The sequence below is a fragment of the Trueperaceae bacterium genome (assembly GCA_023954415.1).
Classification (GTDB): Bacteria; Deinococcota; Deinococci; order Deinococcales; family Trueperaceae; genus JAAYYF01.
Window position 1 is genome coordinate 113,087 of record JAMLIB010000004.1, and the last position, 114,329, is coordinate 227,415.

Below are 114,329 nucleotides of genomic sequence, written 5' to 3' on the forward strand. Positions count from 1 at the left end.
TGGCGTTCTTCGGCTCCGGCCTCGTCAACCTCATCCTCGTCATCGGGGTGCTGAGCTGGCCGCAGACCGCGCGGTTGGTGCGCAGCCAGTACCTGAGCCACAAGACCCTGCCGTACGTGGACGCTGGCCGCGCCCTCGGCATGCGCAAGTTCCGCATCATGTTCATGCAGATCCTGCCGAACGCCATGGGGCCCGTGCTCGTCGTCGCTTCGCTCGACGTGGCGCAGGCCATCCTGCTGGAGGCCAGCCTCGGTTTCTTCGGCCTCGGCGACCCGAACCTGACGAGCTGGGGCGGCATGCTCAACACGGCCCAGACCTTCATCCGCCGCGCCTGGTGGATGAGCGTGTTCCCCGGCATCGGCATCACCCTGGCCGTGCTCGGCTTCAACCTGTTCGGCGACGGCCTCACCGAGGCGTACGACCCCCGCATGGCGCCGCGCTGAAGCCGCCGCGCCCTAGGAGAGCTTCGATGTCAGACATCCAACGCCACCTGCGCGCCAAGACGGGCGACGTCGCCCCGTACGTCCTCATCCCCGGCGACCCCGGCCGCGCCGAACGCATCGCCGAGACCTTCGTCGAGCCCAAGCTGATCGCGCGCAACCGCGAGTACACGCTCTTCACGGGGCGCACGGCGGCCGGTACGCCCATCAGCGTCTGCTCGACGGGCATCGGCGGACCGTCGGCGTCCATCGCCGTGGAGGAGCTCGTGCGGATCGGGGCCACGCACTTCATCCGCGTCGGCTCGGCGGGCGGCAGGCAGCCCGGCACCCCCATCGGCTCCGTGATAGTCGTGACGGCGGCCTTCAGGGGCGAGGGGACGTCCCTCGACTACATCCCGCTCGGCTACCCGGCGGCGGCCGACCTCGACGTCACGCTCGCCCTGCGCCGCGCCGCCGAGGCGTACCTCGGCAAACGCGCCATCGAGGGCGTCGTGTACACGCGCGACGCCTTCTACCGCCGCGACGACGGACTCAACCAACGCCTCACCGAGGCCGGCGTGGTCGCGGCCGAGCAGGAGTGCTCCACCGTCTTCGTCGTCGGCGCCCTCCTGGGCGTGAAGGTCGGGGCCGTGCTCGGCACGGACTCGAACATCTACCTCGACCCCCAGCCGACCCGCGAGGAGAAGGAGGCGCTCTACCGGCAGGTCGAGCGCGAGACCATCGCCATCGCGACCGCCGCCGTGGACCGGCTCCACACCGAGGCGTGAGCCCTACCGCGTCCGGTCGGAGCGAGCGGGCGGTGCCGGGAGCCGCCGCCGGTCCCGAGGCGCCCTTCGCCCCGAGCCTCACGGAGCGCGACCTGCTCGTGACGGGCGCGACGCTCGTCGACGTGGTCACCCAGTCCACCTACCGCGGCTGGTTCACCGTCTGGCGCGGGCGGTTCGTCGAGGTCGAGGCGGGCGAGCCCTCCGAGGCCGACCTGGCCGGCCTGAGCATCGCCGAGCGCCGCGACCTCGGGGGCGCCCACGTGCAGCCGGGCATGCTCGACGTGCACATGCACATCGAGAGCAGCCTAGTCACGCCGCGGCGCTTCGCCGAGGCCGCCCTCCCGCACGGCACGACGACCATCCTGCAGGACCCGCACGAGGTGGCCAACGTGCTCGGCGCGCCCGGCATCTTGGCCATGCACGCCGCCTCGCGCGGGCTCCCGCAGCGGGTCTACACGGCCGTGTCGAGCTGCGTGCCCGCGACCTCGGCGGACATCGAGACGCCCAACGCCGCCATCGCCCCGTCCGACGTGGCGGAGCTGGCGCGCGACCCGGAGGTGATCGCGCTCGGCGAGGTCATGGACTACCAGGGCCTCGTGGCGGGCGACGGGCACCTGCGGGCCATGGTCGCCGCCGCGCACGGAGCGGGCCTGAGCGTCGAGGGGCACGTGCCGAGCCTCGCCGGCGCCGCCCTCTCGCGCTACGTCGCTCACGGCGTGCGCTCCGACCACACGCTCGCCACGCCCGCCAAGCTCCTCGAGGAGCTCCGCAAGGGCTTGTGGGTGATGATCCAGGAGAAGTCGCTCACGCCCGACGTCGCGCGGGAGATCGTCGCCCTGCCCGACCGGAGCCGCGTGCTGCTCATCACGGACGACGTGATGCCGAACCGCCTCCTCGGCGGCCACCTGAGCCGCCTCGTCGCGCTCGCCGCCGAGCTGGGTTGGCCGGTCATGGACGCCATCGCGTCCGCCACGCTGCGCCCGGCCACCTACCTGGGCCTGGGCGGGCTCGGCGTCGTCGCGCCCGGCGCGCACGCCGACTACCTCGTCACGGACGGGCTGGCCGCCTACCCGCCGCTCGAGACGCATGTCGGGGGGCGCTTGGTGGCTCGGGGCGGCACGACGGTCGTCGACTGCTCACCCCCGGAGCTGCCGAGCGCCGGCTCGACCGCGGCGGCCGGGCTCCCGGGCGCCGGCCAGGCGTACGCGGCGGCGAACGTGGCGCGAGACGCCCTCGGGTTCGGTGGGGGCGCTACGCGCCGTCAGGCCCGCGCCCGCGTAATAACCGTGAACAAGGTGAACAGCTTCACCACCTTGCGCGAGGCCGACGTCGAGCTAGTGGGCGGCGTGCCGACCGACCCCGGCATCGCCCTCGCCTGCGTAGTGCCGCGCGCCGCGCTGCTGCCGGGCGCGGGCGCGTACGCGCCCGTCGTCTGCCTCGTCGAGGGCACCGGCCTGCGCTCCGGCGGCTACGCTTCGACCTTCGCCCACGACAGCCACAACGTCTTCCTCTTCGGGCGTAGCCTGGACGCCATGGCGACCTCCCTGGCCCGCGTCGCCGCCGAAGGCGGCGGCATGGCGTTCACGACCGACTCAGGCACGACCCTCCTGCCCCTCCCCATCGCGGGGCTACTGTCCGACGACCCGGTGAGCGTCGTCGGTGCCGGCTTCGCGGCGCTCGAGCGGGCGCTCGGGGAGGCCGGCATGGACGTCAAGGCGCCCGTGCTCCTCCTCACGCTCCTGCCCCTGAGCGTGAGCCCGGACTTCAAGGTGACCGACAAGGGCATCGTCGACGTGCAGGCGCGGCGCATCCTCGCGCCCGAGGTGACCGCGTGAGCGGTAAGGGCGGCGCTTCGGGCGGACGCGACGGTTCCGACGCGCGCCGCGGCGCTACCGACCTGCAGGGCGATGGGCGCGCGGCCGACCCGATGCTGGTTGCCCGCCTCCTGACGCACCTAGTGGACCTATGCGGGACGGCGAGCCCGAGCCGGAACGAGCGCGAGGTCGCGGACAAGCTCCGAGGCGAGTTCGAGGCCTTGGGCATGACGGTGCGCGAGGACGACGCCGGCTCCAGCACGGGCGGGAACGCGGGCAACCTGATAGCGGAGCTGCCGGGCGGCCTCCCCGAGCGGGTGGTCTTGGCCGCGCACATGGACACGGTGCCGTTGGCGCAAGGGGAGCCGTTGGCGCCCATAGTCGAGGGTACCGTCGTGCGCACGACCGGCAGGCAGATCCTCGGCGCCGACGACAAGGCCGGCGTGTGCGTCGTCCTCGAGCTGGCGGCACGCGCCGCTGCGACGCCCTTCGCCGAGCGCCCGACCGTCGTGGCGGTCGTCACCGTCTGCGAGGAGCTCGGCCTGCTCGGCGCCAAGCACTTGGACGTCGCGGCGTTGCGGGCCGACCACGGCTACTCGTTCGACGGCGAGGTGCCGGTCGGCGAGCTCGTCACCGCCGCGGTCTTCAAGGAGGACGTGACGTTCATGGTCGAGGGCCGCGCCGCCCACGCCGCCCTCGAGCCGGAGCGCGGGGTGCACGCGATCAAGGCCGCCGCCGCGGTCGTGGCGGCCATCCCGCTCGGCCGCGTGGCCGACGACCAGGTCCTGAACATCGGCGCCATCCAAGGGGGCGGGTCGACCAACGTGATCCCGGCGCTGGTGAGCATGCGCGGCGAGTTCCGGTCCTTCACCGCCGAGCGCCTCGAGGAGCTGGCCGAGCGCGTGCTCCGCCTGGCGCAAGCTGCCGCGACCGAGCACGGCGCGCGTTTGAGCGTCGAGCGCAAGCGCCTCTACGCCGGCTACTCCCTGCCCGACGACGCCGTTCCCGTGGGGCGCCTGGCCGAGACGGCGGCGGCCAACGGCATCGAGGCGCGCACCGTGTCCTCGATCGGCGGCTCGGACACGAGCATCTTCAACCAGAAGGGCCTGCCGACCGTCAACGTCGGGGTCAACATGCACGAGATCCACTCCGTGAACGAGTGGATCGACGCGGCCGACCTGGCGCGGGTCGTCGCCTGGGTGTCGGCGGCGATGGGCCTGCGAGGCGTACACCTCGCAGGCCCCGGCAGCTAGCTCACCCGGCCAACCAACCCCCGTCGATGGGGTAGTAGGCGCCCGTGATGTACGAGGCGTCCTCGGAGCAGAGGAAGACGATGAGCTTGGCGACCTCGGCCGGTTCTCCGAAGCGCCGCATCGGCGTGACGCTCTTGAGCCAGGCCGTGGTCTGCTCGTCCGCGAAGATGGCCTCCGTCATGCCGGTCCGCACGACGCCCGGCCCGACACAGTTCACGCGCACGCCCGCGGTGGCGTAGGTCAGGGCCGCGGACTTGGTGAGGCCGCGCACGGCGTGCTTGCTCGTCGGGTAGGACGGGTCGCCGGCCGTGGCGCGATCGCCCATGGTGCTCGCCAGGTTGACGACCCCGCCCCCGCCCACCTTGAGGAGCTCGGGGATGGCGTGCTTGAGGCCGAGGAAGGTGCCGACCACGTTGACGTCCAGCACGCGCTTGAACGCCTCGACCTCCACCTCGTGCAGGGGCACGTTCGGTCCGGCGGCGGAGATGCCGGCGTTGTTGACGAGGTAGTCGACGCGCCCGAACGTTGCGACCGTCGCAGCCACCATCTCCTTGACGGAGGCCTCGTCGGCCACGTCCACCTTGACGGCCGCCGCCCTGCCTCCGCCGGCCACCACCTGGCGCACCGTCTCCTCGGCGCCGGTCAGGTTGAAGTCCGCGACCATCACGGCCGCGCCCTTCGCAGCGAACTCGAGCGCCACGGCGCGTCCGATACCGGACCCCGCGCCCGTCACCAAGGCCACCTTGCCGGTCATCGTGTCCATGCGACACCTCTTTCCCGCCTCCAGCGTAAGAGGGGAGGCGTAGGACAGATGGCCTCGTCGGGCTGGTCGGCACGCCACCACCCGCGCCCATCCACGCCACGGCCGCGTCTTCCTGGCGGTACCATCTGCCCATGGACGAGCATCCGAGCCAGGCAGAGTTGGGGACCGTCTTCGTCGCCGAGATCGAGCGCGGTTACCGTGCGCAGAAGCTCCAGGCCGAGCGGGCCCTTGACCAGCTCGAGGCGGCCGACTGGCACCGCACCCTCGACGACGACGGCAACTCGATCGCGGTCATCGTGCGCCACCTCACGGGCAACCTGCGCTCGCGCTGGACGGACTTCCTGACGAGCGACGGCGAGAAGCCCGACCGGAACCGGGACGGCGAGTTCGAGTCTGGTCGGCAGGGCAAGGAGGAGATGCTGGCCGCCTGGGACGAGGCGTTCGCTGTCGTGTTCGACGCGTTGGCCGCGCTCACGCCGTCCGACCTCGGCAGGACTATCACGATCAGGGACCAGCCCCTGGGGGTCGTGGCGGCCATCCTGCGCAACTACGAGCACACGGGTCACCACGTCGGACAGATCGTGCTGCTCGCCAAGCATTGGCGCGGCCCCGAGTGGCGGACGTTGTCCATCCCCAAGAAGCGCTGAGGGCCGGGCCCGCGCTGTAGCCGCCCCTCCCGGCCCGGGGCGGACGCCACGCGCTCTCGCGGGCCCGTCAGTTACCCGGCCGCAGGCCTCGCATGGCGCGCTGCTCCTTGAGCGAGATGGCGACGCCGGCGCCCACCACGATCACGATGCCGAGCCAGCCAAGCGCGTCCGGCACGAAGCCGTACGCCAGGTAGCCGTAGCTGACCGCCGTGAGCATCTCGAAGTAGCCGACGGGCGCCAGCCACGTCGCTGGGGCGTAGTCGAACGCCTTGATGAGCAGGAAGTGGCCGCTCGCCGCGAGGACGCCGAGGAGGGCGAGGACGGCGAGGTCGGCCGGCGCCGGTCGTTGCCATACGAGCGGCAGGACGAGGGTCATCACGATCGCGCCCACCACGGCCGTGTAGCCCAGCGTGAGGAGCGGCGGCGCGCTGCCGGCCAAGCGTCGCGTGAAGACCATGTAGAAGGCGTGCACGACGCCGGCCGCCAAGGCCAGCGCCGCGCCCCAGCCGAGTGCCCCGGAGCCCGGCCGCAGGATGAGGACGATGCCGAGGAAGCCGACCAGCACGGCGATGACCCTCCACGGGCCGACGCGCTCGCCGAGGAGGAGCGGCGCGAGCATGGTGACGACTAGTGGCGACACGAAGAAGAGCGCGAGCGCCGTGGCCTGCGGCAGCATGGCGAGCGCGAAGAAGAAGAGCGCGGTGCCGGCCAGGAGGAGCGAACCCCTGACGAGCTGGAGCCCCAACTGGCGCGGGACGAGCGCCCGGGGTCCGAAGCGGACCAGGAGCAGCGGCAGCAGGCAGAGCAGGTGGAAGAAGTAGCGCGCCCAGATGATCATGGGCACGGGCAAGCGCTCGGAGAGGCCCTTGGCCAGGCCGTCCATGATGGGCAGGAGCACCATCGACGCCACCATGAGGCCGGTGCCGAGGGCGAGGTTCGTGGCCGGCACGACGCGGCTGCCGGGTGGCGCCGTGGGCGGCGGGTCGGTCAGCCGGAACGGCGTCGCCGTCGCCGTCGCCTCCGTGAGGCGCTCGACGTCGACGGCATGGGCGGACGGACCCGGCGCTGGCACCAGCAGATGATAAGTGAGGGAGCGCGCCTCGCATATCATCGACGCGTGCCACGACCCTTCACGCTCAAACGCTTCACGGACCCTCACGCCTTCGTCGCGGCGGCCGAGCCGTTCATGCTCCAGCGGGAAGCGGCCAACTGCCTCCAGCTCGGCCTCCTGCCGGCCGTCGTCGCCGGCCTCTTCGACGACGCCTACCAGGCGATCGTCGAGGGTCCGGAAGGCGACGTCGCCCTCGTGGCGCTCCAGACCCCGCCGCACCGGCTCATCCTGAGCGACGTGGTCGTCCGAGATGCGGCCTCGGGGAGCGCCGCGGCCGGCGCCGAGACGGTGGCGGAGCTCGCCGAGACGCTGGTCGAGGCGTTGCTCGAGCCTCCGGTCGACGAGCCGGCTTGCGACGGGCCCCTCGACGTCCCCGGCGTCCTCGGCCCCGTGGCGCTGGCGGCGGCTTTCGCCGAGGCTTGGGCCGAGCGCCGCGCCGTCCCGGTGAGCAGGACCGTGCAGGAGCGCGTCTACGTCTGCACCGAAGTGACGCGGGTGAGCGGCGTGCCGGGCGCCATGGTGAAGGCGGGCCTCGATCAGGTCGACCTGCTCGTGGACCTCGTCGCGCGCTTCAGGGAGGAGGCGCTGCCGTACGAGCAGCCTTCCACGCGCGAGCAGGTGGCGGACGTCGTGCGCCGCGACCTCGCCTCCGACAGCGGCGGGCTATGGCTGTGGGAGCACGCTGGGCGGGTAGTGAGCCTGGCGGGCGCCCGCGGGGCGACCAGGCACGGCGTCCGCGTCGGGCCCGTCTACACCCCGCCGGAGCTGCGTGGCCACGGCTACGCCACGGCCCTCACGGCGACCCTGACCGAGCATCTCTTGGCGAGCGGCCGCAGGCACGTGACCCTGTTCACCAACCTGGCCAACCCGACGTCGAACGCCATCTACCAGCGCATCGGTTACGTGGGCGTCACGGACCGCGACGTGTACGACTTCGGTCAACCCGTCGGCTGAGCCCGCAGGAGCCGCTGCTCCGCGACCGCCTTGGCGAGGGCGACGAGCATGGCCCGGCCCGCGGCTACCATCGTCTCGTTCGCGTCCACCGTTCCCGCCTCGCCGACGACGTTGGCGACGAACGGCACGTTCACGGCCTGCGGTAGCACGCGCATCCCGAGGGCGACCGCCACGGGCTGCAGGGCGACCATGGCACGCGTGCCGGCCGACACCCCGCCGTACGTCAGGTAACCGAGCGGCTTGCCCCGCCATTCGACGCTCAGGTAGTCGATCGCGTTCTTGAGCCCCGCCGGGTACGAATGGTTGTACTCAGGCGTGACGAACACGACCGCGCTGGCGCGCTCCACGCGCCGCGACCACGCCTTCGTGTGCTCGTGCTGGTAGCGCTGGAGCCGCGGATGGTACGGCTCGTCGAGCAGGGGCAGGCCGAGCTCCGCCAGCTCCACGACGTCGACGTCGAAGGCGCCCTGCTCGTCGGCGAGGCCGCGCAGCCAGTCGGCCAACGCCGTGCTCTTGCGTACGGGACGCGTGCTGCCGCTGATGACGAGGAGGACGGGTCGGCCGTCGCTGGAGGCGTCGGGCTGGCCAGGTTCGGTGGTAGCGGTGGTTGGCATCGGGCCACCGTATCTTGACCCCGTGCTCCGGCATGTAGGGCGCGCCACGGCGGCGGCCTCCGACGGCGGCGCCCTCCGGGCCGGCCGCAGCGCGGGGCCATCCCGGCCGAGGCGCGGGCTACGATGGACCGCGTGTCTAGAGCGCCGGCACCGGATCCGGGCCGGGCGCACCCCACTTAGGAGGACACCATGCCAGTCACCAAGGCAGACGCGACCTGGAAGGGCTCTCTCAAGGAAGGTCAGGGCACGATGAGCCTGGCCAGCGGCGCCTACAGCGGGCCGTTCTCGTTCGTCTCCCGCTTCGAGAAGGGCGCCGGCTCCGAGACGGGCACGAACCCGGAGGAGCTCCTGGCGGCCGCCCACGCCGGCTGCTTCTCGATGGCGCTATCGGGCCGCCTGTCCGGCGCCGGGCACGTGCCGGAGAGCATCGCCACGACCGCGGCCATCACCATGGAGCGCGTCGACGGCGCCATGACCGTGAGCAAGAGCCACCTGGTGAGCAAGGTGAGGGTCGTCGGCTTGGACGAGGCGACGTTCCAGGAGCACGTCCAGGCCGCCGCGGCCACGTGCCCCGTGTCGCGCGCTCTGGCCGGCGTCGCCATCACCGTCGAGGCGACGCTGACCTGACGGCCCGCACAGGCGCGTGAGGGGCGCCGGCCGCGCGTTGGCCGGCGCCCCTCACCGTACATACGTACGTCCGCTCGCGCCGCGGACGGCGCGTTCGAGCGCTCAGCCGGGTCCGCCGCCGCCCGCTGCCTTGGCCGGCGCTGCCGCCTTCGTCGGCACATGGTTCACGTACCAGACGCCGTACAGGGCGACCGCGGCGATGACGATGCCCACCAACGTGTTGCCGCGCTTGAAGCCGACCAGCCAGACGCTGAACGCGGAGAAGCCGATGATCATCGCGGAGGCGTACCACTTGACCCAACCGGGTATCCCCTTTCCTGCCCGGTAGTCGCGGATGAGCGGCCCGAAGGCGCGATGGTTGAGGACCCAGTTGTAGAACCTGGGGCTCGACTGGGCGAAGAACCACGTCGCGATCAAGAAGAACACGGTGCCAGGCATGCCCGGCACGATGTAGCCGACGATCCCGAGACCCACCGATACGAGCCCAGCGACGACGAACACCGCCCGTAAGGCGGGGTTCCTGAAGACGCGCAACTCCGCGCTGTAGTCGACCCAGTCGGCACGCGGCGAGGGGTTGGCGGTCGCGACCGGCGCCGAGCGAGCCGAGCTCGGCTCGCTCGGCTGCGGCTCTGGTGACGAAGGGCTGACCGGCATCACTGACAGAGTGTACCCGTGCGGGCCGCTCGCTCGCGCCGGGACGGCCCGGGCTGGCGTTCGCGGCGCTGCCTTCACCGCTCTGCGCCGACTACCACCATCCCCGGCGCCAGCCGCGCGCGGCGCAGGCCGCGCAGGGAGTTGCCGAGGTAGAACTCGCCCGCCTCGAGGTCGGCGAGGGTCAGCTCGCCGACCTCGCAGTCGCCGGAGCCGAGCAGTTCGCCCCGCAGCACGCCGGGCAACGCCCCGGCGTCGACGGGGGGCGTGACGAGCAGGTCGCCTCGCGGCACGAACACGTTCGAGATGGCGCCTTCCGCTACGGTGCCGCGCCGGTTGAGGAACACGATGTCGGCGAGGCCGAGGGCCTGCGCTCGCGACGTGGCCTCGTCGTAGAGGCCGCGCGCCGTCGTCTTGTGGCGTCTGAGGGGGTCGGTCTCGTCGACGAGCTCGAAGGCGACGCCCACCGGCACGACCGCGTCGGCGGCCGGGGGCAGGGGGGCGGTCGTCACGACCGGCGCGCCTGACGCGGTGATGAGCAGACGCACGCGCGCCGTCCCACCGAGCCCGGTCGCCGCCGCGGCGAGCGCGGAGCGCGCCGCCGAAGCCGAGAACGTCACGCCGAGGTAGCCGGCCGAGCGGGCCAGGCGCGCGAGATGGGCTTCCAGTCGCACGAAGCCGCCGGCGGCCGCTTCCCAACGCAAGGTCTCGAACGGTTCGGGAGCTGCTGGCTGCATGTGGCACCAAGGTTAGCCCGGCGCCTCCCCGGGCGGGTCCGGATGCCGCGTTGGGCCAACGGCCGCGGTCTCCTGCCCGGTCGGCGGGCCGGCGCCCGGTCGCGCCCGACGTGGCGGCGGTCGTGGCGCCCGATGTGGTGCGCATGCGGCGCACGCCTGCCGCGCAGTGCGAGAATGCCACGCGTGATCCTAGTCCCGCTTCGTCTACTCCTGCTTCGTACCGTCGGCTGCCGTAGACCGGCTTGCGCATGATCGAGGCCAGGGGGGTCAGACCCCCACCGAAGGCCCCCGAGGCCACCGCACCCATCTCGCTGCGCCAGCAGCTGCGCGACCTGAGGGCGACCCTCGGCCTCGTGTTCTCCGCCAGCCGCGCCTCCACGGTCGGCCTGGTCGCGCTGAGCGTCGTGCAGGCGCTCATGCCCGCCGCGAACCTGTGGGTCGCCAAGCTCCTTCTCGACGCGGTGGCGGCGGCCATCGGCGGGGGGTTCGGCTCGCCTGCGGAGGCCTTGAGCCGCATGCTCACGCTCCTGCTCGTCCAGGTCGGTCTCACGGCCGTGACGAGCGCGCTGAGCACGTTCCAGCGCTCCACTCAGGAGCTCCTCGGCGACTCCCTCCAGAACCGCATCAGCCGCCTGATCCTCGCCAAGGCGTCGCAGCTCGAGATGGCGCAGTTCGAGGACCCGAAGAGCTACGACGCCCTCCAGAACGCCTACCGCGAGGTCGGCTCTAGGCCGCTCGGGGTCTTCACGCAGGTCGTGTCGCTCGGGCAGTCGCTCCTGACCCTCGGCTCCGTGAGCGCCATCATGCTTCAGCTCGGCTGGGCGGTAGTGCCGCTGGTGCTCGTCGCCTCCGTTCCGAGCGTCATCTCGTCCTCGCGCTTCGGCACCGAGGGTTACCGCATGCTCAGGCGCTTCGCCGAGGACGCGCGCCGCCAGAACTACCTCGGCTCGCTCCTCACGAGCGACCAGGCCGTCAAGGAGATCCGGCTCTTCGACTTCGGCGGCTACCTCATGGAGCGCTGGCAGGAGTACTACCTCAAGTTCAGGGCGCAGCTCGTGTCCATGATCAGGCGGCGGAGCGGCTGGGGGTTGGCGACGTCGCTCTTCTCCACCGGCATGGTGGGCACGGCCACCTACCTCGTGCTGAGGCGCGCCGCGGCCGGCCTCCTCACGGTCGGCGACTTCGGCATGTTCATCCAGGGCATCTCGCAGCTGCAGAGCCAGTTTGGGAACCTCCTCTCCGGCTTCAGCGGCATCTACCAGAACCTGCTCTACATGCGCAACCTCTTCGAGTTCCTCGAGCTCCCGACGAGCGGAGCCGAGGCGGGCGAGGAGTGGGCCGGACCGATCACCGAGATCGAGTTCCGCGACGTCAGCTTCCGCTACCCCCTCACGGAGAGCGACGTGCTCCACGGCGTGTCGTTCGTGGTGCGCAAAGGGGAGACGCTGGCGCTCGTCGGCGAGAACGGCGCGGGCAAGTCGACCATCGTGAAGCTCATGACCGCCCTCTACCGCCCGTCGCGCGGGCAGATCCTGGTGAACGGCCAGGACTCGGCGCGTTTCAGCGCGGCCAGCCTGCGGGCCGAGATGAGCACGGTGTTCCAGGACTTCGGGCAGTACCAGATGACGGTCCGCGAGAACATCGCCATCGGCAAGGTGGCGCTCGGCATGCCGCACGGCAAGGAGCCCGCGCCTGAGCTCGACGCCGCCGTCCGCGCCGCGGGCCGGCGCGCGGGCGCGGACGGCTTCGTCTCGAACCTGCCCGCCGGCTACGACAACATGCTGGGCCGGTGGTTCGAAGGCGGCAGGCAGCTGTCGGGCGGCCAGTGGCAGCGCATCGCCCTGGCGCGGCTCTACTACCGCGGCGGGTCGGTGCTGATCTTCGACGAGCCCACGAGCGCCCTCGACGCCGATGCCGAGTTCGAGGTCATCGAGACGCTGCGTCAGCAGGCGCGCGGCCGCATCGCCGTCGTCGTCTCGCACCGCTTCAGCACGGTAAGGCTCGCCGAGCGCATCATCGTGCTGACCGCCGGGCACATCACCGAGCGCGGCACGCACGAGGAGCTGATGGAGCTGGGCGGCACCTACGCGCGCATGTTCACGCGGCAGGCGCGCGGCTACCTCGACGGTTACGGCGACGCGACGGGCTCGGAAACGGCGGAGCCGGCCGGCTAGGGGCCGTAGCTTCACGGCGTCGGGCATGAGCGCGCCGCATTAGAGTGGCGCAGGCCGTTCCTTCACGTACCGGTCCTGTCTAGGCAGATGCCGCAGACGTCACTTGCCATGGGGTCGCCGCTGTCGTAGTATTCGAGGCGTTCCGGGAAAACCTGAAGGGTGTTTCCGAACAGGGCCTACGGGTCCGGAAATCGTGTGTCGGGCTCGGCCTCAAGCCAAGCACGACAGTAGGGAAATGGAAAATGGCAACAGGCAAGGTCAAGTGGTTCAGCAGCGAGAAGGGCTTCGGCTTCATCGAACAAGGCGGCGGTCAGCCCGACGTCTTCGTTCACTTCTCCGCCATCCAGGGTGCGGGCTTCCGTAACCTCAACGAAGGCGACGAAGTCTCCTTCGACGTCGAGCAGGGCAAGAAGGGCCTCCAGGCGGCCAACGTGGTCGTCACGGCCTCTACTGCCGGCGGTCGCTACTGAGCTAAGCGCTCATTAGCCTAAGAACGGCGCCCGCGGTGGTCGGTCCGAGAGGACGGCACCGCGGGCGCCGTCTTTCATGACGGCCGCCTGACGGCCCCCCTGTCGAGCTCGCCTCAGTTCCAGCGTCTGCGCCGCCGCCGCACGTGCAAGCGCGGCTCGTCGCCGCCGGTACGCACCCCCAGGTAGAACTCCTGCACGTTCTCGTTGCCGCGCAGCTCTGCCGCGGTGCCCTCGAGCACGAAGCGTCCGCCCTCGAGCACGTAACCGTAGTCCGCGATGGCGAGCGCCTGGTTGGCGTTCTGCTCCACCAGCAGGATGCCCATGCCCTCCCGGTTGATAGCGCGGATGACCCGGAAGATCTCCTCGACGAGCATGGGCGCGAGACCGAGGCTCGGCTCGTCGAGCATCAGGAGCTTCGGGCGGCTCATCAGCGCCCTGGCGATGGCGAGCATCTGCTGCTCGCCGCCGGAGAGCGTGCCCGAGTCCTGCTTTAGCCGCTCGGCCAACCGGGGGAAGTACGTGAACATGCGCTCGAGGTCCGAGTTGATGGCGGCCCGGTCGTTCCGGTGGAAGGCGCCGAGGCGCAGGCTCTCGGCCACCGTCAGGTCCGGGAACATGCCGCGGTCCTCGACCACGTACGCGATCCCGGCTTGCGAGATGCGCTCCGTGTCGGCGCGCGTGACGTCCTTGCCCAGCGCCCAGACGGTGCCCTTGCGTGGCTCGTCCTCCACCAGCCCCATGATCGTCTTGAGCATGGTGCTCTTGCCGGCGCCGTTGGAGCCGAGCACGGCCACGCAGGTGCCGGGCATGATGCTGAGCGACACGCCTTTGAGCACGCGCAGCTGCTTGTGATAGCCGCTCTCGACGGTGCGCAGCTCCAGGAGGGGGCCGACCGCGCCAAGGGCGGCCTGCCCGCTCGCCGCCGGAGCGTTCGCGGGCCTGGCGCTCACGGCGCGACCTCGAGGCCGGCGGACTCGGGGGCCAGCTTGGTGCTGCCCAGGTAGGCGCGCACGACCGCCGGGTCGTCCTGGACGGCGCCAGGGGAGCCGTCCGCGATCTTCACCCCGTGGTCGAGCACCACGACGCGGTCCGCCAGGCGGCTGACGACCCGCAGGTCGTGTTCGACCACGAGCATCGTGAGGTCCAGCTCGCGCCTCAGGCGGAGGAGCGTGACCATCATGTCGTCCTTCTCCTCGACCGTCATGCCGGCGGCCGGCTCGTCCAACAGCAGGAGCGTCGGTTCCGTCGCCAGCGCGCGCGCCACCTCGATGAGCTTCTGGACGCCGTACGGCAACGCGCCCACGCGCTGGTCGCGGTACGCCTGCAGGTCGAGGAGGTCCATCAGCTCCTCGGCGCGCCGCCGTTGGGCGACCTCGTCGCGCACCCAGCCGCGGGTGGAGAGCATGGCGGAGAACACGTTCGACTTGACGTGCAGGTGCCGCCCGAGTAGCAGGTTGTCGAGGCACGTGAGCGACTTGAACAGCTCGATGTTCTGGAAAGAGCGCCCGATGCCGAGGCGGGCGACCATGTGGGGCGCCTTGCCGGTGATGTCCGCGCCGCGCCACCGGACCGTGCCGGAGCGCGGTCGGTAGAAACCGCATACGACGTTGAACAGACTGGTCTTGCCCGCGCCGTTGGGCCCGATGAGGGCCACGACCTCGCTTGGCGCTATGCCAAGCGAGACGTCGGAGAGCGCGGTGAGCCCCCTGAAGGAGAGCGATACCCTCTCGAGGGCGAGCAGGTCGTTGGTCACAGCAACAAGATAAGGGCGTGGGGCGCCCTCACGCACCCCACGCCCGGACGGCCGTTACAGCGAGAGCCAGTCGGAGACGGGCCGCAAGCCCTGCGGGGTCACCTGCAGGAGCATCACGGAGTTGTTGCCCTGGTAGCCGTCCTTGAACGAGAGGCTGTGGTAGAGGCCGGTGTCGTAACCGTCGATCCCCTTCAGCGCCTCCACGAACGATTCGCGCGTCAGGTCGCGGCCGGCCGCCTGCAGCGCCAGCACGGCCGGCTCGGCGAAGGCGATGCCGGCGAGCGCCCTGAACGGGTCGCGAGCGATCTCGGGGGCGTAGGCGAGGATGACGTCGCGGTAGAGCTGGTCGGCGATGGGGTCGCCGTTGCCTTCGCCGACGATGACGCTCGGCAGGCGCAGGAACACGGAGAAGAGCGCTCCCTGCATGGCCGGGTTGGCCATCAGCGCCGGGTCGAGGAGGGTGACCGAGGCGAGCATCTGCGGCGTGTAGTCGAGGCGCTGGAACTCGCCGACCAGCGTGGCGGCCGCGCTCGGATCGGAGAACATCAGCACGGTGTCGGCCCCGGAGCCGCGCAGGCGCAGCGCTTGGACGCCCTGGTTGGTCGTGCCGCGCTCGTAGCTGACCCGGTCGCCGATGGTGACGTCGTAGCCGGCCGCCTGCAGGCGCGCGACCTCGGCTTCGAGGCCGCGGAGGCCCTCCTCGCCGTAGCCGTCGTTCTGGTAGAAGATCGCGATGTTCTTGCTGCCGAGGGTCTCGACGGCGTGGCGCGTCATGAGCGTCGCCTCGACGACGTAGTCGGTGAACGACGTGAAGATGAGCCCGTCCGACTCGTCCGTGAAGACGACCGCGCCGGTGGCGGGTCCGACCCACGGCGTGCCGGCGCGCTTGATCAGCGGCATGGCGGCCTGGCCGTTGGCCGTGCCGACGCCCGCCACGAACGCGAAGACGTTGTCGCGGTCGATGAGCTCGCGCACGGCGCCGACCGTGCGGGCCGGATCGTAGCCGTCGTCTCGCGAGCTGAGCACGAGCTTGCGGCCGTTGATGCCGCCCTGGTCGTTGAGGTAGCGGAAGTACGCGTCGATGGCGATGTTGACGGTGCCCCAGGCCGCCGCCGGGCCGGACTGCGGGCCCCAACTACCGAGGAGGACCTCCGTGTCGGTGACGCCCGGGTCGGCTGCCTGGGCGAACGCCAGGACGGCGCCGACCGTGATCAAGGCTAGAAGCCGCTTCATGTTGCTCCTTTCCTGTTCCCGTCTAGCGGGTAGTGAGGTGGTTCCTGACGTCATCAACGTATCACGCACCGAGAGCGGCGCTCGGAGGTCAGGTCGGGGGCTTCGGGAAACGCGCGCGCGTCAGACGCGCTTGACGTCCGCCCTGCCGAGCAGCCCGTGGGGCCGCAGCACCAGGACGAGCACCACGACGAGGAAGGCGAACGACGCCTTGAACTCGAGCGAGACGTACAGGCCGACGAGCAGCTCGAGGACCCCGAGGATGTAGGCCCCGACCACCGCGCCGGGCAGGGAGTTCATGCCGCCGATGACGGCGGCGACGAACCCTTTGCTCAAGGGGTCGAGCATCATGTTGGGGTTGAGCAGGGTGGTAGGGGCGAAGAGGAGCGCCGCGGCGGCGGCGAGCACGGCCGCCGCCGCCCACGTGGCCATGAGGACCGTGCGCACCGGCAGCCCCATCGCCTCGGCCACGTCCTCCCGCTGCGCGACGGCGCGCATCGCGACGCCGAGCTTAGTGAACGAGAGGAGCGCCCAGAGGGCCAGCATCAGGACGACGCCGAGCAGCGACGTCACGATGGAGACGAGGCTCAAGGAGACGCCGCCGAACCGGAGGATCCTGTCCGCCACGACCGTAGGCACGAGCTTGTTGTCGGTGCCGAACACGAGCGCGTCGAGGCCGCCGAGCGCGAGCGCCAGGCCGAGCGTCAGGATGAGGAGTCCGAGCTCGGTCTGGTTCTTGGCTGGCCGGACCAGGAGCAGGTAGACGAGCATCCCGATGACGGCGGCGGCCACGAGCGCGAGCGGGAAGGCGAGCCCGAACGGCAGCCTGAGCTGGGTGAGGAGGGTGTACGCGACGAACGTGCCGGCCACGCCCAGGTCGCCGTGGGCGAAGTTGAGGATGCGCGTCGTGCGGTAGAGGAGGACGAGGCCGAGGGCGACGAGCGCGTAGACGCTGCCGACGCTGGCGCCGCTGACCAGGGCCTGCACGAACTGGTCGAAGCCGCTCATCGGTGCGTTCCCGCGGTCGGCGTCATAGCGGCCACGACTTCCAGAACTGCTTGATCTTGAGCCAGCGCCCGTACAGCCCCGCCGGCTCGAGCATCATGACGGCGATGACCACGGCGCCGAACGTCAGTTGCGACCAGGAGCGGAAGGTGGAGAGGATGAGGTCGAGCCCCGTGATGAAGCCGGCGCCCAACAGCGCGCCGGGCAGGAAACCGAGCCCACCGACGACCGTCATGAGGAGGAACTTGATGGAGAGCAGCAGGTTGAAGCCCTCCGGCGTGATGTAACCGACCAGCGGGCCGTAGAGGGCGCCCGCCAAGCCGGCGACGGCGGCGGAGATGACGAACGCCAACGTCTTGTAGCGCGCCAGCCCGATGCCGCTCATCTGTGCCGCGAGGTCGGCGTCGCGCGTGGCCCTGAACGCCCGCCCGATGTGCGAGCGCTCGAGGTTGAAGAGCATCCAGGTGACGAACCCGGCCAGCGCGAGCACGAGGTAGTAGTACGCGCGGTCGCCGTAGAAGTCGATGCCGAAGATGACGGGCCGGTCGACGAGCGTGCCCGTCGAGGCGCCCACCAGGCGCCAGTTGGTCAGGATCTGCTGGATGGCCAGCCCGAAGCCGAGCGTGGCGATGGCGAGGTAGGGCCCCTCGAGCCGCAGAGCCGGCACGCCGATCACGACGCCGAGGACGGCCGAGACGAGCACGGCCGCTAGGACCGCCAGGAGGTATGGGAAGCCGTTCTGCGTAGCCAGCACGAAGACGTACGCTCCGGCCGCCAGGAACCCCGCGTGCCCGAGCGACACCTGGCCGGTCAACCCGACGAGCACGGACAACGAGAGGGCCACGAGCGCGTACACGAGGAAGAGCGTCATGTTGTACACGAGGTAGCCCTTGACCAGGAAGGGCAGGGCCAAGAGGAGCGCGCCGGCCAGTCCGGCGATCACCCAGGCCTGGGAGCCCCTGACGAGCCGCAGCTCGTGCTCGTAGCGCTCACGGAAGAGCACTTGGGCTCCTCGTCGGCGGGGTCGGGGCGCCGGGGTGCGCCTCGGGGCGAGCGGGACGGCGGTCAGGCATACATCTCCTCGATCAGGTCCGCGTACTTGCGGGCGACGCTCGAGCGCTTCACCTTCAGGGTCGCGGTCACCTCGCCGTCCTCGTGGTAGAGCCGCTTGGGCAGGATGGCGAACCTCTTGATGGTCTCGACGCGCGCGAGCGTCGCGTTCACGCGCTGCACCTCGCCCTCGATGAGCTCGCGCACCTCCGGGTTGCTCGCCAGGTCCGTGTAAGTCGAGTAGGAGAGCTGCTTCTCTGCCGCCCAGAACGTGACGTTGTCCTCGTCGAGCACGAGCAGCGCCGTGAGGTACTTGCGGCGGTCGCCGATCACGACGGCGTCGTTGATGTACGCCGAGGACTTGAGCTGGTTCTCGATCTTCTGCGGGGCGATGTTCTTGCCGCCCGCGGTGATGAGGATGTCCTTCTTGCGGTCCGTGATGCGCAGCTGGCCGTCGTCGTCGAGCGCGCCGACGTCGCCCGTGCGCAGCCAGCCGCCCGCGAGCGCCTCCTCCGTGGCGGCCGGGTCCTTGTGGTAGCCGAGGAAGTTGCCGGGGCTGCGGCTCAGGATCTCGCCGTCATCGGCTATGCGCACCTCGACGCCCTTGAACGGCCGCCCGACCGTGCCGAGCCGCCCGTCGCCGCGGTGGATGGCTATGAGGCCCGTCGACTCGGTCAGGCCGAAGCCCTCGCGCACGTCGACGCCAAGCGTCCGGAAGTAGGCGATGATCTCCGGCGCGATCGGCGCGGCGCCCGAGATGGCGATGCGCACGCGGTCGAGGCCGAGCCTCAGCCTCAGTAGCCGCAGCACGGCGAGCTGCGCGAGCGCCACCCCCAGCGGGTTGCCCCCGCGCGCGGCCCCGAGCGCCGCGCCGTAGGCCACGCGCTTGATCGGGTTCGCGTCCTTCATGTGCAGCTCGACGAGCGAGTGGAGCTTCTCCCAGATGCGCGGCACGGCGAAGAAGACCGTGGGGCGGATCTCCTGCAGGTTGGTCAGCACGGTATCGAGGTTCTCCGTGAACGACACGGTATAGCCGAACCGCAAGGGCGCCGTCACGCTGATGAGCCGCTCGACGATATGCGAGAGGGGCAGGAAGGAGAGGAGCTCGTCGCGCCCGGACATGGACACGACGTCGGCCAGCGAGTCGATGGCCCAGAGGAGGTTGGCGTGCGACAACATGGCGCCCTTGGGGTTGCCGGTCGTGCCGGACGTGTAGATGAAGAGTGCGACATCGTCCGGCGCCACGGCTGCCAGGCGGGCCTCGACCGGCCCCGGGTCGGCCGCGTAGCGCTCCGCGCCCGCCGCCAGCGTCGTTTCCCAAGGGACGGTGCCGTCCACGTCCTCCGGCTCGACAACGAGCACCCAGCGCACGCTCGGGCACCTCTCGCGCACCGCGAGCCACTTCTCGAGCTGTTCGGCGTCCTCGAGGACGAGGCCGACGGAGTCCGAATGGTTGACGTGATAGGCGAGCTGCTCGGGGCTGCTCGTCGTGTAGACGCCGACGGTGGCGCCCCCGGCAGTCTGGACGGCGAGGTCCGCGATGAGCCATTCAGGCCGGTTCTCGCAGAGGATCGCCACGCGCTCGCCCCGCTCGAGCCCGAGGTGGATCAGCTCGCGTGCGAGGGCGTTGACGCGCCGCGCGTACTCGGCCCAACTGATCTTCTCCCAGAGCCCGAGGCGTTTGACGCGCAGGGCGGTGCCGGGGTCATCGGCGCGTGCGCGCAGGAGCGCCGGGACGCTACGCGCGTCCGGTGCGCCCCATGCGCCGCGCGCTACGGCGTGGTCGTGCGCGCTCACGTGGGTGTCAGGCATTCTGACGCGACTATACCTGTCACTGGTGTGGACGACCGACCCGCCCGCTCGACCTCGTTGGCCAACTGCGCGCACCAGACGCCGATGCGCGCGTCGGTGAGGTCGTCGTCGTTGTCCTGGTCGAGCGCGAGGCCGACGAAGTTGCTGCCGCGCAGGGCGAGCGAGCCGGCGAAGCGGTAGCCGGCCGTCGACCACTCGCCTATCAGGGTCGCACCGGCCGCCGTGGCCGCCTTGGCGATGGCGTCGAGCGCGTCGAGGTACGTGTCCGGGTAGCCGCGCGCGTCGCCCGTGCCGAAGAGGGCCACGAGCTTGCCGCGCAGGTCGCGCTGGGCGAGCTCTTGGAGGCGGGCCTCCCAGTCGCTGGGCAGCTGCCCGATGTTCCAGGTGCAGGAGCCTATGACGATCAGGTCCTGGTCCTCGAGCTCCGCGAAGTCCAGCCAGCCGGCGTCGCGGCACTGCACCTCAGCGTCGAGCTCCGCGGCGAGGGCGTGGCTCACGGTCTCAGCCACCTCCTCGGTGGCGCCGAACATGGTGGCGTAAACGACCATGACGCGCGGTTCGCGCCGGTGGGTCTGAGGGTCTGCTTGCGTCGTCACGCCCGGATGGTATGCCCTGCGAGCGCGCCAGGGCGTTGACCGCGGTCATGTCGATGCCGCGCCGCCGCCACGGGGCGCACTCGGTCGGTCGGGACGGCGGGCCGCTCGCCAGGTGGCCGGCACGACTGGGCCGGTCGTGACCGGCGGCGGCCAGACGGACTAGGCTGTGTAGGACATGGAGAACTCAGACCGAAGACGAGCCGCCGCCGCAGGCGCTCCTTCCACGAGCTCCGGCCCGCCCGACGGCCTGAGCGTAGCGCTGGTGGCCGAGCCCGGGGCAGTGCTGGACGCAGAGCAGGTGCTCACCTCACTGAACGCCGGCCTCGCCGGCAGGTTCACTGACCAGCGCGTCCTGGTCCTGATCCCCGACCACACGCGCACGGTGCCGCTCCCCCTCCTCTTCAGGGGCGCCATGCGCGCGCTGGACGACGCAGCGGCGGTCACGTTCATGGTCGCGCTCGGCACCCACGTGCCGCTCGCCGACGACCACTTGCTGCGCCTCGTCGGCCTCACCGCCGAGGAGAAGGCGCGCGACTACCCCGGCGTGCGTATCGTCAACCATGCGTGGTACGAGCCGGACACCCTCGTGAGCATCGGCACGCTCACGCAGGCGCGCGTCAAGGAGATCGCCGGCGAGCGCTGGCACCCGACGCTCGGCGGCGACGTGGACGTGCGCCTCAACCGGGCGGCCGTGGAGAGCGACCACGTGCTCATCATCGGCCCGACCTTCCCGCACGAGGTCGTCGGCTACTCCGGCGGCGCCAAGTACCTGTTCCCGGGCATCAGCGGCCACGACATGATCAACGTCACCCACTGGCTCGGCGCGCTGGCGGGCGTCAGGGGCACCATCGGCATCAAGGACACGCCCGTCAGGGCCATGATCCACGCCGCCGCCGAGCTCCTGAGCACGCCGGTGACGCTCGCGGCCGTCGTGGTCGAGGGCAAGGACCTCGCCGGCGTGTTCATCGGCGACGTCTATCGCGCCTGGTCGGCCGCCGCCGACCTGTCGAGCGCACGCCACGTGCGCTGGGTCGACCGCCCGTTCGAGCGCGTGCTCTCCTGCGCCCCACCCATGTACGAGGAGCTGTGGACGGCCGGCAAGGCGATGTACAAGCTCGAGCCCGCCCTTGCTGAAGGCGGCGAGCTGATCATCTACGCGCCGCACCTGAGCGAGATCAGCGCGGTGCACGGCGAGCACATCGAGGCCATCGGCTACCACGTCCTGGAGTACTTCCTGAAGCAGTGGGACCGGTTCGCGGACGTCCCGCTCGGGGTCCTCGCCCACTCGACGCACGTGCGGGGCGACGGCCGCTTCGCGGACGGGGTCGAGTACCCGCGCGCCAAGGTCACGCTGGCCTCGCGCGTCCCACCGGAGAAGTGCGCCGAGCTCGCCCTCGGTTACCTCGACCCGGCCACGATCGACCCCGCCGACTGGATCGGCAGGGAGGACGAGGGCGTCCTGTACGTGGCCAAGGCGGGGGAGACCCTCTACCGCCACAAGGGTTAGCGGGTGGGTCACGCCGTGGTCGTCATGGGCGTGTCCGGCTCCGGGAAGAGCACCGTCGGCGCCGAGCTGGCACGCCTCCTGGGCGCCACCTTCGTCGACGGCGACGACCTGCACCCGGCGTCCAACAAGGCGAAGATGGCGGCCGGCACCCCGTTGACGGACGAGGACAGGTGGCCGTGGCTCGAGCGCGTCGAGGCGACGCTGGCTGGCGGGTTGGTGGGCGGGTCGGTTGGAGCCGGCGCGTCGGCGGGCGGCGGGGCTGCGCTGGAGGCCGATGCCGCCGCAACCGCCCTGGGGGCCGCTGGCGACGGTGCTACCGGCCGCGGCGTCGTCGTGGCCTGCAGCGCGCTGCGGCGCGTCTACCGCGACGTGCTGCGCGGGGCGGGGCCCGGGGTCCGCTTCGTCTACCTCGAGGTAGACCGAGCCGAGATCGAGGAGCGCCTCGGCCGGCGGCACGGCCACTTCTTCCCACCGGCGCTCGTGGCTTCCCAGTTCGCCACCCTCGAGGTGCCGGCGGTCGCCGAGGAGCCCGACGTCATCGCGTTGGCGCCGCACGGTTCGGCGCGCGGCCTCGCGCTCGCGGCCCAGGCCGCGCTCCTAGGGGCAGACTGACCGGGCCCGGCCGTCGCGCGTAGCCCCCGAACGGATCCAATAAGGACAGGGGCGAGCCAGACCGTTCGGTCCCGCTCGCCCCTAAAAGAAAAGAAGCGACTTCTGCGAGAAGGCGCTTACTTCTTCTTGGCGGCCGCCTTGGCCGGGGCCTTCTTGGCGGTGGGCTTCTTGCCGCTCACGGTGTCCTTCAGGCTCTTGCCGGCCTTGAAGGCGGGGTACTGGCTGGCCGGGATCTTGATCTTCTCGGTCGTGCCGGGCTTGACGCCGGTGCGGGCCTTGCGCTTGCGGACCTCGAACGTGCCGAAGCCGGTCAGCGTGACCTTGTTGCCCTTGGAGATGCTGGAGGTCATGGAAGCGAGGAGAGAATCCATCGTCTCCTTGACGGCCTTCTTCGACTGACCGGTGGCTTCCGCGACTTCGGCGACGAGGTCGGCTTTGCTCACGGTCTTGTCTGCCTTCTTGCTCGGGCTCTTAGCCTTGGCCATGCTTGAGCTCCTTTCATGAACTCGCCGAGAGTATAGGGGATGGGGCGCGAGAAAATCCCGACACGTGGCGATGGGATAGGGGAAAAAGGCGCTCATGTGGAAAACCTCACGTCGGATGGCTGCCAGGAACCGGCATTTCGGGGCTTCCGACCTCCCCGGGACGCACTCCGAGACCGTACCTTGGGGTATGGCAGGCGCCACGTTGACCGTCTTCTTGATCCTCGGCTGCGCCGTAGCGCTCTTCGTCTCGGACAGGGTGAGGCTCGACATGGTCGCCCTGCTCGTCGTCCTGGCCCTGATCCTCACGGGCGTGCTCACGCCGCGCCAGGCGCTCGCGGGGTTCGCCGACCCGCTCGTCGTGATGATCGCCGGCCTCTTCGTCGTGTCCTTCGCCTTGGTGAACACGGGGCTGGCCGGGGCGGTGGGCAGGCTGCTAGGGCGTGTCGCCGGCCGCTCCGAGGCCGCCATGGTGGTGGCGACCATGCTCGCGACCGGCCTCCTCTCGGGCTTCATGAGCTCTACCGGCACGGTGGCCGTCATGCTGCCGATCGCCGCCGCCATGGCGTGGCGGGCGAAGGTCAGCCCGAGCAAGCTCCTCATGCCGGTGGCGTACGCGGCGCTCGTCGGCGGCATGCTGACGCTGATCGCCACCCCGCCGAACCTCGTCGTCTCGCAGGCGCTCGAGGGCGCAGGCCGGGCGCCCTTCGGCTTCTTCCGGTTCACGCCGCTTGGGTTGGCGATGCTCGCGGTCGCCACGGCCTACATGGCCTTCGTGGGGCGGCGCCTGCTGCCGGCTGCCGCTCCGTCCACGCCGGGCGACGCGGGTCGGGTCAGGGCGGACGACCTGAGCGCGGTGGCGGAGCGCTTCGGGCTCACTGCCAGGCTCAAGCGGCTGACGCTCGCACCCGGCTCGCCCGTCATCGGCTCGAGCCTCGGGGCGCTCGCCTGGCCGGAGCGCCACGGCGTGCGGGTCCTGGCGGTCGACACCGAGCCGGAGGCGGTGCGGAGCGGCCGCCGGTCGCGCCGCCACCTCGGCCACTCCAAGCGCCTGGGTCCTGCCACGGAGCTGAGCGAGGGCGACCGCGTGCTCCTGCAGGGCGGTCCGGACGGCCTGGCCGCTGCCGCGTCCGAGGCGGGCGCACCGCTCGAGACGGTCGACGGGCTCGAGGGCACCGTGCCGGCGAACCTCGCCTTCGCCGAGGTCCTGCTCACCCCGCGGTCAGGCTGGCTCGGTAGGACGCTCGCCGAACTCCGTTTCCGCGAACGGTTCCGGGTCCAGGTCGTGGCTCTGCGGCGCGGCCAGGAGCAGGTGACGGAGGGCAGCGGTGAGCTGCGCCTGGCGGAGACGAGCCTGCGCTTCGGCGACACCCTCCTGGTGCAGGGCACCCTGGCGGCCATCGCGAGGCTCGAGGGCGAGCGCCTCGACGCGGTGGTGCTCAGCGAGGCCGGCGGCGAGCGCCTCGCCCCCAGGCGGCGCCTCGCCCCTGTCGCGGCCGTCATCATGCTGCTCATGCTCGTCAGCATGTCGGCCGGCTGGCTCGAGCCTGTCGTGGCCGTCATGCTGGCGGCCGTGGCCTTGGTGGGCACGCGTTGCCTCTCGGCCGAGGAGGCCTACCGCTCCATCCAGTGGCAGTCGGTCGTGCTCATCGCCGGCATGCTGCCGTTGGCGACGGCGTTCGAGCTGACCGGCGGCGTGCGGCTCGTCGCCGACGGGATGGTCGCCGCGTTCGGCGGGTCGGGCGAGCTGGTCCTGTTGGCCGGCATCTACCTCCTGACGGCGAGCCTCGGCCAGCTCATGTCCAACACGGCCACCGCCGTGCTGCTCGCCCCTGTCGCCCTCGGCGCCGCTACCACGGTCGGCGTCGCGCCGGAAGGCGCGCTGATGATGGTGGCGCTCGCGTCGGCGGCGTCGTTCTGCACGCCGATGGCGACGCCGGTCAACACCCTCGTCGTGGGGCCGGGGGCGTACCGCTTCGTCGACTTCGTGAGGGTCGGTCTGCCGCTCCAGCTCCTGATGGCGGCGGTCGGACTGGTGCTCATCCCGTGGCTGTTCTAGGGCGGCGGTCGCGGGCGCTCGCCGGCCGGGTGGAGGACGACCGCCTAGAGCTGGACGGCGGCCGCCTTGCGCGGCACGTACAGGCTGCCTTCCGTCGTGGCGCCGACGGCGCCCGCCAGGCGCTCCTCCAAGAGCGCCGGGCGGTAGTCGCCAGACGCGGTGGCCGCAAGCGCGCCGGCGAACGCCCGCGTGACCGCCAGGACGGCCGCGGCATCCTCGTGGACGAACTCCAGGCGGTAGTCGCGGACGCCGGCCTCCCACCAGGCGGCGAGGTGCTTAGTGGCCACTTGCGCCTCGCCGCCGAAGACGGTGTTGCGGCACCCGACGTCAGCGAGGACCGGATGCTCGCGCCCGCGCGCGTCCCGCAGGGCGAGGCGGTGCGTCTCGCACGGGTGACCGCAGTCGCGGAAGTCGTGCCCGTCGGACAGGAACCGACAGAAGACGCAGTGCTCCGTGTGGAAGACGGGCAGGTGGTGGTAGGCGATGACCTCGACGGCCTCGCCCCCCACGGCGGCGGCCAACTCGGCGACCTGCTTGCCGTTGAGGTCGTGGCCGGGCGCGAAGCCGCTCAACCCGAGGGCGAGGTAGGCGTCGGCCGAGCCGGCGTTGGTGACGTTCAGGCTGAAGTCGCCGTGCAGCTCGGGGCGCTCGTCGGCGTTCAGGCGCGCGAGGTCGTGCAGCAGCCCGCCGGAGCGCACGAGGATGCCGGCCCCCAGCCCCAGGAGGAACCTGACGACGTTCTGCTCCGTTGGCTTCAGGACGCGGGGCGACGCGACGCGGACCGCGATCCCCGCCTCGTGCGCGCGTTCCACCGACGGCCTGAGGCCGTACAGCTCGAGGTAGTCGAGGGTCACGCTGGCGATGGGCAGGGCGGCCGAGCGGTCGGCGACCGCCTCCAGCACGGCATCGAGCTGTTCGGGGGTGCGCACGAGCAGGTGCAGGCGGCCGCCGGCGTTCGGGGCCCGCGCCCCAGGCCCGGGCGCGCGGGCGGTGCCGGTCCTCGGAGCGACGGCGGGTGCCTGCCCACCGGGCCCGGGGGCCGGTCGCTGAGCCGCCGCGCCCGACGATGCGTTCCGGGCCGTGCCGTCCGCGAGTCGCGCGCTCACGTCGAGGCGCGCCGCCTGCAGCCGCTCGACGAGCTCGCGCCTGAGCCGGTTCAGCTCGCTGACCGGCACGAACGGCTCGCCGGTAGTGGTGAGGTTCAGCTCGCCCAGGTGGTACGGCGTGCCGCCCAGCCGCCCGAGCTGGCGCCGCGCCTGCTCGAGGTCCAGCCCGTGGCGCGTCGCGACGACCAGGGGCGCAGTGCCGGCGACCGTCGCGCTCACCTCGCCCCTTGGGCCGGTGGCGTGCCCGGTGATCACGAGCGGCGCGCCGACGCGCGCGCCGACCTCCAGGCGGAGCGCGCGCGTGTACAGGGGCTCGGCGGTGCTCAAGTAGGGCCTGGCCTTGGCGGCCACGTCGGCGTCGTGGGTGCGCCACAGCCAGTCGCCGGGCGCGACGCGGCCTAGGTCGACGCTCCCGCGGAGGAACGCCAGCCTCACCTCGCCGCTGCCCGCCGGCTCGGCGCGCACGACGGGGCCGCCCTCCTCGCGCTCCTCGGGGCTCCGGCGGTGGGCCGCGTCGAAGACCACGCCGTCGCCGGGCTTGACGGCGACGCCGCCGTCGCGCTCCGGCGCGCCGTGGGCAGCGGTCGCGGTCGCGGTGGCAGGGGCGGCGAGCCGCACCCTGACGCCGTCCGCCTCGACCGCGGCCACCTCACCCACCTTCACCCCGCGGTGGCGCGGCGCGCGCCCGATCACGACCTGCTGATGGTCCGTGCCCTGCATGAACCACGGTCCGAGCCCCCGCGAGTAGACCTGCGCAAGGTCGCGCTCCTCCGCCTCTCCGATCCGCGGGGGGCGCGCCGCGGCGTACGCGTCGAGCGCCTCGCGGTAGGCCGCGGTGGTGAGGGCGACGTAGTCGGCGTCCTTGTAACGCCCCTCGATCTTCAGGCAGCTCACCCCGATCCGCGCCAGCTCGGGCACCTGGTGGAGCGCGTACAGGTCGCCGGGCGAGAGGAGGTAGCGGTACTCGCCGAGGTCACGCCGTTCACCGTCTACGAGGAGGTCGTACACCAGACGGCAGGCTTGGGCGCACTGGCCCCGGTTGGCGCTCCGGCCTCCCCACGCCTCGCTCGAGAAGCACTGCCCGGAGTAGGACACGCACAGCGCCCCGTGCACGAACACTTCCAGCTCGACGTCCGTGGCCTGGCGGACGCGTGCGATGTCGGTCAGGCTCAGCTCGCGGCCGAGCACCACGCGGGCGCAGCCGAAGGAGCGTGCCAGCTCCGCGCCCTGGGCGCTGGTGATCGACATCTGGGTCGACCCGTGCACCTCGACGTCGGGCGCCACCTCGCGCGCCAGCGCGACGGCGGCGACGTCCTGCACGATCACGGCGTCGACTCCGGCGGCTCCGAGCGCCTCGAGGGCGCGTCTGGCCGCCGTCAGCTCGTCGTCGAAGACCAACGTGTTGAAGGTGACGTAGCCACGCACGGCGCGGCCGTGCAGCTCGCGCATCACGTCCGGCACCTCGTCGAGCGCGAAGCCGACCTTGGAGCGGGCGCTGAAGTGGCCGAGACCGAAGTACACGGCGTCGGCCCCGGCTTCCACAGCGGCGCGCAGTTGCGGCCAGTGGCCCGCCGGGCTCATCAGTTCGGGTACGCTCGTCCTCGTGCCGGCCTCAAGGTCTGCCATCGCGTAGCGATGCTATAGCACCGGGCGCGTCGCTCTTCCAAGGTCAGTTGTCATCCGGCACCCTTTTCCGCTACAATGCCAGTTCTGGTATCGGGCCGCCGTGGCGAACGGCGAGTCCGGTGCGAAGCGTTCAGATGGCGTGGGCCTGCTAGCGTCGCTTAGCGTGCCGCGGGCCGGAGGTCGAGAAGATGTTCGCAATCGTTGAAGCGGGTGGCAAGCAGTATCGCGTGGCTGAGGGCGACGTGCTACAGGTGGAGAAGATAGCGGCCGAACCCGGCGCCACCGTGGAGCTGCCCGTACTGCTCATCGGCGGCGAGACCGTCAAGGTCGGCGCCCCGCACGTCGCGGGCGCCAGCGTCACGGCCGAGGTCGTCGGTCACGGGCGCGGCGAGAAGATCCATATCTACAAGTTCAAGGCCAAGGCCAACTATCGTCGCCACACGGGCCATAGGCAAGAGTTCACCAGCGTGCGGATCACGGGCATCCGCGGCTGAGGCGACGAGGAGAGGCTCGAGATGGCACACAAGAAAGGCGTCGGTAGCACCCGCAACGGACGCGACTCCACCTCCCAGCGCCTGGGTGTCAAGCGTTTCGACGGCCAGGTCGTCCTCGCGGGCAACATCCTGGTGCGGCAGCGCGGCACGCGCTTCCACCCCGGCCGCAACGTCGGCGTCGGCTCGGACTTCACGCTCTTCGCCCTGCGCGACGGCGTGGTGCGCTTCCACGACAAGGGCGCCAAGGGCCGCTTCGTCAGCATCGAAGCGAACGCCGGCGGCTCCGACGCGGTGGCGGCGGACTGAGCGCGTCTCCGGCGCTTGGCGGCGCCTGGATGATCATCGAGGTTTGAGTCCTCGAACGCGGCTCCGGGCGGGGCCGCGTTCTTCATGGAGCGAGTGAGAGTCGTGGCGTTCAGGGACGTACTAGACATCGAAGTGCACGGCGGCAAGGGCGGCGACGGCGGCCTGTCGTTCATGCGCCTCAAGTACATACCCAAGGGCGGCCCCGACGGCGGGCACGGCGGCAAGGGCGGCTCGGTCCTGCTGCGCGCGGTGGACGACATAACGTCGCTCGACCGGCTCGTGGGCCGCACCCACTTCAAGGCCCCCGTCGGTCAACAGGGCGAGGGTCGCAACAAGGCCGGCTTGGGCGGCGGCGACCTCTACATCGACGTGCCCGTCGGCACGCTGGCCACCGACCGCGACACGGGCGAGCTCGTCGCCGACCTGGTCGAGGTCGGCCAGACGGCCGTCGCCGCCGCCGGCGGCAGCGGCGGGCGCGGCAACTCGACGTTCGCGACCAGCACCAGGCGCGCCCCGCGCTTCGCCGAGAAGGGGGCGCCGGGCGTCAGCCGCCGGCTGCGCCTTGAGCTGCGCACCATCGCGGACGTGGGGCTCGTCGGCTACCCCAACGCCGGCAAGTCGAGCCTTCTGGCCGCCCTCTCGAACTCCAGGCCGGCCATCGCCTCCTACCCCTTCACGACGCTCAGCCCGAACCTGGGTGTCGTCGACCTGGACATGCGGCGCCTCACCATGGCCGACATCCCCGGCATCATCGAGGACGCCCACAAGGGCAAGGGCCTTGGCCTCGAGTTCCTGCGGCACATCTCCCGGACCCGCCTCCTCGTCTTCGTGCTCGACGTCTCCGACGCCCCGGCCAAGACCCTGGCCGCCCTGCGTTTCGAGCTGGGCGAGTACGACCCCGAGCTGCTCGAGCGTCCCGCGCTGCTCGTGCTCAACAAGACGGACCTGGTGACGCCCGACGAGCTGGCGTTGGTCGAGACCGAGTTCGACGACGTCGGCATGCCCTTCGCGGCCGTGTCCGCCCTGGACGGCATCGGGCTAGACGACCTCAAGGAGCGCCTGTTCGAGCTGTTGCCGCCCCGGCCGCGGCCCGTGGCCGAGACGGCGACGCCGCGCGTGAGGCTGGAGCCGGTGGTAGTCAAGCGCGACATGTCCGGCACGGGCTGGGTCGTGACCGGCAGCGAGCTCGAGGCCGTGGTCGCGCGCTTCGACCCCGCCAACCCGGAGGCGGTCGCCTACCTGCAGCACACGTTCAAGGGGCAGGGCGTCAACCAACTGCTCAAGCAGGCCGGCGCCCGCTCGGGCGACGAGGTGCAGATCGGCGGCGCGATCTTCGACTACTTCGACGACACCGCCGCCGAGCCTGCCGTGCCGTCGCAGGCGGACGCCGACCGCGCCGGCAAGCGCTACCTGGAGGGGTTGGAGGGGGAGCCGGGCGGCGAGTTCGACGAGGACGGCCCCACCGCCGGCGGCCTCGCGGGGGAAGAGCAAGAACAAGAAGAGGACCGGGGCGGACTGGACGAGACGGAGTAGGCGGTCGCCCAGACCCTACCTGCCGGCGTCCGAGCGCATGCTAACTTCACGTCAACGCCGCCCCGCCGTCACGGCGGGGTGCAAACGAGGAGAACTTGAGACCTAGCTCCGACCACGCGAACCCGCCAAGCCCGCGGCAGGCCGAGGCGCCCTGCGACAACCCTCTCGTCGCCCCTTACTGTCGGCTGGTGCGTGCGTCCGTCACGGAGGAGCGCTTCGGACACATCCTGCGCGTCGCGCAGACCGCGCTCGCCATCGGCAAGTCGAACGGCTTCTCCGCCGAGGAGCTCGAGGAGGTGGCGCTCGCCGCCGTCCTTCACGACGCGGCCCGCGACATGCGCGACGAGCAGCTCAAGCGCCTCGCCCCGCCTGAGTGTGAGTTGGAGGCCGAGCACCCCATCGTCCTGCACGGCCGCGCGGCTCGCACGCTGGCCGAGCGGTGGGGGGTGACGGACGCGGTGGTCCTCGAGGCGGTGGAAGGGCACGTCTTCGGCGTGCCGGACGGCCACATGGTCGGGATGAGCGTCTACGTCGCAGACGTGTGCGAGCCGGGTCGCGGCGTCAACGACGACCTCAGGGAGCTGGCCATGCTCGACCTCGGGGCGGCGTACCGGCAGGCGGTCGCCTCGAAGGTGGATTACCTTCGCCGCACCGGCAAACCGGTCCATCACGCCACTTTGGCGGCCTACGCCAGCTTCTCGTCGGCGGGTCGGCATGACGCGTAGACGGGCGCGCCTGCTCTCGCTTCTCGGCATCCTGGTGGCGGTCGTCGGGTTGGCGGGCTACTGGCTCACGCGCGACGTCGACCGCAAGGCGCTCAGCGACGACCAGCGCCGCCTGATCGGCCTCGAGGACGACGAGTTCCACGCCAGCTTCCTGATCGCGGGTCGCGACGTCGTCTACAACGGCACCTCCACGCCCGTATACGGGGCGAACGGGGAGATCGTCGCCTGGAACTTCCGCGGCTATCACGGCGCCGAGGGCACCCTGACGGACACCATCCTCTACGTGGATATCCAGGGCGACGACATCTCGGTCGTCGCCATCCCCCGCGACCTCTGGTTGACGGCCGAGGTCGCCAGGATCAACTCCATGTACGCGTGGTACGGGGCTCAGGGGCTCCTGGAGCACGTCGAGGCCATCCTCGGGGTCCCCATCGACTACTACGTGATCATCAAGCTCGACATCTTCCAGAACCTCGTCGACGCCCTTGGTGGCGTGGTGGTCGACGTGCCGTACCGCATGGACTACGACGACAACGCCGGCAACCTGCACATCCATTTCGCGGCCGGTCCCCGCCTCATGAGCGGTGAGGACGCCGCCAAGTTCGTCCGCTTCCGCCACTCGCTGCGGGGCGACATCGACAGGATCGACAACGTCAAGCGGCTAGCTTACGCGCTGCTCCAGAAGGTGAAGGATCTCAACGTGCGCGCCGTCACGAAGGTGCCGGAGCTGATGGACACGTTCTTCAGCGATGTCGAGACGAACGCGACCATCACCATCGCGCGCGAGCTCGTCCAGCGGGTGGGCGGCCTCGTCCTGGCCAACACCGCCACCTTGCCCAACTACGAGAAGGAGGACGGCGTCCCCGGGGTCGTTTACTACGATCCCGCGGCGGTCAACGCCTTCATGGCCGCCACTTTCGGCGGCGAGGCCCGCACGTTCAAGGAGGCCCCCGACGCCACGCTCCTCGTGACGGACAGCAGCGGGCAGCCCGGGGCGCTCGACTGGTACGTCGACCACCTTCTGGCCCTCGGCGTTCCGGAGGCCAACATCATCACGCGCACGGGCTCGGCCGGCGACCAGTCGCCCACACGCCTCCTCGCCACGCTCGCCTCGTGGGAGGACGCCGACTACTACGCCGACATGCTCAACGTCGGCAAGCAGCAGATCGACCGTTTCTCGCCCGTCCAGCGGCGTTCGGTGCAGCTCGAGCTCGTGCTCGGCGCCGACGCCATCTCCAGGACGTCCGTGAGGACCGACTCGACCGTAGCCAGCGGCGACGCTGGCGAGTGACAAGTGCCAGGCGGGCAGCCGCCGGAGGGATCTTGACGAGAGAACAGCACCGGGAGGCCGAGGGCCTACCAGAAGGCGTGCAGACGATAGTCGACGCGCTCGACGACAAGCGGGCGGTCGACATCAGCGTCCTCGACCTGCGGAGCGTGTCCGAGACGCTCGACTGCTTCATCGTGGCGAGCGGCGAGTCCAGCCTCCAGCTCAGGGCGTTGGAGGAGGAAGTGCTGGTGCGCTGCAAGGCGGAGGGCCGGTTGGCGCGCGGCGTCGAGGGCCCGTCCGAACGTTGGGTGCTCATCGACTACGGCCCGGTCGTCGTCCACCTGATGAGCCCGGAGGCCCGCGACTTCTACGACCTCGAGGGCCTCTGGGCCGACGCCGAGCGCGTGGAAGTGATACCGACCAGATGAACGGCGCGCGCGCCGAGCGGCATTGGGCCGAGGCGGCGGCGCGTGGTCACCTCGAGAAGCTCGGCTACCGCCACCTGGCCAGCAACTACCGTTTACGCGGCGGTGAGCTCGACCTCGTCATGGAGGACGGGTCCGTCATCGTCGTGGTCGAGGTCAAGCAGCGCAAGGACGCGCGCTTCGGACACCCCCTCGAGGCCATCGACGCCCGCAAGCTCCGGCGATTGAGGCGCGCGGCCATGCACTACGCGCAGGCGGCCGGTGGCGGGGCCGGCGCGCGGCTGCGCCTCGACGCTGTCGTCCTATTGGGCGATGAGGGCGGTTACAGCCTCCAGCACGTCCGCGACGTGGGATGGTGAGCGTGACGGCGCGCGCGGTCGGGAGCGGAAGGCCGGTGCGGGTGAAGGTCTGTGGCATCACGTCCGTCGCCGACGCCCTGGTGGCCGAGGCGGCGGGGGCGGACGCCGTCGGCCTGATCTTCGCTCCGGGCTCGAGGCGGCGGGTGACGCCGGAGGTGGCGGCGGAAGTCTGTTCGGCGCTCGGCCCGTTCATAGCGCGGATCGGCGTGTTCGTCGACGCCGACCTCGCCGAGGTCGGCGGCCTGGTCCACGGCTTGCGCCTCACGGGCGTCCAGCTCCACGGCGGCGAGTCCGCCGCCTACGCCCGCGAGGTGGCCAAGGCCACGAAGGTCCTGCGCGCGCTCCCCTTCACCCCCGGGCTCACGCCTGCCGACCTCGGCGACTACGGAGCGGACGCCGTCCTGCTCGACGCCGCCACGCCCGGTTCCGGCCTCGCGTTCGCCTGGGACGCCGCCGCGCCGGCCTGGCGCGCCTGGCCGCGGCTCGTGCTCGCCGGCGGCCTGACGCCCGACAACGTCGCCGCGGCGGTGTTGGCCCTCGAGCCGTACGCCGTCGACGTGGCGAGCGGGGTGGAGGCGCGGCCCGGCGTCAAGGACCCGGAGGCCGTCAGAGCCTTCGTGATGGCCGCCAAGGGTGCGAGCGTGACGCTGGTCTGAGGCTGCGGGGGCGCCCGCGCCCGGATGGCCTCGCGGGCGTGTGGTCGGTGCCATGGCGCAAGGCGTTAGCGACCCCTCATAGCAAGGCCTCGCGGGCGTGCGGTTCGTGCATACGGCACCCGGGCGCATGCAGTGGTTGGACCGGAGGAGCGCCGTTTGGTCCCTTGCCCCGTGTTCATCGGGCTAACGGAGTTATCCACAAAGAGGGCCCGTTCTCCACAGGCTTGTGGACAAGCGGCGAGTGCGGAACCGGGCCTTCGCCAGCCGCCCGATGAGCACGAGATGTTTGTGAACTTAGCGTCCCTGACGGCATCTCTCGCGGTCGCCCCGAACGATCCCCGCCCTACCAGTCGGAACGGGTGCTTGTCAAGACCGCCGGGTTATCCACAGACCTTGCCCCTATTGCCACATGCCCGAGCCGGCGGGAGACCGCGGAGCCGCGCCCAGGTAGTACGCTAGCTCCGAGACATTCGCTAGCACCATCGTCCTGGGAGGCGAACGTGAAGACGGTAACGATCAGCGGAGCCAGGCGCTTCTCACTCGAGTCCGTGCAACGCCGGACCTTGGTGGAGGAGGCTGAGCTGCTCGTGGAGCTCATCTGCTTCGAGGCCGGACAAGGCGATGAGCCGAGCAGCCCCGCCGGGAGCGTCGTCTACCAAGTTCTGGAAGGCGAGGCGCTCGTGCGCTCGGGAGGCGCGACCACCCGCCTCGGTAAGGGCAAGCTACTGAGCCTCGTGGCGCACACCGAGCACGCGCTCGAGAACGCGGGCGGCGGTCTGTTGGTGGTGCTCGCGACCTCGGCGCGGTGAGCGAGGGCCGGCGTTCCGCCGGGCAGCGTTCCGCCGGGCAGCGTTCCGCCGGGCAGCGTTCCGCCGGGCAGGGCGGGCCGGACGGCCCCGCCGGGCTGGGCGAGGGCATCGCGCTCGAGAAGCGCCGTGCGGCGCCCTTCCACACGAACAGGCGCGCCTGGGCCACTGAGCGGGAGCGTCTGAGCGAGCAGCGCGGCGCGGTCGCGCTGGGCGGGGGCCTCGCGGCTGCCGCCAGGCAGCATGCGAAGGGCCGCCTGACGGCCCGCGAGCGGATCGCGCGCCTCCTCGACGAAGGCGCGGGGTTCGACGAGCTCATGACGTTCGCCGGCTTCGGCATGTACCCAGACGAGGGCGGCGCGCCGGCCGGCGGCGTGATCACGGGCATCGGCAAGGTCGCCGGGCGCGACTGGATGGTCATCGCCAACGACGCGACGGTGAAGGCGGGCGCGTTCTTCCCGATAACGGCCAAGAAGGTCATCCGCGCCCAGACGATCGCGTACGAGAACCGCATCCCGACCGTCTACCTCGTCGACTCCGCGGGCGTCTACCTGCCCATGCAGGACGAGATCTTCCCCGATCAGGACGACTTCGGCCGCGTGTTCTACCTGAACGCCAGGATGAGCGCGGCCGGCATCCCGCAGCTCGCCGCCATCATGGGCAACTGCGTGGCGGGCGGCGCCTACCTGCCGGTCATGTGCGACACGCTCGTCATGACGGAAGGCTCCGGCCTCTACCTGGCGGGCCCGGCGCTCGTGCGCGCCGCCATCGGTCAGCAGGTCGAGAGCGAGGAGCTCGGCGGCGCCGCCATGCACTCCGACACGTCCGGCACCGTCGACTTCAAGGAGCCCGACGACGACCGCGCCATCTGGCGCCTGAGACGGCTCGCCGCGACGTACGCGGAGCGGCCCGTGGCGCGGTGGGCGGCGGGGCGCAAGCCGACGGTCGCGCCGCGTTTCGACGGGGACGAGCTGACGGGCATCCTTCCAGTGGACGGCGGCACGCAGACCTATGACGTCAGACAAGTGCTCGCGCGCCTGCTCGACGGTTCGGAGCTGGACGAGTTCAAGCGCGACTACGGACCGACCCTCGTGACCGGCTGGGGGCGCATCGGCGGCTACGCTGTCGGCGTCGTCGCCAACCAGAAGCTCGTCGTCAAGCGCTCCCGCCGCCTAGAGGTTGGGGGAGTGATCTACGCCGACGCCGCAGACAAGGCGGCCCGGTTCGTGCTCGACTGCAACCAGGCCGGCGTGCCCATCGTTTTCTTCCACGACGTCAACGGTTTCATGGTGGGGCGCGAGAGCGAACAGGAAGGGATCATCAGGCGCGGCGCCAAGCTCGTGAGCGCGGTGAGCAACAGCGTCGTGCCGCGCCTCAGCGTGATCATGGGCGGCTCGTACGGGGCCGGCCACTACGCCATGAGCGGCAAGGCGTACGCCCCGCGCTTCATCTTCGCCCTGCCGAGCGCCCGCTACAGCGTGATGGGCGCCCAGCAGGCCGCCAAGACGATCATGGACATCCAGGCCGCGCGCCTAGCACGCTCCGGCGCCGAACCGGACGACACCGCCCTCGCGGACCTTTACGAGCGCGTCAAGGCCGACTACGCCGCCGCCCTCGACATCCGCTACGGCGCCGCCCGGCTGTGGGTCGACGAGGTCGTGCTGCCGGACGAGCTGCGCGCCAGGCTGATCCGGGCGCTCGACGCCTGCGCCACCGACACGCAGGCCGGCGAGATGCGCCTCGGCGTGTTCCAGACCTAGGGAGCCGGGCGCGCGGGCGCGTCGCCGGGGTCGAGGCCGAGCGACGCTAGGCGTACGCCTACCGGGCGGCACGACCCATCGCGGTTAGCCGCTAGACTGCACGTCGATGGCGTTCCTCGTGCCCCAGGCGCTCTGGCTGCTCGCGCTGCTTCCCGTGGTCGTCGCCCTGCACTTCCTGCGGGCGCGCCGCAGGCGGCGCGACGTATCGGCCCTGTTCCTCTGGCGCAGGGCCCAGGCGAGCGTCGCGCGTAGGCGCCGCTTCTCCCCGAGCTGGCTCCTGGCGCTGCAACTCCTGTTCGTGGCGGCCGTGGCCGTCGGGCTGGCCGGGCCGTACCCGAAGGGCGCGGAGTCCGGCGCGCTCGTCGTGGTCATCGACGCTTCCGCCAGCATGGCGGCGCGCTTCGAGGGCGGCACGCGCCTCGGCGCGGCGGTGGACGCCGCCCGTACCCGGCTCAGGACGACCGGCCCCGTCGCGCTCGTCCGCGCCGGCCTGGCGCCTCGGCTGCTCGCGCCGCTGGCGGCCGACGACCAAGACCGCTCGACCGCGCTTGCCTCCTTGCAGGCGGGCGACGCGTCGGCCGACCTCCTCGCCGCGGTCGATCTCGGCATGAGCCTGCTGCCCGGCGCCGAGGTGCTCGTGTACACGGACCGCCAGGTTGCCCTCGGCAAGGCGCAGGTCGTGGTCGTCGGAGCCACCGAGTCGGCCGAGCCGGACAACGTCGGCATCAGCGCCTTCGACGTCGGGGTGGGCGAGGCGTTCGTCGCCCTCGTCGCGAGCGGTCGCCGACCGGCGGAGGCCACGGTCGGGCTCTTCGGCGGCGGTGTCGAGCTCGCCCGGAGCACCCTCCTCGTGCCTGGCGGAGGCACGGCCGCGGTCACGTTCCCGCTGCTTGCCGACGTAGCCGAGGGGGAGGGCGTGCTGGAGGCCCGCATCCTGGCCCCGGCCGGCGACGCGCTGCCGCTCGACGACGTGGCCTTCGCCGGGCGCCGCGCTCTGACGGTCGTCACCGACGACCTGTACGCTCCGCTCCTGCGCGCCCTCAACGCCGTGCCGGGGGTTGCCGTGTACGGCGCCGTCGACGCCGCCAGCCGGCCTGCCGACCTGCACGTGCTCACCCGCCACCTGCCGGACGAGGCGGCCATCGCCGCGCTCCCGCCCGGTAACTACCTACTGTTCCAGCCGGCGGCTCAGGCCCCCGCTTACCACGTCGTGCGCGACTTCGACCGCGCGGCCGACGTCATGCGCTTCGTCGACCTGCGCGACGCGCTCATCGGGCTCGACCCCCTGCGCCCGAGCTGGGAGTCGGCGTCCGACACGCCGATGCTGCCGGAGGCGGAGGCGGCCGGCGACCAGGGCGGGTCCGAGACCAGTTCGGCGAGCGCGCCGTGGCGCGTCCTCGCCAGGGCCGACGACCTCACCCCGCTGCTGCGCACCCGGCGCACGGACGCCGGAGCGGTCCTTCAGTTCGCCTTCCACCCGAGCCAGTCCGACCTGGTGCTGCGCCCTGCCTTCCCGGCGCTGCTCGCCAACTGGGTCGGCTCGCTCGACGTGACCCCCCGGGTACGCCTCGGCGAGGCACTGCCCGGCGGCGAGGTCGTCCTCGAGCCCGGCGTCTACCCGCTCGGCGCCCGTGTGGAGGCGGGTGCGGAGGCCGGTTCGCGAACCGCGTCCTCGAGCCCGCCCGCGTCAGGTGGCGCGGTGGCGCTGGCCTCGCTGCTGGCCCCCGACGAGTCGCGCCTAGGCGCCGCCGCGGCCTTCTCCGACGCTGCCGACGCCGCCTCGGAGCAGGGCGCCGTCGGCGCGGTCGAGGGCGCTTCCGGAGCGCTGGACGAGGAGTCCGGCGTCGGGACGTCGCCCACCCCCCTCTTGACCGGCCTGATAGCCGTGGCGTTAGCGGCCCTGGCGGCCGAGTGGTGGCTCTACGCCGGTTCGCGCAACGTCGGCGCCCGTGCCGGCTCACGTAGACGGTTGGTAGGCTGGCGGGCGTGACGAGAGTCGACCTCGCCCTGCCGTTCGTCACCCTGCTGATAATCACGGTCGGGCTCTTCACGCTGTTCAGCGCCGCCCCGAGCGACGAGTTCATGCGCCAGGTCGTCTTCCTCGGTGCGAGCGTCGTCGTGATAGGGGCGACCCTGTGGGCGGGCAAGAACAGGGTCCTGCGGCTGACCCCGTACGTCTACGTGGTGAGCCTCGGCCTCCTCGCCCTCACCTTCCTGATAGGCACGGAGGTCAACGGCGCGAAGTCCTGGCTCTACCTCGGCCCGCTGCCCGGCTTCCAACCCTCGGAGCTGGCCAAGCTCGCGCTCATCCTCGTGCTCGCCCAGACCCTCCACGAGCGCCCCATCCGGCGGCTGCAGGACTACGTGCGGGTGGCGGTGCTGGCGCTACCGCCCATCGGCCTCGTCCTGATCGAGCCCGACCTCGGCAGCGCGCTGGTGCTCGTCGCCATCACGGCGGGCGTCGTCCTCGTCAGGGGGTTGCCCTGGCGCCATCTCGTCCTCGGCGTCCTCCTCGTCGGCATCGCGGTGCCAACCGTCGTGCTCCCTAACCTGAAGCCGCACCAGGTCGAGCGCCTCGTCTCGTTCGTCGATCCGTACCGCGACCCGCAAGGCACGGGCTACCAGGTGATCCAGTCCACCATCGCCGTGGGGTCGGGCGGCCTCCTCGGCAAGGGGTACCGCGCCGGCACCCAGTCGCAGCTCGGCTTCATCCCGTACCGTCAGACGGACTTCATCTTCCCGGTCCTAGCCGAGGAGGGGGGCTTCGTCGCCTCAGTCGGCCTGCTCGTGCTCTACGGCCTGCTCTTCTGGCGGCTCCTCGCCATGGCCGCCGAATGTCCGTTCGAGCGCGACCAGCTCCTGATCGCCGGGGTGGTGGTCCTCATCGGCTTCCAGGTCCTCGTCAACATCGGCGTGACGTTGGGGGTGGCGCCCGTCACGGGCATCACCCTGCCGCTCGTCTCCTACGGCGGCACCAGCCTGCTGAGCACGCTCGTGGCGCTGACGTTCGCCTGGGTCGTCTACCGCGATCGCTTCGCGGACTGGTGAGCGGCGACCGACCGGCATGCGGCGGAGTCGCCGCCTACGAGCCTGCGCTCGTGCCCGCGTTACGGCCACGAGGCTACGGCGCGGCGCACGCCGTTCTGCTAACTTCACGAGTATGACGAGCAGCGACGAGACTAACGCCACCCCGACGAGTGCCGGGGTCGCGCAACCAGTCGATCCTGACCGGACCGCCGGCAACGAGGCGCTACGCGCGCAGGTCCTGGAAGCCCTCAAGGTCGTTCACGACCCCGAGATCCCCGTCAACATCGTCGACCTCGGCCTGGTGTACGACCTCGAGATCGACGGGCAAGGGAACGTGAGCATCGAGATGACCCTGACGAGCATGGGCTGCCCCGTGCAGGACCTGATCCAATCGGACACGGAGCTGGCGGCGATGAAGGTCGACGGGGTGAACTCCGTGAGCGTCGACTTCGTCTGGTCGCCGCCATGGAGCCCGGCCAAGATGACGGACGACGGCAAGAAGCAGATGCGCATGTTCGGCTTCAACGTCTGAGGTAGGTGGTTCCGCCCAAGCGGCGGGCTCCGCGCTCAGGCGGCCAGGCGGGCACGGCTGAGCGTATGCGACCACGCCAGCCAGACGCCGAAGAGCAGCAGGGCCATGGCCTGATGCATGGCCGCCAACAAGACGGGCACGAACGCTAGCAACGTCGCGATCCCGAGTCCCGCTTGGACGAGGATGGCGACCAGGAGCGCCACCGCCAGCGCTCGGTGGCGGCCTCCGGCACCAGCGACGGGGCGCCGGGCCGCGATCAGCAGGCCGAGCGCCATCACCAGGAGCAGGGCGGGCAGCGTCCGGTGCAGCCACTGCACGGTCGCGATGTTGTCGAGCAGGTTGCGTAGCGGTGGCTCGAGGCGCCAGGCGCCGGGAGGCAGCCAGCCGCCCGCCATGAGCGGCCACGTGTTGAACGCGAGTCCGGCATCTAGGCCGGCCACGAACGCTCCGTAGGTCACCTGGACCACGAGCAGCACGCCGAAGACGACGAGCCAGGCGCGCGTGCGCCTAGTCCATAGCCACGCGGCGCGGCCCCTAACGACGAGGCCGGGCCATAGGTCGGCCGCCGTCCACAGGCAGACGCCGAAGATCGCGAACGCCAACAGCAGGTGCGCCGCCAGGCGCTCGTGGGCGACGCTGGGCCGGTCGACGAGACCGCTCGCGACCATCAACCAGCCCATGAGGCCTTGCAGCGCCCCGAGCCCGAACAGGAGGAGCAGGCGCAGGAACAGGGGGCGTCGCAGGTAGCCGCGCGCCAGGAACGCGAGGAACGGCACGAGGAACACCACCCCGATGGCGCGCGCCAGGAGGCGGTGGGCGTACTCCCAGTAGAAGATGGAGCGGTACTCGGCGAGCGTCATGTCCGGCCGCAGCTGCTGGTACTCGGGGAAGCGCTTGTAGGCGTCGAACGCCTCTTGCCACTGGGCCTCCCCGACGGGCGGGAAGACGCCCATGAGCGGCGCCCACTCCACGATCGACAGCCCCGACTGGGTCAGCCGCGTGATGCCGCCGACCATGAGCATGGCGAAGGTCAGGACCGCCCCGCTGAGGAGCCACCACGTCAACAGCCGCCGTCGCGGCGCGCTCAACTCGGCTCCCAGCGCAGGCGTGGCATGCGCGGCTGCCTCCGGCACGTCCACCGCGCGCACGCGCGCGGTGGACGCCCCCGCCGGTCGACCGCGTTCGGTCCCGTTCATCCGCCCAACTCTACTTCGCCCCGAGTGACCTTTCCGCTAGGGGCCCGCGACGGCCACGGGCTAGCGTTTCCGCCGTGGCTTTCTGGCGGCCCAAGGACCGCGACCTGCGTGAGCGCGAATGGCGGGCGTTCGCCGGCGCCTTCGAGCTCGAACCGGCGCCGGCGCTGGCCGAGAAGCTGCGCGAGGACCTCGACCTTGGGCCGGGTGCGATCGCGACCGTCTACGAACGCGCGCGCCCCGACCAGCCCGACACCGTGGTGTTCGAGCAGGCCAACGATCGCGACGGGCCGGCCGGCACGTTGACTGGGCTGCGCATAGGGGTCGTCGTGCGCTCGAGCGTCGAGCACTCCTCCGTCTCGCTCAGGGCTAGTGCGAGAAGACACAAGATCCTCGAGGGGCTGGTGGCGGGGCGTTCGGGGGCGCAGCGGCTCGACGGCGCGTTCGACCCGGAGTTCGACGCCGCCGTGAGCGTCTACGCGCGCGAGGTCGACCAGGCCACGGCGCTCCTCACGCGTCCGGTCAGGACGGTGCTCGCGCGGCTCCTGGGCGAGGCCGACGAGGTGGTGGCCTCCGCCACCGCCAGCCATGCGAAGGGGAGCGTGCCGCGCCACGCCAACGGCGCCCCGCCGAGCGTCGCCATCGGCCCGCTGAACCTCTACCTGGCCCTTGAGGTGGGGGTGCCGTTCGAGCTGGACGCGCTCGGCCTCCTGATGGCCGACCTCCTCAGCCTCCACGCCGCGCTCCTGAGCGCATCGGGCAAGGGGCGCTGACCGCCCGCTCAGCCGCGGTGGTACGGGTGGCCCGCCCGCAGCGTCTCGATCCGGTAGAGCTGCTCGATGAGGACGAGCCGCGCCAGGTCGTGGGGGAGGGTCAACGGCGAGAGGCTCCACGCCTCCGCGACCGCCGAGCGCAGCTCGCGTCCGTGCCCCTCGGCGCCGCCGACGAGGATGGTGACCTGGCTGACGCCCCGGTTCTCCAACGCCCCAACCCGTTGCGCCAGGCCGTGCGTGTCGAACGCCTTACCGCGCTCGTCCAGCGCGACGGCGAGCCCTTCCACCTTGGCGAGCAGGGCGGCGCCCTCGGCGAACTGCGTCGCGCCCGCGTCGGCCCCGCGCCCCTCGCCCACCTCGACGACCTCGCAGGCCGCCAGGGGGGCGAGGCGTTTCAGGTAGTGCCCGCAGGCCTCGCGGTAGAAGGAGGACTTGAGCTTGCCGACGGCGACGACGCGGTAGCGCACCGTCTGCGCCTTTAGCCGACTGCCTCGCCGGACCGGGGTTCGGGCGCGGCGCCGTTCGCCGCGTCGGCGCCGGCGCCGGCGGGGGCGCCGTCGGTCGAGCGCGCGCCGACGGGTCCGAGCTTGCGCGTGAGCTCGTCGCGCCGCGTGGCGCGCAGGCCGCTGGCGGAGAGGGCGTCGTCCAGGCGCCGCGGGTCGATGGCCGCGCGCAGGATGTCGAGCTCGGAGCGCGAGAAGGAGCGCCCGTGCAGCTCGTGCTCCTCGAAGGCCGCGTACGCCATGGGCGCGACGGCCTGCGCGATGCGCGCCATGACGTCGCCGTAGGCCCTGATCTCGTACTGGGCGTGCCAGTCGAGCCGCAGCCTCAGGAAGTGGAACAGGTTGTTGAGGTCGATCTGCCAGTACATCTCGGTGTAGAGGCTCAAGGGCAGGTTCACCCTGGCCAGCTCGCGAGCGATGTCGTCCTCGAGCAGCTCCTCGTACTCGGCGTACGTGCGCTCCTGGCCGGAGCGCAGCACGGAGATCACGCGCTCGCGCAGCTCGGGCGGCACGTCGCGGCCGTCGCCCCCCTGGCGGTTGCGCTTGTCCTGGAACCGCACCTCGTGGGGGCCGGGGACGTAGAACTCGTCGCGCATGACGGAGTAGCGCCCGCTGATCTCGTTCAGGCGCGCCGTGCGGTGGCGGATCCACTGCCTCGCCACGAAGATGGGCAGCTTCACGTGGAAGGTGAGGATGACCTGCTCGAACGGGCTCGTATGCCGGTTGCGCAGCAGGTAATCGATGAGGGCGCCGTCCTCGCGGACGGTCTTCGTTCCGTCTCCGTACGAGACGCGGGCGGCCTGGACGATGCGCGCGTCGCCGCCAAGGTAGTCCACGAGGCGGACGAAGCCGTGATCCAACACCCCGAACTCCTGGTCGATGAGCGCTTCCGCTTCGGGCACGGTGATTCGGGCCATGGGGTCAGACGATACCAGGTGGGCGCCACTGGACGCCTTCTCATGAGGCTAGCATGAGTGACCCCCTTCACGAACTGACGATTTGCCCGTCGGGAAGGCCGCAACGCCCTCTCATCGAGACCACATGCGCCTTGACACGCGCTCCGCCCGCGTGGTCTAATCCCCATGGACCTGTGTCGTCCGTGGCCGCACTGGAAGGAGGTGCTACCTTTTGAACCGGCCAGGGAAGTACAGGAACCCAGTGAGCGACGCGAGATCAAACGGTGCACCGCCGGCGAGGAAACTCGGACACTCACGGTGGTCGCGCCCCGAGGCTCGTGAAGCGCGCTGAGCAAGAAGACTTCACCAGTTCAAGGGGTAAGAATTCATGAAGAAGCTACTCATCACGCTCCTGGCGGCGATCACGGCCAGCGGCGCCTTCGCTCAGTACTCGTTCCCGGACATCCCGGCGAACCACTGGGCCGGCGACGCCGTCGACCGCATCTCCGACCTCGGCATCGTCATCGGCTTCCCCGACGGAACCTTCCGTGGCAACGAAGCCTTCACGCGTTACCAAGCCGCTCTCGTTGTCAGCCGCCTGCTTGACGTCATCAATGACAACCTCAACTCGGCGCTAGCGCTCACCCAGGCTGACGTCGACTCGCTGCGCAACGCCGTGCAAGAGCTTGCCTCCGACGTCGCTGCCCAAGGCGTGAGGCTGTCCGCCGCCGAGAGCGCCATCGCTGGCCTCTCCGACGACGTGACCGCCAACTCCGCTCGTATCGACGACCTGGAAGCGGCCCTCGCCGCTAACAACGGTGGCATCGATCCGGCGGTACTCCGCGATCTGCAGAACCAGATCGCCTCGCAGCGTGTCGCCCTCGACACGGCGCAGGCCCAGGCCGACGCCGCTGCCGCGCGCGCCGACGCCGCGTACAGCCTGGCCAACCAGGCCAACACGCTCGGTCGCCAGAACGCCGACGACATCGCTGCCCTCAACCGCGCCCTTCAGCTCCTCCAGGCTGACGTGGCCGGCCTCAAGGGTGGCTCCTCGTCCGCCGGCGGCGCCCCGGTCGATCTCTCGGCCGTGAACAGTGCCATCGAGCGCAACCGCTCGGACATCGCGAACATCCGCGAGTTCGTCCTCCTCATCCGCAGCAACCAGATCGCCATTCGCGACCGCGTCTCGGCCCTGGAAGCTTCGGACGCCGCCCAGAACGCCGCCATCGCGGACCTGCAGGGTCGCGTCGCCGCGCTCGAAGAGAACCCCCTCGGGATCTCCGGCAGCATCTCGGTCACGTACTTCGTCGGCCGCGTCATCGGCCAGGAGTTCGACGTCGACCGCGCTTACGGCCTGAACAGCCTGCGCAACATGGGCGCGTCGGTCTTCTCGTCCGGCGCAGCTGAACTCGACGGCGACCGCTCGGGCACCCGCAACTACCGCACGGAAGTCGGCGAAGTCGCCCAGGATCGTCACGACATCGAGCACACCCCGGGTGCGGCCACCGCCGTCTTGAACCTGAGCTTCGCTGCGAAGTTCGGCTTCGATGGTGAGGGCAGCCCGAACAAGCTCAACAGCTTCAGCGGCGTGCTTTCGATCGCCATGGATTCCCAGCGCGTCACGGGCCCCATCGTCTCCGGCTCCGAACCCCTGCTCAACTGGTTCGAGATCCGCAACTTCATGACGACGTTCGAACCCATCGGCGCCGTGCCGCTTACCTTCGCGTTCGGCACGAACGTCGAGACGAGCTTCACCCCGTACGTCGTCGGCACGGATGACCCGGGCTTCGTCGCTACCATCGGCGCCCCGAGCTTCCTCGCCTTCCTCAACCCTGGCATCACGGCCGTCTACGTCAGCAGGAACGACTCCACGGACGTGAACTACAACCAGGAGTGGTACGGCAACTACCTGCGCGGCGCCCGCCTCACGGTCAGCCCCCTCGAGGGCCTGACGCTCGGCGGTAGCTTCGCCCAGTACGCCGAACGCGCTGGCGACAAGGACGACTACCTCGCCGACAACCAGCAGATCACGGTCTGGGGCGTCGACGGCAGCCTCTCGCTGTCCATCTTCGACCTCGGCTTCGAGTGGGCCAACGGCTCCGGCGGCGCGACCGCCGAGTCGGTCCTCTACGCCACGCTCGACGTCGATACCGCCGGCATCCCCATCCTCTCGAGCCTTGGCGCCAACTACCGCGACATCAGCGATGCCTGGACTGCCAACGGCTACGACCTCGGCGCTGACGCCTCGGGCTTCCCGTTCGCGGAAGACCAGAGCGGCTTCGGCGTGAACGCTGGCCTCAGCCTGTTCATCGTCGACCTGAGCGCGTACTTCGACTCCTACGGCACGGTCGCTGGTGACAGCGCCATGTCCTTCGGCGTCGACGCCACGGCCAACCTGTTCGCGGGCTTCAGCCTCGGCGGCTGGTACCACTCGGCCTCCGTCAACGGTACGACCGTCGACGACCTCCGCACGTTCGTCGATGCGAGCGAGGCCGCTGTGGCCCTTGCCGGCACCGACATCGAGCGCGACAACAACTACAACACCGGCTTCGGCGTCACGCTCAAGCACGACGGCGCCGCTGCCAACGCCCTCATCAAGGGCCTGAACATCTCGGCGGGCTACTCGCAGACCGAGGCGGACTTCAGCAAGACGACCCTGTTCGTCGATGCCGACTACGCGCTCAACGTCTCGATCCTCTCGCTGACCCCGTACGTCGGCTACCGCATGGTCAACGACGCCGATGCCGGCACGGATGACACCACCACGCTCCGCGTTGGTACGGGTCTCTCCACCACGCCGCTCGACGTCTACACCAAGCCCAGCCTGGTCGCGGCGGTCAACTACCGCACGACGGATCACAGCGATGCCGCCGTCTACACGGCGAGCGAGCTGCAGTGGAGCGTTGGCCTCGTCCTGAACGAGTTCATCTTCGACCACAGCAAGCTCACCGCGAAGTACGGCAGCTGGACGGGCACCAACATCAACAACGCGACGAACACTCGCGGCGCTGGTGACGGGGCCACGGACATCAGCGCTGGTGACGTCAACGGCACCGGCACGCAGTCCGTCTCCGGCTACGAACTCATCTGGAACTACTACGACCTCGAGTTCGCGTACGGCACCTACCAGAACGACAACAACGGTGTCGGCTCCTCGGCTCAGGCCTTCCAGATCAGCTACACCGTCACCTTCTAAGGTACGGTCAGCAGGACCGGCGTGAGCCGGAAGTAGTACGAGGCCCCGCGCAAGCGGGGCCTCGCTTTCGTTTGGTCAACGGCTCAGGCCAGAACGCGCAAGGCGCGAGGGTGCAGCACCACCTCGTACGTGGCGGCCGCGGGAAGCAGCTCCCCGTCGGCGTGTGCCGGGCGTGCCTCGGCCCACTCCGCCCGCACTTGGCTGCCCCTGACCAGCTTGACCGCCGGATGATCCAGGTGCTTGGCCCGCATGACCTTGGGTAGCAAGCCGAGCGCGCCGAGCATCCCCAGCTTCCCGGCGATCACGACGTCGAGCAGGCCGTCGTCCGGACGCGCTTCGGGCGCGAACACGAAACTGCCGCCGGAGCGCGGCCCGTTCTGCGACGTGACGAGCAGGCAAGGACCGTCGTGGACGAGCGCTCCGTCGACGAACACGCGAGCGTGCGGCTCGCGCAGGTGCCCCAGCGCGCCGAGCACGGAGTAGAGGTAGCCGGAGAGGCCTCTCAGGAAGCTCGGCGAGGTCTTGACGCGCTCCGCGACCTCGGCGTCGAGGCCTGTGCCGACGGCGTTGAAGAACGGCTCTCCGTTCACGGTCCCGAAGTCGACCAGCCGCGGCTTCGCGGCGAGCAGGCGCTCCAGCGCGCCCGGAAGGTCGTCCCGCGCCAGGCCGAGGCTGAACGCGAAGTCGTCGCCGGAGCCGAGGGGCAGGACGCCCAACGCGCGACCGCCCGCCGGGTCACCGGCGGTGCCGGCCTGCAGCAGCCCCTTGGCCACCTCGTGGACGGTCCCGTCGCCTCCGATGGCGACGACGACCGAGCCGGGGGGCGTGGCGGCGGCGAGCTCCGTCGCGTGCCCCGCGCACCTCGTCGTGTGCAGCGTGTACGGCACGCCGCGCTCGTCGAGGAGCGCGAGCGCCGCCGCCAGGGCGGCCTTGGCGCGGCCTTTGCCCGCGGCAGGGTTGAAGACGAGCTGCAGCACGTTCGCGCTAGATTCTACACGTCGGGCAGGGCGGGGACGGCGGTACACTCGCCGCATGTTCGACCCCTCCCAGCTCTTCGACATCACGCGCCTGCCGGCGGAACTGGCCGACCTGTTGGACTGCGAGCTTGCCTGGGAGGCTCTCGCGCGCTTGGACGCGCTAGGGGAGCGCATAGGCAACGAGCGCCTCGGCAGCGTTCATCCGACGGCCGTGGTGGAAGGCCCGCTGACCATCCGGGAAGGGGCCGAGGTCGGCCCGCACGCGTACCTGACGGGGCCGGTCTACCTGTTCCCCGGGGCGAAGGTGGGCCACGGCGCCTTCCTCCGCGGCCCCGTGGTGTTGGGGCCCGGCGCGCACGTGGGCCACGCCACGGAGGTGAAGCGGTCCGTGTTCCTCGGCGGGGCGAAGGCGCCGCACTTCAACTACGTCGGCGACAGCGTCGTCGGCCACGACGTCAACCTCGGCGCCGGCGTCAAGCTCGCGAACTTCAAGACGTTCGGAAGCGCCATCAGCGTGGGCGGCGCGGCCACAGGGCTGCGCAAGCTGGGCTCCATCCTGGGAGACGGCGTGAGCATCGGCTGCAACGCCGTCCTGGCGCCCGGGACGGTCGTCGGACCCCGCACGATCATCTACCCGGGGGCCTCGGCGGGCGGCATCGTGCCGGGAGACAGCGTGGTCAAGTACCGCTCCGAGCTGGAGATCGCCCCGAGGCGCGCTTGACGGCGGTGGCGACCTGATCCCGCTGCGAGACCGGAACCCGCGCAGCGCCCTGCCGTACGTCACGTGGGCGCTGGTGGTGGCGAACGTCGTCGTCTACCTTTACCAGGCCTCGCTCGGCACCGGGCTGGCGGGCCTACGCTTCGTGTTCGACAACGGCTTCGTGCCGGCGCGCCTGGTGGCCGAGCCGCTCGCCGCGTGGCCCACGCTGGTCACGTACGCGTTCCTGCACGGGGGCCTGGCGCACCTGCTCGGGAACATGCTCTTCCTGTTCGTCTTCGGCGATAACGTCGAGGACAGGCTCGGTCACCTGCGCTACGCGCTCTTCTACGCCGGCGGCGCGGCGATCGCCGCGCTCGTGCACGGCCTCCTCGGCGGCGACCCCCGCACCCCGCTCGTCGGCGCCTCGGGCGCCATAAGCGCCGTCCTGGGCGCTTACATAGTCATCTACCCCCAGCAGCGCGTGCAGACCCTCATCCCGGGCCTCATCGCCCCGTGGCTGTTCCTCAGGCTCTTCTCCCGGCAAGCGCCCTGGTACGCGCCGTGGCTGCCGGCCTGGGCGTACATCGGCTTCTGGGCCGCCATGCAGGGGCTGTCGGTGCTGACGGACGGCAGCTCGACCGGCGAGGGCGTCGCGTGGTGGGCGCACATTGGCGGCTTCGCCTTCGGGATGACGGTGGCCAACGTGAACGCCCGCCGCGAACGGCGGGCGGACGTGCCTGGGGTCTGATCCCGGCTGGGCGCTCAGTTGGCCGGCTCGATCAACCCGTAATCGCCGTCGTCGCGCAGGTAGATGACGCTGACGAGGTCGGTCTCGACGTTGCGGAAGAGGAAGAAACCGTGGCCTAGCGCCTCCATCTGGACGGCGGCGTCCTCGGGCGCCATGGGGCGCAGCACGTGGCGCTTGACGCGCGACACGCGCGGCGCGCGCTCCTCCGCCTCGGTCTCCTCGGGCAGCGGGATGCTCTCGCCGCGCTGCGCGATGAGGCGACCCTTGAAGCGCTTGAGCTGCCGCTCGAGCTTGGCCATGACGAGGTCGACGGCGGCGTACGTGTCCAGCGCGCGCTCTTCGGCCCGGATGATGCCGCCGGGGACGTTGAGCTGCACCTCGACCTTGGCGGGGTTGGCGGCGTTCTCGCTGGTGTCGTAACCCATGACCACGCTGGCGTCGATGATCTGGTCGAAGTAACGATCGAGTCGGGCCAGCTTGTCCTCGGCGTACTGACGCATGGCGTCGGTCACTTCGATGTTGCGACCCATCAGCTTGTAGATGTTCATGTAGCTCCCTTCGGGCGAACCTACCGCTCCTGGCAGTAGCCTTCAGGCCGCCTTACCCCCTGGACGCCGGTGGTGGCTGCCGCAGCCGCGCTAGCGCCCGGGAAGTCATTTTACCATCACGCCGCGGATCGGCCGGACGTGGCTAGGTGGAGGCCGGTGTCGTGTAGGCCGCGCTAAACCCCACAACCCCGGACGGTGGTATCGTCGTTGACGTGGTGAGTCGGAGCGAGGCTGTCGGCGGTCGTGCCGCCGATGCGAGTGCAGGGCGCGGCGCGTCTATCAGGCGCTGCGCGGCCGGTTCCGCCATCGAGATCCTTCAGGAGAAGTGGGTCCTGCACATAGTGCACGCGTTGCTCGGTGGCTCGCGCTGCTTCAACGAGCTGGGGCGCGATGTCGGAGGCTGCAACCCGACCACCCTGGCGCACCGCCTCGCCCGTCTCGAGGGCGTCGGGGTGATCCGCAAGGAAGTGCTCCACGACGACGCTCACGCCGCCGGCCTGCCGCGCTGCAGCTACGAGCTCACCGATGCCGGTAGGGAGCTGCAGGAAGTCATAGACGCCATCCGGGTATGGGCCGTCGCCCATCTCGGAACGTCTGAGCCGAACGGCGATCCCGGTTACTTCGACGGCGACGCCGGCCGCACCTGACGCTGCCGATCGTAGGCGGCCGCTCCGGCCCGCGCCCCGCCTGTGCTTTGCTCTGAGCCGCGCTTGCCCGGACTAGCGTTTCCGCGGCCTGAGCCCCCTTACGACCCCTGGCGCTTACTTATCCGTCTAACCCTTGCCGCCTAGCGCTTGCCGGGCCTGCCGACCTGCCGCGCCTCGTTCAACTCGCGCCTCAGGCGTTCGATGCTCGCGCGCAGCTCGCGGTTCTCGTTGCGCAGCGCCTCGTTCTCGCGGATCAGCGACTCGCGCTCGGCCCTGGCGAGGTGGGCCTGCGCCACCTGGGCCTGCGCGGCGTTGGGCTGCGCGGCGGCCCCGCCCGCCACCACGTCCGAGGACCCCGGCGCGGCGGGTCGCGTGGGGTGGGGCGGTGGAAGGGGCAGACGCTCCAGCGCCTCCTCCAACACGAGGGTCGTGGCGAGCCGGGGCTGGTCGGCCCGCTTCCGGCCAGAACCGCCCTGCTGCAGTAGTCGCAGCGCGCGCTCCTTCAGGTTCTTGTCGCCCAGCGGCCGGGGCAGGAGCAGGTCGACCTGTGCCTCTTCCGCTCGCCGCCTCGTGCGTTGCGAGAGGCCAAGGCCCGCGTCAGCTTCCGTCGTCAGGATGACCGGGACGTGCGCGAGGCGCACGACCCGCTTGACGCGCGAGACGAGCGCGTAGCCGTCCAGGTCGGGCAGGTCGGCGGCCGCGATGATCAGGTCCGGGGTGTTGGCCTTCAGGTACTCGAGCGCGGCCCTGGCGCTGGCCGCGCGCGCCAGGTGGAAGCGGGGGTCCGAGAGGAGGACATCCACGAGTTGGAGCTGCAGGTCGTCCGCCTCTGCCACGAGCACGGCGAACGCGGGGCGGTCGCTTGCCATCTCTCCCGCGGTCATGCGCTCTCCCTCAGCCGCGCTGGACGGGCAGGTTCGCGACCAGCACGACGCGCTCGCCCTGCTGTTCGACCTTCACGTCGAGGTCGCTGCCGTCGGAGGGGAAGTACTTCTTGATCACCGTCATGAGCTCGCGCTTCAGCGCGTCCATGTTGCCGGGCGAGAGCTTGGCGCGGTCGTAGGACAGGACGAGCTTCAGGCGGTCCTTGAGCTGGTCCTTGCTCTTGCGCCTGCCGAAGAGCCCCTGGAACATCAGTTGCCTCCGAAGAAGCGCCTGAGGGCGGCCAGGAAGCCGGTCGGCTGGTCGAACGAGGGGTAGGGCACATCCTCGCCGCGGATGCGCTGCGCGATGTCGCGGAAGGCGGCGCCGGCGGCCAGCTTCGGGCTCTCCTCCAACGAGGCGGGGTTGCCGATGTTGGTGCTGACCAGGATGCGCTCGTCCTCGGGGACGATGCCGATGAGCTTCACACCCAGGATCTCGAGGACGTCGTTCACCTCGAGCATGTCGCCACGCTTCACCATCTCGGGGCGGAGCCGGTTGACGATCAGCCGGACCTCGGTGATCTCGCGGGCCTCGAGCAGGCCGATGATGCGGTCGGCGTCGCGGACGCTCGAGACCTCGGGGTTGACGACCACGAGGGCGCCCTGGGCCGCGCTCGCGGCCGTCTGGAAGCCGGACTCGATGCCTGCGGGGCTGTCGATGAGGACGCGGTCGAAGCCTTCCTCCAGGAGCGCCTGGACGGCGTCCTTCATGCGGTCCTCGGAGAGCGCCGACTTGTCGCGCGTCTGTGAGGCGGCCAGCAGGTGCAGCGTGTCGACGCGCTTGTCGCGGATGATGGCCTGCCTGAGCTTGCAGCGGCCCTCGAAGACGTCGATCAGGTCGTAGACGACCCGGCCTTCCAAGCCCATGACGACGTCGAGGTTGCGCAGGCCGACGTCGGTGTCGATGACGCAGACCTTCTCTCCCAAACGCGCCAGCGCCGCGCCGACGTTAGCGGTGGTGGTGGTCTTGCCTACGCCGCCCTTTCCGGACGTCACCACGATGGCTTTGGCGTTCACAGTTTCCGATCCTCCAAGGGGGTTGTTACCTCGGTGGAGCATACCACCAGGCTATGAGGGGCCAATGGCTGCGGCCGGTCGCCGCTTCACGCCGGGGTCAGCCCCGAGAACTTGAGCAGTAGGCGCTTGGCGCCCGCCTGCTCGAACACCACGGTCACCTCTGCCTTGGCCCCCTGGCCGCTCACGCCCACGACGGTGCCGACCCCGAACTTGGGGTGCCTGACGCGCTCGCCGCCGCGCACGCTCAAACCCCCCGCGGTCGAGGGCGCGTCCGAGGCCTGGGCGCCGCCCCTGGCTTGCGCTCCCGCCTGCGCGCCGACCACCGGTGGTTTCCAGACGGTGCGCGAGAACTTGCCGGCGTCCTGCAAGGGCTCCAGCTTCCGTCCGAACACGTCCGTCTCCATGAGGAGGTCGGGGGACAGGTCCTCCAGGAAGCGGCTCGGGCGCGCGGGCTCCGTGCGTCCGAACGTGAGGCGCGCCTCGCAGTGCACCAGGTAGAGCTCGTCCTGAGCGCGCGTGACGCCGACGTACAGCAGCCGCCGCTCCTCCTCGATCTCCGGCAGGGAGCCGACGGAGCTGCGGTGGGGTATGAGGTTCTCCTCCATGCCGACGAGGAACACGATGGGGAACTCCAACCCCTTGGCGTTGTGGAGCGTCATGAGCGTGACGGCGTCGTCCACCGTCTCGCCGTTGACGGCCTCGACGGCGCGGTCGTCGTTGCTGCCGAGCAGCGCGGCCTCGTCCAGGAACTCGGCGATGCTCCCGCCCTGCTCCTCTTGCCATTCGGTGACGGCCGACAACAGCTCCTCGAGGTTCTCGATGCGCCCCTCCGCCTCGTGCGTGCCCTCGCGCTTCAGCGCCTCCACGTAGCCGGTGGCGTCGTAGACGAACTTGAGGAAGCTGGCGGCCGGCAGCTCGTCGGCCGCCGCGGCGAGGTCGTCCATCAGCTGCACGAACTCGGCGACGCGCTTGGCGCCGGGCGTGCCGGCAAGGACGGCGTCCGCCGCCCGGCAGGCCGCCGAGAAGGGGCGGCCGTTGCGGCCCGCCCACGCGACGAGGCGCTCCTCGCTAGTGCCGCCGATGCCCCGCTTCGGCCGCCCGATGACCCGCCGCCACGCCACGTCGTCCGCCGGGTTGAGGGCGGCGCGCGCGTAGGCGAGCGCGTCCTTGACCTCGCGGCGCTCGTAGAAGCCGACGCCGCCCACGATGCGGGCCGGGATCGAGGCGCGCCTCAGCGCCTCCTCGAGCACGCGCGACTGCGAGTTCGTGCGGTAAAGGACGGCGAAGTCCTGGTAGTCGAGCGTGCGCTCGGCGCGCAGCCGCTCGATCGTGCGGGCCACGAAGTCGGCCTCGGCGTGATGGTCGGCCGCGCGGTAGAGCCGCACCTTCTCGCCCTCGGCCTTCACGGGCTTCAGGCTCTTCTCGATGCGGCCCTGGTTCTGCCCGATGACGGCGTTGGCGAGCTTGAGCACGCTGCCGACCGAGCGGTAGTTGAGCTCGAGCCGGTAGACGGCTGCGTCCGGGTAGTCCTGGCGGAAATCGAGGATGTTGCGGACGTCGGCGCCGCGGAAGGCGTAGATGCTCTGGTCGGGGTCGCCGACGACCATGAGGTTGCCGTAGGTGTCGGCCAGCAGGTTCGTCAGGCGGTACTGGGAGGCGTTCGTGTCCTGGTACTCGTCGACGTGGATGAAGACCGCGCGCTGCTGCACGCGCTCGAGCACGTCGCGGTGCGTCTCGAACAGCTCGACCGTGCGCCCGAGGATGTCGTTGAAGTCGACGGCGTTGGCGCCCGTCAGGCGCGCCTGGTAGCGCCTGAAGACCTCCTCGACGAGCTCGACGCGCAAGCCGGAGACGAGCGGACCCCAGACGCGCTGCGCCTGGTCGCCGAACGTCTCCGCCGTCCAGAGGTTGGACTTGGCGCGGTCGATCACGGCGCGCAACGCGCGCGGGTTCGCCTCGCTCAGGCCCTGGACCGTCCCGAGGATCTCCTTGAGGAGGTCGAGCTGGTCGCTGTCGTCGTAGATCGCGAAGCCGCTCCTCAGCCCGATCCTGTCGCCGTACATGCGCAGGACGCGCAGGCACGCGGAGTGGAACGTGCTCACCCAGAGGTCGCGGCCCGGCGGGCCGATGAGGTGCTCGACGCGCTCGCGCAGCTCGCCCGCCGCCTTGTTCGTGAACGTGACGGCGAGTACCTGCTGGGGCAGCACCCCGTGCTCGCCGAGGAGGTAGGCGATGCGGTGGACCACCGTGCGCGTCTTGCCCGAACCGGCCCCCGCCAGGACGAGGGCGGGGCCGTCGTAGTGCACTACGGCGCGGCGCTGTTCCTCGTTCAGTGTGGCTAGGAGCTCCTCATGCGGCACGGTTGCCGAGCATAACCCGGTCGGTCGCACCGCCCGGAGAAGGGGGAGACGTCGCGTCCCCCACGGCGATCCCACGCCGCTTGGAACGCTTCGGGTGTAGGCTGCACCCAGCATGCACGCTGCCTGCTTCGGCCTGGACGGCACGTTGGGCCATCACGCCGCGGACTTCGGCGACTACACCGCCTGGCTGCGCAACGAGCTGGCCCTCCACCAGTGCGACATGAACGCGTTCGCGCGAGTCCTCGACGAGGAGACGCGGCGCGACGGTCCCCTCACCCTCGAGGTCGCTCTTGGAAGGGTCCTCGACCGGCTGCAGCAACGCCGCCCGCCCGACCTGGCGGGCGTCGCCGGTGCCGCCGTCGCCGCTTACGCCGCCGACTACCGGGCCCTGCCCGGCGCCGAGCAGACGCTGGCCGCCCTCGACGTGCGCGGCGTGAAGCTGGCGCTCCTCGCGAACGGACCCGACGACCTGCAGCGCGCGGCGCTGACCGCCACCGGCTTGACCGGGCACTTCCGCGCGATCATAGTGTCCGGCGACCGCGACGTCGCCGCGCGCATGCCCGCGCCGCGCCAGTACGACCTGGCTTGCGCTGCCCTCGAAAGCGCCCCGGAGGCAACGCTCATGGTGGGGTGCGATCCGGACGTGGACGTCGGTGGCGCCATCGCGTTCGGGATGCGGGCGCTGCTCGTCGGACGCCGGAACGGCCCGGTGCCGGCCGGGATGCGCGTCGTCGACGGTCTGGAGGACGTGGCGCGTGCCGTAGGGGCGTGAGCGACCAGCCCGTGCTGCTCGCTGTCGCGCCGGTCGCCCTGCCCCCGCGCCGCCCGGAACGCACGCCGGCCCCGCGCCGCCCGGAACGCACGCCCTGCCGCGCCGCTCGTACGGAGCGCCCCACGCCGGTCGCGCCCTGCGCGCCCCCGGATAGAATGAGCCCATGACAGAGAAGGACATGGCGTTCTACCAGGCCTGGGCCGACCTGCTCGAGTGGATGCGCGAGTACGCGGCCGAGAACGAGGGCGTCCGGTTCGTGAAGCAGGCGGACTTCACCGACTACATCTACCGCATGGCCCGCCCCTACGACCTCCCGACCACCATCCTCTCGGCGAGCCTCTCGAACGATGACGACGAGCCCATCCTGCTCGCGTCCGCCAGCCAGCGCGCCTCCGTCTTCAAGGAGGTCGTGCTGCACCCCTTCGAGTCGCACGTGTACCGGAAGCTGGCGCTCGCCAAGGACGGCTCCGGCCTGAGCGAAGGGCCGCGGCGCTTCACCAAGGAGGCGCTCTTCCGCCTGGCGGACGAGCTGTTCGCGGTGGCGGTAGCCTGACCGACCTGCTGGGCGCGCTGGGCGCCTACCTCCCTGAGGATCGCTTGGCCGAGCTGGGGGGCGGCCCCGCCGTGCCCGAGGCGAGTGAGGGCGCCGTCCTGTTCGCCGACGTCGCCGGCTTCACCGCCCTGACCACCACCCTCGCCGAGCTGTTCGGCCCCCGGCGCGGGGCGGAGGAAGTCCCCGTCTACCTGAACCGCCTGTACGAGGCGCTGATCGGCGAGGTGCATGCCCGGTCGGGCAGCGTCATAGGCTTCGCGGGCGACGCCATCACCTGCTGGTTCCCGGCCGACGACGGCCACGCCGCCGTGGCGTGCGCCGTCGCCATGCAGGCCGCCATGGTCCCCTTCGCCGCCATCGACATACGGGGCGCGCCCACCGCGACGACCATCACCCTGGACGTCAAGGTCGCCGTCGGCAGCGGAGCCGTGAGGCGCTTCACGGTGGGCGACGAGGCGGTGCAGCTGCTCGATGTCGTCGCCGGCGACCCGGTGGCCGAGCTCGAGGCCCTCAACGACGCCTCGGGCAGGGGCCAGGTCGTGCTCAGCGCCGCCGTGGCGGCGGCCGTCGGCGACCTGGTGGAGCTGAGACCCCTCGCGCATGCGACCGCGCCGGCCGGCGCCATGGCGGTCGGCAAGGTGCTCGGTCCCGACCAGCAGGGCCGTTACCGGCACGCCCATGACCAGCACGCCCTTGGCCGGCCCATGCCTGGTGAGCACGAGCTCGGCCGCTGGTTGCTGCCGACCGTGAAGAGACGGCTGAGCGCCGGCGGAGGGGACTTCCTCACGGAACTGCGGCCGGTCGCGGCGCTGTTCCTCGCCTTCGCCGGCATCGACCTGACGCACGACGAGGCGGCCGGCGCGAAGCTCGACCTGCTCGTGCGCCGCGTCCAGCAGTGCGTGACGGAGTACGGCGGCGACGTGCTGCAGCTCACCACCGGCGACAAGGGCACGTACCTCTACGCGGCATTCGGTGCGCCCGTGGCGCACGAGGACGACGTGGCCCGCTGCGCCGCGGCCGCCCTCGACCTGCGCGAGGCCGTGCTCGAGCTCCCGTTCGTCGACGAACTGAAGATCGGCCTCGGCTACGGGACGGCGCGCACGGGGGCGTACGGCTCGGCGGCACGCCGCACGTACGGTGCCCTGGGGCGCGGCACGAACATGGCTGCGCGCATGATGAGCGCCGCGCCGCACGCGAGCATCTACGTCAGCGGGGCCTTCGAGGAAGCGCTCGGCGGCGGCTTCGACCTGCGGCCGCTCCCCGGCGTCGTCGTGAAGGGCAGCGCCGAGCCCGTGGCCGCCTTCGAACTCTCGGGCAGGCTGGTCGGCTCCGGCCGCCGGAGGGCGGAGGCGAGCGGCCGACCGCTGGTGGGGCGGGCCGCAGAGCTCGCGGCCATCTCCGCGGGCATCGCGGCTGCGGCGGCAGGGCGCGGCGGGGTGATCCAGGTCGTGGCCGAGGCCGGCATGGGCAAGTCGGAGTTGCTCGGCCGCGCGCTGGCCGGCGCCGAGGGCGTGCGCGTCGTCGGTGGCGCTTGCCAGGCATTCGGGCGCACCGCGCCTTACCAGTTGTGGAAGGGCGTGTTCCAGCAACTCCTCGCTCTTGAGGCAACGGGCTCCGCCGCGGAGCGGGCGCGGCGTCTCGAGGCCGCCTTGGCCGCCGTCGACCCCGTGCTCGTGGACCAGGCCGAGCTGTTGGCTCCGCTCCTCGACCTCCCCGCGCCGTCGGCCGAGCGCTCCGTGGCGTCCGACGCCGAGGAGCGCAGCGCCCGGCGGCTCGCCCTGCTGCTCAATCTCTTCCGCCACGCGGCGCGAGACACGGCGCGGCAGGGCCGCACCCTCGTGCTCCTGCTCGAGGACCTCCACTGGCTCGACCCCGCCTCCGCCGAGCTGCTCGCCGAGCTGGCCCGGACGGTGCCCACTCTGCCTGCGCTGGTGCTCACCTCGGCCAGGCCGCTTGACGACGAGCGGGAGAGGGCCGCTGGCGACGTGCCTGGCGTGCGGGTCTTGCGGCTGGGGCCCCTGGACGAGGCGGCCGCGCTGGAAGTGGTGGCCGCGCGGTTGGCCGGCGCGGGGCAGGCCTTCCCGGTGAGCGACGAGTTGGCGGCGCGGATCGTGGAGCGTTCCGGCGGCAACCCCTTCTACTTGGGTGAGCTGCTGACCGATCTGATCCAGCGGGCGGCGCTGGCCGGTGGGCGCCACGACCCGGCCGACCTGGCGGAGCTACCAACCAGCTTGCATAGCCTCATCCTCGGGCGCCTCGACCGCCTGGAGTTAGGCGCGCTCCTCAGCCTCAAGGTGGCGAGCGTCGTAGGGAAGCAGTTCCGGGTCCGTTGGGTGGGCGCCTGCCAGGAGGCTGTGGACGACGGGACCGCGGACGACGGGACCGCGGACGACGAGACCGTGGACGATCGGGCCGCCGCGAGCGCCTTCGCGGCCACCGACCAGGCCGGCTTGACCGAGCGCGTCGCCGCCGAGCCGCAGACGCACGCCTTCAACCACGCCATCACGCGCGACGTCACGTACGACAGCCTCTCGCAAGCCACCAGGCTGCTCCTGCACACGCGGCTCGGCCGGTTCATCGAGCGCCACGTCGCCAGCGCCTCGGAGCCCAACCTCGACCTGCTCGCGTATCACTTCGCGCTCGGCGACGACGTGGCGAAGGCGCGCCACTACCTGGGGGCGGCGGCCGCCGCCGCCAAGGCCGCGTACGCGAACGCGGCCGCGATCGCCTACTTCGAGCGGCTCCTCGCCCTGCAGGAAGGCGCCGAACGCCTGCCGACGCTGATCGAGCTCGGGGAGGTCATGACCTTCGTAGGCGCCTACGGCGCCGCGGAGGGGCGCCTCGAGGCGGCGGCGGCGCTGGCGGCGGCCGTGGGCGCGCGGCCGCGCGAGGCCGCCGCGCTGCGGCTCCTCGGCGAGCTCTACGAGCGCCAGGGCGACCACGGTCGCGCCAAGGCGCGGCTCGAGGCCGCCGCGGGCCTATGCCGGGAGCTCGGCGACGGCGCGGAGCTGACCCGCGTCCTCCTGGCGTTGGGCGGCAACGTGCTGTGGCATCTGGGCAGCTACGACGAGGCGGAGGCGCTCCTCGCGGAGGCGGTGGCGTTGGCGCGCGCGGCGGGCGACGCGCGCGTGGCGGCCAGGGCGCTGCACGGCACGGCGAACATCCACCTCTACCGCGGCGAGGCCGAGGCGGCGGAGGCCGCGTTCCTCGCCAGCCTGGAGCTGCGCCGGGAGGCGCGCGACGAGTACGGCGTCGCGAACGCGCTCAACAACCTGGCGATCGTCTCGGCCAACGCCGGCGACGGCGCGCGCGCGGAGGAGCTGTTCGCCGAGAGCCTCCAGATCAGGGAGCGCCTCGGCGATGTGGCCGGCGTCGCGGTCGCGCTGAACAACCTCGGCTACATGGTGGCCGAACGCGGCGACCTGGCCGGCGCGCGGGCGCTCTACGAGCGGAGCCTCGCGTCAAGGCGCGAGCTCGGCGACCGGCTCGGCCTGGCCGTCTCGCTCAACAACCTCGCGGGGTTGGTGGCGCGCCTTGGCGCGACCGAGGAGGCCAGGCGGCTCTACCTGGAGAGCGTCGGGTTCGCGAGCGCCATCGACAACGGCCGCGAGACCGCCGCCGCGCTGGCCGGGCTGGCGAGCGTGGTGGCCGAGGGCGTGGACGCCGCCCGCATGGCGCGCGCGGCCGAGCTGCTCCTAGGGCGCATCGGCGCCGCCGTGGACGAGGACGTCCGCACGGCGCTAGCCGTGGGTAGGGCGCGCGGCGAGCACGTGGCGGTTCCGGCCCGGCTCGTCGACGGGCCGCTCGCCGCCATCGTCGCCTGGGCTCTACACGGCTAGGTCGGGCGCCGGGGTGGCGTCTGCGCCGCCCGCGCCCGCGTGAAGCTGTATCTTGAAGCGCTAGATAATCTGGCGGACGACCGGGGCAGCTGGATAACGCGTGTAGCCCCTGCCGCCCTGTCGGCTGGAGGGCCTCGATGGCTGGTGCGGACCTTGTGAAGCGTCGTCGTATGCGTGGCTGGCGTCTAGGCGGACGCCTGCTCGGCCTTGCCTTGGTGCTCGCCCTCGCGTCGTGCCAGACGGCGCCGCCGCCCGCCCCCGCCGCCGACCCGGAGTTCGACCAGGCCGCCGAGCTGGAGGCGCTGAACCTGCCGATCGACGAGGCGCTGCGCGTGCGGTTCCTCCCCCCGCTCGCCAAGAAGGTCCCTACGGGCGACTTCGCTGGCGGCCTCGACCTCGAGATCAAGTTCTTCAACGTGGACCCCGTGACGGGCGTCGCGAGCGGCGCGGCGCTCAGCGGCACGCTGTCCACCGCCAAACGCACGATCCTCACGCAAGGCACGACCTACGCCACGGTCTGGCTGGCGCTCGGCACGACCATCGACCGCAAGGCGAGCCAGTACCTGCGGGCCGAGATCCGCGCCGCCGGCGCCGGCAACGCGCCCGTCTGCAACGGCGCTTCGCAGGCCTGCCTCGGCTACCTCGACATCTTCGCGTTCAAGGGCCTCTTCCTCGGCCGTCAGGCGGTGCCGGACGGCTTCGTGCCCGTCCCGTCCGTGCTCGGCGTGCTGCCCATCGGCTTCAAGGTCCTGGCGCAGGCCGCCCCGCCCGTCGACGGCCCGCCGCCGGCCACGCTCGGTGAACTGACGAGCCTCTCGGGCGGCGCGTTCGACGAGCAGGCCGGCAACTGCGCCGCGTCGTTCCTCACGCGCCCAGGCCAGGGCCTACAGGCCGTCGGGGCCGGTCTACAGGCCGTCGGCGCCGTAGGCGGGCTGTTCCAGGGGCAGACGAGCAGCTTCAACGGCACGCTCGTCACGCCGGCACAAGTGGGTGACGAGCTGTACGGCCAGCTCCTCGGCGGCGGGAACAGCAAGCGGTCCGTCGTCTTCATAGTCGACGACTTCACGAACGGCTTCGAGTTGCCGGCGGCCGCCCTCCAACCGGGGGCGGACCTCGCTACGTTGACGGGGCAGTTCTCCCACGGCACCCTCGTCCTGCATCACGTCCTGGAGATCCTGGAGTCGATGGATCATGGCACCTCCAACGACGTCTACCTGATCTCCTCGGGCACCTTCGACGGCCAGCCTTACTACGAGTACGGTTACCTGGGCACCGAGTTCTTCGTCCAGGCCGTCGACGTCGGCCAGCTCAACACCGACAGCGTCGCCGACAGGCTGCAGGCCGCCATGCTGCATTACGGCGAGGTCGAGGGCGCCAGCGCGATGGTCGTGAACATGAGCTTCGCCGTCGTGCCGTGCAGCGTGCTTCAGGACTACAACGCCACGGCGGGGCTCGCGACCTTCCAGGACTACCTGACGGCGCTGGCGGCGAGCAACCACGTTGGCGCGCAGTACGTCGGCGACCTCGACGAGCTCGTCTCCACCCCCGTCGACCTCGGCAGCGACCCGCTCCTCTCCTTCACCGACTGCCCGCTGCCGAGCGTGAACGGTCAGTACTGCGACGGTACGGGCCTCGACGAGGACTTCCCCAGCCTCGCGATCGTGCGGAGCCTGTTCCTGGTCGCCTCGTCGGGCAACTACGGCAACGGCTACCCGCTCTACCCGGCCGCGGCGACCAACGTCGTTAGCGTCGGGTCGCTGGCGGCCACCGCGGGTGGATACGCCGGGGCGAGCTACTCGAACCTGGCGGAGGTCGCCGCGCCCGGCGGGCTCTTCGAGCTCGCGTCGGGCGGGGGCAGCACCGTCGCGTACGCCGGCACGTCGTTCGCGGCGCCCATAGTGAGCCTCTTCCTCGGCATAGACGGCATGAGCAACGTGCCCGTCTGCGGCGAGCCTGCCGCGGGAGAGCATCCGGCCCTGGCTTACGGCGGAACCGGCATGGTCCCGTTCTACGGGCCGAACAGCGCGCTGGCCGACGGCTGCTTCTACTGAGCCCTTGTGCCCGGCCCCGTGCGGCGCAAGGGATCCCTCGCGGCTTCCGAGGTGAGTGCGGCGGAGCCTCGGTCGGGTAAGGCGCGCTCCGGCGCCGGGCGTGCCTTCTCCGTGGCCTGGTTCGTGCAGAACACGAGCGTCGGCCTGGTGCTCGGCGCCCTGGCGATCACCATGGACATCTCGCTAGCCGCCCTCCTGTACGGCGGCCAGCCCGAGTACCTCGGGCGCGGCATCGGGCTCGTGTTGCTCGGCGGGGCCATGCTCCCTCTCGTGGTCACGCTCCTCACCTCGTTGCCCGGGATCTTCGCCAACGCGCAGGACGCGCCAGCCGCCGTGCTCGGCGCTCTGGCGGCGGCGCTCGGCACGCAGGTGGTGGCCGGAGCCCCGCTAGCCGGCGAGGAGCGGTTCTTCACGATGGTCGCCATCGCGGCCTGCACCGCCCTGGCGACCGGGGTCGTGTTCATGCTGTTCGGCCTCTTCCGGCTCGGCAGCCTCGTGCGGTACCTGCCCTACCCTGTATTGGGCGGCTTCATGGCCGGAACGGGCTGGCTCCTCCTCACGGGCGGGGTGGGCGTCATGTCCGGCGTCAGGCCCAGCCTGCACTACCTCACCGACCTCCTCGCGGCCGACAGGCTCGTGCTGTGGGCGCCGGGCGTCGCGCTCGCCGTCACCCTGTTGGTGCTCACGCGCCTCTACCGCCACTTCCTCGTCTGGCCCGTCACGATGCTGATCGTCACCATCGGCTTCTACGTCGTCATGGCCGTCACGGGCGGCGACGTGGACGGCTGGCGCGCGCGCGGCCTTCTGCTCGGGCCGTTCCCCGCCGGCTCCCTGCTGGCCCCGTTCAAGGCCTCCGAGCTGCAGGCGGTGCGGTGGGACGTCGTGCTCGATCACCTGCCCACCATGGCCTCCGCGATACTCATCGCGTTGATCGCGCTCCTGCTGAACGCCATCGGCGTCGAGCGGGTGACGGGGCGCAAGGGCGACCTCAACCGCGAGCTCCGCGCCGCCGGCCTCGGCAACCTGCTGGCCGGCGGGCTCGGCGGCTCCCCCGGCTACCAGAGCCTGAGCTTCTCGACGTTCAACTTCACCGCCGGCACCGGCTCACGCTACGCTCCCATCGTCGCCGTCGGCGCCATGGCCGCGTGCCTCCTGTTCGGCGCCGGGGTCGTGGCGCTCGTGCCGAAGGCTGTCGTGGGCGGCCTGCTGGCGTACTTCGGCCTCAAGTTCCTCCACCAGTGGCTCTACGAGGCGCTCTTCGACCTGCCGCTCAGCGAGTACCTAGTGGTGGTCGCCATCCTCGCTGTCATCGTCGTGGCGGGGGTGTTGCCCGGCGTCGGGGTCGGTCTCGTCCTCACCGTCGTCCTGTTCGTGATCAGCTCGAGCCGCACGGACGCCGTCAGGTACGCGCTTGGCGGCGCCGACCTGCGCTCGCGCGTCACGCGCAGCGCGGCGGAACTGGCGCGCCTGGCCGAGCACGGCGGCGAGCTCATGGTCGTGCAGCTCCAGGGGTTCCTGTTCTTCGGGACCGCCACCGCGCTGCTCGAACGCCTGGAACGCCGCGTGCGCTCCGGGCCGCCCGTGCGGTCGGTCATCCTAGACTTCTCGCGCGTGTCGGGGGTCGACGCCACCGGCCTGGCGACGATCGAGGACGTCTTCAAGCTCGGCGAGAGCTCCGGGTTCGAACTGCTGCTCAGCGCCGTGCCGGAGCGCCTCTACCGGCGCCTCGGTCGGCGGCGGCAGGGCGGTGAGGAGGCCGGCGCGGCGTTCCGTTTCGCCAAGCTCGACACGGCGCTCGAGCACGCCGAGGAGCGGCTGCTCGAGCGCTGGGACGCGAAACGCGACGCGCGCGGCACCGAGGCCGACGCGGTCGCCTACTACTCCGGCGCCGGCTTCGACTTCGCCGACCTGTTGCCCTACCTGACCCGCAGGGAGCTGCGCGCCGGCGAGGTGCTCATCCACAAGGGCGACAAGGCGGACGAGCTCTACTTCCTCGTCGAGGGCCAGATGACCGCGGTAGCGGAAGGCGGAAACGGCGCGACCACGCGCCTGGAGACCCTACGCTCCGGCGGGCTGCTCGGCGAGCTCGGGTTCTACCGCGGTGGGCTGCGTAGCGCAACGGTGCGCGCCGACCGCGAATCGACGCTGCTGGTGCTGGGCGAGGCGGCCCTGGCGCGGCTCACGGCCGAGGCCCCCGGACTGGCCGCCGACCTGCACCGTGAGGTGGCGCGGCTCATGGCCGGTCGCGTGCTGCACCTGATGGCGGCCGTCGACGCTTTGGAGCGCTAGCGGGCCAGCTCCTCGACCAGGCGTCGGCCGAGCGCCTCGGCGAGCGTGGCGGCGCGGAGGAAGCCGCGCCCTCCCAGTGCCCCGAGCACGTGGACGTTGCGCGTCAGGCGCCGCGCTACCGGCTCGCCCGACGGGCGCTTGGCACGCGCGCCCACCCAGCGCCGCACGACGCGCGCGCCGGCCACGCCCGGCACCTGCCAGGCCAACGCGGAGACGAGCGGGTGCGGCGGGCGGGCCACGCCGGCCACGCCATCGCCCTCCGCTCCGCCATCGCCCTCCGGCGCCGGTCCCGACCACTGCTCGTGAGGCCAGGCCGGTGCCGGCGCGGCGGAGTGGCCGCCCGTGACATAGACCTCGGCCATGCCGGCGGGGCCGACCGGCCCGAACGCCGCGACGACTGCGCCGGCGAGCGGGTAGGGCGCCGCGACCGGCGCGCTGAGGACCAAGGCCTCGCCCCACACCGTCTCGAACGCCGGTTGCCTGAGGCCGGGGCGCGTCGCGGCGCCCGTGCAGAGCACCGCCTTGCGGGCGACGATCGCGCCGCCGTCGATCGTCGCGCTCACGCCCGTGACCGTCTCGCTCAGGCCGCCGACGTCGATGCCGCGCCGCGTCCGGCCGCCGGCCGCCGCCGCGCCCGCCTCGAGCGCGCCGAGGAGCAGCGCCGGGCGTACCCACCCGCCGCGCTCGACGAGCATGGCGCCGAACGGAGCGTGGTAGACGGGGTCGACCGCGCCCGGCTCGAGCCACGTCGTGTCGGGCAGGCGCCGCCAGGCGCGCGCCTGGCGCGGGTTGTCCGCTACGCGCAGCACGCCGCTCCGCGTGGCGCCCGGTTCGTGGCCCGCCGCTTCCAGCTCCGCCACCAGCCGCCAGAAGGCGGCCAACCCTTCCTGGTCGGCGAGCGACGACCGGCCGCTGCGGCCGCGGTTGGGGTTGAGGAGCGCGGCAGGGACGCTGGAAGCGCCGGAGGCGCCCTCCGCGCCGGCATCCACGAGCAGCGAGTCCACCCCGGAGCGCGCTAGGTAGTAATGCAACGTGGCGCCCGCTATCCCCCCGCCGATGACTAGCACGTCGACGGCCGCATGCGCGGTCCCTTCGCTGCCCGTCTCGCCGCTGACCTCGCCGCCGACTTCGTCGAGGAGACCGCTTCCGAACCGGGCAGCGGGTCCGCCACGGAACCCGCTGCCTGACGGGCTCGTGCCCCCGCTCTCGAGCCCGTTCATGCCGCCGGCCTGCGCGCCACGAGGACCTCGCGCTTGCCGCCCACCGGTCCGGGCGCCTTGGCGACCTCCAGGCCCTCGTCCGCGAGCGCCCGGCGCACGGCGCCGGCGACGCAGAAGCTGACGAGCCTACCGTCGGGCTTGAGGACGCGCGCCAGGCGGGCGAGGAACGCGCCGGACCAGAGCCCGGGCGCGTTGGCCGGGCCGAAGGAGTCGTGGTACACGGCGTCGACCTGGGGGAGATCGCCGGCCTCCCATGCCGAGGACAGGGCGTCGCCGACGAACAGCTCCAGACTGACGCGGTCGTGCTCGAAGGCGTGCCAGCCTGCCCGCGCGCTCATACCGAGACCGGCGCGCCAGGCGATCAGGGCTTCGGGCAGTCGGGACGGGGCCAGCAGCTCGGCGTAGCGCAGCTCGCGCAGCGTCGCCGCGCTCGGGGGCGCCAGCTCCAGCGCCCGGTAGCGCAGCGCGGCGCCGCTCTCCACCGCGGCGGTCGCGCTCACGAGGAAGTTGAGGCCGGTACCGAAGCCGACCTCGAGCACGTCCGCGCCCCACCCACGGGCGAGGCGGTCGGCGACGCCGCTCCCCTCGAGGTAGACGCTTCTTGCCTCGCTGAGGGCACCGTGGAGCGACTTGTACGCCTCACCGATAGGGGAGGCGAGGGTGCGGGACCCGTCGGCCGTGACGACCACCGCCGGTGCACGCGACTGCGTCATGGCGAGCTCACCGTGCGATGCTACCGCCTCACCCGGGCGCAGTGTTCTCACCATGTCGGGCGCTAGACTTGGAACGTCCGGCAGTGCCGGGCAGAATACGAGAAGATGCTGCGTTTCCTCCAGCTAGCCGGCGAAGCAGTCGCTAACACGTACCGGGCCGTCGTCGAGTGGGTGTCGACGGTGCTGGGCGGCTCGTCGGACCCGACGGCATGGACCGCTACCGTATGGTCGGCCGCCGGTCTGGCGCTCCTGCTCGTCGTCCTCGTGCTACTGCTTGTCGCGGCGGCCAGGCGGCGCAGGCGCCGTCGCTTCGTGCCCGAGATGATGATGTCGCACGGCGAGATCGCGCTACTCGGTGACGGGGATCGGGCGTTCGTCGAGAGCAAGGTCGACGGCAGCCTCGACTCGCGTCTCGAGGCGCCGGCCGGCGGCAAGTACCTGCTCAAGCTGGCCCTGAGCAACCTGAACCCCTACCCGGTGCAACTGCTGGAGCTCGCGGTGCGCGCGGGGCGCGGCGGGTTGCCCGTCGTCGCGGAGGCGGGCGCCGTCGTGCCGCCCAACGGCGCGGTCGACGTGGCCGCCGACCTCTTCGACCTCCCGGGCCACGGCGGAGTCATCGAGCTGTACCTCTACTCCAACAAGCTCAAGGCCCGGACCTTCAGGCTGGCCGCACCCCTCGAGTGGGAGCCGTGGGCGAGGCGCTACCGGGTGAAGGCGCTCGAGGGGCGCACGGAGGCCGCCCCGAGGCTCGCCTCGGAGGACCGCAGGCGGTTCGAGGGGCTGGAGTATGCGCGCGAGCGGCGGCAGGCCAGACGTGCTGCCTTCGCCGGGGTCGTCCGGGAGCGGACGGACGGTCTCAGGCGGCAGGTGGAGGGTTACCGCGCCGCCCGCGCGGAACGCGACCGCTCGGCGGCGTCGGCCGCCGCCCGCGCCACGGACGAGACGCGGCCGCCTGTCGGTGGTTCCACGCCGGTTCCCGCCACCGGGTCCGAGTCTGGCGCGCCAACGTCGGGTTCGCCCACGCTACCGGACGCCCCGGTGAAGCGCGGTCTGCAGTTCCCGGACGAGTTCTAGAACCGGTAGCCGCGCTGCCGCCGGCGCGGGGCCGGTCGGGGGCGCCGGCGGCATATGCTGGGCGGCCGGAGGCTCCTCATGAAGATCGAACGCGTGGAACTGCGCGCACTGGCGGTGGACATCAAGTTCCGTTTCGAGACCAGCTTCGGCGTCGAGCGCGACCTGCACAAGGTCCTGCTCGTCCTGCACTCTGGCGGGTTGGAAGGTTACGGCGAGGTCACGGCCAACCGCGTCCCCGGCTACAGCTACGAGACGGCGTCCGTGGCCTGGACGGCCCTCGAGGAGTACGTCCTCCCGCGCGTCGTCGGGCGCGACTTCCAGACGCCCGCCCAACTGCTCGCCGCCATCAAGGGCATCCGCGGCCACAACATGGCCGTGGCGGCGCTCGAGACGGCGTTCTGGGACCTGCAGGCCAAGGCGGCCGGGCTGCCGCTCTGGCGCCTCCTGGGCGGCGCGCGCGAGGTCATCGAGGTCGGCGCCTCGCTCGGCATCCAGGCCACGACGGAGGCGACGGTCGCCGAGGCCCAGCACCACGTCGCGGAAGGGTACAAGCGCCTGAAGTTCAAGATCAAGCCGGGCTGGGACGTGGTTCCGCTCCGCGCCGTCAGGGACGCGCTGCCTGACACGCACCTGACGGTCGACGCCAACAGCGCCTACCGGCTGACCGACGCGCGCGTGTTCCGCGAGCTCGACGAGCTCGGGCTCGACTACATCGAGCAGCCGCTCGCGCACGACGACCTCGTGGACCACGCCAAGCTCCAGTCTTTGCTCCTCACGCCCATCTGCCTCGACGAGTCCGTGCACTCGGCGGCCGACGCCCGCAAGGGGTTGGCGCTGGACGCCGGCCGCGTCATCAACGTCAAGCTTGGGCGCGTGCGCGGTCACCTGGAGGCGCGGCGGGTGCACGACGTGGCCCTAGCCTTCGGCGCGCCGGTGTGGTGCGGCGGCATGCTCGAGCTCGGGGTGGGCCGCGCGCACAACCTGCACATGAGCACGCTCGAGAACTACACGCTCCCTGGTGACACCGCCAGCGCCAGCCGCTACTGGGGCGACGACGACATCGTCGAGCAGCGGCTCGACGCCGTCGACGGCGTTCAGCGCCTGCCGAGCGACGGCCCCGGCCTTGGCGTCACGCTACGTCAGGACCTGGTCGAGCGTTTCACCGTGAGGCGCCACGTCGCTCAGGGTTGACGGCGCGGGCTCCGCTTCCCAGGTGTCCGGCCGCTGCGTGAGGATCAGGCGCGCGTGGCGGTCGTACGTCAAGTACTCGTAGGCCCAGCTGAAGAGGGCGGAGAAGCGGTTGCGGAAGCCCGGCAGGTAGACGAGGTGCAAGAAGAGCCAGCCCAGCCACCCGAGGAAGCCCCGCAGCTTCAGGCCGAGGAGTGCGGGGGAGAGCTCGGCCACGCCGGCGTTGCGACCGATGATGGCCATGCTGCCGAGGTCGTGGTACTTGAACGGCTCGGACGGCAGCCCTTGCAGGCGGCGGACCACGGCGCGCGCCACGTGCTTGCCGCCCTGGATGGCCACCTGCGCCACCTGCGGTAGGAGCCTGCCGTCCGGGCCCTGGGCCCCCGCCACGTCGCCGACCGCGAAGAGCTCCGGGTGCCCCGGCAGGCTGAGGTCAGGCTCCACGGTGAGGCGCCAGCCCCGCTGCAGCGCCTCGCCCAGGCTCTCGGCCAGCACCTCGCCGACGGGGTGGGCGCGCACGCCGGCGGCCCACACGACGGTCTGGGTGGGGATGACCTCGCCGGAGCGCAGCACCACGGCGTCCGCGCGTACCTCGGCGACCGTGGAGCCGAGCCGCACGTCGACGCCGCGGCGGCGCAGCACGCGCTCCGCGTAGCGCTGCGAGCCGGCGCCGAAGGTGGGCAGCACGCCCGTGCCGGCCTCGACGACCACGACGCGCGCCAGGCGCAGGTCGAGCTCGGGGTAGTCGGCGCCGAGGACGCGGTCGAACAGCTCGACGAGCGCCCCGGCCATCTCGACGCCGGTAGGACCGGCCCCGACGACGACGACCGTCAGGGCGCCGCGCTCGACGCTGCGCGGGTCGGCCGCCGCCGCCTCGAAGCGCCCGAGGATGTGAGAGCGTAAGGCGTCCGCCTTCTCCAGGCTCTTGAGCACGAAGGCGTTCTCGCGCACGCCCGGAGTGCCGAAGTCGTGGTACACGGCGCCGGCGGCGACCACCAGGTAGTCGTAGCCGACACGCTCGCCGTCTCGGAGCTCGACCTCCTTGGCCGTGGGGTCGAAGCCGACGACGTCGCCTTGTCTGAAGCGGAAGTTGGCCTGACGCCTGAAGATGCCCCGCACCTGGTAGGCGATGTCGCCGCTGTCGAGCGCCGCCGTGGCCACCTGGTAGAGGAGGGGTTGGAAGGTGTGGTAGTTGTTCCGGTCGATCAGCAGGACGTCGACCGGGGCGTGCGCCAGTCGTTTGGCCGCGTGCAGGCCCCCGAAGCCGGCACCGATGATCACCACGCGTGGACGGCTAGGCATGGACCGCCACCTTTCGAGGGACAGGCTCGTGCGCCGTCTGGGCGCGTCGGCGCCGTGCCGCCGGCCGGCGCCGGCCGGGCACGGGACGAAAGTCCCTTGTGAAAGATTGTACAAGCTTTGGCGGCCCGGCGTGCACCGTGGCGCACATGGTCGGCCGGGCCGCCCGCGCGTCGCGGTCAGAGCATGGAGCCCGCGCTCAGCGCGCCATCTTCAGGGCCACGCGGCGCCCCGTCGGCGTGTCGGCGAGCCCGCCCTCGCCTGTCTCCCGTAGCTCCGGCGGGAGCATGCGGCCGACCGCGGCCATGGCGTAGACGACCTCGTCCGGCGGGATGAACGACTCGACCCCGGCGAGGGCCAACTGCGCCGCCGAGACGGCGTGCACCGCGTAGAACGCGTTGCGCGACACGCACGGCACCTCGACGTAGCCCCCGACCGGGTCGCACACCAGGCCGATGGTGTTCATGAGGGCCTGGGCGGCGGCGTGCACACAGGCGCGGGCGCTCCCGCCCAGCAGCTCCGTGACGGCCGCGGCCGCCATGGCGGCGCTCGAGCCGATCTCGGCCTGGCAGCCGCCGGTCGAGCCGGCGATGAACATGCTCTTGCTGATGACTTGCCCGATGCCCGCAGCCAGGACGAGGGGCATCACGAGGTCGGAGTCGTCTTTGCCCAGGTGATCGGCCACGCCGATGAGCGCGCCCGGCACGGTCCCGGCGCTGCCGGCCGTCGGCGCGGCGACGATGCGGCCCATGCGCGCGTTCTCCTCGTTCACGGCCATGGCGTACGCCTGCACGCGTTTGAGGAGCGGCGCGTCCAGGGCGTCCGGGGCGTCGTGGAGGGTCTTGGCGTTCCACCCGACCATGCCAGTGCGACTGGGGGCCGTGCTGGCGAGGCCGCGGCGGATGGAGTCGCGCATCTCGCCGACGCGAGCGAGCATGGTCGTGAGGAGGTGGCTCCTGGCCGCGGCGTCGTCGCCGAGGTCGTCTTGCAGGACGAGCTCCGAGGCCTTACCGGGGTAGAGCATGATGTCTGCCAGGGTCATCGCGCATCTCCGTCCGCGACCGCACCCGTTGAGCTCGGGGCGTCGCTCGCCATAACGGCAGGCAGCAGCCGCAGCCAGTGGACGTACGGCAAGCTGCTCAGGTAGGTGACCGCGTAATCCGCGAGGGGTCTATCTATCTCCATGGACAGCATGGCGTGCCCGCCGCGCCGCTGGCGGGCCGAGAACGCCGTGGCGATGTTGCCGCCGTCGTCCGCGACGACGCTGGCGACGCGCGCGATGACGCCGGGACGGTCCGTGTGCAGCGCCAGCAGCGCGTGGTAGGCGCCGCTCACCTGCACGTCGAAGCCGTTGACCTGACCGACGCGCACGAAGCCGGCCCCGAGGCTGGAGCCGAGGACGGCTACGCTCGCGCCGTCGCCGCCGGCGCTGAGCTCCATGAGCACGCTGTTCGGGTGGATGTCGCCAAGGTCGGCGGTGGTGAACTCGTAAGCGAGGCCCGCGGCGGCGGCGTGCTCGAACGCGTCGCGGATGCGCTCGTCGTCGGGGTAGTAGCCGAGCGTGCCTGCCACGAGCGCGAGGTCCGTGCCGTGGCCCTTGGCGGTCTTGGCGAACGAGCCGTGCAGCACGAAGCGAGCGTGCCTAGGTTCGGCGCCGAGCACGTTCCGCGCGAGGAGCGCCAGGCGGCAGGCGCCCGCCGTGTGCGAACTGGAGGGGCCGACCATGACGGGCCCGATCTGGTCGAGGAGCGACATGCGTCCTCAAGTCTACTCGCGCCCATGGGCGGTCCGCGTGCCGAACGGACGTTGTGAGAAACACGACGAGCGAGTAGCCAGGGCGCGTCTACCCGCCCCCGCCGCCCCTTTCTTCCGCGGGCGGCAGCAGCGCCGCGATCTCGCGCATCACGGCCTTTGTCAGCTCGGACGCGTCGTCCCGCGTGCGCCCGGCTGCCTCGAGCGCGGGTCCGAACGCGACCCTGAACTTGCCCCGCTCGCGCCAGATGGCGGCGGGCAGGAGCGGCGTGCCGGCGCGCTGGGCGAGGTAGGCGGCGCCGTCAAGGGCGGCCGCGCCGCCGGCGTTGCGCGTGCCCTGTACGAAGATGCCGACGGCCCTGCCGGCCTGGAGGCGCCTGAGGGCCTCCTTGATCGCGCCGATGTCCTGCCCCTCCCTGTCCACCGGGAAGGCGCGCAGCCCGCGCATCACGGCCCTGGAGAGCGGCTTGACGAAGAGCTCCTTCTTCGCCATGAACTCGAGCTTCCGGTTGATGGAGACGCCGACGATGGGCGGGTCCCAGCTGCTCTCGTGGTTGCAGGCGACCACCAGCCCCGTGCCCTGCGGCACGTGCTCGAGGCCCGTGACGCGCAGGCCGCGGAACAGCCGGGCGTAGGCGCGCACCAGGACGATGGCCGTCGGCATGAACCACCGCGGCGAGAGGAGCCGTTCGAGGAAGCCGTGGCCTTGCGGGTGCCGGTCGGCCATCCGAGGGTTCAGCGCGTGCGCGCGGCCGGCCGGCCGGCTCCCCCGCGTGCCTCGCGGCGCGGGTCTACGGCGCGCGGTTCGTCCTCGCCGCCACTCGCGTGCGCCTCTCGCCGCCTGTCGAGGAAGAGCGAGACGAGCACGCCCAACGCGGCCACGAGCAGGTGCAGCGCTACCCAGGCGCCTTCGCTGACGTGCCACGGGAGCGCCACCTCGAAGAGCGGCTTCTTGGAGAGCTGCCACGACACGATGGCGGGCGCGACGAGGAGGACGGGCGAGAGGACGAGCGCGCCGTAGCGCCAACCGAACTCGAGCCCGAGCATGGCGAGCAGGTTGCCGCTCAGCACGATGGGGAGCATGACGAGCCAGTCCGGGTCGCCGCCGATGAGCCCGAACGGGGGGGCGAGCAGGGCGCACAGGTAGGCGACGGGCATGCCGGCGGCGGAGAAGCCCAGGTACGCCGAGAGCACTATCCCTAGGCTCCTGAACACGGGGGGCATGGGCGCCACGGCGCAGACGATCGCGGCCAGGACGAAGAAGATCCCGGCGAAGAGGCGTTGCGGCATGGGCGCTCTGCGGATCATGCCGCGCTCCGCCTCACGGCCGCGCGCACCTCCGGCACGTGCAGGAGGAACTGGCCCGTCGAGCTGGCCTCGTTGGCCGCCACCTCTTCCGGCGTGCCGGCCGCCACGATGGTGCCGCCGCGCGCGCCGCCGTCGGGCCCGAGGTCGATGATCCAGTCGGCGGTCTTGATGACGTCGAGGTTGTGCTCGATCACGACGAGCGTGTTGCCGGCGTCCACGAGGCGGTGGAGGACCTCGAGGAGCTTCCGCGTGTCGTCGAAGTGGAGGCCGGTGGTGGGCTCGTCGAGGATGTAGAGCGTCTGGCCCGTGCCGCGGCGCCCGAGCTCGCTGGCGAGCTTGACCCTCTGCGCCTCCCCGCCGGAGAGCGTCGGCGACGGTTGGCCGATCTTGAGGTAGCCGAGGCCCACGTCCTGCATGAGCTGTAGCTTACGCGCTATGGCGGGGATGTTCTCGAAGAACTCCAGCCCTTCGTCCGTCGTCATGTTGAGCACCTCGGCGATGGACTTGCCCCTGATCTTCACCTCGAGCGTCTCGCGGTTGTAGCGCGCGCCCTTGCAGACCTCGCAGGGCACGTAGACGTCGGGCAGGAAGTACATCTCGACCTTCACGGTGCCGTCGCCCTTGCACGCCTCGCAGCGCCCCCCCTTGACGTTGAAGGAGAAGCGGCCTGGCTTGTAGCCGCGCTTACGCGCCTCGGGCGCGCGCGTGAAGAGGTCGCGGATGTCGGTGAAGATGCCCGTGTAGGTCGCGGGGTTCGAGCGCGGCGTGCGGCCGATGGGCGACTGGTCGATCTCGATGACCTTGTCGACGTGCTCGGTGCCCTTGATGCGCGCGTGGGCGCCGGGCTGGGCCTTGGCGCGGTAGAGCTGCTTGGCGAGCGCCGCGTGGAGGATGCCGTGCACGAGGGTCGACTTGCCCGAACCGGAAGCCCCGGTCACGCACGTGAGCGTGCCGAGCGGGATCTCGACGTCGATGTCGCGCAGGTTGTGCTCGCGTGCGCCCTGGATGAGGAGCTTCTTGCCGTTCCCGTCGCGCCGGCGCTCGGGCACTGGGATCTTGAGGTCGCCTCGCAGGTACTTGGCGGTGAGCGACTCCTTGTCCTTCGCTAGCAGCTCGGGAGTGGCCGCGGCCACCACCTTGCCGCCGTGCACCCCGGCGCCCGGCCCGAGGTCGACGATGTAGTCGGCCGCGCGCATGGTCTCCTCGTCGTGCTCGACGACGATGAGGGTGTTGCCGAGGTCGCGCAGGCTGAGGAGCGTGCGCAGTAGGCGCGCGTTGTCGCGCGGGTGGAGGCCGATGGACGGCTCGTCGAGCACGTAGAGCACACCAGTCAGGCCGCTGCCGACCTGGGTGGCGAGCCGGATGCGCTGCGCCTCGCCGCCCGAGAGGGTGTTGGCGCTGCGGTCGAGGCTCAGGTAGTCGAGCCCCACGTCCTCGAGGAAGCCGAGGCGCGCGTTGACCTCACGCAGGATGGGGCGCGCGACGTCGTTGCCGGCGCCCTGCAGCCCGAGGCCGGCGAAGAACTCGCGGCCGTCGCGGACGGTCATGCCGCTGACCTCGGCGATGTTGCGCTCGGCCACCGTCACGGCGAGCACCTCGGGCTTGTAACGGGTGCCGCCGCACTCCTTGCACGGTACGAGCGACATGTACTCCTCGAGCCGCTCGCGCATGGCGTCGGTGGCCGCCTCGCTCAGGCGGCGCCGCAGGTTCGGGATGACCCCCTCGAACTCGGCGCGGAAGCGCATGGTCTCGCGCCCGCCGCGCTCGTAGACCACGAGGATGGGCTCCTCGGTGCCGTGGAGGATGGTCTCACGCGCCTTCTCGGGGAGCTGCTCCCACGGGACGCCGATGTCGAAGTCGAGGTACTCGGCCAGCGCCTTCAGACGGTCCCAGTAGTACACCTTGCCGTTGTCGCCGCGCGCGCCCGTCCACGGCGCGATGGCGCCCTGGGCCACCGAGAGCTTGGGATCGGGGACGATCAGCTCGGGGTCGAACTGCTGGAGGTAGCCCAGGCCGCTGCAGTGGCTGCAGGCGCCGTACGGCGCGTTGAACGAGAACGTGCGCGGCTCCAACTCCTCGAGGAACGTGCCGTGCTCCGGGCAGGCGAACTTCTCGCTGAAGAGCTCGTCGACGCCGTCGTCCGGCAGGAAGGCGCGCAGCAGGCCCTCGCCCTTCGTCAGGGCGAGCTCGGCGGACTCCGCGATGCGCGAGCGGTCGTTCTCGTCGATCACGACGCGGTCGATGACCACGTCGATGTCGTGCTTCTCGTGCCGCTCCAGGTCGGCCTCGAGGGCCTGCTCGATGGTCTGCACCACCCCGTCGACGCGCACGCGCGCGAAGCCCTCCTTCTTGAGGTCGAGGAAGAGCTTGCGGTACTCGCCCTTGCGGCCGCGCACGACGGGCGCGAGGAGCATGGCGCGCTTGCCGGCGAAGCGCTCGACGAGCCGGTCGACTATCTCGGTGGCCGACTGGCGCTGGATGACGCGCCCGCAGACGGGGCAGTGCGGAGTGCCGACGCGCGCGAAGAGGAGGCGCAGGTAGTCGTGGATCTCGGTGACCGTGCCGACGGTCGAGCGCGGGTTGTGGCTCGTGGTCTTCTGGTCGATGCTGATGGCGGGGCTCAGGCCGTCGATGGAGTCGACGTCCGGCTTGTCCATGATGCCGAGGAACTGCCGCGCGTAGGCCGAGAGGCTCTCGACGTAACGCCTCTGCCCTTCCGCGTAGATGGTGTCGAAGGCCAAGGTCGACTTGCCCGAACCGGACACGCCGGTGAAGACGATGAACTTGTTGCGCGGCAGCACCAGGTCGACGTTCTTGAGGTTGTGAGCGCGTGCCCCACGGATGACGAGGTCCTGCAAGGTGCCTCCCTAACACGCCGGGAGCGCGGGCGGTCTTCGCCGGCGCTGCAACGTGGCGGCGCTAAACGTGACAGTGTACCAGAGGTCCGCGGACCGGCTGTATGCCGGGAGGCCGGCCGCAGGCGCCGGGCTTCGCGGCGCGCTTGCTGCTAAGCTGGTTGCCAGCAACATAGGAGGCGGAAGTGGCAAGTGCGAGCATCTCACGTTCCCAGGAACCGGACAACACGGCCCTGCTCAGCCTGTACGGCATGATCCTCGGGTTCCTCGGCAGCTTGATCATCGGGGTCTTCTGGGCGATGGCCGCGAACCTGAAGGCCACGGGCAACGGCGGCACGATCGTCCAGCAGCAGTTGAGCGGGCTATGGAACACGCTCTTCTGGGCGTACCCCTTCGTCGTGGTCGGGGCCATCGTCGTCGGCATCGGCCTGTTCGCCATCAAGCGCTACAAGGAGGCCGCCGGCGTCGCCGCCCTCCCCATCCTCGGCGTCGTCGTCTACTACTTCGCGCTGGTCACGTTCCACGTCGGTCCGCGCTGAGTAGCGGGCGCAGGAGGTCGGCAGCCATGAAGCTGCGTTATCTCGGCCACTCCGGCGTGCAGGTCGTAGCCGACGGCCACGAGGTCGTCTTCGACCCGTTCGTCACCCAGAACCCGCGCGCGGGCGTGACGTTGGACGAGCTCGCGCCAGAGGCCGTCCTCATCACGCACGCTCACGGCGACCATTGGGGCGACACCCCGGAACTCGCGAAGCGTGCAGGCGCCCTCGTCGTCGGCACGGCCGAGGTGGCCGGCTACGCCGGGAAGCTGGGCCTCACCAACCACGCCATGAACATCGGGGGGAGCCGCTCGTTCCCGTTCGGGCGCGTCACCCTGACGCCGGCGTGGCACTCGAGCTCGTTCCCGGACGGCACGTACGGCGGCATGCCGACGGGCATCGTCCTCGAGTCGGCCGGCAAGCGCATCTATCATGCCGGCGACACGGCGCTCTTCTCCGACATGCGGTTGATCGGCCGCAAGCCCCTCGACCTGGCGTTCGTTCCCATCGGCGACAACTTCACGATGGGCCCGGAAGACGCCGTAGAGGCCGTGAAGCTGCTGAACCCCCGCTACGTCGTGCCCGTCCATTACGGCACCTTCCCCCTGATCGCCCAGGACGCCGCCGCGTTCAAACGCGAGGTCGAGCTCTCCTCCAGGACGACGTGCGTGGTGCTGGCGCCCGGCGAGGAAGTATCGCTCTGAACGAGAGCCGGCCCGCGCCGCCCTTCGTCCCGCCCGGTTACGAGGTCATGAACCGTCTGGGATCGGGGCAGACGGCGCACGTCTACGCGGCGCGGCACGCGGTGTTCGGCGACGTGGCCCTCAAGCTGCCGCGCCCCGAGCTGGCCCATCGGCCGGTCCTGCGCCGCATGTTCGAGAACGAGGTCGCCATCACGACCAAGCTCGCCTCGCCGCAGGTGGTGAGCGCGTACGAGGGGTTCCCGACCGGCCCCGGCGCGTTCCTCGCCCTCGAGTACTGCCGCGGCGGCACGCTCGACCAGCTCCTCCTCGAGAAGGGGCTCATGCCGCTCGACAGGTGTTACCGGTTCATCCTCGACGTCGCCGCCGGGCTGGCGCACAGCCACGAGCGCCAGGTCCTGCACCGCGACGTCAAGCCGGCCAACGTCTTCCTGACCTCGGAGGGCGCCGCGAAGCTCGGCGACTTCGGCACGGGCATGTTCATGAGCGACGACACCAGCGACCGCGTGGGTACGGCGTTCTACATGGCCCCGGAAGTGTTCGAGGGGAAGCCGGCCGGGATCAGGTCGGACATCTACTCGCTCGGTGTCCTCGCCTACGAGGTGATCGGCGGGGAGCGCCCGTTCACCGGGAACTCCTACGACGCGCTCATGGTGGCGCATAGGACGGGCGTGCCGAAGGACCTGCGCGGACTGCGGCAGGGGCTCTCGCCGGAAGTCGTCCGCGTGGTGGCTCTTGCCATGATGCGCGACCCGGCGAAGAGGTTCGCGAGCGCCGTAGAGTTCGGCGAGGCCCTCGGCTCGGTCACCGCGACGGCCTTGCGGCGGGAGTCGGCCTCCCGCTCCGGGACGGCGGAGCCGGCGCAGACGCGGGTGACCGGCCGCGGCAGCCGCGCGGTCGGGCGCGGCGGGGGGGAAGACGACGGCGGCGGGCGGCCCGACGAAGGTCGGCGGCGCGACCACGGCAAGGGTGCCGAGGGCGAGCGCGCGCGGCGCCCGAAGGGCGGCGTCTTCGGCTGGCTGAAACGCGGTCGGGGCTGAGGCCCGGTCGCGCCGTCGGTTCCGGGCGAGCGCGCCGCGACCGGCCGACTTGGTAGCCTTAAACCTAAGCGAGGCGCTCGGTGTTCCCACCGCGCCCGCGAGAACCGATCCGAGTTAGAATCGGAACGAGTCCAAGTTGTTGCCCTTGGTGGCGATCGCCGCTACACGACCCAGGCAACGAACAGCTCCGGACCTTCCGTGAGAGGTGTAGGTATGAGTGACAAGCAACTGGAGATCCGAGGTCTGCGCGCTCGCATCGTCGGCGGGGAAGAGATCCTCAAGGGTGTAGACCTCGTGGTGCCGCGCGGCGAGGTCCACGCGCTCATGGGGCCGAACGGCTCCGGCAAGTCCACGTTGGCCAAGGTCATCGCCGGCGACCCGCAGTACGAGATCACGGAAGGCGACATCGTCCTCGAGGGCCAGTCGATCCTCGAGATGGAACCCGACGAGCGCGCCCGCGAGGGCCTCTACCTCGCCTTCCAATACCCCGTGGAAGTGCCAGGCGTCTCCATCGCGAACTTCCTGCGCCTCGCCCTCAACGCCCGCCGCGAGGAAGGCGACGAGATCGGCGTCATGGAGTTCTACAAGAAGCTCCAGCGCGCCGTGAAGGAGCTCAACTGGGACGACTCGATCATCGAGCGCAACCTCCACGAGGGCTTCTCGGGCGGCGAGAAGAAGCGCTCCGAGATCCTGCAGCTCCTCGTGCTGGAGCCCCGCTACGCCATCCTCGACGAGACCGACTCCGGCCTGGACGTCGACGCGCTCAAGGTCGTGTCGCAGGGCGTGAACGCGGCGCGCGGCCCGAACTTCGGCGCGCTCGTCATCACCCACTACCAGCGCCTCCTCAACCACATCGTCCCCGACAGGGTGCACGTGATGGTGAACGGCAGGGTCGTGCGCGAAGGCCCGAAGGAGCTCGCCATGGAGCTCGACCAGAAGGGCTACGAGTGGATCCGCGAGGCCGTCGGCGCCTGATCGGCGACCGACGCGAAGGGCTGAAGGGACACCAGAGTGTCTGACCTGCATATCGATACCACCCAAGCCGTCCACCCCGACGCTGCCAAGCTCGAGGGGATGGAGCACACCAAGCAGTACGAGTTCAAGCTCAAGGAAGAGTACTTCTTCAAGTCCGACCGCGGTCTGACGAAGCGCGTCGTCGAACAGATCAGCTACATGAAGAACGAGCCGGAGTGGATGCTCAAGTTCCGCCTCCGCGCGTTCGAGATCGCCGAGAAGAAGGGCCGCCCGAAGTGGGGTCCCGACCTCTCCGACCTGAACTTCGACGACATCTTCTTCTACGTGCGGCCGAACGAGAAGCAGGGCACGGCCGGCTCGTGGGACGACATCCCCGAGGACGTGCGCAAGACCTACCAGCGCCTCGGCGTGCCGGAGGCCGAGCAGCGCGCGCTGGCCGGTGTCGGCGCGCAGTACGAGTCCGAGATGGTCTACCACAAGCTCAAGGCGGAGTGGGAGAAGCTCGGCGTCATCTTCCTTGACACGGACACGGGCCTGAAGGAGCACCCCGAGCTCTTCAAGGAGCACTTCGCCACCGTCATCCCGCCGGAGGACAACTACTTCGCGGCCGTCAACTCGGCCGTATGGTCGGGCGGCTCGTTCGTCTACGTGCCGGAGGGCGTGCACGTCGAGGTGCCGCTCCAGGCGTACTTCCTGCTCAACGCCGAGAACATCGGCCAGTTCGAGCGCACCCTCATCATCGGCGCGCCCGGCTCCAAGTTCCACTACATCGAGGGCTGCACGGCCCCCGCGTACACGAGCAACTCGTTCCACTCCGGCGTCATCGAGATCGTCTGCCAGGAGCGCAGCAGCGTGCGCTACTCGACCATCCAGAACTGGTCGCACAACGTCTACAACCTCGTCACGCAGCGGGCCATGGTCCATGAGCACGCCAGCATGGGCTGGTTGGACGGCAACCTCGGCTCCAAGGTCACGATGAAGTACCCCAGCACCTACCTCGTCGGCGAGGGCGCGCACGGGGAGGTCCTCTCCATCGCGTTCGCCACGGACGGCCAGCACCAGGACGCCGGCGCCAAGGTCATCCACGTGGCCCCGAACACGACGAGCAGCGTGGTCAGTAAGTCCATCTCGAAGGGCACGGGGCGCTCCAGCTACCGCGGCCTCGTCCAGGTCCACGAGGGGGCGACGAACGCCCGCTCCAACGTGGAGTGCGACGCGCTCCTCTTGGACGAGAACGCCCGCACCGACACCTTCCCGTACATCGAGATCAACGAGAAGACCGCCCACGTCGGCCACGAGGCCACCGTGAGCAAGCTCGACGACGAGCAGATCTTCTACCTCATGACCCGCGGGCTGGCAGAGGACGCGGCCATGGCGCTGATCGTGCGCGGCTTCCTCGACCCGGTGGCCAAGGAGCTGCCCCTCGAGTACGCTGTCGAGCTGAACCGGCTCATCGAGCTCGAGATGGAAGGGAGCGTCGGCTGACGTGGCTGCCCTGACAGACAACCCCGCCGTCGGTTCGGACGCGGTCGAGAGCATCGTCTCCGCCTACCGTGAGCCCGCGTGGCTGGCCGACGAGCGCCGCGCCGCGCTGCGCGCGTACGCCGAGCAGCCGTTCCCGACCGAGAAGACGGAGGAGTGGCGCTACACGCAGCTCAAGCGCTTCTCGTTCTCCGGGCTCGAGCTCGCCAAGGCGCCAAAGGACGAGAGCGTGCCCGAGCGCATCCGCATGCGCATCGCCGACTCCGACGCCGAGGGCGTCATCGTCCACAAGGGCAACAAGGTCGTCATGCACCAGGCCGCCATCAAGGAGGCCGGCGTCGTCTTCACGGACCTGCGCACGGCGCTCCGCGACCACGAGGCCCTCGTGCGTGAGCACCTCTACGACGTCGTCAACGCGCGCCAGACGAAGTTCACGGCCCTCAACTCCGCCCTGTGGGAGAACGGCACCTTCGTGTACGTGCCCAAGGACGTCGAGGTCGAGCTGCCGCTCGGCGCCTTCACGACCGCCGACTCAGGCGGCATCGGCCTCGGGCGCACGCTCATCGTCGTCGACGTCAACGCGCGCCTCACCTTCATCGACGAGTACACGAGCGAGCCGTTCGCCGAACGCCTCTTCTTCGACGCCGCCACCGAGATCGTGCTGAAGGACGGCGCCAAGCTCCGCTACGTCAGCCTCCAGAACTGGGGCCGCAACGTCGCCCACATCAACAAGCTGCGGGCGCACCTTGGCAGGGACGCGCGCCTCGAGTCCGTGACCGTCAGCCTCGGCGCCGACGCGGCGCGTGCCGAGGTCGAGAGCCGCCTCGAGGGCCCCGGCTCCGAGAGCGAGATGCTCGGCCTCTACTTCGCCGACGAGGGCCAGCACTTCAACCAGTTCACGCTCCAGCATCACGCGACCCCGCGCGGCTTCTCGGACGTACTGTTCAAGGGCGCCGTGCGCGACGCGAGCCAGGCCGTCTACTCCGGCATGATCATCGTCGACCCGCACGCGCAGAAGACGGACGCCTACCAGACGAACCGCAACCTCCTCCTCGACGAGGTGGCAGAGGTCGTGTCCATCCCGCAGCTCGAGATCGCGGCGAACGACGTCAAGTGCTCGCACGGCTCCACCACCGGCCCGGTGCCGGAGGACCAGCGCTTCTACCTCATGAGCCGCGGCCTGCGGCCCGAGGTCGCCGAGCATGTGCTCGTGACGGGCTTTCTCTACGAGGTCATGAGCCGCGTGACGCTCCCGAAGGTGGCCGAGTACGTCGAGCGCGTCGTGCAGGCCAAGCTGGGCGTGCCAGGGGTGAAGGAGAAGCTGTGAGCATAGCCGCGGAGGCGTTCGACGTCGGAGCCTCCGAGGAGTTCCCCGAGGGCTCCATAACGGCGCGCGTCGTCGGGGACACCGAGATCGTGGTCATCAGGCAGGGCGGCGAGCTGTTCGCCCTGCCCGACCGCTGCACGCACCAGCGCTACCCCTTGAGCGACGGCGAGCTGGAGGACGGCAAGATCCGCTGCCTCCACCACGGCGCGACGTTCGACCTCCACACTGGCAGGGCGACGCTGCCGGCCGTGAAGAAGATCCAGCTCTTCCAGGCGTTCGAGGCGGACGGGCGCGTGGTCGTATCGTTGCAGGAGCTGTAGGGGCGGGTGCCGGGGGGCGCCGCCGTCAGGTGATGGGGGTCTGAGGCGCGTGCTTATCCTTGTAAATTGAAAGTCAGACTTTTAATATGCAAGGATGAAGGTTCAGAGGCGCTTGCAGCCGACCGTCGAGAAGGCGCTGGCGCGCTTCCCCGTCGTCGCGCTGCTCGGCCCACGCCAGGTCGGGAAGACTACGTTGGCCGCCGCTATCGCCGAGCGCGCGGACCGTGATGTGCTCCGTCTCGATCTGGAGCTGCCGTCCCACGTGGCAAGGCTTGCCGACCCGGAACTGTACTTGGGTCGCTATACAGAAGCCCTCGTGGTTCTGGACGAGATCCAACGGGTTCCCGAACTCTTCCCGGTGCTGCGCGCGCTGGTGGACGCCGACCGCCGCCCAGGGCGATTCCTACTCTTGGGCTCCGCCTCGCCCGAACTCCTGCGGCAGTCGGCGGAGACCTTGGCCGGCCGGATCCGCTATCTGGAGTTGGCGCCTTTCACGATCGACGAGGTAGGCCGTACGCAGGAGAACCTGCTGCGCCTGTGGCTGCGCGGAGGGTTCCCCGGGAGCTACCTCGCCGCCTCCGACGAGGAGTCGTCGGAGTGGCGCTCCGAGTTCATCCGCACCTACCTGGAGCGCGACGTGCCGGCGCTGGGCATAGACCTTCGTGCCGAGCCGTTGCGGAGGTTCTGGCGGATGCTGGCACACCGCCACGCACAGCTATGGAACGCGAGCGAGATGGCACGTAGTCTGGGCGTCAGCCCGCCGACGGTCGCGTCCTACCTGGATGTACTGGTTGGAACGTTCCTGGCGCGGCGTTTGGAGCCGTACCAGGCGAACCTCGGCAAGCGCCTGGTCAAGTCGCCGAAGGTGTACATGCGCGACTCGGGGCTGCTGCACGCGCTCCTTGACATATCGGACCTGGACGACCTGCAAGGTCACCCCGTCGTCGGGGCGTCATGGGAGGGCTTCTTGATCGAGCAGCTCCTCACCATCGACCAGCCGAGGGATGCGGCTTTCTATCGGACGGCCGCCGGCGCGGAACTGGACCTGGTGGTGTCCCGCGGGCGGCGACCGACACGGGGATACGAGATGAAGTACTCATCCGCACCGGCAGTTGCCAAGGGCTTCTGGCAGTCGCTGACCGACCTGGAGCTGAAGCGGGCCGACGTGCTGTACCCGGGCGAGGAGCGGTGGCCCCTGCGAGAGGGCGTCGAGGTGGTGCCGGCCGTATCGGTGGGGGAGTGACGGGCCGTGCAGGCCCGGCCTCGGCGGTTTGCCTAAGCGATCACGACGCCGAGCACGACGCTGGCCTGCACGTGATCGGGCGCGAGCCCCTCGCTCGTCTTGAACGTGATGCCAACGGCGTCGGGTCCTATGCCTAACAGTTTCGCCACGGACGCGGCGATCTCGTCCCGGTATCTGCCGAGCTTGGGCGCGTCGAGCGTGACCACGGCGGCGACGTTCGTAACGTGCGCGGCCCCGGCGCGCTCTTCGAGGTCGGTCAGGGCGCGCTTCACGATGGTCCGGCTGTCGAGGCCGGCGAAGGCCGGGTCCGTGGGCGGGAAGAGCTTGCCGATGTCACCGAGCGCGTGCGTGGAGAGGAGCGCGTCCGCCAGGGCGTGCAGGAGCACGTCGCCGTCCGAGTGGGCGTCGGCGCCGCGCTCGGAGGGGACCGTGATGCCGCCGATCACTAGCGGCCTGCCCGGTGCGAGGCGGTGGGCATCCTGGCCGTGCCCGACGCGGAAAGCTGGTGACATGACCACATGCTAGCAGCGCGTGGTCGCCCCGCATGAGTTAGCCTCGAGCCATGCGGCACCTGTTGCGCCTGGGCGACCTACTCTTTCGAGACCTGCACGAGCTGTTCGCGCTGGCCGAGGCGTACCGCGACGGTGAGGGGCCGCGTTACGACGGCTGTGCCGCGCTGTTCTTCCCGCCCACCAGCCTCCGCACGCGCATGGCGTTCGAGCTGGGAGCCACGCGCATGGGGCTGCAACCGGTGACGTTCCCGCCGGAGACGCTCGACAAGCCCGAGGCGCCGGCCGACGTGGCCGGCTACCTCGCGCAGTGGGCCGACATCCTCGTGGCGCGCCACAAGGACATCGGCGTACTGGAAGGGCTGGCCGCCGCCGGGGCGCTGCCCGTCGTCAACGCCATGACGGACGTCAACCACCCGTGCGAGGTCCTGTCCGACCTCTTCGCGCTCTCCGCCACGGCCGACCCGCTGGGACTGCGCTACCTGTTCGTCGGCGCGGACGGCAACATCGCGAGGGGGTGGTCGGAGGCGGCGGCGGCGTTCGGGTTGGACCTAGTGCAGTGCTGCCCGCGGGAACTCGCCGTTCCGGGCGCGAGGTGGGAAGGCGACCTCGCGGACGCCGTTTCGCGGGCCGACGTCATCGTCACGGACGCCCCAGGGCCTCACACCGAGGCGCTCGCCCCTTACCGAGTGACCGCGGCGGTCTTGAGCTTAGCGCCGGCCGGCGCGCGCTTCGCCCCATGCCCGCCGTTCGTGCGCGGGCGAGAGGTAGCGGCCGACGCCACCGCCCACCCCGCGTTCGTCGGGTACGAGTTCAAGGCCGCCCTGCTGCCTATGCAGCAGGCGGTGATGGCGTTGCTCCTCGGTTCCGTCTAGCCGCCCCGTGCGATGATCGGACGCGTGTCTCCCACGGTCGGCGTCTTGTCGTTGGTTCTCGTGACGCTCATCTGGGGCAGCACCTTCGTCGTCGTCAAGGAGGCGCTCGACACCATCCCCGTGCCGCTCCTCCTGGCCTTACGCTTCACTCTCGCCGCGCTGCTGCTCTCATGGGCGAAGTGGGACCGGCGGGCTCTGGTGCCCGCCTTGGTGCTCGGGTCGTTGTCGTTCACCGGCTTCGCAGCTCAGACGGCCGGTCTCGCCATCACCAGCGCCTCGAACGCGGCCTTCATCACCGGGTTGTCTGTCATCCTCACGCCGATCGTGGCACGCGCCTGGCTCAAGAAGTCGCTCTCAGGCCGCGTCTACCTGGCGGCCGTCGTGGCGCTGGTAGGCCTCGCGCTCATGACGTTGCGTGAGGGCGTCGAGTCCGTCAACGCCGGCGACATCCTCATGCTGGCCACCGCCCTGTGCTACGCCCTCTACATCGTGTACCTGGGCGAGGTGGCAGGGAAGGTGCGCGGCACGTCGCTCGCCATGATGCAGCACCTGCCCATGGCGGCCCTGGCTTGGCTCTGGGCGGCGCCGCAGGCGGGCAAGCTGCCCACGGTCCCCGCGGAGACGTACCTGGCGATCGTCTACTTGGCGGTCGTGGCCACGGCGCTGATCGCCATCGTCCAGACCTACGCCCAGCGCGTCGTGCCAGCCCACCTCGCCGCCCTGATCTTCGTGCTCGAGCCAGTCTTCGCCGCGGGCTTCGCGGCGGTGCTGCTGGGCGAGCGGCTGGGCACGCTGGGGTGGATCGGGGCCGCCCTGATCCTGCTCGCCATGCTCGTAGCCGAGCTGCGGCTGCCGGGGGCCGCGCGTGACCGGCTGGCGGCGCGGGATCGTCAGGATGCGGGTCGGGGCGAGAGGTAGTACCTGTCGGAGTTCGGAACGGAGCCTAGAGCAGACCGACGTGACGTAAGGTCGAGTGAGCCCGGCGTCATCTGCTCCGAGCATCCACGCGGGACCCGCTGAGCTGTTGACCGCGGCTGCCCCGTGTCTCTATCGTGCCGCCATGCCTACTGAGAGCTCGACGGTGAACTGGCTGCTGCGCGGCGACCCAGCGATAAGGTGGCAGACCCTGCGCGACCTGGCGGGCGCGCCCGCGGAGCAGTATGCGCCGGAGCGCGCCGAAGTCGCTACGCGAGGCTGGGGCGCCGAGCTGCTGGCGCGCCAGCACGACGACGGTCAGTGGCGCGTCGCGAGGGCGGAGTGGCCGCTGGCGCCCACGCTTTACACGCTGCAGCTCCTCAGGCACTGCGGGCTCGACCCTCGGAGCGAGCAGGCGCGCCGCGCCGTCGCCAGGGTGCAGGCGGGCGTGCGCTGGGAGTTCTGGGGCAACGCCCCGTTCTTCGACGGCGAGGTGGAGCCGTGCATCAACGGCGGCGTCCTGGCCGTCGGGGCCTACTTCGGTGCGGCCTCCTCCAAGCTGGTCGACCGCCTGCTTAGCGAGCAGCTCGCCGACGGCGGCTGGAACTGCGAGGCCGAGAACGGCTCGGTCCGCTCGTCGTTCCACACGACCATCTGCGTGCTCGAGGGTCTGCTCGAGTACGAGCGCTCGGTGCAGGCCGCGCCCGCCGTGACGGAAGCCCGGCTGCGTGCCGAGGAGTACCTTCTCGAACGGCGGCTCCTGAGGCGCGCCAGCACGGGCGAGGTCATCGACACGTACTGGACGCGCTTCCCGTTCCCCGCCTACTGGCGTTACGACGTGCTGCGCGCGCTCGAGCATCTGCGGGCCGCCGGGCGCGGGCGCGACCCGCGGCTGGACGAACCGCTGGACATCGTCAGGCGCAGGCGCCGCAAGGACGGCCGGTGGTCGTTGGGTGAGCCGTACAGCTTCGATCACCACGGCATCGCCCTCGACCCGGGCCGTGGCAAGCCCAGTCGCTGGGTGACGCTGCGGGCGGCGCGGGTGTTGGAGCGCTTCGGGGGCGCTTAGGGGTTCGCGCGTCTTGTCCTTCTCGGCGGCGGGAGCCGCGCGCTCAGCGCAACTCGACTTGCACCCGCGACGCGCGGCCTTCCGCGTCCACCACCGAGAGCGTAACGAAGCCGGGTCCGTCCAGCGCCAGGCGGGTCTCGCGCTCGTAGCTGCCGACCGCAACGGGCGCGCCGTCGGCGAACCAAGTGAACGGCGCGCGGCCGCGTTCGACGCGTGCCAGGACGCCGCCCGCCAAGGGGACTACGGCGGCCCCGTCCGGCGGGAAGACGAGTTTCGGAGCGTCGTCTACCGCGACCAGCCGCGCGCCGAACTGCCGCAGTGGCGGCGGTAACTCGCCGTTGGACGCCACGATGAGCGTTCCGGGAGGCGCGGGCGGCAGCGGCCTCGGCTTCGCTCCTAGGCGCGCGAAGACCTCGAACAGCACGGGCGTGGCCACGTCGGCCCCGGTGATGGCCGGCACCGGCGTGCCGTCCGCGCGGCCCACCCACACACCGGCCACGCGTGCGCCGTCGAAGCCGATGGCGAGGGCGTCACGGTGACCGCTCGACGTGCCCGTCTTGATCGCCAACTGCCAGTCGGGCAGCGGCGCGGCGCGGCGTATGCCCGCCAGGATGTCCGCCACCTGCCAGGCGGCCTGCGGGGTGAGCAGCCGCGCGGCCGCCCCTGGCGAGGCATCGGCCGCGACGGCACCAGGCACCTGAGGTTCCGGGTCGGTCGCGCCGAGGGAACCCGTTGTCCGCGGCACCACACCGGGCGTGGCGTGGAGCGCCACCGCCTCACCGCCACGCGCGATCGTGGCGTAGAGCTGCACCAGCCCCTGCAGGCTCACGCCGATACCGCCGAGGGTGATGGCCAGGCCCGGCGTGCCGCCAGGCACCTCGGCCTCTATGCCCGCCTGCCGTAACGCCGCGAGCACGCGCGCCGGGCCCAGCGCATCGGCCAGCGCCACCACCGGGAGGTTCAGCGAGGCCCGCAGCGCCCCGCGGGCGCTGACCGGCCCCCTGAAGGTGCCGTCGAAGTTCTGCGGCGCATAGCCGCCATAGTCCTCCGGCCGGTCGTCGAGGAGCGTATCGGGGTGCAAGATCCCGTCCGAGAAGGCCAGGCCGTACACGAGCGGCTTGAGGGTGGAGCCGGGCGAGCGCAGCGCCTGCGTCATGTCCACGAAGCCGCGGCGCTCCTCGCTCGTGTAGTCGGCCGAGCCGACGCTGGCGAGGATGGCCCCGCTGTCGGGGTCGGCGACGAGCAGCGCGAGCGTCGCCTGCGCCGGCAGGTCGCGCAGCGCAGTGACGGCGACCTCCTCGAGCGCGGCTTGCAGGTCGGCGTCCAGCGTCGTCAGGTGCACCTGCCGGTCGGGCTCGGTCGCGCGCAGCCGGTCCGCCAGGTGCGGGGCGAGGCTCGGGAACGGCCGGCGCGCCGTCGGAAGCGCCTCACGGGCCGCCGCCGCGGCGGCCTCCCGCGGGACGATACCGAGCGTGGTGACCCGCTCCAGCACCCGGTCGCGCGCCGCCGCGGCGGCATCCGGGTGCTCGTCCGGCGCGCGGAGGCCGGGCGCCTGCGGCAGCGCTATCAGCAGCGCCGCCTGGGCCTCCGTCAGGCGCTCCGGCTCCTTCCCGAACCAGGCGAGGCTGCCGGCGCGCACGCCCTCGAGGTTGCCGCCCATGGGCGCCAGCTGCAGGTACAGGGCGAGGACCTGGTCCTTGGACAACACCCGTTCCAGCGCCAGCGCCACGCGCACCTGCCGCAACTTGCCGGACCACGAGCCCGTGGCGCCGTCCTCGAGCAGGCGTGCGACCTGCATCGTGAGCGTCGAGCCGCCCGAGACCACGTGCCCGTGCAGCACGATCTGGACGGCGGCGCGCGCCGCGGAGCGCAGGTCCACGCCATGATGCTGGTAGAAGCGTCGGTCCTCGTAGGCGACCAGCATGGCCAGGTAGCGCTGGTCCACCTGCTCGGGCGCCACCCCGAGCCGCCACCGCCCGTCGCCGACGGTGAAGGCGCGCAGCAGCCTGCCGTCGCGCGCCAGCACCTCGACGGAGGTGGGGACAGGCAACGGCGGCAGGATCGTCGTCGCCACCCATCGGTCGAAGGCGAGCCGACCGCCGAGGGCGAGCGCCAGCACGACGAGCGTAGCTAGGCCGAGGCGCGCCCGGCGCGAGGCCCGCCCCGATGCTTGGTCAGGCGCGGTGGGACGGCGTGCCGGCTCGCCGGGCACCTGGCTGCCCGGACCAGCCGAGCGCCTGGCGAGCGCGCGCGGGCTCACGGCCGGATCGTCACGACGTCCGTGGCGCTGAGCGCGTAGTTGCCCGGCCGGTACATGTCCTCGACCTTGGCCGCCGGGTAGCGGAACGTGCCCGGCGAGACCGCGCGCATGACGTACGCGAGCCGCAGCGGCTCCTCGGACGTCCACGTCCCCGCCGCCAGGAAGCGCTCGGAACGCGCCTCGGTCATGTCCGCGGTGAACGGCACGCTCAACCAGTCGAAGGCGCGGATGTCGCCCTCGCGCAGGAGGTTGGCGTTGTCGATCTCGAAGCCGGCCGCGAGCGCGTCGTCGATCATCAGCCGCCCGCCGGCCACGCCGCGGTCCGGCCGCACCTCCAGGACGACGACGAGGCGGTCGCCCACCTTCACGGCGCCGAGGTCGGCCGGCGCGCCGTCCGGGGTGTAGTGGCTGCGAGTGATGGTGTAGCCCACGCCCCCGGCCTCCGGCGCCACCTCGGGCACCCCGAAGGTCGTCAGCGTGACCAGCACGTCCTCGGCGCCGTCGTTGCGCAGGATGGCGGGCGCGCCGGCGTAGAGCCGCACGACGTTGCCCGCCACGGGCCGATCGTCCACGACGAGCCCTTGGCTCTGCTCGCCGAGCGCGACCGCGGCCCGCAGCGCCCATGCCGCCTCCTGCGTGGAGAGGAGGTTGGCAGGCGCCCCGTTGGCGACGAGGTTGGCGAGCCGCACGCGGTCGACGACCTTGCTACCGGCCTCGACCGCCAGCGCCAGGAGCCCGGCGCGGTCGCGCAGCGTCGTGCCGTAGTCGGCCCGCCAGCCGCCGTCGTCGGTAGGGGCGAGCGCCAGGTCTTGCGCGCGGGCGAACAGCGCCTCGGAGCGCTCCACCTCGCCGTAGGCCGCCAGCGCGGCACCCAGGTGCGCCGCCGCCAGGGGCGTGTCGAAGCGTTCCGCGAGTGTGTCGGCGTAGTAGCGGAGGTCGCCGATGGCGGCCTCGCCGGCGCGCGCCAGCACGTAGAAAGCGTAGGCGTAGCCGGCGGCGCCGCCCTGCAGGGTCCCAGCCTGCGCCACCTCGTTGCGCAGGTTGTCGAGCGCCATGCGCATGGGCGTAGCCGGCACGCTCAGCCCTTGCGCCTCGGCGCGCAGCAGCACGTCGGTGGTGTAGACGTCCAGCCATAGGTCGTAGTCGTAGTCGCCGGCACCCCACAGGCCGAAGCTTCCCGTGCGCCCTTGGCGCGTGAGGATGCGGTCGACGGCGTCTTGCGCCCTGCTTCGCGCCTCGGCGTCCGTGAGGAGCCCCAGCTCGCGTACCGTGCCGGGTGCCCACAGGAGGGGCGCGAGCGTGGAGGCGAGCTGCTCCGTGCAGCCGTACGGGTAGGCGAGCAGGCGCTGCACGAGGCCGGGCTGGTCGAGCGCCGCGCCGGCGCCGGCGAAGAGGGTCGCGCGCGCGGTGCCGGGCCGGAAGCCGGCGAGCGCGGCCGCGTCGAAGAGGAACGTCTCGCCGGGCGCCAGCACGAACTGCTCGGTGCGCGCCGTCTCCGGGTCGGTATGGCGGACGCTCAAGCGCACCTCGCGCTCCAGCACGCGCCCGTCGGGCGTGGTGAGGGCGATGCGGTACGTGTACTCGCCCGCCTCCGCCGGCTGCAGCGGCACGTCCACGACGGCGCGCCCGCCGGCGGCCAGCGTGACGGCGGCAGGCGCCTCGCCCAGGCCGTACCCTTCGACGCTGAGGCCCATCTCGCCCGCCGGCCCGCTCGCGTGGGTGAGCTCGATGCGCAGGCGGCTCGCGTCGCCGGGCGTCATGAAGCGCGGCAGGCTCGGCTGCACCACGACCGGGTCGCGCACGAGCACGTCGGCCTGCGCCTGCCCGACGGCCGCCTCGCTCCACACCACGGCCATCAGGCGCACGGTGCCGTTGAAGGCCGGCAGGTCGAACCCGAGCTCCGCGCGCCCGTCCACCAGCGTGATTGGGCCGGAGAACAGCGCCAGCAGCTCCTCGGCCGGCGCCGGGCCGGCGTTCACGGCCTCGGTCTCGGCGCCACCGCCGGAGCGCACCTGGCCGAGCGCGCCCTGGCTCGCGTCGATCAGGCGCCCGTAGAGGTCGCGGACGGCCACGCCGAGGCGGCGCTGGCCGAAGAAGTAACCCTGCGGGTCGGGGGCGGCGAAGCCCGTGAGGTTGAGCACCCCGACGTCCACCGCCGCGACGGTGGCGAACGCCTGGCCGTCCGGCACGTCGGGCACGCTCAGCACCACGTTCAGCCGCCCGCGCGGGTCGGCTGCTGCCGGCGCGGTCAGGGTCACGTCCAGCGCGCGCTCGCCGGGCGCCACCGCCGCGTGCGCCACGCCCAGGCTCCTGGCGGGCACGTGGCCCGCGGCACCGCTCGGGCGCACGAGGCTGGCGACCACGTAGGCGCCCGTGCCCCACTCCTCCGTCACGTTCAGGTCTACGGTCGTCTCGCCGTCCACGTCGACGAGGCGCAGGTCGACCACCTGGTCGGAGAGCACGGCCACCAGCGCGGTGCCGGCGCCTTCCGGCACGATGCGCAGGCGCGCGACGTCGCCGGGGGCGTAGCTGGCCGCGTCGAGCGACACCTCGAGCAGGTCGGGCGTGTCGCGCGTGGCGTCGACGCCGTACCAGCCGGCGGAGAAGGCCACGGAGGCGGTCGCGAAGCTCCCCGCCTGACGGGTGGACGCCTGCGGCTGACCGGCGGACGTGCCACCGTCGTAGGTGGCGCGCAGTTCGTACTGGCCCCACGTGACGGGCACGGAGACGTGGCCCGGGCCGCCCACCACGCTCACAGTGCCCTCGCCGACGCGCTGGCGTTCGGTGACCGGTTCCCAGAACCAGCGTCCGTCGACCGCGTACCACTGGTAACGGGTCAGCACGCGATCGACCTGCCAGCGCAACTCGCCGTCCAGCACGGCGCCGTCCGGCGCCACCAGCACGAGGTCGAAGCCCGCCTCGCCGTTCTCCGGCACGGCGCCGTCGAAGCTCGGGCGGATGCCGACGACCGGGCCGGTCGGGCGCAAGGGGAGCGTGAGGTCGCGTTCGACGGGGCGGGAGGAGCCGTCGAGGAGCAGGGCCTGGACGGTCAACGTGTAGGGGCGGGCGTCGAGCTCGAGGCCGGCGAGCGGCAACGGCGCTGCCAGCCGCCCGGCGGCGTCCGTCGTCAGGCCCGCGGGGAACACGCGCCGTTGCGTGTCGACGCGCTGGTCGTGGCGCCCGAAGGAGTAGCCGGGCCAGTCGGCCAGCTCGGAGGTCGTGGCCACGCCGACGCTGCCCGACAGGGTCAGGCCCGCGGCCGGCGCGCCGAAGAGGTAGCGCGCCTCCAGGCTGAGGTCGGGCGGGGCAGAGACGTCAACCGGCGCGCCGTCGCCGAGCGTCAGCGTGAAGTCGCTCCGCTCCGGCAGGAAGTCCTCGACCAGCACGGTCTTGGCCGCCAGCGCCGGGGCGTCCGGATCGGCGTAGGTCTCTAGGCGCCACACGCCGCGCGGCACGTCGCTCCCGAGCGAGAACGCCGCCACGTGCCCGCCCGCCACGCCGCCGTCCGTGACGACGCGCGCGTGCTCGACGCCGTCCGGCCTGACGAGCAGCACAGTCAGCGGCAGACCGCTGACGGCGCGCGCGCCCGCGTCGCGCACGAGGGCCGTGAGGTGGACGGTCTCGCTGGGGCGGTAGGCGCCACGGTCGGTGGTCATGAACACGTCCAGCGGGCCGGGGGAGAGGCGCCCGGCGACGCCCCGGTCCGAGAGGTCGAACTCCGGTTCCTCGAGCGACAGCACCGCCAGGTCGTCGGCGCCCTCGACGAGCACGAGAGCCGGGGCGGCGTTGCCCGTGCCACGCGCCAGGCCAGCCGGGAACATCGCGTGCCCCTCGGCGTCGGTCGAACCCTCGCCGAGCACGCGGTTCGAGCGCGCCACCAGCTCGACGTGCAAGCCAGCGACCGGCCGTCCGTCCGACAGGCGCTGCACGACCACGTGCAGGCCGTCCGTACCGGCCAGGGTGGTCACGCCCAGATCGGAGACGAGGAACCACTGCGTGGCGGGCGGGGTGTCGTACGGGTCCGCGCCGGGCACGCTCGCGCGCAGCACGTAGACGCCGGGGGCGAGCGCCCCGACGTCGTCGAGCGGCAGTAGCGACGTCGTGGTGTTGTTCAGGTCGCCGATCAGCTGGGCCTCGCCGTCCCAGACGGGCTCGGTCAGCAGGTCCTCGAAGCGCGCGCCGTCCCAGGCGCTCAGTGCCTGGAGGAAGCTGCCCTGCCGGATGGCGGTGACGACGTTCCGGTCCGACACGCGTAGGAGGCGCAGCTCCAGGCGGTCGGCGTTGACGGTCTCCACCGGTAGCGCGCGGGGGCCGGCGGCGGGCAGCACGTAGGTCCGGCCGGGGAAGCGCACCGTCGGTTCGCGGTCGCGCACGTAGACGGTCAGCGGCACGTCGCGTGCCAGGGAGTCGCCGCCGGCGCTCGGCAGGCCGGCGCGCAGCGTGAGGTCGTAGGTCTTGCCGTAGACCGCGCCGGTGACGCAGAGTTGCTGCCCCTCGACCTCGAGCGCCAGCGCGGTCGCCGTGCGGCGCACGAAGGGCGCGTAGTCGCGGGCCGGTGAGAGGTCCTCGGAGAACGTCACGCAGATGCGCGGCGCGGCGGTGCTGGCGTCGACGTCGTGCGAGAGGACGCGGAAGCCGAACGCCTCGCGCAGGCGCGCGAGCTCCTCGGGGGCGACGCCCGGGGTGAGACGGTCGGCCAGGCGCATGGCCTCCAGCGCGGCCTGGCCGCGGAAGGTCGCCTCCAGGGTCTGCGAGAGCACGACAAGCGCGGCCGCGCGGTCCGACTCGGGCAGGCGCAGCGTGGCGTTGAGCGCGGCCAGGAAGGCGCGGCGGTTCAGCGTGTAACGCCTGTCCGGGTCCTTGGCGGCCTGAGCTGCGAGGGCGCGGGCGTGCGCGAGCCAAGCCGGGCCGCTGTCCGCCACGGTCACGGCGGCGCCGGTCGCGGCCACGGCGTCGGCGGGCTCCTGAGCCTGGGCGGCGGCCAGCCAGTCTGCCTCCGTCCGCCCTTCTGCTTGGTAGCTCTCGGCCAGCGTCTCAGCCTGCTCGCGGGCGGCGGTGAGGTCGCTCGTGTCCAGGAAGGTGAGCGTCGCGGCGGCGGCCTCGGCCCGTTGCAGCGCGTCCGCCGGTTGTCCGGTGATAACGCCGGAGAGCGCGCCGACGAACGGCACCGGCTCGCCGAGGTTCTCCTTGAGGAAGCAGGCGCCCTGGCGAACGTTGAACGTGAAGGCCACGCACCCGCCCTCGCGCAGGCAGTTGGCCTGGCACTGCTCCAGCGTCACGTCGAAGAGCGAGGCGATGTCGTTGCCGGGGTAGTCGGTGTCCGACACCGTGGTGGCGTAACGCTCGGGGATGGTGGAGCCTTGCGCCGAGGCGCTCGGTGCCAGCCACGGGAGCGTCAGGATGAGTGCGAGCGCTAGTTTCGACCAAGGCATGGTCCGCCTCCTACACCTGAGGTGGGACCAAGCTAGCACGGGTCGTCGGTCGCTAAAGACCCGTGCCGGCGCCGTTCAGCGGACGAGCTCGATCTCCACTGCGATGCCGGCCAGTCCGCTCCAACCGCGGTCGGCGGTGACGGCTACGGCTCCATCGACCGTCGCTAACGCGAGGCAGGCGCGATCGCCGAGGGAGAGACCGGCTTCGCGGGTCGGTACACGGAGGTAGCCGCAGATGCGTGCCTGGTCTTCCGTGAAGGGGGCGACCTGCAAGCCTAGTCCGGCCAGCGCATCCTGGATGGCGTCTGCCGGCATGCCGTAGTCAGAGAGCTTGCTGACGACCTCGGCGTAGTTGACGCTGCTGATACTGGCGCCGCCCTCCAGATGGCGCGCTACCGACTCCGCTCCTGGCTCGTCGTTCAGGAGCGCCAGGACGGCCGAGGCGTCCAGCACGCTCATGAGGCCTTGGCCGCTTCCTCGCGCCGTTCGGCGATGAGCTCGTCGACCAGCTTGGCTTCCTTCGGCACGTACTGCCTCACGAGCGCCTGTGCGTGTCGGATGCCGACCGCGGCGGTGCTTATGCGCAACTCACCCCCCTCGAGCCGGATGAAGAGGTCATCGCCTTCGCTCACGCCAAGGCCCTTGCGGTACTCGGCAGGGATGACGAGCCTGCCATTCGAGCCGAGCCTTACCCGCGACCGTTCCATACCGGCAATGTAGCACGATACTGGCAAGTCTTCAGTAGCATGGTAGCTGGCCCGGTCGTGGCGCGGCTCGCGCCGACAGTGTTCTACCGCTTGGGTTGCGGTCGCTTCTGGCCGTCAACGCCCCTTGGCCGCCCTGAACGCCTCGCCTTTCATCGGCCTCCCGACGATCGGCGCCAACAGGCAGACATCGAGCGCGCCGACCAGGACGAACAGGGCGCCGAGGGCGGCGAGGAGCCACAGCCACCCGCCGTTGACGACGCCCAGCACGATCAGGGCTGCTCCGGCGATCATCCGCGTCCAGCGGCCGGCCGGTGAGGCGAGGAAGTCTAGGATGCTCATGCTGGTCTCCTCTTTTCGAAGTGCTCGTGTCGGACCTGGCGCGTCGGGCGTGACGGACCCGCTCGGCTTGCCAGCCGCACGATATTATACCCCTATGGGTATATTGACGCTCGGGCCTATCAACGAGTTCGAGGTGGAGATGCTCCCTCAGGCCCTAGTCGAGGGTGCCCCGCGACGCGCCTAGAGCGCGAGGTGGAGCCTGAGGGCGGCTTCCAACGCCAGCGTCTCCTCGGGCGAGAGTCGCGCGATCACCGAGCCCGAGAGGCGGTCCTTGCTGACGGTTCGCACTTGATTGGCCTGGGCTTTGGACGGGCGGTCGAGCGTGGCCGGCAACGCAACGTCGAAGGGGTAGACCTTGCCGATGTTGGAGGTGATCGGTACGACGGTGAGGATGGGGGCGACCCGGTTGCTCGCGTCTCGCGAGACGATCACGCAGGGCCTGAGCTTGTTGGCTTCGGAGCCGCGGGTCGGTTCGAGGTCGACCCAGTAGATGTCTCCGCGCTTCACTACCAAGTCTCTTCCGGGAGGCCGTCGGCCAGAGTGCTGTCCCAGGCCGGGTCGATCTCGCTCGCCGCTTCCGCGTAAGCCTTCTCGAGCTCCTGCTCCCTGAGCAGGGTCAGGGCGCGCTCGACGACCTCGGACTTGGTCTTGAGCGCGTGGTCGCGTTTGTACGCCTCGACGAAGCTCGCGATCGTCTCTGGAACGGATACCGAAAGCTTCCGAGGGTTCATACTCCAGATTATACGCCCAAATGGATTATCAAATGGCAGATAGATCCCAGGCGGGCGCTTTGAGTGACCGATAATGGGGTCATGGCGAACTCCAAGAGCGCCGGCTCTCACGCGCCACTGCACGCCGACGAGCTACCGATCGATGGCGCGCTGGTGCGTGCGCTGCTCGACCGCGACCTGCCCGAGCACGCGGGCCTGCCGCTGGCACCGCTACGTGCAGCCGGCTCTACGAACGCCCTGTTCCGCCTCGGGGACGACCTGCTCGTCCGGCTGCCGAGGCAGCCCGGCGGTGGCGAGAGCATCCTCAAGGAGGCCCGCCTGGCGCCGCTGCTGGCGGCGGCCCTGCCCGTCGCGGTGCCGGAGGTCGTTGCTGTCGGCGGCCCGGGTTTCGGGTACCCGGAGCACTGGTCGGTGACCCGGTGGCTCGCAGGGGAGCATCCGACCTGCGCCGGGCTGGGCCGGAGAGCGGCGCCCGAGCGCCTGGCCCTAGCCGAGGACCTGGCCGATGTGGTTCGCGCGCTGCGCGAGGTCGACGTGCCGGAGCCGGTGGACGGCGAGCTGCGCTGGTACCGGGGCGGCGCCCTAAATGACTTCGACGTCTCGGTGCGCCACTACCTTGCCCTCTGCCGCGGCATCCGCGGCCTCGATCTGGACCTGGACAAGGCCGAGGCCATGTGGGAGAAGGCGCTCGCGTTGCCGGGCGCCGCCGAGCCCGGCCCCGACCGCTGGTTCCACGGCGACCTGGTCGCCGAGAACCTGCTGGTGGCCGATGGCCGGCTCGCGGCGGTCCTCGACCTCGGCGCGGTCTCGGTCGGCGACCCGACCGTCGACCTCCACGGCGCGTGGGAGGTGCTCGATGCGCCGGCCCGCAACCGGTTCGCCGCGCGGCTCGGCGTCGACGAAGCCGAGTGGCTGCGTGGGCGGGCCTGGGCGCTTGGCATCGCGCTCGGCGCGTTGTCGTACTACTGGGAGAGCATGCCCGGTCGGCGAAGCGATCGGTTGGCTATGGCGCGGAACGTGCTCACTGATTGACTCGGTTCATTTGACGGCCCAGCCCGCACCATGCTTGGAAATGGCGTTCGCGCTGCCTGCCTTCCCCGCAGGCCTCATAAGAGGCGAAACGCGATGGCAGCGACGAGGGTAGGGAGTAGCGCTGCCACCAAGAGGCCTAGGGGGCTGACGACTCCACCGGCGACGTGCTTACGCAAGATGGCGACGCCCGCCGGGTTAGGGGCGTTGGCGATGATGGTCAGTCCCCCACCGGTTACCGCTCCGGCCACGAGGGCGTACTTGAACTCTTGAGACAGGCCTTGCACGAGTGAGCCCAAGTAGGTGAGCGCAGCGTTGTCCGTGAAGGCGGTGAGGGCCGTGGCGCCGAAGAACACCTGATCGGCGGTCATGCGGGTGAGTAACGGTTGCAGCCACCAGGACTGCATACCGCCGAGTACGACGAGCCCGGCAAGGAAGAACGCGACCAGCAAGCCCTCCCGCAAGATGAGGCGGTCCTGATGTCGTTCGTAGGCGGCGGCGACGCCGAGGAAGAGGAGGAAGATGCCCATGAACATGGCCGGGTGATGGGCGAAGACGACGACGCCCGCCAGGAAGCCGATATGGGTCAAGACGAGAGGCAGGGGCACGGGGTTCTTGCCTGAGCTACCTGCGGGCGCTAGGCGCAAGAGCTCCTTCCGGAAAAGCAGGGTGGCGCCTGCGGCGTTCGCCAGAACCGCCAAGGCTGCTTTCCAGCCGAAGTTGCTCAACATGAAGCTAAGGCTCCAGTCCCATGTGCCGGCTACCATCAGCACCGGTGGGGCGGCGAAGTTGGTAAGTGTGCCGCCGATCGAGACGTTGACGAATAGAACGCCGAGCGTGGCGTATTTGAGCCGGTTCGAGACCTGTCGGCTGAACAGACTGTTGGCGAGGACCAAGGCCGCGAGCGTCATGGCAGCCGGCTCTGTGATAAAGGAGCCTAGCACCGGTACTACGGAGAGGACGACGAAGTAAAGCCCCGCGCTGCCCGGTAGCGGTATGGCGCGCGACAGGAGGCGTACGAGGCGCATGGCCGTCTGTATGATCGGTCGCGTTCCGGCGATGACCATGATCGCGAATACGAACATCGGCTCCGTGAAGTTACGCGAGTCCACATAATCGGTGGCGGCTTTCGGGCCTTCGGCCGCGACTATCGCCACGATGAGCACCATGGCCCAGAACCCGAACACCACTTCGACTTCGCCGAGCAGGTGCCATACCCCGGCATGCCGGGGGTTCGAGCGTTCTAGACGCGAGAAGATCTGAGCGGAGAACGTATGCAGAATAGCGACGCCAAACAGGACGGCGGCGATCAACTCTACGGTCGTAGGCGTCATGGTGGGGCATCCGTCACGGCAGCCAACTTACCACTCGCGGTCCGAATCCAAGATCTCGGATGGCGTGGAAGTCCGGCGTGGGTGAAAGAAAAGCGACTGCTTGCGATGAGACTCCTTACGGAGTTCCTCACGGGGTCGCGCTTAGGCTCTCAAGGCTCCACCTGCCGCAACTGCTCCACCACGCCCCTGTCCTCCAACGTGCTCGTGTCGCCGATCAGCTCCTGGCCCGTCGCCACGCTGCGCAGGAAGCGCCGCATGATCTTGCCGGAGCGGGTCTTCGGCAGGGCGTCCGCGAAGCGCACCTCGTCGGGGCGGGCGATGGCGCCGATCTCGGCGGCCACGTGCTTGCGGAGCTCCTCGCGGAGCTTGTCCGTCGCCTCGAAGCCCTTCTCGAGGGTGACGAACGCCACGATGCCCTGGCCCTTCAGCTCGTCGGGGCGGCCGACCACCGCGGCCTCCGCCACGGCGGGGTGCGAGACGAGCGCCGACTCGACCTCCATGGTGCCGAGGCGGTGGCCAGAAACGTTCACGACGTCGTCAACGCGGCCCATGACCCAGAAGTAGCCGTCGGCGTCGCGGCGCGCCCCGTCGCCGGAGAAGTAGACGTGCGGGACCTCGCCCCAGTACTGGTTGCGGTAGCGGTCGTCGTCGCCGTACACGGTGCGCAGCATGCCGGGCCACGGGCGGCGCATGACGAGGTAGCCGCCCTGGTCTACGCCCGCCTCGTTGCCGTCGGCGTCCACCACCGCGGCGTCCACCCCGAAGAGGGGCAGCCCGGCGGAGCCCGGTTTGGTGGCGTGCACGCCCGGGATGGTCGAGATCATGATGGCGCCCGTCTCCGTCTGCCACCAGGTGTCGACGATCGGGCAGCGGTCGCCGCCGATGACGCGGCGGTACCACATCCAAGCTTCCGGGTTGATGGGCTCGCCCACGGTGCCGATGAGGCGCAGGCTCGAGAGGTCGTGCTTCTCGGGGTACTCGCGCCCGAGCTTGATGAACGCCCGGATGGCCGTCGGCGCCGTGTAGAACACGCTCACGCGGTAACGCTCGATCATCTCCCAGAACCGGTCCGGGGCGGGGTAGGTGGGGTTGCCCTCGTACATGACCTGCGTCGCCCCGTTGGACATGAGGCCGTAGACGACGTACGAGTGGCCCGTCACCCAGCCGATGTCGGCGGTGCACCAGAAGATGTCGTTGTCGCGCAGGTCGAACACGTACTTCGAGGTCAGCGACGTGTGGACGAGGTAGCCGCCCGTGGAGTGCAGCACGCCCTTCGGCTTGCCGGTGGAGCCGGACGTGTACAGCACGTACGCCGGGTGCTCGGCGTCTACCGGCACGGCCTCGCACTCGTCGGAGGCGCCCTGCATGAGCTCGTGGTACCACTCGTCGCGCCCGGCCTCCATGTCGATCGTGTTCTCGGCGCGCCGCACGACGATCACGTGCTTCACGCTCGGGGCGGAGGCGAGCGCCTCGTCGACCGCCGGCTTCAGCGGCAGCACGGCGCCGCGGCGGAAGCCGCCGTCGGCCGTGATCACCACGCTGGCCTGCGCGTCGTTGATGCGATCCGACAGGGCGTGCGAGGAGAAGCCGCCGAACACGACGGAGTGCGGCGCCCCGATGCGCGCGCAGGCGAGCATGGCGACGATGGCCTCCGGGATCATGGGCATGTAGATGGCCACACGGTCACCGGTCTTCACGCCCTTGCCCTTGAGGACGTTGGCGAAGCGCTTCACCTCGGTGAGCATCTGGCCGTACGTGATGGTGCGCTTGTCGCCCGGCTCGCCTTCCCAGAAGAACGCGACCTTGTTGGCCTTGCCCTCGTTCACCTGGCGGTCGAGGCAGTCGTACGCCAGGTTCGTCTTCCCGCCCACGAACCACTTCACGTGCGGCTCGTTCCACTCGCGCACCTGCGTCCACGGCTCGAACCAGTGGTGGCGCTTGGCGGCCTCGCCCCAGAACGTCTCCGGGTCGTCCAGCGACTGGCGGTAGAGCCGCTCGTACTCGGTGGCGTCGTTCAGCAGGGCGGCGCGCTGGAAGGCCTTGGGCGGCTGGAACTCGCGCGCCTCTTGCAGGACGGATTCTATGGTGTCTGCCATGGGTTCTCCCGAGGATCGTGGAGTCTGTGGCGTGGCGTTCGAGATGAGTCTTGCGCGCGCCTGACAGCGAGTCTGTTCGTCGTTGAGGAGCATAGCCCAGTAGCGGGTGCGTGGCAAACGCCGTTCTCACGGTGCGCGCGGCTGCTCCCGCCGGCCCACCGTGCGGTGATCGGCCGGCCCTTGCTAGGCGGCGACCGCCTAGGACCCCGCCCGGAGCCGCTGGTCAGGCCCGGGGGCGCCGCCGCGGCAACTGCCACCATCCGGGCGTGAAGATGACGAACACCGTTACGACCTCGAGGCGCCCCGCGCACATCACGAACATGAGCACGAGCTTGCCTAGGACGGGTAGATGGTCGAGTTCGCCTATGGGGGCGAAGTTGTTGAGGCCCGGCCCCGTGTTGCCCAGCGTGGCGATGGCGGTGCTGAAGGCGGCCGTGAAGTCAGCGCCGAGGAACACGAGCACTACGGCCGTGAACGCGAACAGCCCGATGTACAGAGTGAGAAACGCCGCGACCGCCCGCAGGGCGTCCTCGGGGATGATGCGGCCGCCGATGCGGATGGGCATGACGGCGCGCGGGTGCAGCGCCCGCCGCACCTCGCGGCCCGTGATCTTGGCGACCATCAGCCAGCGCAGCACCTTCACGCCGCCGCTTGCCGAGCCGGCGCTGCCGCCGACGAACATGAGCGCCAGGAGCACGGCTTGCGCGGGGGTACTCCAAGTCTGATAGTCGAGAGAGGCGAAACCGGCGGTAACGACCATGCTAGTAGCTTGAAAGAGTCCGTGGCGGATGGCATCGAGGGGCGCGAGGTTCTCTCCAAGCAGCAATACGGCAAGCAGGGCCCCCGCCACGAGCTGTATGGCCAGGTAGACGCGGAACTCGGCGTCGCGCAGCACGTTGTGCTTACGGCCCGTGATGGTGCCGTAGACGAGGAAGAAGCTCGTACCGGAGAGAAACATGAAGATCACGGCGACCCATTGGGTGGCCGCGCCGTAACCGATGAAGCTCTCGGCGTTCGGGCTGAACCCCCCGGCTGCCAGCGTTCCAAGGGCGTGAGCGGCGGCGTCGAACGGTCCCATCCCGGTCAAGTAGTACGCGATGGAGCATACGAAGGTGAGGGCCATGTAAAGCCCAACGACCGCCATAGCCGTCTGTCGCAGTTTGGGTGTCAGGCGTTCTTCCTGCGGGCTAGGCACCTCGGCGTTGAAGAGCTGCCGCCCGGCGATCGCGAGTTGCGGGAAGACCGCAAGGAAGAGGACGAGGATGCCTACTCCGCCCACCCACTGCGTCAACGCGCGCCACAGCAGCAGGGAGGGGGCCACGGCTGAGAAGTCGGTGATAGTAGTAGCGCCGGTCGTAGTGAAGCCGCTGACGGATTCGAACGCGGCGTTCAGTAGTGACATATGGTGACCAAGCGCGTACGGCAGAGCGCCAAGAGCCGGAAGCACGACCCACGAGAGCATCACCGCCGCGAGGGCTTCCCGGCGGCTCGGTTCGGCGTTGGCGTTGCCGGCGCTGCGCAACCACCAGCCCAGTGGCACGCCGACCACGACGACCGCCAGGAAGCCGAGCGCGGGTTGCCGATCGATCGACGCGTAGGCGGTGAAGATGGCGGCAGCCATGCTGAGAGCGTGCACACCCGTTCCAAGGACGTAAGGCAAGAAGCGTCCTCGGCCACTATCCGATCTAGTCAACGGGCGGACAGGCAGCCTGACCGGGGGTATCAACTCGCCGCCCTCCTCATGCTGCTCGCTGCGTCTTCGCGTCTTGAACTACTCCTCGGCACCGAGGTGCGCCTATGTGGTGACCTCCACCAGCCTGGGGTGAAGACCACGAACACGGTCACCACCTCGAGCCGCCCCGCGTACATGACGAAGGTGAGCAGACCGCGACTGATGGGGTGCAAGTCCGCGAAGCTTGCCATCGGGCCGATGCTCTCCAAGCCCGGCCCGACGTTACCTAGGCAGGAGATCGCCGCCGTGAACGCCACTACGAAGTCGGCCCCCAGCATGACCAGGACCAGGGTAGTGACTGCGAACAACCCGATGTATAGGGTGAGGAACGCCGCCACGGCACGCACTACCTCCTCGGGCACAGTGCGTGCGCCGACTCTCACCGGCAGCACGGCACGCGGGTGTAGGGCGTGGATCAACTCGCGGCTCGTGCCCTTGGCTAGCACGAGCCAGCGCATGACCTTCACTCCGCCACTAGCCGAGCCCGCGCAGCCGCCTACGAACATCAAGATCACCAGCAACATCTGGGCCGGTAGGGACCATAGGGCGAAGTCGGCGGAGGCGTAGCCGGTGCTTGTCACGATGCTAGCCACCTGGAATAACGAGTGCCGGATCGCGTCGAGAGAAGAGTAACGGCCCACCAGTAACAGCGTGAGCACGCCGCTCGCGGTCAGAAGTATGAGCGTGTAGGTGCGGAGTTCGGCGTCGCGAAGGAGGTCGCGTGGCCGTCCGGTGGCGGCGCGGTAGAGCAGCGCGAAGTTGGCGCCGGCGAAGAACATGAACAGGATGGCGACCCATTCCATGCCGCTGCTCTGGAACCCCGCGAAGCTGAGCCCGTTGGGGCTGAAACCTCCCGCGGCGAGAGTGGTGAGGGCGTGGGCGACCGCGTCGTAAGAGCTCATCCCGGCGAGCCTGTAGCCGATCGCGCAGGCCAGCGTGAGTGCCGAGTAGACGCTCAGGACTGCCACTGCTGTGTTCCGTAGGCGCGGAGTCAGACGCTCCTCGGTCGGTCCGGGCGCTTCCGTGAAGAAGAGCTGCCGCCCGGCGATGGCCAATTGGGGGAACACGGCGATGAACAGCACCAGGATGCCGATGCCGCCCACCCACTGCGACGAGGCGCGCCACATGAACAGCGCCTTCCCGAACGTGGAGAAGTCTGTCAGGACGGTGGCGCCCGTGGTGGTGAACCCGCTCATGGACTCGAACACGGCGTTCAGAACGGACATGCCGCCGTCGATGACGTACGGTGCCGCGGAGAGCGTCGGTAGCAAGAGCCACGACACCAGCACGGCGACGAGCGCTTCGCGGCGGCTCGGCTCGGCGCCGCTCCGACCCCGGCCTCTCAGCATCAAGCCTAGTGGGAGCGTCACGATGGTCGTAGCCGCGAACCCTAGGAAGCGCTCGCGCAACAGCACTGCATACAGGGTGAACACCGCGGCGCCGAGGGCCAGGGCGAGCAGGCCCGCCCCGAGGACGTAAGGCACGAACCGTCCTCGGACATCGGCGTTCGGCATCAGGGCACCGGCGTCTTGGCCCGCCGCGCGTCCAGCCACTCCTCTACCTCGTCCACCTGGTCAGGAGTGGTCACGAGGTAGAGGTGGTCGCCGGGTTGCACCACGGTGTCGCCGCCCGGCACCATCACGCGCCCATCGCGCTCTATGGCGCCTATCAGCATGGCTTCCGGCGTACCGAGGTCCCTGACGCGTCCGCCGAGGGAGCCTTCCGGGAAGGTGACCTCCATGACCTCCGCCCGGTCCTCGATCGTGGCCAGGTGCTCGACCTCGTCGACTTGGAGCCAGTTGATCACCTCTTGGACGGCGGCGGCACGCGGGGTCAGCGGCGCGTCGATGCCGACACGCGTGAACAGGCGGCGGTTGCGGGTACGGCCGACACGCGTGATGACCTTCGGGATGCCGAGCTGCTTACTCATCAAGGACACGAGGAGGTTCTTGGCGTCATCGTCGGTGACGGCGACCATCACGTCGGCGTCCTCCGCACGCTCCTGTTCGAGTAGTTCCAAGTCGGTGCCGTCACCCTTGAGTACGAGCGCGCGCGGCAACAACTGGGCGAGTTTCTCACAGCGCTCGGGGTCTTCCTCGATGATCGTGATGTTGGCCCTGTCTGTCATCAACTGCTGCGCGACCATGAACCCGACGTTGCCGCCGCCCACGATCACCACTCTGGGAGAGCGCTTATGCGGCGCGAAGCGCCGTTGTAGTTCTCGCATGCGCTCGGTGGTGCCCATGAACACGACCCTATCGCCGGCCTCGAACACCGTCGCGCCGGTCGGGATGATGAAGTCCTCACCTTTGATGGCGCCCACGGCGAGCACGCCCTGCGGCAAGGCCAGGGAAGAGAGGTTCTCGCCACGGAAGGGGTCGTGGGGCTCCAGGAGGAACTCCAGGAGCGTGATCCGCCCGTTGGCGAAGCGTGCGCTGTCCACCGCGCGGGGTGCGCGCACGATGTCGGCGATCTGGTGCGCGAGGATCCGCTGGGGCCACAGCACGCGGTCGATGAGCAACCCGACGGACTCGAAGGCGCCGTCACGCTTGAAGGCGTCGACGTAGCGCTGGCGGGTGACGAAAGCGAGTGTCAGCTTGGCGCCAAGACCTTTGGCCGCGAGGCAGGCCAGGACGTTGACGTCGTCCGATGCCGTGCAGGCGATGAACGCCCTGGCGCGGTCAACCTGAGCGGTGCGTAGGTCGTCCGGGTCCGTGCCGTTGCCGCGCACGAACTGCACGTCTAGCGAGGCGAAGGCGGCCTCGCGCTCCGGATCCTGATCGATCACGATGACACCGTGGGTACGGTGCAGGGCGGCCGCGAGCAGAGCGCCGATCTCGCCACCACCTACGATGACTACCTGCATAGGTCGCTCATACTACAGTTACGCGCTCCGACTGCAAGGGGATCGGCCTCTTTACCAAGACTGAGTGAAGCGGAGTATCCGGCGAACCATGTCAGGCGCTTGGCGGACCGTGCCGCCGTGCCGTGACCGTCCCGATGGCCGCGACGAGCACTGCCCAAACCAGGAGCACGACGGGCGTCCACGCCCCGTAGCGCACCCAGAACGTGAGGCTGGGGCCCGTGTAGAACGACACGGCCAGGGTGGTCGCGACCCCGCGCGGGGCCTCGGCCGTCACGCGCCCCCACGGGTCGACGGCGGCCGTGATCCCGTCGTTGCCGGCGCGGAGCAGCCAGCGCCGCGTCTCGATGGCGCGCATGCGGCCCATGTCGAAGTGCTGGCGCGCGCCCGTGCCGACCCCGAACCACGCGTCGTTGGTCCCGAGGACCAGCACGCCGGCGCCGCGCTCGACCAGCAGGCGCTGCACCTGGGGGAACACGGACTCGTAGCACACGAAGGCGCCGAGCGGCCCGAGCGGCGTGGCGAGCGGCTCGATGGCCTCACCCTGCGCGGTGCTGGCGAGCATGGGGAGGCCGAACGCCCTGAACACGGCGGCGTAGAGCCCGCTCAACGTGTCGATGAGGGGCCACCGCTCGCCGAAGGGCACGAGGTAGTGCTTGTCGTAATGCCCGAGGGCCGCGTCCGAGCGCAACGCGATGAGCGAGTTGTAGTTGCCGCCGCCCTCGTACACGCGTCCGCCCACCACGAAGGTGGCTCCGGGCGCGGTGTCCGTGATGGTCTCGCGCAGGCCGCCGGCGTCGCCCGCCGTCAGGTCGTAGCCGATGACGGCGCCCTCGGGCCATACGACGAGGTCGAACGGACCGCTGCCGTCGCTCGCCGCGGCGAGCGAGCCTTCCTCCGTGAGGCGCAGGTGGATGCCCAGCTCCTGCGCGGACGAGGCGGCGCGCGCGAACGGGTCCACGTTGCCCTGCACGAGCAGCGCCCGGTAAGGGGCCGTCGCCTCGACGGTCAGGCTCGGCAGCCCGCGCTGGACGGCCGCGCCCCGGTCGAACGCGCCGAGGACGAGCGCGGCGGCCGCGAGCACGGCGGCCGCTACGCCGGGGACGAGCCACCTGCGCGCGAGCGCCGCCCAGGGCCAGGCTAGGACCGCGGCGGGCACGGTGACGACGAGGCTCAGCCCGTAGACGCCGCCGAACTCCGCGAGCTGCGCCACCGGCGTCTCGAGCCAGGCGTAGCCGAGCGTGCCCCAGGGGAACGCGAAGTAGCCCTGGGTGCGCGCCCATTCGACCAGCACCCACGCCACTGGGAGGAGCAGGAGGACGCGAGCAGCCCTGGCGCGTGGTGAGGAGGCGCCACCGGCGAGGCCGGCGACGCGCCAGGTGCCCCACGTGGTCAGGCCCCAGAACGTGGCGAGGATCAGGAGGAGGAACGGGTAGACGAACCAGAAGGCCGGGCCGAAGAGCACGGCGAACGAGCGCGGCAACCACAGGATGTAGAGGGCGAAGAACGGCAGGCCGAACGCCGCGCCCACCCTGAACGCCGCGCCGGCGTCCTTGGCGCGCGCGACGAGCGCGAAGACGGGCGCCGCCGCGAACGCGAACGGCCACCACCCCAAGGGCGGCAGCGCGAGCGTGAGGAGCAGGCCGCAGACTGCGGCCAGCAGCAGTGGCACGTCGGGTCAGTCGCTCGCGGACGATCCTACGAGTAAGCCCGCGACGAGGGCCACGCGCTCGAGCGACTCGCGCACGCGGACGTGCTCGTGGCGGGCGTGCGGGCCGCCCCCGACCGAGCCGAGGCCGTCCAACGTCGGAACGCCGATGGCCGAAGTGAAGTTGCCGTCCGAGCCGCCGCCGACCACGCCCCCGTCGAACTCGAGGCCGAGGGCGTTACCGACGGCCTGCGCGCGCTCGAACAGGGCCCGGTTGGCCGGGGTGAGCTCTAGCGGCGGGCGGTTGAGGCCGCCCGTCACGGTGAGGGTCACGCGCGAGTCGCGCGGCGTGTAGTCGTGGATGGCGTTCGTCACCCGCTCGGCCTCGCTCGCCTTGAGCACGCGGAAGTCGACGAACGCCTCCGCCTCCTCCGCGATCACGTTGGTGGCGAAGCCGGCGCGCGCCACGGTCACGTTGACGGTCGTACCGGCCACGTCGTCGCTCAGGTCCTCGATGAACACGAGCATGTGCGCCAGCTCACGAAGGGCGCTCGCGCCGTCCGAGGGGTTGTTGCCCGCGTGCGCCGACCGGCCGCGGAACTGGAGCCTGAAGCCCCCGACGCCCTTGCGCCCGACCTTCAGCGCGCCATCGTCACGCCCAGGTTCCAACACGAAGACGCGGTCGTGATCCCTCGCCAGACGCTCTATCAGCTCGCACGAGGCGTGGGAGCCCGTCTCCTCGTCGCTCGTGAGGAGGAGCGTGACGTCGCCGGCCAACCCGAGGCCGAGCTCAGGGACGAGCCTCAGTGCCGTGAGGGCGTTGGCGATGCCCGCCTTCATGTCGAGGGCGCCCGGCCCGGAGACCTTGTCGCCCGAGCGGACGAACGGCATGGCGCCCAGGGTGCCGATGGGCCAGACGGTGTCGTAGTGGCAGAGCAGGAGCGTCTTCTCGCCGCCCGCGCCGCGCGCGCGGCCTTCCAGGACGTCGCCGACGCCCTGGCGCTCGTGGCGCTCGACCGCCAGGCCGCTCGCGCGCATGTGGTCGGCGAGGCGCGTGGCAAGCACGTCGCAGGCGGCCTTGTCGTCGGTCGGGCTCTCGTGCGTGACGAGGTCGGCGAGCAGCTCCAGGTACTGGGCCTCGGCGGCGTAGGCGGCTTGCAGGATGGCGGACTCGCTCATGGCGCCGATGTTACCCCCCTGCTACCCCCCGTGGGCGCCTCCCTGGCCGCCGCTCTGGTTGCCGCCCTGGCCGCCGCCGCGCCGCCCGCGCCGGTTGCCGCGCTTGGGCTTCTGATCGGGGCCCGCACTGCGCCGGTCCTCGCCCCGCCGGTCTTCACCCCGGCGGTCCTCGCCCCCTGCGCCCGGACGATCGTCTGACTGGTTGCCGCCCTGGGCGTCGGCGCGTCCGCCGCCCCGAGCGGGCGGGCGCCGCCGGTTGCCGTCGCCGTTCGGACCGCGGGGCGGTACGACGGGCGGCCGCAACATGCGCTCTTGCCAGAGGCCCTCGGCGAGCTGCCTCACGGTGGGCTCGAACGTCGTGCGCGCGTAGCTGTAGCCGAGGCGCAGGTCGCTGTCGGCCTTCAACGGGTCCGAGTCGCGGCCGAGCTGGTAGCGGGAGAGGTAGACCTGGGCGAGCAGGACATCGCGCATGCGTTGCGGCTTGACGGCGTGCAGGTCCTTGAGCGCGTCCTCGAAGGCGACCATGGCGCCACGCGAGTCGCCACGCTCGCTCAACGCCTTGCCGCGCTTGAAGTGCTTGGCGGCGTTGTAGAGGAGCTCGCGCATGACGGCATCATAAGGTGCCGGCACGCTGCGGTTGCGACCCTCGCGTTCGGCCGCCGGCAGCGCCGGCGGGGTTCACGCCCATCAAGAACCCCGCGGCTGCGGTCGCGACCTTAGCGCTCTTCGCCGCCCACCGCACCCTTGCCCCTGCCGGCCGCGTACGCCGCCAGCGAGACGGCGACCGCTAGGTTGAGCGACTCGACGTGTGGCCGCGAGGCGATCCTGACACTCGTGCCGGGCGGCGGTTCGTCGGGCGCCCCCGCGCCCGGCCATTCGGGGCCGAACCACAGCGCGAACGGCGAGCCGAACTCCACGCTCGCGAGCTCCGCGTCGCCGTAGGCGCTGAACGAGTACACCCGGTGGTCCGGGTGGGCGGCAAGGTAGGCGGCGGGGCTCGCCACCACCTGACAGCGCATGGCGAAGCGCATGCCGACGGACGCGCGCAGCACGTGCGGGCTCCAGGCGTCCACCTTGGGTGAGACGAGCACGACGTCGTCGATGCCGAACGCCGCCAGGCTGCGCAGCGCGCTGCCGACGTTGCCCGCTTGGCTGGCCGCGACGAGCACGGCGTGGTCGCGCTCCGGCCGCACCGTGTCGGTCGCCTTGCGTACGACCGCCAGGCACCCGACCTGGGCGTTACGCCGGAGCCGGGTCACGCCGGCGTCGTCTTGCTCGCACGGCACGCCGGCGGTGCCGGCCGCGCTCTCAAGCTCGAGGCGCCAGCGGGGCTCGAGCCCGCCGTGGACGAGCACGGCGCGCACGTCGGCTGGTCGGTGCCTGAGCGCCTCCAGAGCGGTGAAGTGACCGAAGGCGTACGTGTACGGCAGCGCGGTCCGGTACGGCTCGAGCCCCTGACCGACCGGCGGCCGGCGAGCTGTTAGCGAGCCGTGGCTCATCGTGCGTCCGCGCCGCCTTCGCCGGCCTGCGCCTCGGCGTGGCGCGGCTCCACCGTGCCGAACGCCTCTCTGATACCCGCGGCGGCCGCTTCGACCGCCTCGGCCGGGGCGAAGTCGAGGGCGAGCACCCCGCGGTAGGAGCGCAACGCCGCCTGGCGGTCGCCGACGAGGTCGTAGACCTGGCCGATGCGTGCCAGGAGGAAGCCCGGCAGGTAGTAGGGCTCGGCGAAGTCCGAGCGCAGCGCGAGCTCGAGCACGGCGAGCGCGTCGGCGAGCTCGCCGTGCTCCAGGATGAGGTTCGCCTCGTGGTAGCGGGCCTCGGGCGCGTCCACCGCCCTCAGGGCGCCGAGGAGCGCCTCCGGGTCGTTCGTGTCGCCGAGCATCGCCACGTCGAGGAGGGAGCGCGTGCGTTCCTCGGCGCCCGGCTCCGCGGGGAGGGCGGCGTCCGGGTACTCCAGGCGCGGCGGGGAGCTCATGGCCGCCAGGGCCTTGCGCAGTTCCGGCACGTCGTCCACGCCGGCCAGGAGCGCGACGCGGCGGTAGGGCAGGGCCGCGACGCGTTCGGCCACGACGGCGGAGCGTGCGGCGAGCCACCCGGTGCCCGGACCCTCGCCGAACTCGGCGGCGCGGCGCGCCTGGTGGGCGTCGATGGCCGGCAGCAGCTCTGCGAGGATGCGCTTCAGGTCTAGCGGGGTCCGCAGCAGCTCCTCGAGCGGCGCCTGCGTGCCCCGTACGCGCCTCACGCGCTCGGCCCCCGCCTCGAACTGCTCCAGGTAGGCGACGAAGTCGCGCTCGTCGTCTGCCTCGCCGGGCTCGCCTGGCAGACCTGGGAAGCTGCCGACGGTGTGAACGGGCATGCCGTGCCGCACGGCCCACGGCACGACGGCCAGGGGGAGGGCCAGCTCGTGGGTGCCTTGCCAGCCGGGGTCGGCCAGCGCCCCGGGCGGGAGGGCGGCGACGGCCAGCGCCTCGACCTCGGCAGCCCGCACGACCTCCCTCACCCTCACGGCGTTGTAGCGCGGGAAGCGGGTGTGGAACGGGCCGACCAGGGGGACGACGACGACCTCCGAGGGTCGGTTCATGGCCACATGCTACGTTCTCGCGCGGGTCGGAGGCGGCGGGGTAAGGTGGCGGAGTGATCGCCATCGCGGCCCACGACCTCTCGGACGGCCCATGTGTACCGGACCGTATAGACAAGCGTCCTGCCGGCAAGACGCAATGGACGGCGTAGATGTACCGGACCGATAGACAACCCGCTTGGCAGCGCGACCTCGCCTGGGCGAGCGCGGTGCTCCTCGCCGTGTCCGTCGCGGTGGGTGCCGCCCTGTTCAGCCTGGCCCGTTCCAGCGGCCCGCAGACGGGCGTCGACCTGATAGAGAGCGTGGTGCGCCTCACCTTGAGGCCGGGCGACGGCGGCGCGTCCGTCGGCGTCTCCACTCTCACGGAGTACCGGGCGGGCGAGCGGCTCAGGCTCCTCCCGGGGCTCGACGTGTACGCGGACGCCACCGAGATCCCCGAGTTCACCGCAGAGGCGGCCGTCAACCGCGGCGCCGGCGTCCTCAGCGACGAGTTCGTCACTGGCGGCGCGGCCGCCGTCCTCGCCTCCGTCACAGACCCGGCGCTGAGCGCCCAGCTCGAGCTGGCGCTGAACGGTCCGATCGCCGCCCTCGTCAACGCCGACCTGAGCCGCGAGCTGCTCGGGGCGGGGCTCGACGACGGCACGCGCCTGGCCGACTGGCCCGCCCAGGCCGCCGCCAACCCCGGCGAGCGGGTCCAACCCATCGTGGGCGTGTTCGTGACCTTCCCGCCGCGTGAGCTGCAGGGCGCGACCAACCGCGAGATCGGCACGGCCGTCGTGGCGGCCCTAGCAGACGAGGTGATGCAGGGCGGCCTGCCGCAGGCGCTCGCCGTTGTCACGAACGACAACCTGAGGGCGCGCCTGACGCGAGCGGTGGACACGAACTTCAGGGCGCAGGCCCACGAGCTCTTCTCGGCGGTGCTCGCCGGCTACGCCTCGACGATGACCACGCGCCTGGCGGAGGCGAGCAGCGTGCTTGCCGGCGCCGCCGACGTGGAGGGCGGCAGCCTCAGCGGGCTGCTGCCGGCTTCCGCCCTCGCGGGCCTCACGGCCCAGCAGGCCGACGCGCGCATCATCGAGGCGTTGGCGGAGCGGGCGTACGCGGCCGGCGGCGTGGCGGCGGCCCAGCAGCTCACGGGTGCCGGCCAGGCCCAGCGCGTGCGGCGGGTCGCGCCGCTCATAGACGCCTTCGGCTCGGCCGCGCATCGCCGCTACCTGGTGTACACCTACCTCGCCGGCGCCGTGACGCTGCTCCTGATCGTCGCCCTGGTCGCGTTCTCACGCGGCTTCCAGCGCCTCGTGAACCCCGGCATCGCCATCATGATCGGCGCGGCGCCGCTGGCCTACGCCCTCGATAGGGTGCGCGCCTGGATGACACCGGACGCCACGCTGCCCCCTGGCGCCGGCGCGGAAGGTGTGCCGGCCACGCTCACGGGCCTGGCGGCCTACGCGCTGGCCGCGCTGCCGCCCGGGGCGGTGTCCGGCCCGCTGCGTTACCACGTCGTACTCCTGCTGGTCGGCGCCGCGCTAGTGGTGCTGGCGCTCCTGCTGTGGCTCCTGCGCGGCCTGCGCCCGCGGCGGCGGGGGTACCGCTAGCGGGAACGCCCGGCCCGGCTTCGGCGGTTGAGGCTACGGTCGAACGGCGGTTTCGGACGGTCGGACGCCGATCGGTCTGGCGCTGTCGGTCTGGCGCTGGTCAATCGAACACCGTGGGCAAGGCCGCGTCCCGGAAGGCGGCCAGCGGCCCGTCCTCCCGCCCGAGCCCCGCCAGGCTGGCGTACGGCAGCGTCACCTCGAACGCGCCTTGGGCGTACGGCCCGACGGCGTACGGCCCGAACATGAACGACAGGCCCGTAGGCCCGAGCGTGAAGGTCTCGAGGTCGGCGATGGTGAGGGTCACGGCCAACGTACTGTCCGTGTCTTCCTCCAGCCACGCCGCCCCCTGGGCCTGCAGGTCCGCGGTGACGAGCGCGAGGACGGGCGTCTCCCAGTCGACTGTTTCGTCGAACAGGTCGTCCAGGTACAGGTAGCCGCTCGTGCCGGTGTCGAAGAGGGTCGAGTCGTACCCGGTGTTCGGGTGCGCCCCGCCCGTGTAGTTGGTCGTGCTCCGCAGGATGCTCACGTAGGCGCCGGCCACGCCCATGACGTCGCGGTACGTGTCCTCCGTCCAGCCCCAGCCGAGCTCGAGGGAGTCTGCGGTGGCCCGGCCGTCGGCAACGAAGGCGCGGAGCTGGCTGTAGCCGTCCGACTCCTGCTCCTGCTCGAGGTCCTTCAGCGCGGCGCTGGAGAAGCGCGGCCACACGGCGCTCGCCTCGATGCGCCCCTCGGAGAGCGAGAGGTAGGCGTACTGCGCGGCGCGGGCGAGGTCGCCTTCCAGCGTCGCGGCGTCCTCCGTAGCCGCCGTGAAGGTGAGCGCGGTGCTCAGCACGGCGCCGTCGTCCGTCCACTCGTCGTGCCTGACGGCCTGCAGGTGGGCGATCACCTGGCCGGTGGCGGGCTGCTCGTCGGGGAGCATGCCGTAGAGGACGGCGAAGCTCGGGGAGTCGCGGAGGTCGGTGGCCCGCAGGTCGATCGCGATCGTGCCGTCCTCCGCCTCCGTGCCGGACCCGGAGAGGGAGAGCCCCCTGGCCTGCAGGAGCACTCTGGCCGAGGCGCTGTCGTCGCCGAAGCGGGTCAGGTCCACGAGCACGTACTCGCCGCCGAGCTGACCGGCGTACACGGCGCGCCACGGCTCCGGGGCGGCCATGGCCACGGCGAGCAGGAGGGCGAGGCCGATGGCGACCAGGGGCCGCGCGAAGAGGTTGCGTGAGGGGGTGACCATGCGATCAGTGTAATGCGCGTCCGCGCCGGGCCGGGTTCGCGCGTGACGGGCGGTCTATCGTGATGCATGACACGAGACGGGGTGGGGGAGGGCGGGTCCGTCGAGCGCGTCGGCGGACCCGCCGAGCAAGCCATCAATGGGGCGGAGGGCTCCGCCGAACCGCGTTCCGCGCGTGGGGCCGCGCTCGTGGTCGTCCACGGCATCGGGGCTCAGCCGCCGCTGCGCACGCTCGGCCTCTTCGCGCAAGGGCTGGCGCGAGCGACCGGCCCGGACGGTGCGCGGTTCGGACCGCCGGAACTGCGGGCCGCCATCGTGGGCGGCCGCCTGCGGCCCTGCGTGCGCTTCGAGGAGCGGCGGCACGGCGGCGCGCCGCGCACCGTGGACGTGTTCGAGTACCACTGGGCGGAGCACTCCGTCGAGGGCATGAGCGTCTTCGGCAGCTTCGCCTGGCTGCTCGGCGTGAACCTGGCCGGTCTCGACCTGCGCAGGCAGGTCCCCTTCATCGCTCACGCGACCGAGCCCGGGCACCTCGGCGGGCGCCTCGCGCGCCAGCTCCTGCACGTCGTCGGCCTCGCCGGGTTGGCCGTCGGCTTGCTGGTCGTGGCGCTCCTAGCGCTGTCCGGCGCGGGCGGTCTGCTCGCGGCGCTCGAGGCGGCCTGGAACGCCCTGCCTGCCCTCGGCGCCCTGCAGGCCGTCCAGCTCTTCGCCTTCCTCAGCCTCGGTGCCACGCTCTGCGTGCTGGGCCGCGACGGCTGGCTGGCTTGGCGGGAGGGCGCGCGGGTGGCGCGCCTGCACGCGGGCGGAAGCGCCCCCGCGTGGCGCGGTATGTACGCGGCGGCGGCGCGGGCCTGGCGCGGCCCGGCCCTGGTGGGCGCCGTGATCGTTCTGGCGGCCCTCGCGCTCGTTGCCGCGTGGGCGCGCGGGCCGCTGCTGGCGTTCGCGGACGCCCTGGAGGTGCTCGTCCGCCAGCCGAGCGTCCTCCTGAGCGGCTTTGGCCTGGCGGTCGCGCTCGCGGCGCGGTGGGTGCTGCGGCGCTACGTGAACGACATCGCCCTCTACGTCACGAGCGACCGCGTCTCCAAACGCGCCCGCACCCGGCGCGCCATCCTCGACGAGGGCGAGGCCTTCCTGCGTGACCTGCTCGCCGGCGAGCATGCCGAGGTCTACCTGGCCGGCCACTCCCTCGGCAGCGTCATCGCCGTCGACCTCATCGACCGCCTCGCGCGGCGCCCCGACGCGCTCGCCGACCCGACCCTCGGCCGCCTGCGCGGCCTGCTCACGTTCGGTTCGCCGCTCGACAAGGTGGCGTACTTCTTCAGGCAGCGCCCCGGGGAGGGCGAGGCCGTGCGCGCCCAGCTCCTCTCGTTCCTCCACGGCGTGAGGCGCAGGGGCAACCTGCGCGATTACGGCCCGTACCAGGCGCGGCCGTACGAGCTGCCGTT

At 71.1% G+C, this 114,329-nt stretch carries 101 protein-coding genes (2 of these 101 running past the window's edge); 51 read left to right on the forward strand and 50 right to left on the reverse strand.

The features are described 5' to 3' along the window. The 4 genes in view from M9914_06190 to M9914_06205 are tightly spaced (at most 26 nt apart) and all read left to right on the forward strand, a layout consistent with a single transcriptional unit that may run on beyond the window. On the forward strand, positions 1-443 hold the 3' portion of the coding sequence (locus M9914_06190) for an ABC transporter permease (protein MCO5173766.1). The gene continues 427 nt to the left of window position 1, outside the view; 443 of the gene's 870 nt are visible here — the last part of the coding sequence; its start codon lies beyond the left edge, outside the window; its stop codon occupies positions 441-443. A gap of 26 nt (positions 444-469) precedes the next feature. Continuing rightward, a complete protein-coding gene (locus M9914_06195) occupies positions 470-1,207 on the forward strand; it encodes a nucleoside phosphorylase (protein ID MCO5173767.1) in 738 nt (245 codons plus the stop codon). Continuing rightward, positions 1,204-3,042 carry an amidohydrolase family protein gene (locus tag M9914_06200; GenBank protein ID MCO5173768.1) on the forward strand — a complete coding sequence of 613 codons (1,839 nt, stop codon included), beginning with the start codon at positions 1,204-1,206 and terminating at the stop codon, positions 3,040-3,042. Before M9914_06195 ends, M9914_06200 begins: the two co-directional genes overlap by 4 nt. After that, positions 3,039-4,274: a M20/M25/M40 family metallo-hydrolase gene (locus M9914_06205; GenBank protein MCO5173769.1), complete on the forward strand. Its 1,236-nt coding sequence runs from the start codon at positions 3,039-3,041 to the stop codon at positions 4,272-4,274. Before M9914_06200 ends, M9914_06205 begins: the two co-directional genes overlap by 4 nt. A 1-nt stretch (position 4,275) precedes the next feature. Here the strand turns inward: M9914_06205 and M9914_06210 are convergent, their stop codons facing one another. Next, on the reverse strand, positions 4,276-5,037 hold the full coding sequence (locus M9914_06210; GenBank protein MCO5173770.1) for an SDR family oxidoreductase: 762 nt from the start codon (positions 5,035-5,037) through the stop codon (positions 4,276-4,278). Between the two features lie 131 nt (positions 5,038-5,168). Between M9914_06210 and M9914_06215 the strand changes: the two genes are divergently transcribed. Continuing rightward, positions 5,169-5,684 (forward strand): DUF1572 domain-containing protein, encoded by a 516-nt coding sequence (locus M9914_06215; GenBank protein ID MCO5173771.1) that lies wholly within the window; start codon positions 5,169-5,171, stop codon positions 5,682-5,684. 67 nt (positions 5,685-5,751) lie between these two features. On the opposite strand, the gene M9914_06220 is transcribed toward M9914_06215, so the two are convergent. Then, positions 5,752-6,756 (reverse strand): DMT family transporter, encoded by a 1,005-nt coding sequence (locus M9914_06220; protein MCO5173772.1) that lies wholly within the window; start codon positions 6,754-6,756, stop codon positions 5,752-5,754. Between the two features lie 45 nt (positions 6,757-6,801). Between M9914_06220 and M9914_06225 the strand changes: the two genes are divergently transcribed. Continuing rightward, positions 6,802-7,749, forward strand: a complete 948-nt coding sequence (locus M9914_06225; GenBank protein MCO5173773.1) for a GNAT family N-acetyltransferase — start codon at positions 6,802-6,804, stop codon at positions 7,747-7,749. Here the strand turns inward: M9914_06225 and M9914_06230 are convergent. Beyond that, positions 7,734-8,363, reverse strand: a complete 630-nt coding sequence (locus tag M9914_06230) for an NAD(P)H-dependent oxidoreductase (protein ID MCO5173774.1) — start codon at positions 8,361-8,363, stop codon at positions 7,734-7,736. The two genes, M9914_06225 and M9914_06230, sit on opposite strands and share 16 nt — an antisense overlap. A 189-nt stretch (positions 8,364-8,552) precedes the next feature. On the opposite strand from M9914_06230, the gene M9914_06235 reads away from it, so the two are divergent. Continuing rightward, positions 8,553-8,990, forward strand: a complete 438-nt coding sequence (locus M9914_06235; protein ID MCO5173775.1) for an OsmC family peroxiredoxin — start codon at positions 8,553-8,555, stop codon at positions 8,988-8,990. Positions 8,991-9,092: 102 nt separating this feature from the next. Here the strand turns inward: M9914_06235 and M9914_06240 are convergent, their stop codons facing one another. Both M9914_06240 and M9914_06245 read right to left on the reverse strand, forming a co-directional pair. Further along, positions 9,093-9,644: a YbaN family protein gene (locus tag M9914_06240; GenBank protein MCO5173776.1), complete on the reverse strand. Its 552-nt coding sequence runs from the start codon at positions 9,642-9,644 to the stop codon at positions 9,093-9,095. Positions 9,645-9,718: 74 nt separating this feature from the next. After that, positions 9,719-10,378 (reverse strand): aminotransferase class IV, encoded by a 660-nt coding sequence (locus tag M9914_06245; GenBank protein MCO5173777.1) that lies wholly within the window; start codon positions 10,376-10,378, stop codon positions 9,719-9,721. 248 nt (positions 10,379-10,626) lie between these two features. Here M9914_06245 and M9914_06250 point away from each other — a divergent pair, with 248 nt between their 5' ends. Both M9914_06250 and M9914_06255 read left to right on the forward strand, forming a co-directional pair. Then, positions 10,627-12,552: an ABC transporter ATP-binding protein/permease gene (locus M9914_06250; GenBank protein ID MCO5173778.1), complete on the forward strand. Its 1,926-nt coding sequence runs from the start codon at positions 10,627-10,629 to the stop codon at positions 12,550-12,552. A 242-nt stretch (positions 12,553-12,794) separates the two neighbouring features. Beyond that, a complete protein-coding gene (locus tag M9914_06255; GenBank protein MCO5173779.1) occupies positions 12,795-13,022 on the forward strand; it encodes a cold-shock protein in 228 nt (75 codons plus the stop codon). A 113-nt stretch (positions 13,023-13,135) separates the two neighbouring features. Here M9914_06255 and M9914_06260 read toward each other — a convergent pair whose 3' ends face one another. The 7 genes from M9914_06260 to M9914_06290 form a co-directional block, all read right to left on the reverse strand. Beyond that, positions 13,136-13,972 carry an ABC transporter ATP-binding protein gene (locus M9914_06260; GenBank protein MCO5173780.1) on the reverse strand — a complete coding sequence of 279 codons (837 nt, stop codon included), beginning with the start codon at positions 13,970-13,972 and terminating at the stop codon, positions 13,136-13,138. Continuing rightward, a complete protein-coding gene (locus M9914_06265; protein ID MCO5173781.1) occupies positions 13,969-14,775 on the reverse strand; it encodes an ABC transporter ATP-binding protein in 807 nt (268 codons plus the stop codon). The genes M9914_06260 and M9914_06265 overlap by 4 nt, the downstream gene beginning before the upstream one ends. Before the next feature lie 54 nt (positions 14,776-14,829). Then, a complete protein-coding gene (locus tag M9914_06270) occupies positions 14,830-16,008 on the reverse strand; it encodes an ABC transporter substrate-binding protein (protein ID MCO5173782.1) in 1,179 nt (392 codons plus the stop codon). Between the two features lie 120 nt (positions 16,009-16,128). After that, on the reverse strand, positions 16,129-17,013 hold the full coding sequence (locus M9914_06275; protein MCO5173783.1) for a branched-chain amino acid ABC transporter permease: 885 nt from the start codon (positions 17,011-17,013) through the stop codon (positions 16,129-16,131). Between the two features lie 22 nt (positions 17,014-17,035). Further along, positions 17,036-18,013 carry a branched-chain amino acid ABC transporter permease gene (locus M9914_06280; protein MCO5173784.1) on the reverse strand — a complete coding sequence of 326 codons (978 nt, stop codon included), beginning with the start codon at positions 18,011-18,013 and terminating at the stop codon, positions 17,036-17,038. Positions 18,014-18,075: 62 nt separating this feature from the next. Next, a complete protein-coding gene (locus M9914_06285; protein ID MCO5173785.1) occupies positions 18,076-19,872 on the reverse strand; it encodes a long-chain fatty acid--CoA ligase in 1,797 nt (598 codons plus the stop codon). Then, positions 19,854-20,468, reverse strand: coding sequence for a flavodoxin (locus tag M9914_06290; GenBank protein ID MCO5173786.1), 615 nt, complete (start codon positions 20,466-20,468; stop codon positions 19,854-19,856). The genes M9914_06285 and M9914_06290 overlap by 19 nt, the downstream gene beginning before the upstream one ends. Before the next feature lie 175 nt (positions 20,469-20,643). Between M9914_06290 and M9914_06295 the strand changes: the two genes are divergently transcribed. Together M9914_06295 and M9914_06300 are read left to right on the forward strand one after the other, a co-directional pair. Then, entirely contained in the window at positions 20,644-21,975 is a 1,332-nt protein-coding gene (locus M9914_06295) for a lactate racemase domain-containing protein (GenBank protein MCO5173787.1), read from the forward strand. A 3-nt stretch (positions 21,976-21,978) separates the two neighbouring features. Then, complete coding sequence (locus tag M9914_06300) at positions 21,979-22,587, forward strand: gluconokinase (GenBank protein ID MCO5173788.1); 609 nt, start codon at positions 21,979-21,981, stop codon at positions 22,585-22,587. A gap of 116 nt (positions 22,588-22,703) precedes the next feature. On the opposite strand, the gene M9914_06305 is transcribed toward M9914_06300, so the two are convergent. Beyond that, positions 22,704-23,030 carry an HU family DNA-binding protein gene (locus M9914_06305; protein ID MCO5173789.1) on the reverse strand — a complete coding sequence of 109 codons (327 nt, stop codon included), beginning with the start codon at positions 23,028-23,030 and terminating at the stop codon, positions 22,704-22,706. Positions 23,031-23,259: 229 nt separating this feature from the next. Between M9914_06305 and M9914_06310 the strand changes: the two genes are divergently transcribed. Next, a complete protein-coding gene (locus M9914_06310) occupies positions 23,260-25,128 on the forward strand; it encodes an SLC13 family permease (protein ID MCO5173790.1) in 1,869 nt (622 codons plus the stop codon). A 44-nt stretch (positions 25,129-25,172) separates the two neighbouring features. Here the strand turns inward: M9914_06310 and M9914_06315 are convergent, their stop codons facing one another. Continuing rightward, positions 25,173-27,860, reverse strand: coding sequence for a U32 family peptidase (locus M9914_06315; GenBank protein MCO5173791.1), 2,688 nt, complete (start codon positions 27,858-27,860; stop codon positions 25,173-25,175). Positions 27,861-28,048: 188 nt separating this feature from the next. On the opposite strand from M9914_06315, the gene rplU reads away from it, so the two are divergent. The 13 genes from rplU (at position 28,049) to M9914_06380 (ending at position 39,753) form a co-directional block, all read left to right on the forward strand. Further along, entirely contained in the window at positions 28,049-28,354 is a 306-nt protein-coding gene (rplU, locus tag M9914_06320; protein MCO5173792.1) for a 50S ribosomal protein L21, read from the forward strand. Positions 28,355-28,375: 21 nt separating this feature from the next. After that, entirely contained in the window at positions 28,376-28,660 is a 285-nt protein-coding gene (rpmA, locus tag M9914_06325; GenBank protein MCO5173793.1) for a 50S ribosomal protein L27, read from the forward strand. A gap of 84 nt (positions 28,661-28,744) precedes the next feature. Further along, entirely contained in the window at positions 28,745-30,193 is a 1,449-nt protein-coding gene (gene obgE / locus M9914_06330) for a GTPase ObgE (protein MCO5173794.1), read from the forward strand. A gap of 188 nt (positions 30,194-30,381) precedes the next feature. Continuing rightward, positions 30,382-30,918 carry a bis(5'-nucleosyl)-tetraphosphatase (symmetrical) YqeK gene (yqeK, locus tag M9914_06335; protein MCO5173795.1) on the forward strand — a complete coding sequence of 179 codons (537 nt, stop codon included), beginning with the start codon at positions 30,382-30,384 and terminating at the stop codon, positions 30,916-30,918. After that, the gene (locus M9914_06340) at positions 30,908-32,209 is read left to right on the forward strand and encodes an LCP family protein (protein ID MCO5173796.1); all 1,302 of its coding nucleotides are present in this window, start codon (positions 30,908-30,910) and stop codon (positions 32,207-32,209) included. The genes yqeK and M9914_06340 overlap by 11 nt, the downstream gene beginning before the upstream one ends. Positions 32,210-32,241: 32 nt before the next feature. Then, positions 32,242-32,616 carry a ribosome silencing factor gene (gene rsfS / locus M9914_06345; GenBank protein ID MCO5173797.1) on the forward strand — a complete coding sequence of 125 codons (375 nt, stop codon included), beginning with the start codon at positions 32,242-32,244 and terminating at the stop codon, positions 32,614-32,616. Beyond that, the gene (locus M9914_06350; protein MCO5173798.1) at positions 32,613-32,972 is read left to right on the forward strand and encodes a YraN family protein; all 360 of its coding nucleotides are present in this window, start codon (positions 32,613-32,615) and stop codon (positions 32,970-32,972) included. Before rsfS ends, M9914_06350 begins: the two co-directional genes overlap by 4 nt. A 35-nt stretch (positions 32,973-33,007) precedes the next feature. Continuing rightward, positions 33,008-33,628, forward strand: a complete 621-nt coding sequence (locus M9914_06355; GenBank protein MCO5173799.1) for a phosphoribosylanthranilate isomerase — start codon at positions 33,008-33,010, stop codon at positions 33,626-33,628. Between the two features lie 500 nt (positions 33,629-34,128). Continuing rightward, positions 34,129-34,437 (forward strand): cupin domain-containing protein, encoded by a 309-nt coding sequence (locus M9914_06360; GenBank protein MCO5173800.1) that lies wholly within the window; start codon positions 34,129-34,131, stop codon positions 34,435-34,437. Then, positions 34,434-36,194, forward strand: coding sequence for an acyl-CoA carboxylase subunit beta (locus M9914_06365; protein MCO5173801.1), 1,761 nt, complete (start codon positions 34,434-34,436; stop codon positions 36,192-36,194). Before M9914_06360 ends, M9914_06365 begins: the two co-directional genes overlap by 4 nt. A 106-nt stretch (positions 36,195-36,300) precedes the next feature. Beyond that, on the forward strand, positions 36,301-38,184 hold the full coding sequence (locus M9914_06370; GenBank protein ID MCO5173802.1) for a BatA and WFA domain-containing protein: 1,884 nt from the start codon (positions 36,301-36,303) through the stop codon (positions 38,182-38,184). Beyond that, positions 38,181-39,242: a rod shape-determining protein RodA gene (gene rodA, locus M9914_06375; GenBank protein ID MCO5173803.1), complete on the forward strand. Its 1,062-nt coding sequence runs from the start codon at positions 38,181-38,183 to the stop codon at positions 39,240-39,242. Before M9914_06370 ends, rodA begins: the two co-directional genes overlap by 4 nt. Positions 39,243-39,354: 112 nt before the next feature. Continuing rightward, entirely contained in the window at positions 39,355-39,753 is a 399-nt protein-coding gene (locus M9914_06380; protein ID MCO5173804.1) for an iron-sulfur cluster assembly protein, read from the forward strand. Between the two features lie 35 nt (positions 39,754-39,788). Here the strand turns inward: M9914_06380 and M9914_06385 are convergent, their stop codons facing one another. Further along, on the reverse strand, positions 39,789-40,949 hold the full coding sequence (locus M9914_06385; GenBank protein MCO5173805.1) for a COX15/CtaA family protein: 1,161 nt from the start codon (positions 40,947-40,949) through the stop codon (positions 39,789-39,791). 74 nt (positions 40,950-41,023) lie between these two features. Here M9914_06385 and M9914_06390 point away from each other — a divergent pair, with 74 nt between their 5' ends. Then, positions 41,024-41,719, forward strand: a complete 696-nt coding sequence (locus tag M9914_06390) for a hypothetical protein (protein MCO5173806.1) — start codon at positions 41,024-41,026, stop codon at positions 41,717-41,719. Positions 41,720-41,727: 8 nt separating this feature from the next. Here M9914_06390 and M9914_06395 read toward each other — a convergent pair whose 3' ends face one another. Together M9914_06395 and thyX are read right to left on the reverse strand one after the other, a co-directional pair. Then, complete coding sequence (locus tag M9914_06395) at positions 41,728-42,186, reverse strand: 23S rRNA (pseudouridine(1915)-N(3))-methyltransferase RlmH (protein MCO5173807.1); 459 nt, start codon at positions 42,184-42,186, stop codon at positions 41,728-41,730. Positions 42,187-42,197: 11 nt separating this feature from the next. After that, positions 42,198-43,139 (reverse strand): FAD-dependent thymidylate synthase, encoded by a 942-nt coding sequence (gene thyX, locus M9914_06400; GenBank protein MCO5173808.1) that lies wholly within the window; start codon positions 43,137-43,139, stop codon positions 42,198-42,200. A 367-nt stretch (positions 43,140-43,506) separates the two neighbouring features. On the opposite strand from thyX, the gene M9914_06405 reads away from it, so the two are divergent. Continuing rightward, the gene (locus tag M9914_06405; GenBank protein MCO5173809.1) at positions 43,507-46,314 is read left to right on the forward strand and encodes an S-layer homology domain-containing protein; all 2,808 of its coding nucleotides are present in this window, start codon (positions 43,507-43,509) and stop codon (positions 46,312-46,314) included. 83 nt (positions 46,315-46,397) lie between these two features. Here M9914_06405 and M9914_06410 read toward each other — a convergent pair whose 3' ends face one another. Beyond that, positions 46,398-47,291: a diacylglycerol kinase family lipid kinase gene (locus M9914_06410; protein ID MCO5173810.1), complete on the reverse strand. Its 894-nt coding sequence runs from the start codon at positions 47,289-47,291 to the stop codon at positions 46,398-46,400. Positions 47,292-47,346: 55 nt separating this feature from the next. On the opposite strand from M9914_06410, the gene M9914_06415 reads away from it, so the two are divergent. Together M9914_06415 and M9914_06420 are read left to right on the forward strand one after the other, a co-directional pair. Beyond that, a complete protein-coding gene (locus M9914_06415; protein MCO5173811.1) occupies positions 47,347-48,012 on the forward strand; it encodes a hypothetical protein in 666 nt (221 codons plus the stop codon). A gap of 76 nt (positions 48,013-48,088) precedes the next feature. Further along, entirely contained in the window at positions 48,089-48,739 is a 651-nt protein-coding gene (locus M9914_06420; GenBank protein ID MCO5173812.1) for a rhomboid family intramembrane serine protease, read from the forward strand. Positions 48,740-48,753: 14 nt separating this feature from the next. Here the strand turns inward: M9914_06420 and raiA are convergent, their stop codons facing one another. Continuing rightward, positions 48,754-49,287, reverse strand: a complete 534-nt coding sequence (gene raiA, locus M9914_06425) for a ribosome-associated translation inhibitor RaiA (GenBank protein MCO5173813.1) — start codon at positions 49,285-49,287, stop codon at positions 48,754-48,756. A 212-nt stretch (positions 49,288-49,499) separates the two neighbouring features. On the opposite strand from raiA, the gene M9914_06430 reads away from it, so the two are divergent. Continuing rightward, the gene (locus M9914_06430) at positions 49,500-49,934 is read left to right on the forward strand and encodes a helix-turn-helix transcriptional regulator (protein ID MCO5173814.1); all 435 of its coding nucleotides are present in this window, start codon (positions 49,500-49,502) and stop codon (positions 49,932-49,934) included. A 140-nt stretch (positions 49,935-50,074) separates the two neighbouring features. On the opposite strand, the gene M9914_06435 is transcribed toward M9914_06430, so the two are convergent. The 4 genes from M9914_06435 to M9914_06450 all read right to left on the reverse strand — a co-directional run bounded on the left by M9914_06435 (position 50,075) and on the right by M9914_06450 (position 54,234). Beyond that, positions 50,075-50,818, reverse strand: a complete 744-nt coding sequence (locus M9914_06435) for a response regulator (GenBank protein MCO5173815.1) — start codon at positions 50,816-50,818, stop codon at positions 50,075-50,077. A 10-nt stretch (positions 50,819-50,828) separates the two neighbouring features. Then, positions 50,829-51,068 (reverse strand): cell division topological specificity factor MinE, encoded by a 240-nt coding sequence (minE, locus tag M9914_06440; GenBank protein ID MCO5173816.1) that lies wholly within the window; start codon positions 51,066-51,068, stop codon positions 50,829-50,831. Beyond that, positions 51,068-51,874, reverse strand: coding sequence for a septum site-determining protein MinD (gene minD / locus M9914_06445; protein ID MCO5173817.1), 807 nt, complete (start codon positions 51,872-51,874; stop codon positions 51,068-51,070). The genes minE and minD overlap by 1 nt, the downstream gene beginning before the upstream one ends. Positions 51,875-51,960: 86 nt before the next feature. After that, entirely contained in the window at positions 51,961-54,234 is a 2,274-nt protein-coding gene (locus M9914_06450; GenBank protein MCO5173818.1) for a UvrD-helicase domain-containing protein, read from the reverse strand. Between the two features lie 112 nt (positions 54,235-54,346). Here M9914_06450 and M9914_06455 point away from each other — a divergent pair, with 112 nt between their 5' ends. The 5 genes from M9914_06455 to M9914_06475 all read left to right on the forward strand — a co-directional run bounded on the left by M9914_06455 (position 54,347) and on the right by M9914_06475 (position 63,738). Continuing rightward, the gene (locus M9914_06455) at positions 54,347-55,006 is read left to right on the forward strand and encodes an HAD family hydrolase (protein ID MCO5173819.1); all 660 of its coding nucleotides are present in this window, start codon (positions 54,347-54,349) and stop codon (positions 55,004-55,006) included. A gap of 163 nt (positions 55,007-55,169) precedes the next feature. Next, positions 55,170-55,559, forward strand: coding sequence for an NADH-quinone oxidoreductase subunit 15 (locus M9914_06460; GenBank protein ID MCO5173820.1), 390 nt, complete (start codon positions 55,170-55,172; stop codon positions 55,557-55,559). Between the two features lie 44 nt (positions 55,560-55,603). Then, positions 55,604-59,398 carry a tetratricopeptide repeat protein gene (locus M9914_06465; protein ID MCO5173821.1) on the forward strand — a complete coding sequence of 1,265 codons (3,795 nt, stop codon included), beginning with the start codon at positions 55,604-55,606 and terminating at the stop codon, positions 59,396-59,398. A 170-nt stretch (positions 59,399-59,568) separates the two neighbouring features. Beyond that, positions 59,569-61,449, forward strand: a complete 1,881-nt coding sequence (locus M9914_06470; protein ID MCO5173822.1) for a S8/S53 family peptidase — start codon at positions 59,569-59,571, stop codon at positions 61,447-61,449. A gap of 18 nt (positions 61,450-61,467) precedes the next feature. Beyond that, positions 61,468-63,738 carry a SulP family inorganic anion transporter gene (locus M9914_06475; GenBank protein MCO5173823.1) on the forward strand — a complete coding sequence of 757 codons (2,271 nt, stop codon included), beginning with the start codon at positions 61,468-61,470 and terminating at the stop codon, positions 63,736-63,738. Here the strand turns inward: M9914_06475 and M9914_06480 are convergent. After that, the gene (locus tag M9914_06480) at positions 63,735-64,958 is read right to left on the reverse strand and encodes an FAD-binding oxidoreductase (GenBank protein ID MCO5173824.1); all 1,224 of its coding nucleotides are present in this window, start codon (positions 64,956-64,958) and stop codon (positions 63,735-63,737) included. The two genes, M9914_06475 and M9914_06480, sit on opposite strands and share 4 nt — an antisense overlap. Then, positions 64,955-65,671 carry a tRNA (5-methylaminomethyl-2-thiouridine)(34)-methyltransferase MnmD gene (mnmD, locus tag M9914_06485; GenBank protein ID MCO5173825.1) on the reverse strand — a complete coding sequence of 239 codons (717 nt, stop codon included), beginning with the start codon at positions 65,669-65,671 and terminating at the stop codon, positions 64,955-64,957. Before mnmD ends, M9914_06480 begins: the two co-directional genes overlap by 4 nt. Positions 65,672-65,776: 105 nt before the next feature. On the opposite strand from mnmD, the gene M9914_06490 reads away from it, so the two are divergent. Then, positions 65,777-66,745, forward strand: a complete 969-nt coding sequence (locus tag M9914_06490) for a hypothetical protein (protein ID MCO5173826.1) — start codon at positions 65,777-65,779, stop codon at positions 66,743-66,745. A gap of 78 nt (positions 66,746-66,823) precedes the next feature. Then, positions 66,824-67,936, forward strand: coding sequence for an o-succinylbenzoate synthase (gene menC, locus M9914_06495; protein MCO5173827.1), 1,113 nt, complete (start codon positions 66,824-66,826; stop codon positions 67,934-67,936). Here the strand turns inward: menC and M9914_06500 are convergent. The 6 genes from M9914_06500 to uvrA all read right to left on the reverse strand — a co-directional run bounded on the left by M9914_06500 (position 67,880) and on the right by uvrA (position 75,150). Beyond that, positions 67,880-69,235 carry an NAD(P)/FAD-dependent oxidoreductase gene (locus tag M9914_06500; protein MCO5173828.1) on the reverse strand — a complete coding sequence of 452 codons (1,356 nt, stop codon included), beginning with the start codon at positions 69,233-69,235 and terminating at the stop codon, positions 67,880-67,882. The genes menC and M9914_06500 overlap by 57 nt on opposite strands. A 196-nt stretch (positions 69,236-69,431) precedes the next feature. Then, positions 69,432-70,274, reverse strand: a complete 843-nt coding sequence (sdaAA, locus tag M9914_06505) for an L-serine ammonia-lyase, iron-sulfur-dependent, subunit alpha (protein MCO5173829.1) — start codon at positions 70,272-70,274, stop codon at positions 69,432-69,434. Then, the gene (gene sdaAB / locus M9914_06510) at positions 70,271-70,987 is read right to left on the reverse strand and encodes an L-serine ammonia-lyase, iron-sulfur-dependent subunit beta (GenBank protein MCO5173830.1); all 717 of its coding nucleotides are present in this window, start codon (positions 70,985-70,987) and stop codon (positions 70,271-70,273) included. The genes sdaAA and sdaAB overlap by 4 nt, the downstream gene beginning before the upstream one ends. Before the next feature lie 88 nt (positions 70,988-71,075). Continuing rightward, complete coding sequence (locus M9914_06515) at positions 71,076-71,711, reverse strand: 1-acyl-sn-glycerol-3-phosphate acyltransferase (protein ID MCO5173831.1); 636 nt, start codon at positions 71,709-71,711, stop codon at positions 71,076-71,078. An 8-nt stretch (positions 71,712-71,719) separates the two neighbouring features. Continuing rightward, positions 71,720-72,292: a hypothetical protein gene (locus M9914_06520; GenBank protein MCO5173832.1), complete on the reverse strand. Its 573-nt coding sequence runs from the start codon at positions 72,290-72,292 to the stop codon at positions 71,720-71,722. Beyond that, the gene (uvrA, locus tag M9914_06525) at positions 72,289-75,150 is read right to left on the reverse strand and encodes an excinuclease ABC subunit UvrA (GenBank protein MCO5173833.1); all 2,862 of its coding nucleotides are present in this window, start codon (positions 75,148-75,150) and stop codon (positions 72,289-72,291) included. Before uvrA ends, M9914_06520 begins: the two co-directional genes overlap by 4 nt. 182 nt (positions 75,151-75,332) lie before the next feature. Between uvrA and M9914_06530 the strand changes: the two genes are divergently transcribed. The 8 genes from M9914_06530 (at position 75,333) to M9914_06565 (ending at position 82,771) form a co-directional block, all read left to right on the forward strand. Beyond that, positions 75,333-75,686 carry a hypothetical protein gene (locus M9914_06530; protein MCO5173834.1) on the forward strand — a complete coding sequence of 118 codons (354 nt, stop codon included), beginning with the start codon at positions 75,333-75,335 and terminating at the stop codon, positions 75,684-75,686. A 26-nt stretch (positions 75,687-75,712) separates the two neighbouring features. Then, positions 75,713-76,387: a metal-dependent hydrolase gene (locus M9914_06535; GenBank protein ID MCO5173835.1), complete on the forward strand. Its 675-nt coding sequence runs from the start codon at positions 75,713-75,715 to the stop codon at positions 76,385-76,387. Between the two features lie 47 nt (positions 76,388-76,434). Further along, positions 76,435-77,424: a serine/threonine protein kinase gene (locus tag M9914_06540; protein ID MCO5173836.1), complete on the forward strand. Its 990-nt coding sequence runs from the start codon at positions 76,435-76,437 to the stop codon at positions 77,422-77,424. 213 nt (positions 77,425-77,637) lie between these two features. Then, positions 77,638-78,399, forward strand: a complete 762-nt coding sequence (sufC, locus tag M9914_06545; protein MCO5173837.1) for a Fe-S cluster assembly ATPase SufC — start codon at positions 77,638-77,640, stop codon at positions 78,397-78,399. Positions 78,400-78,498: 99 nt separating this feature from the next. Beyond that, on the forward strand, positions 78,499-79,884 hold the full coding sequence (sufB, locus tag M9914_06550) for a Fe-S cluster assembly protein SufB (GenBank protein ID MCO5173838.1): 1,386 nt from the start codon (positions 78,499-78,501) through the stop codon (positions 79,882-79,884). 1 nt (position 79,885) lies between these two features. After that, complete coding sequence (gene sufD / locus M9914_06555) at positions 79,886-81,208, forward strand: Fe-S cluster assembly protein SufD (GenBank protein MCO5173839.1); 1,323 nt, start codon at positions 79,886-79,888, stop codon at positions 81,206-81,208. Next, positions 81,205-81,528, forward strand: a complete 324-nt coding sequence (locus M9914_06560; protein ID MCO5173840.1) for a Rieske 2Fe-2S domain-containing protein — start codon at positions 81,205-81,207, stop codon at positions 81,526-81,528. The genes sufD and M9914_06560 overlap by 4 nt, the downstream gene beginning before the upstream one ends. Before the next feature lie 94 nt (positions 81,529-81,622). Continuing rightward, positions 81,623-82,771, forward strand: coding sequence for an ATP-binding protein (locus M9914_06565; protein ID MCO5173841.1), 1,149 nt, complete (start codon positions 81,623-81,625; stop codon positions 82,769-82,771). Positions 82,772-82,803: 32 nt separating this feature from the next. Here the strand turns inward: M9914_06565 and ispF are convergent, their stop codons facing one another. Next, the gene (gene ispF / locus M9914_06570; GenBank protein MCO5173842.1) at positions 82,804-83,283 is read right to left on the reverse strand and encodes a 2-C-methyl-D-erythritol 2,4-cyclodiphosphate synthase; all 480 of its coding nucleotides are present in this window, start codon (positions 83,281-83,283) and stop codon (positions 82,804-82,806) included. A gap of 50 nt (positions 83,284-83,333) precedes the next feature. Here ispF and M9914_06575 point away from each other — a divergent pair, with 50 nt between their 5' ends. The 3 genes from M9914_06575 (at position 83,334) to M9914_06585 (ending at position 86,139) form a co-directional block, all read left to right on the forward strand. Next, positions 83,334-84,155, forward strand: a complete 822-nt coding sequence (locus M9914_06575; GenBank protein ID MCO5173843.1) for a hypothetical protein — start codon at positions 83,334-83,336, stop codon at positions 84,153-84,155. A 24-nt stretch (positions 84,156-84,179) separates the two neighbouring features. Next, the gene (locus M9914_06580) at positions 84,180-85,073 is read left to right on the forward strand and encodes a DMT family transporter (protein MCO5173844.1); all 894 of its coding nucleotides are present in this window, start codon (positions 84,180-84,182) and stop codon (positions 85,071-85,073) included. 142 nt (positions 85,074-85,215) lie between these two features. Then, a complete protein-coding gene (locus M9914_06585; GenBank protein ID MCO5173845.1) occupies positions 85,216-86,139 on the forward strand; it encodes a hypothetical protein in 924 nt (307 codons plus the stop codon). A 43-nt stretch (positions 86,140-86,182) separates the two neighbouring features. Here the strand turns inward: M9914_06585 and pbpC are convergent, their stop codons facing one another. The 7 genes from pbpC to M9914_06620 all read right to left on the reverse strand — a co-directional run bounded on the left by pbpC (position 86,183) and on the right by M9914_06620 (position 95,608). Further along, a complete protein-coding gene (gene pbpC / locus M9914_06590; protein ID MCO5173846.1) occupies positions 86,183-88,399 on the reverse strand; it encodes a penicillin-binding protein 1C in 2,217 nt (738 codons plus the stop codon). Beyond that, the gene (locus tag M9914_06595; GenBank protein MCO5173847.1) at positions 88,396-93,831 is read right to left on the reverse strand and encodes an alpha-2-macroglobulin family protein; all 5,436 of its coding nucleotides are present in this window, start codon (positions 93,829-93,831) and stop codon (positions 88,396-88,398) included. Before M9914_06595 ends, pbpC begins: the two co-directional genes overlap by 4 nt. Positions 93,832-93,906: 75 nt before the next feature. Then, entirely contained in the window at positions 93,907-94,290 is a 384-nt protein-coding gene (locus tag M9914_06600; GenBank protein ID MCO5173848.1) for a type II toxin-antitoxin system VapC family toxin, read from the reverse strand. After that, positions 94,287-94,538: an AbrB/MazE/SpoVT family DNA-binding domain-containing protein gene (locus M9914_06605; GenBank protein ID MCO5173849.1), complete on the reverse strand. Its 252-nt coding sequence runs from the start codon at positions 94,536-94,538 to the stop codon at positions 94,287-94,289. The genes M9914_06600 and M9914_06605 overlap by 4 nt, the downstream gene beginning before the upstream one ends. Before the next feature lie 114 nt (positions 94,539-94,652). Then, positions 94,653-94,877 (reverse strand): DUF2892 domain-containing protein, encoded by a 225-nt coding sequence (locus M9914_06610; protein MCO5173850.1) that lies wholly within the window; start codon positions 94,875-94,877, stop codon positions 94,653-94,655. 180 nt (positions 94,878-95,057) lie between these two features. Beyond that, the gene (locus tag M9914_06615; GenBank protein MCO5173851.1) at positions 95,058-95,384 is read right to left on the reverse strand and encodes a type II toxin-antitoxin system PemK/MazF family toxin; all 327 of its coding nucleotides are present in this window, start codon (positions 95,382-95,384) and stop codon (positions 95,058-95,060) included. After that, a complete protein-coding gene (locus tag M9914_06620; GenBank protein ID MCO5173852.1) occupies positions 95,384-95,608 on the reverse strand; it encodes an antitoxin in 225 nt (74 codons plus the stop codon). The genes M9914_06615 and M9914_06620 overlap by 1 nt, the downstream gene beginning before the upstream one ends. An 81-nt stretch (positions 95,609-95,689) precedes the next feature. Between M9914_06620 and M9914_06625 the strand changes: the two genes are divergently transcribed. Then, a complete protein-coding gene (locus tag M9914_06625; protein MCO5173853.1) occupies positions 95,690-96,640 on the forward strand; it encodes a phosphotransferase in 951 nt (316 codons plus the stop codon). Between the two features lie 74 nt (positions 96,641-96,714). Here M9914_06625 and M9914_06630 read toward each other — a convergent pair whose 3' ends face one another. From M9914_06630 to M9914_06675, 10 genes are all read right to left on the reverse strand, one after another. Beyond that, on the reverse strand, positions 96,715-97,971 hold the full coding sequence (locus tag M9914_06630; protein ID MCO5173854.1) for a putative Na+/H+ antiporter: 1,257 nt from the start codon (positions 97,969-97,971) through the stop codon (positions 96,715-96,717). Between the two features lie 149 nt (positions 97,972-98,120). Further along, entirely contained in the window at positions 98,121-100,067 is a 1,947-nt protein-coding gene (gene acs, locus M9914_06635; protein ID MCO5173855.1) for an acetate--CoA ligase, read from the reverse strand. Positions 100,068-100,290: 223 nt separating this feature from the next. Then, entirely contained in the window at positions 100,291-101,688 is a 1,398-nt protein-coding gene (locus tag M9914_06640; GenBank protein MCO5173856.1) for a TrkH family potassium uptake protein, read from the reverse strand. A 101-nt stretch (positions 101,689-101,789) separates the two neighbouring features. Beyond that, a complete protein-coding gene (locus M9914_06645; protein MCO5173857.1) occupies positions 101,790-103,313 on the reverse strand; it encodes a TrkH family potassium uptake protein in 1,524 nt (507 codons plus the stop codon). Beyond that, positions 103,313-104,665, reverse strand: coding sequence for a Trk system potassium transporter TrkA (gene trkA, locus M9914_06650; protein ID MCO5173858.1), 1,353 nt, complete (start codon positions 104,663-104,665; stop codon positions 103,313-103,315). The genes M9914_06645 and trkA overlap by 1 nt, the downstream gene beginning before the upstream one ends. A gap of 91 nt (positions 104,666-104,756) precedes the next feature. Further along, positions 104,757-106,334 (reverse strand): apolipoprotein N-acyltransferase, encoded by a 1,578-nt coding sequence (gene lnt, locus M9914_06655; GenBank protein ID MCO5173859.1) that lies wholly within the window; start codon positions 106,332-106,334, stop codon positions 104,757-104,759. A gap of 6 nt (positions 106,335-106,340) precedes the next feature. Then, positions 106,341-107,489 carry a M20 family metallopeptidase gene (locus M9914_06660; GenBank protein ID MCO5173860.1) on the reverse strand — a complete coding sequence of 383 codons (1,149 nt, stop codon included), beginning with the start codon at positions 107,487-107,489 and terminating at the stop codon, positions 106,341-106,343. Positions 107,490-107,510: 21 nt separating this feature from the next. Further along, positions 107,511-108,095, reverse strand: coding sequence for a hypothetical protein (locus tag M9914_06665; protein MCO5173861.1), 585 nt, complete (start codon positions 108,093-108,095; stop codon positions 107,511-107,513). A 110-nt stretch (positions 108,096-108,205) separates the two neighbouring features. Next, entirely contained in the window at positions 108,206-108,988 is a 783-nt protein-coding gene (locus tag M9914_06670) for a TrmH family RNA methyltransferase (protein MCO5173862.1), read from the reverse strand. Then, positions 108,985-110,070 (reverse strand): hypothetical protein, encoded by a 1,086-nt coding sequence (locus tag M9914_06675; GenBank protein ID MCO5173863.1) that lies wholly within the window; start codon positions 110,068-110,070, stop codon positions 108,985-108,987. The genes M9914_06670 and M9914_06675 overlap by 4 nt, the downstream gene beginning before the upstream one ends. 149 nt (positions 110,071-110,219) lie before the next feature. Here M9914_06675 and M9914_06680 point away from each other — a divergent pair, with 149 nt between their 5' ends. Then, a complete protein-coding gene (locus M9914_06680; protein ID MCO5173864.1) occupies positions 110,220-111,662 on the forward strand; it encodes a hypothetical protein in 1,443 nt (480 codons plus the stop codon). Positions 111,663-111,762: 100 nt separating this feature from the next. On the opposite strand, the gene M9914_06685 is transcribed toward M9914_06680, so the two are convergent. Then, on the reverse strand, positions 111,763-112,887 hold the full coding sequence (locus tag M9914_06685; protein MCO5173865.1) for an RsiV family protein: 1,125 nt from the start codon (positions 112,885-112,887) through the stop codon (positions 111,763-111,765). A 66-nt stretch (positions 112,888-112,953) separates the two neighbouring features. On the opposite strand from M9914_06685, the gene M9914_06690 reads away from it, so the two are divergent. Next, positions 112,954-114,329 carry the 5' portion of a hypothetical protein gene (locus tag M9914_06690; GenBank protein ID MCO5173866.1) on the forward strand. It continues 181 nt past the right edge of the window, so only the first 1,376 of its 1,557 coding nucleotides appear in the window; it begins with the start codon at positions 112,954-112,956; its stop codon lies beyond the right edge, outside the window.

Excerpts from the sequence above, each read along its gene's own strand:
- M9914_06195 (MCO5173767.1), top strand. The coding sequence starts at position 470 with ATGTCAGACATCCAACGCCACCTGCGCGCCAAGACGGGCGACGTCGCC.
- M9914_06210 (MCO5173770.1), bottom strand. The coding sequence starts at position 5,037 with ATGGACACGATGACCGGCAAGGTGGCCTTGGTGACGGGCGCGGGGTCC.
- M9914_06215 (MCO5173771.1), top strand. The coding sequence starts at position 5,169 with ATGGACGAGCATCCGAGCCAGGCAGAGTTGGGGACCGTCTTCGTCGCC.
- M9914_06230 (MCO5173774.1), bottom strand. The coding sequence starts at position 8,363 with ATGCCAACCACCGCTACCACCGAACCTGGCCAGCCCGACGCCTCCAGC.
- M9914_06235 (MCO5173775.1), top strand. The coding sequence starts at position 8,553 with ATGCCAGTCACCAAGGCAGACGCGACCTGGAAGGGCTCTCTCAAGGAA.
- M9914_06240 (MCO5173776.1), bottom strand. The coding sequence starts at position 9,644 with ATGCCGGTCAGCCCTTCGTCACCAGAGCCGCAGCCGAGCGAGCCGAGC.
- M9914_06245 (MCO5173777.1), bottom strand. The coding sequence starts at position 10,378 with ATGCAGCCAGCAGCTCCCGAACCGTTCGAGACCTTGCGTTGGGAAGCG.
- M9914_06250 (MCO5173778.1), top strand. The coding sequence starts at position 10,627 with ATGATCGAGGCCAGGGGGGTCAGACCCCCACCGAAGGCCCCCGAGGCC.
- M9914_06255 (MCO5173779.1), top strand. The coding sequence starts at position 12,795 with ATGGCAACAGGCAAGGTCAAGTGGTTCAGCAGCGAGAAGGGCTTCGGC.
- M9914_06270 (MCO5173782.1), bottom strand. The coding sequence starts at position 16,008 with ATGAAGCGGCTTCTAGCCTTGATCACGGTCGGCGCCGTCCTGGCGTTC.
- M9914_06275 (MCO5173783.1), bottom strand. The coding sequence starts at position 17,013 with ATGAGCGGCTTCGACCAGTTCGTGCAGGCCCTGGTCAGCGGCGCCAGC.
- M9914_06285 (MCO5173785.1), bottom strand. The coding sequence starts at position 19,872 with ATGCCTGACACCCACGTGAGCGCGCACGACCACGCCGTAGCGCGCGGC.
- M9914_06295 (MCO5173787.1), top strand. The coding sequence starts at position 20,644 with ATGGAGAACTCAGACCGAAGACGAGCCGCCGCCGCAGGCGCTCCTTCC.
- M9914_06310 (MCO5173790.1), top strand. The coding sequence starts at position 23,260 with ATGGCAGGCGCCACGTTGACCGTCTTCTTGATCCTCGGCTGCGCCGTA.
- M9914_06315 (MCO5173791.1), bottom strand. The coding sequence starts at position 27,860 with ATGGCAGACCTTGAGGCCGGCACGAGGACGAGCGTACCCGAACTGATG.
- rplU (MCO5173792.1), top strand. The coding sequence starts at position 28,049 with ATGTTCGCAATCGTTGAAGCGGGTGGCAAGCAGTATCGCGTGGCTGAG.
- rpmA (MCO5173793.1), top strand. The coding sequence starts at position 28,376 with ATGGCACACAAGAAAGGCGTCGGTAGCACCCGCAACGGACGCGACTCC.
- obgE (MCO5173794.1), top strand. The coding sequence starts at position 28,745 with ATGGAGCGAGTGAGAGTCGTGGCGTTCAGGGACGTACTAGACATCGAA.
- M9914_06340 (MCO5173796.1), top strand. The coding sequence starts at position 30,908 with ATGACGCGTAGACGGGCGCGCCTGCTCTCGCTTCTCGGCATCCTGGTG.
- M9914_06350 (MCO5173798.1), top strand. The coding sequence starts at position 32,613 with ATGAACGGCGCGCGCGCCGAGCGGCATTGGGCCGAGGCGGCGGCGCGT.
- M9914_06370 (MCO5173802.1), top strand. The coding sequence starts at position 36,301 with ATGGCGTTCCTCGTGCCCCAGGCGCTCTGGCTGCTCGCGCTGCTTCCC.
- M9914_06380 (MCO5173804.1), top strand. The coding sequence starts at position 39,355 with ATGACGAGCAGCGACGAGACTAACGCCACCCCGACGAGTGCCGGGGTC.
- M9914_06385 (MCO5173805.1), bottom strand. The coding sequence starts at position 40,949 with ATGAACGGGACCGAACGCGGTCGACCGGCGGGGGCGTCCACCGCGCGC.
- thyX (MCO5173808.1), bottom strand. The coding sequence starts at position 43,139 with ATGGCCCGAATCACCGTGCCCGAAGCGGAAGCGCTCATCGACCAGGAG.
- M9914_06405 (MCO5173809.1), top strand. The coding sequence starts at position 43,507 with ATGAAGAAGCTACTCATCACGCTCCTGGCGGCGATCACGGCCAGCGGC.
- M9914_06415 (MCO5173811.1), top strand. The coding sequence starts at position 47,347 with ATGTTCGACCCCTCCCAGCTCTTCGACATCACGCGCCTGCCGGCGGAA.
- raiA (MCO5173813.1), bottom strand. The coding sequence starts at position 49,287 with ATGAACATCTACAAGCTGATGGGTCGCAACATCGAAGTGACCGACGCC.
- M9914_06435 (MCO5173815.1), bottom strand. The coding sequence starts at position 50,818 with ATGACCGCGGGAGAGATGGCAAGCGACCGCCCCGCGTTCGCCGTGCTC.
- minE (MCO5173816.1), bottom strand. The coding sequence starts at position 51,068 with ATGTTCCAGGGGCTCTTCGGCAGGCGCAAGAGCAAGGACCAGCTCAAG.
- M9914_06455 (MCO5173819.1), top strand. The coding sequence starts at position 54,347 with ATGCACGCTGCCTGCTTCGGCCTGGACGGCACGTTGGGCCATCACGCC.
- M9914_06460 (MCO5173820.1), top strand. The coding sequence starts at position 55,170 with ATGACAGAGAAGGACATGGCGTTCTACCAGGCCTGGGCCGACCTGCTC.
- M9914_06470 (MCO5173822.1), top strand. The coding sequence starts at position 59,569 with ATGCGTGGCTGGCGTCTAGGCGGACGCCTGCTCGGCCTTGCCTTGGTG.
- M9914_06480 (MCO5173824.1), bottom strand. The coding sequence starts at position 64,958 with ATGAACGGGCTCGAGAGCGGGGGCACGAGCCCGTCAGGCAGCGGGTTC.
- mnmD (MCO5173825.1), bottom strand. The coding sequence starts at position 65,671 with ATGACGCAGTCGCGTGCACCGGCGGTGGTCGTCACGGCCGACGGGTCC.
- M9914_06490 (MCO5173826.1), top strand. The coding sequence starts at position 65,777 with ATGCTGCGTTTCCTCCAGCTAGCCGGCGAAGCAGTCGCTAACACGTAC.
- menC (MCO5173827.1), top strand. The coding sequence starts at position 66,824 with ATGAAGATCGAACGCGTGGAACTGCGCGCACTGGCGGTGGACATCAAG.
- M9914_06500 (MCO5173828.1), bottom strand. The coding sequence starts at position 69,235 with ATGCCTAGCCGTCCACGCGTGGTGATCATCGGTGCCGGCTTCGGGGGC.
- sdaAA (MCO5173829.1), bottom strand. The coding sequence starts at position 70,274 with ATGACCCTGGCAGACATCATGCTCTACCCCGGTAAGGCCTCGGAGCTC.
- sdaAB (MCO5173830.1), bottom strand. The coding sequence starts at position 70,987 with ATGTCGCTCCTCGACCAGATCGGGCCCGTCATGGTCGGCCCCTCCAGT.
- M9914_06515 (MCO5173831.1), bottom strand. The coding sequence starts at position 71,711 with ATGGCCGACCGGCACCCGCAAGGCCACGGCTTCCTCGAACGGCTCCTC.
- M9914_06520 (MCO5173832.1), bottom strand. The coding sequence starts at position 72,292 with ATGATCCGCAGAGCGCCCATGCCGCAACGCCTCTTCGCCGGGATCTTC.
- M9914_06535 (MCO5173835.1), top strand. The coding sequence starts at position 75,713 with ATGAAGCTGCGTTATCTCGGCCACTCCGGCGTGCAGGTCGTAGCCGAC.
- M9914_06540 (MCO5173836.1), top strand. The coding sequence starts at position 76,435 with ATGAACCGTCTGGGATCGGGGCAGACGGCGCACGTCTACGCGGCGCGG.
- sufC (MCO5173837.1), top strand. The coding sequence starts at position 77,638 with ATGAGTGACAAGCAACTGGAGATCCGAGGTCTGCGCGCTCGCATCGTC.
- sufB (MCO5173838.1), top strand. The coding sequence starts at position 78,499 with ATGGAGCACACCAAGCAGTACGAGTTCAAGCTCAAGGAAGAGTACTTC.
- M9914_06565 (MCO5173841.1), top strand. The coding sequence starts at position 81,623 with ATGAAGGTTCAGAGGCGCTTGCAGCCGACCGTCGAGAAGGCGCTGGCG.
- ispF (MCO5173842.1), bottom strand. The coding sequence starts at position 83,283 with ATGTCACCAGCTTTCCGCGTCGGGCACGGCCAGGATGCCCACCGCCTC.
- M9914_06575 (MCO5173843.1), top strand. The coding sequence starts at position 83,334 with ATGCGGCACCTGTTGCGCCTGGGCGACCTACTCTTTCGAGACCTGCAC.
- M9914_06585 (MCO5173845.1), top strand. The coding sequence starts at position 85,216 with ATGCCTACTGAGAGCTCGACGGTGAACTGGCTGCTGCGCGGCGACCCA.
- M9914_06595 (MCO5173847.1), bottom strand. The coding sequence starts at position 93,831 with ATGCCTTGGTCGAAACTAGCGCTCGCACTCATCCTGACGCTCCCGTGG.
- M9914_06600 (MCO5173848.1), bottom strand. The coding sequence starts at position 94,290 with ATGAGCGTGCTGGACGCCTCGGCCGTCCTGGCGCTCCTGAACGACGAG.
- M9914_06605 (MCO5173849.1), bottom strand. The coding sequence starts at position 94,538 with ATGGAACGGTCGCGGGTAAGGCTCGGCTCGAATGGCAGGCTCGTCATC.
- M9914_06610 (MCO5173850.1), bottom strand. The coding sequence starts at position 94,877 with ATGAGCATCCTAGACTTCCTCGCCTCACCGGCCGGCCGCTGGACGCGG.
- M9914_06620 (MCO5173852.1), bottom strand. The coding sequence starts at position 95,608 with ATGAACCCTCGGAAGCTTTCGGTATCCGTTCCAGAGACGATCGCGAGC.
- M9914_06625 (MCO5173853.1), top strand. The coding sequence starts at position 95,690 with ATGGCGAACTCCAAGAGCGCCGGCTCTCACGCGCCACTGCACGCCGAC.
- M9914_06630 (MCO5173854.1), bottom strand. The coding sequence starts at position 97,971 with ATGACGCCTACGACCGTAGAGTTGATCGCCGCCGTCCTGTTTGGCGTC.
- acs (MCO5173855.1), bottom strand. The coding sequence starts at position 100,067 with ATGGCAGACACCATAGAATCCGTCCTGCAAGAGGCGCGCGAGTTCCAG.
- M9914_06640 (MCO5173856.1), bottom strand. The coding sequence starts at position 101,688 with ATGGCTGCCGCCATCTTCACCGCCTACGCGTCGATCGATCGGCAACCC.
- M9914_06645 (MCO5173857.1), bottom strand. The coding sequence starts at position 103,313 with ATGCCGAACGCCGATGTCCGAGGACGGTTCGTGCCTTACGTCCTCGGG.
- trkA (MCO5173858.1), bottom strand. The coding sequence starts at position 104,665 with ATGCAGGTAGTCATCGTAGGTGGTGGCGAGATCGGCGCTCTGCTCGCG.
- M9914_06660 (MCO5173860.1), bottom strand. The coding sequence starts at position 107,489 with ATGAGCGAGTCCGCCATCCTGCAAGCCGCCTACGCCGCCGAGGCCCAG.
- M9914_06665 (MCO5173861.1), bottom strand. The coding sequence starts at position 108,095 with ATGCGCGAGCTCCTCTACAACGCCGCCAAGCACTTCAAGCGCGGCAAG.
- M9914_06670 (MCO5173862.1), bottom strand. The coding sequence starts at position 108,988 with ATGAGCCACGGCTCGCTAACAGCTCGCCGGCCGCCGGTCGGTCAGGGG.
- M9914_06675 (MCO5173863.1), bottom strand. The coding sequence starts at position 110,070 with ATGAACCGACCCTCGGAGGTCGTCGTCGTCCCCCTGGTCGGCCCGTTC.
- M9914_06680 (MCO5173864.1), top strand. The coding sequence starts at position 110,220 with ATGTACCGGACCGATAGACAACCCGCTTGGCAGCGCGACCTCGCCTGG.
- M9914_06685 (MCO5173865.1), bottom strand. The coding sequence starts at position 112,887 with ATGGTCACCCCCTCACGCAACCTCTTCGCGCGGCCCCTGGTCGCCATC.